Here is a 115,343-nt window from a genome sequence, read left to right as displayed (position 1 = left end):
TCGACAACAGCAGTGTGGTCCTGGCGAGTTCGGCTGTGGTCGGTGGCAATGTCGCCGTCAACGCTGGCGGCACACTGAGTGGTTCCGGCACATTGGGCAGTACCATGGTCAGGAGCGGCGGCACGATCATTGCCGGTTCGCAGTCGCAACTGAAGGTGAACGGCGATCTCACGCTGGAGAGTGGGGCGAGCTTTAACTACGAACTAGGCACGTCCAACGCCCATAAGGCGGCGTCCATTCAGGTCAACGGTGACTTGACCCTAAACGGTGCGACAGTGAATGTCAGCGGCACCTCCGATAGCGCATTGATCGGCTATCATCGTCTGATTGCCTATGGCGGAGCGCTGACGACTGCCAATGCCGGTTTGGTGGTAGGCGAAACGCCGATTACCGATCCCATCGGTTATTCATATGCCATCGATTATGCGCCGAATGTCGTTGATCTTATAGCGCTGCCGAACGGTCTCAACCTTCTCCAGGTCTGGGGCGGCAGTGCATCGGCTCTTGACGGCGGCGATGGAAGCTGGTCGGCATCGGATCAGAATTGGCTCGATCCGCTGGGCGGCAGCAGTGCACTGGGCTCGGCATGGGGGAGCGCCTATGGGGTGTTCCGCGGCAATGGCGGTACGGTCACGCTGGATGGAACGCAAACTGCTGTTGGCCTACAATTCGTGAGGGGCGATTATACTATCACCGGGGGCGCCGCCCTGAACCTCATCGGCTATTCAGGGAATGGCGTCATCATCCCCGTGCCCGAATTACGGGTACTGGCCGGCGAAACCGCAACAATCGAATCGACGATTACCGGGAGCAAGGGTTTTGAGAAAACCGGTGACGGGCTGCTCGTCCTGTTCGGTTCCAACAGTTATTCCGGCGACACCATCATCAGTGCGGGCACTCTACAGATTTCGGCGGTGGATAATCTAGGGCAGGCCACCAACGATCTTACGATCAACAACGGCACCTTACAGACGATCGGCACCATATCGCTTGGCAGTCTTGTAACGCTCGGTGGTGAAGCGGCATTTGATGTCGCATCGGGCACGGAACTGCAACTGACCGGGATTATTTCCGGTTCCGGTTCGTTGACCAAGCAGGGCGATGGCACGCTGCTTGTCGGAAATACGGCCAACGGATGGTCCGGTGGCACGCTGATAGAAGCGGGAACATTGCGCATGGCGGCAGGTAGCGCCGGTGCGTTGCCCGATATGACCGACTATGTGATGACCGGCGGTACGCTGGATCTCAATGGCAATGCCCTGACCATGCGTTCCTTGTGGGGCAGCGACGGTATCATCGCTATCGATAATGCGAGTCTTACCGTCAATCAGGATGAGGACACGGTTTTTGCGGGCGACATAACGGGCGCAAGCGCCAATAGCAGCCTGACCAAGGACGGCGACGGCATTCTGGTCCTGACCGGCAACAACAGTTTTCAGGGGCGGACCAATATTCTGGGCGGTATGCTCGCAATATACGAGGCAGAGAATATCGGCACCGGAGCGGCAGGCATTTCAATCAGCAATGCAACGCTCACGACGCTTGGCGATATTACCTTGGCCCGCGATTTTGAACTTTCCGGTACGGCGACAGTCGACACGCTGCTTGGCACGGCGCTCGATCTGACCGCCGATGTGTCGGGCAGTGGTTCGCTATATAAGGAAGGGGCGGGCTCGCTTATCATCAGCGGCGATGCCAGCCACAGCGGCGGTACCACGATTGCCAACGGTTTCCTGCAGATCGGCAATGGCGGCACCACGGGTTCGATTGCAGGCAATATCGTCAATAATGGCGGTCTCGTCTTCGACCGCCTGAACAGCTACACCTATTCCGGCATGGTTTTGGGGGCGGGCGCGTTGATCCAGGCAGGGACGGGCACCACTGTCCTCACTGGTGAAAACAGCTATACCGGCAACACGTTTATCGCTGGTGGAACGTTGCAGATCGGCGATGGCGGAACCACAGGCTCTATCATCGGTGGTGTTCTGAATGAAGGGATTCTGGCCGTAAACCGGTCGAACAACTACAATTTCGAAGGGTTGATCGTCGGCACCGGTTCATTCGTGCAGGCGGGGCCCGGCATGACCATTCTCACCGCCGACAACGCCTATTATGGCGGGACGACCATCGCCCATGGCACGCTGCAACTTGGGAACGGCGGTAATTCAGGCTGGATCGAAGGCGATGTCGTGAATAATGGCACGCTCGCCTTCAATCGTTCGAATGCCGTGCTTTTCTCCGGTGCTATCAGCGGCAGCGGCAACGTCAACCAGATCGGCGCTGGAACGACGGTTCTTGCAGGCGAGAACAGTTATACCGGTGGTACGATTATTCAATCCGGTGCGCTGGTCATCGGCAATGGCGGGATGACCGGCTCAATCAAGGGCAATGTAGAGAATGACGGCATCCTTGCCTTCAACCGCGCCGACACGATGACTTATGCAGGCACGATCAGCGGTTCGGGTGGGGTGCAACAGATTGGACGGGGCACAACCATCCTGACCGGCAGCAACAACTATACCGGCGCGACGACGATTGCAGCCGGGCGCCTGCAAATCGGCAATGGCGGTACGTCCGGTTCCATCACCGGTCACGTGCTCAATGACGGCACGCTGGCCTTCAATCGTTCCGATACGGTGACCTTCGACGGCATGGTGTGGGGCGAGGGAAAGCTGGAGCAGGCGGGCACCGGTACGCTCGTTCTTACCGGCAGAAATCAGTATGGCGGTGGCGTCACTATATCCTCGGGCACACTGCAACTGGGCGATGGCAGCGAAAATGGCACGCTTGCCGCCAATGTCGAGAACAATGGGCAGTTCATCATCAATCGTTCTGGAACGGTCGTGCTGAAAGGCGATATTTCCGGTTCCGGTTCGCTCGAGCAAATCGGCAGCGGCGTGACGGTGCTCGCAGGCAATAACAGCTACGGTGGTGGCACCACGTTGCAATCCGGAACGCTGGTGGTCGGGCTTGGTGATAGCGGAGGGATTGCGGGCAATATCGTCAATAATGCTTCGCTCGCCTTCAATCGCGCGGACAAGTACAGCTTTTCGGGCGCCATTTCCGGGACAGGCGCAGTCTGGCAGATCGGCGAGGGTACAACCGTTCTCAGCGGCAACAGCAGCTATTCGGGCGCGACCGGCGTTTATGATGGTCGGCTGGCGATCAACGGCTCGATCGCGACCTCATCGCTGGTCACCGTCTATGGAGGCGGCGAACTTGGGGGGAATGGCAACGTTTCCACCACTCACATCGACGGGGGCACGCTTGCGCCCGGCAATTCCATCGGAACGCTGACGGTGAGCGGCGATTTGATTTTCACCGGCACATCGACCTATGCCGTGGAGGTTTCGGCATCTGACGCCGATCGGGTCAATGTTACTGGCCGGGCGGATTTGGGTGGCGCGACGGTGGCAGCGACGTTCGCACCCGATAAATATGTCATGCGCCGCTATACGATCCTCAATGCGGGAGGCGGAATTGGCGATACCCGGTTCAGTGCGGAGCTGGCGACCGATCTGCCGCAGAGCTTCAGCTCAAACCTCAGCTACGATGCCGACAATGTCTATCTCGACCTGACACTGAACATGATCGGTCTCAACATGAACCAGCGCAATGTCTCGGCGACGCTGGTCGATTATTTCAATCGTGAAGGACAGATTCCGCTGGCCTATGGCGGGTTGGATGCGCAAGGTCTGACCGTAGCATCCGGCGAACTGGCGACGGCCGTTCAACAGACGACCGTCGATGCGATGAGCCAGTTCATGGCGACGCTGGCTGATCCATTGGTCGCAGGAGGGGCGAAAACAGCAGCCTCCGTTGAACGCGATCCTTTCAAGACCCGCTGGAATGTGTGGGGTGCAGGCTTTGGCTCATCGCGCTCGGTGGAGGGCGACAGCATCGTCGGATCGCATGATTTGCGCAGCAGGATCAACGGTGTGGCCGTCGGCGCCGACTACTGGCTGTCGCCCGATACCTTGCTCGGCTTTGCCGTGGGTGGCGGACATAGCAGTTTCAGCCTCTCCGATGGTCTCGGCAGCGGCAATTCCGACCTGTTCCAACTGGGCCTTTATGGTCGCCAGACGGTCGGAGATGCTTATTTCAGTGCGGTCCTGGCTTATGGCTGGCAGGATATCGAGACAGAACGCGCCGTCACGTTGAATGGTTTCGATACGTTACAGGCCGGTTATGACGCCAACGCATGGTCAGGTCGTCTGGAAGCCGGTTATCGTTTCGACACGCCATGGATGGGGATTACACCCTATGCCGCCGGGCAATTCGTCAGCTTCGACCTGCCGTCCTATGGAGAAAAGGTCGGCAGTGGTGAGGATACCTATGCACTCGACTATGCATCCCGGCAGGAAACGGTCGGGCGTAGCGAACTGGGCTTGAGAGCAGACAGATCCTTTGCGCTCAGCGACGGAGTTTTCACCCTGCGCGGCAGGGTTGCGTGGGTGAGGAACTTCAACAATGACCGCATCACCTCGGCTTCCTTCGCCGGACTGCCAGGGGCCGGCTTTGTCGTGAACGGCGCTTCAGTCTCGCGCGATACGGGCCTTGCAAGCATTTCAGCCGAAATGCTGTGGAACAACGGCTTGTCACTAGGTGCGGCTTTCGACGCGGAATTTTCGGAAGCGAGCAGCAATTATGCCGGAAAGGGCATGCTGCGATATAAATGGTAAGATCGTCGGGCTGGCGAAACTGCACCAGCCGAGGGGGCAATTACGAACGCGGAATCCTGGTCCAATGGCCGGTCCCGCCGTCATTGTAGAAATCGATGTCAAAACCCTGCACCTGACCTTGATCGACTTTGAAGACGATGGATGCGAGCGAACCAACGAGTTCGGCTTCTCCAACCGGGATGAAGGCGAAAGTGTCGCCATCCCAATGTTGCAGCGGGAACTGCATTTGCTTCGGACCGAGAACGAGTGTCAGCGTTCCTTTGACTTCCTTGATTTCCGTCTTGCCAAAATAGGCATTATCGAAACTGCCGGTATATTCCTGCAAGGCTTTGGACGGTAATGGCGCGGCTGGCTTCTCCTTGAAGGACAAGTCGCCCTGTGGCTGGAAAAAGCCCTTCATGGCGCCGTTATATGCGGCGAACCAGTCCCGGGAGGCTTTGCCGTAGAGCGCTATGTCCGTGAACTGCGCAACCACCGATTCCGCGGCGCCCACCGGTGCGCCATTGGTCAGGACGATGATGCCGATATCGGCCGAGGGTACGATCTTGAACGCCGTGCCCGCGCCGAGCAGGAAGGCGCCGGAATGGCCCATCGACGGGCGACCGCCGAGTTCCGTGTTGACGTTGAAACCATAGCCATAGAAGCCGGATCGGGCGCTGGTATCGTGTGCGCGGGCGCTGAAGGATTGCGGCGAAAGCGCTGGCAGAAGCGCCTCTTCCGCGATCAGGCGCTTACCCTTGTACTCGCCATTGGCCAGCAGCAGTTTCACCCATTCCGCCAGATCGACGACGGTGGACGACACGCCGCCTGCCGGCGCCTGTTCATCGGCATTGCGCTGCCCGAGAGGCAGGAACCTACCGTTTTGATAAACATGCAGTGCGGCGCGATTGTCATTCGCCACATAATCGGCATACCGATAGCTGGTCGATTTCATACCCAGCGGCTGGAGAAGCTGTTCGTCGGCCAGTTTGTCCCATGGTTCATGCGCTGCCGCTGCAACCGCCTCCGCGCCGATGGTCGTGCTGAAATTCGCATAATGATAGGAGGTGCGGAACGGATCGAGCGGCAAATGCTGCAAGCGGGCGATGACGTCGTTGCGTTTGAAGCCGAGGTCTTCGAGATCATCGCCCGCCGTGCCCGGCAAACCGCTGCGATGTGCAAAGAAATCCCCGATGGTTCCGTGTTCGGACACATAGTCGTTGTTCAGTTTGAAACCGGAAAGATGTTTTGCTACCGGATCGTCCCACGCAACCACGCCCTTCGTCACCTCAATGGAAGCAACAGTCGCGGATATGGATTTCGAAATCGAAGCGATCTGGAACACGGTGTCGGCATTGACGGCGGCGTCCTTGCCGATTTCCCTTTTGCCGTAGCCTTTCGCAAACACGGTCTTGTCGCCGCTGACCACGGCGACCGCCATGCCGGGAACATGGCTGCGCGTCATGATGTCGGCCACGATCTGCGGCAGGGACTTGAGCGCCTTTTCGGTGCTTCCTTTCGGAATTTGCACGACATCGGCAGCCGGATTGGGTTGGCGCTGAATGGAAACCGACTGCGACAGGGCGCCTGTCGAGCAGCCGAGCACGAACAGACAGGCTAGGACGATGGACGACGTACTGGTTCTCATGCTGGCTTTCATGGCTACCTTAAAACCCCGTTTGATAAGCGATGCGGAAAACACCCTGATTGATGTTCAGGGTCTGGCCGCGTTGGTGGACGAGCCCTGTTTGCAGAATGATGCCGATAGGCGTGACATAGGTAACTGTGCCTGCTATGCCCCAATCCCAATCGGATTGAAGCCCGTATTGCGCCAGTCTTTCGTCCCCGCCGGACAATTTGCGTATCGCGGTTGTCGCGTTGAACTGCCAGCGGTCGTGGGAGAGCGACAAGGATGTCACGCCATTGCCATTGGAGACCGGCGTGCCGCGAAAGGCGCTTGAAAAAGTGGCTTCGTTGAACCAGCTCAGGTTCCACTTGTCGGTCAGAGCCGTGTCATAGCGCAACCGGGCGGAAATCGTGTTGGCGCCTTCGCCATAACCGGGCTCCGCCTCCAGCCTTCCGACATCCACGCCGCCGGATATGTTCTTCAAGCCCGCCACGTTGCGGAAATCATAAGTCAGGATGAACGAGTTCAGGTCGTTGCTGAATGCAGGCGGTTGGCCTTCGGTGGGCGAGATGAAACCGTCGTCGAGGCTGAGGCGGCGGTCGAGAACTGTATCGTCGCGTTTGAACACCAGACCGGCGAAGGAATGCGCGCCCATATTTTCGGTATTGAAGGTATAGCGACCGCCAAGCCCGATGGAGCCCTTATACTGAAAATCATCGGTGAAGCCGGTGTAAAGCCCATCAATGGCGTGCCAGCCGTCCCCGAAGCCGATATCCATCTTGCCGCCATAGAGCGCAAAATTGTCATGGGAGTAAGAGACGAACAGGTTTTTCAGATTGAAGCCAAGATCGGAAAAGGCGTTGTCGTCCGTTGCTTCTACGGACGAGTCGAAGGTGATTTTCGAAAGGATGGAAAATTGCTGCGACAATTGCCAGACAAGGGCGGCTTCCGCCGTCGGCTGCACGCTGTTCCAGTGCGAACGCGGAATCTGACCGTTGCTGTCCTTGATTCCGAAATAGCCGGTATAGCCGGTCATGAACAGCAGTTGACCGTTCAATTTCGGATAATCGCCGGCCGCATCCGTGTCGCCCAGCTTGCTATAGGGCGTCAGGAATATTTCGGTTTTGAAAATGTCGCGCTTTTCTTGCGCAAAACCGTCCGGCGTGCCAGCCCCAAGCAAGGCTGTGGCACCAAGCAGGGTGCTGTATATCAGGCGACCGGAAAAGGCTGCTTTCTGTCGCCTGCCAAATCGCCGAAGCGGCGCGAAATTCTGCATGGTTATCGGGCCAGTTCAGCTGCCAGTTCGCGTACCTGCGAATGGATATTCTCGAACATGCCGAAATTGACCCGGCTGGCAACGACGAAAATACCGAGCTTGCGATTGGGCGACAGAACCACATAACTCATGAAACCGCCGAGACCACCGCTTTTACCGAGCAGGAACGGGGTTTCATCACGGGGCAAGGTAGCAACCCAGCCAAGCCCCATGCCGTCCCCTGCCGTTACTTCGGTCCCGACTACATGCTTCAAGCCGTCATAAGGCAGCCAAAGCGTATGATCGATCAGGGCATCTTCCCGCAACTGGTCCGCACCGTCGAGATGCCAGCGCATCCAGCGCACCATATCGTCCGCAGTCGTGTAGATACCGGCGCTGGCATACATGATGTCGGGAACAGGGCTGTTGGCATCCGGCTTGTCGAGAGGGTCGAGCCCGGTCATCAGCCGCTTTTTCTGCTCGTCGCTCAATACGTTGGTCGTGTCGGTGAGCCCTGCCGGTTTCAGCACCTCATTGGCGAGAACAGTGGAATAATCTGCGCCGCCGGCCTTGGCGAGTGCATCACCCAGAAGGCCGTAGCCGAGATTTGAATAAATCGTCGTGGTGCCGGGAACATAAGCAGGCTTGTTGCTGCCGGTCCACTTCCAGTAATAACCACGGTCGAAGGCCGCAAACGGATTATCCGTGATTTTCGTATCGGGGTTGGGCAACTCGCGCGGCAGACCGGCGGAATGCGTGGCCAGATCGAGCAGGGTAATAGGGCGTCCGTTAACTTCGACCTTGGCACCTTCCGGCGCATATTTTGCCAGCGGATCGGTAAGTTTGAGTTTGCCTTTGGCGGCAAGCGCCGCCAGCACATCACCGGCAAAAACCTTGGAAACGGAGGCAATACGGAAAACCGAATGCGCGTCCGGCTCGACATTGCTGCCGGGGGCTGTCTCCCCATAGGCCTGGATGATGCTGTTATCGCCCTGCACGACGGCGATGATCAGTCCCGGTGCACCGGAGTTGAGAAAAAGCTGCATGCCTGCCATGGATACGGCATCCTTCAAGGCAAGGTCTTCAGCTTTTGTCTGAACGTTGTGGGCAAGCAGAATACTGGCGGCGACCAGCGAGAGTGTTGTGAAATGCGCTAGCATCCGAGACGGCATGCGGGAATCCTCAAAGAACCGTTGGGGAGGATGTTCTGGTGCAATCACCATCCAGTAAACTGTGGGAATAACAAGAATCCAAGGACGAAACGACGTGCCGGTTTGACGAATGACATGCCATCAAAAGCGCAATGGTTCCGACATGTTAAGCGATTATATGCCCATACGCTCGCGCAGTTGTTTTCGGTAGGAGCGTGACACGGGCCATGCCCGGTCAACAGACCGCATCCTGATCTGCCATTTGTCAATTTTTCTGCGGTCCACATCGACGACGTGCAGCGAATTGACGAAAGCGGTTCTGTGCACCCGGAGAAAGATTTTCGACGGCAGCAGGCTGGACCACATGCCCAGCGAGCGCGAATCGAGCAGCATGGACCCATCTTCGAGCCAGATTTCGCTGTAATTGCCAGCCGAACGCACCCCCACGATGATTTCAGGCTGAACGCCGCGCACCACGCCGCGATTGCTCAGATAGACGAGGGGCGCCGCATTTTCGGGCGCGATTGTCTTTTCCGGCGCGTGACCAGTCGAGTATTTTGCCTGTCCGATGAGATTGGCGCACTGGAACAGGGCGTTGACTTCACTGGCCGACCATATCTTGTTCGCGACGGTCGTATCAAAGCCGATGATGCCGCGCAGTTTGTTGTCATAGAAGACGGGTACGCTGAGGACGCTTTTATTGCCCTGACGGAGAAACTCTACCTGGATCGCCCGCGCCGTCCGGGGCAGGTCTGTCACGTCGTGGACCGCTACAGCATGGCCCAGAACCAGATATTTGTGCAGCCAGGCGATGAGCGTGGTGGGCGTTTCCTGAAGCTCGGAGATATAGGCCCTGGTCTGCCCCCGGCACCATTCATGGGTATTGCAGAACCGAAGCAGGTTTGGCCGGTACTCGATCATCCATGCCCGGTCTGCGTTCGATGCCGTGCCCATCAGGGCGAGTTGTTCAGAGATAGCTTCATCGACGGCATATTTGAGCAGGTTCATGCCGCAGAGATAGGGCCAGTCCAGCACCGCGCTGCGCGCAAGGTCCGCCTTGGCGTGAATCCTGTAAGAGCCTAGGTCTTCTGACACGTCGGTCTGGAGCATGGCCTTGTCCCCCGCCCAACCCGGAAATCGGGTGAAATGCCGCGGGGTGTCTTCTTGTCCGATTGGATACCCCCGCATCATTTGCACCAACGAAAAGGGGTGAGCCTACTGCTGATGAATTAGCAACATCAGTTTTGCTCCAACGAAGGGCTTAGTCAAACTTGAGTTTTGAAAATTGGCACTGCGCTGCGTTTTTGTGGGACGTTGTTCCAAAGACCCCGAGAACCGTTGAAGGTTTTGGTTGTCGCAATTTTGCTGTCCGATCGCGATTACATCTTGCGCATGTTGAAGCCGGTCGTTTCGGTCCGCCTTTTTCGAAGTATTTGTCTGGCGCAAATAAAATAATCGACGCATCGCGCTTGCCAAAGGTGGTGGCTAGCTCAATAAGGCGAAAATGAAAAACAGCTAAACGCTTGATTTTTCTGGTGCCGCTTGCGTGACTCGAACACGCGACCCCATCATTACGAATAGTATGCGGTATGATCACTGTATTCCCCTGCATCACCATAAATCCTTGCAATTCCCGTTCAATTGATTGCTAGGCAGCGTAGACGAATTGGTTGACGTATTGATCGAAGCTTGATTCAAGACTGCTTTTTGGAGGCAGTTATGAGCCGAGGCGATCTGAGCGGATCCGAATGGCGTGTCTTGAAGGAGTTGCTTCCGATTGAAGCCGTCAATCGGGGACGTGGGGCGTCCGGAGCAAAATCGTGCAATCATCAACGGCATACTTTGGAGACTTCGTTGCGGTACGCGGTGGCGGGATGTTCCACCCAAATATGGCAATTGGAGTACGATCTATCTACGCTTTCAGCGCTGAAGCGAAGCCGGGGGTTGGGGAGCCGTTCAGTCACCCTTGCTGAGATCATGGCTGACAGTGGCCACTACAGCATTGATAGCACCACGGTTCGCGCCCATATTTCGGCAGCGGGCAGAAAAGGGGGATTCCTCGACGTGCTCTTGGCGGTTCGCGGGGCGGGTTCACCAGTAAACTTCACTGACCGGCTAATGCCAGAGGAAGACCGCTTGCCTTCCATCTAACGGTTGGCGAGACAGCAGATTGCAAGGCTTATGACACATTGATCGCTTTACCGAGCAAGCGCGGCGCTCCTTGCTGATAAGGGCTATGATGCGGATGCCATTCGTAATGATCTTGCCAGCCGCAATATCGAACCCGTCATTCCTGGCAGAGCAAATCGCCGCGTGAAGATGGAATATGATCGCACGCTGTATAAACAGCGCAACTTTATCGAACGGATGTTTGGCCGATTGGAAATCAACCGCGCCATGCCACCCGATACGACCAACTCGCCGAGAGTTTCATCAGTATGGTTCATATTGCCACCGCAAGATACGGGCTCAAATTCGTCCACCCTGCCTAGCGCCGTCAACCTGCTTTGGCTTCACATTTCAAGACCGGCCTTACGGCTCTCAAGCGTCGAGATCAGATTGAAACCGATGGACCGGAAAGGCTCTGGGGCAATCCAGCTGGCTGTACCCATAATGGCAGACATGTTTCTAAAATCGTCTCGGCCCAATATGAGTTCTGCGAGATGTCGCCCAAGCATTGTGCCTTTCGCGATACCACTGCCATTGCAGCCGCCCGATGCATAGAGGCCGTCCTCAACGCGGCCCCACCACGGCGCGCCATTCATTGTGAATGCAGTCGTACCAGCCCACAAATGTTCGAACTGCACATCTTTGAGATTAGGCCATCGGCGTTCAAAACGATCTCTGAGCTTGCTTACAGCTTCGCGCTCACCGAGTTCGGCCTCATGCGCATACAGACTGCGCACCATAAGCCGGTTACGACCAATGCGACGCAACGTCGTGCCAAGCCGATGCGATGGCAACAATCCCCATGCCTCGGACTCGCCTAGTTCATCAACCCGGCTATCGACAATTTCTTCAGTCACCGCAGCATAAGTATAAATGGTCGCCATGCGTGATTTCAGATAGCCGAACTTTCGGATGAATGCGTTGGTCGCCAGCGCCAGGTTCTTACATTTTACAACGCCCCCCGGCGTCTCCAAAACCCAGCCGTCGCGCTTGGTCAAGGTTGTAACCGGTGTGTTTTCATAGATCGCAATGTCGTTTGGCAATGCATCGGCAAGACCACGGATCAGGGCCGCGGGTTGTAGCAACCAAGTATCCTGCATGTGGATGCCGAAGCGATAATACGCGCTCCCGATACGACGATGAATGTCCTCGCGTGACAGGAGAGTATGAGCAATATTATTGACGCGAGCTACTTCGGCAACTTTGCGTAAAGAGGCTTCGCCGAGTTCTGTTGCTGCACCCCGGATCGATCCCACCTGCCGCATGTCACAATCAATATTATTTTCACGGATGATCCGCATCAACCATTCAAAAGCTTCAGTGAAGAAGCCCGACTGAAGACGTGCCTTTTCAGCCATTTCTATCGAGGCATTGCGCGGCAGCACGTCGGCCCCTGTGAAACCTGAGTTTCGGGCGGAAGAACCTTCCCCCACCGTCGTCGCTTCGATCACTGCGACACTGGCGTCCGGGTCCAGTTCACGCAATCGACGTGCTATAGCGAAACCGGTGAACCCGGCTCCGACGATTGCGTAATCGACCGCAATGTCTTGATTAAGCGCAGCGCGCGGCTGGCGCGGCGGGAGCATGGCATTCCAACCGCACAGATTGGAATAGCGAGGATAGGTTAGCTTTGTCATATTGGTGCCTGAAAGATTTCGGGATAGTGCATCGAACCATCCCGATTGCTCTTGTCATTCCTTGAAGTGAGCTTGTTCAGTGAGTAGCGGGCCCAGCGACATCGAACCCTTGAGTTCGAAGCCCCAGTCAAGCTTCTCGTTTCTGATCCAGACCTGGGCCGTTTCTGTCACCGGCACTGCACAAACATCAGCGACGATAAGCTTTTGTGCTTCCTGCCAGAGTTCCATCTGCTTTTTGGGATCAATCTCGGTGCGAGCGGCCTCGATCTGCTTATCGGCGACTGAGCAATGGCTGAAGTTCGTCACCTGCCCCGGAGCCCCAATCGCGCTGCTGGAATGATAGAACTGCGTCAGAAACGTATCCGCAACGGGGAAGCGTGCCGCGCCGTAATCAACAAGCGGGCTCAAATCCTTGCGGATCATCTGATGCCAAGTCGCGTGCTCAACTGGTTCAAGCTCAAGCTTGATGCCAGCCTTGGCGAGCTGCGCCTGCAAAAGCTGGTCTGTGGTCGCATAACTTGGCATCTGGCTTGAAATCATCTTGACGGTGAGACCGTTGGGATACCCCGCTTCAGCTAGCAGTGCTTTGGCCTTCTCCACATCTGGCTGGATGAGGCCCGGATCGGGATTGAGCCCGAGATTGTTTGAAGGAATGACTGACTTTGCAACACGCGTGAATTCAGGCCCACGAAACTGTGCGATCTGTTCAGGATTGACCGCGTAAGCAACCGCCTGCCGTACCTTGATATCGTCAAAAGGTTTCTGATTGCGGTTGATATACACCACTGTCAGTTCGGCAGGATCGAAGATGTCGACCTTGGCGCCGGGCGTTTCCTTCATCCGCTGTAACCAGCGCCGATCGGCATTGCCCGCAGATACATCGATTTCACCTGCGGTAAAGGAAAGATCACGGCCTGCCGCTGCATTAAGGAAACGATATGTCACCTTTTCGATCTTCGGCTTGCCACGGAAGTATTTTTCATGAGCGGTAAAATGGACCGCAACGCCGGGTTCGATTGATTCAAACTGGAAAGGCCCAAAGCCGACAGGATTGCGGGTAAAACCCTCTCCACGCTCTTCGTACGCTTTCTTGCTGATGATAAAGCCACCCGAATAGTTGGTCACCAGACCGAGCAAGCTCGGGACTTGATTTGCAAGCGTTATGCGCACAGTGTGCTGGTCTACAGCCTCGACGCTCTTAACGGCCTTATAGTCCGTTGCGAAAGCAGAGCGTTTCGGATCCGCCGCCTTTTGCAGGCTGAAAACGACGTCGTCGGCCGTCACTTCACCATAGCCATGTTGCCATTGCACGCCGGGCCGCAGCTTGAAGGTCCAGACCAGGTTGTTGTCTGTTGCTTCCCAACTCTCCGCAAGATCTCCTTCAATCGTTGCCGGATCAGTAGAGCCGGGCGCAAATCTGACCAGCCCTCCGAATATCCATGCGACGAGGGTACGGTCAGAGGTACTGGCGGCAAAATGTGGATCGAGATTGCCAATATCAGCAGCTGCCGCACCAAGCCGTAATTCGGTCTGTGTCGCGGAAGCTGAGAGCGTACCAAGTGCCGTAAAGGCCATAAGAGCGGCAAGTGCCGGTGGTCCCATGATGCTTTTCAGTTTCATGTCGGTTCCCTTCTTATTGCGGATTATTGTCTTGAGATTTGCTGAGCGCACTGATCAGTGGTGTGAAGCCCGCTTCGTTCAGTTGGCTTATCGCGGAAATAATGCTGTCCTGACTTTGGGTACTCAGACTGACACGCCCGATATTCTTGAACTTGTGAGCGACCTGATCCCAGCTCATCGGGTTCGCCACATCGCCAAGCGGGTGGTCGATAACCAGTTCTTTTTCACCGTCACCTTGATCGATCAGAACGCGCGCTGGCGTGCGAACTGGAAACGCCGTGGCAAAATCGATCGACGTTTCAAGTTCGATCCGGTTCGCAAGGCCAATGACCTCTATGTCTTTTAGACTGTCGGGATCGACGGGCTGAAGCGCCTCCTGCCCACGCAGCGCTGCAAGCGCGCAGCTGAAATAGAAACTATACTGGCCGCCCTCCAACGTGCTTGGGGTGCGCTCATTGGCGAGACGAAGCCCCTGCGGGAAGGTTTCGATGCGGAGCCTGTGAATGTGACGCCCATCCTGACGCATTTTCAGGATAGCATCGATGGCAGCATGCATATAACGACAGCATGCATAAGGCTTGAGATAACACTTCTGCAGCTCCCACACCTCGCCGAGCTGCCCCAGCAAAATTTTGCGATCATAGCGATCTTCATTGTTGAGCAGGTCTACCGGTCCGGTTGCTCCCGCCCTTGCGCGATAAGCCCCGGTGATACCTGCAACGACAGCAGGTGGGATTCCCTCTTTTACCGTGCTGCCCTGAAACTTGGAGGAGCCCGTCGGGAAAACGATAGGGCCTTCAGAGCCTGCAATCGCCAGCGCATGTGCCATTTCTGTGGCGTCAAGCCCGAGCAAGCGTCCGGCAGCTGCAGCCGCACCATAGCTGACCCACCTGCCACTGGCATAAGTCTCGATGGTGTTGGTCGGGCGTGATGTGGCAACACGCAGAGCGACGTCGTAGCCCAGTGCAATGGCATCCAGCATCTCCGCATCCGAGGCATTGATGGATTGGCCGACAGCAAGTGCTGCTGGAATGACGCCAGCCCCCGCATGGCCTGCCGCTCCACGATGGCCATCATCAATATCGAGCGCACTGGCCGCCGCACTATTGGCCATGGCAGCGCCCACAACACTCAGCTTCAAATCCGTGAGCCAGACCTGAGCTACGCCCGAACCGTAGACATCGGATGCTGCTTGCCTCGCCGAAGCAGCCAGGCGTGAATGAAGGCCTGCTGCGGTTGCGCCCATCAAATCGAGCAGTAGGAGCGAGATGGCTTCACGCGTTTCCGATGGCAACGCGCCTTTGGGGTGGCCAGACACAAATTCAGCAAGTTGAGTTAGGGCATGCATTTCCGAAGGACTCCAATCTAGCTCGCCATACGAACGAAATGACCGTCCGCGGCCATGCTCCAGCGTGCCGCTGGCGCGCTATAACCGAGGGGTTTGAGCGGACTTCTGGGTGGACCGGCATCGGCAGCTCGCCGCCTTGTTCCACGTTGATCGGGATGTGTTATCGGGATCGCCGAAAGTAATCGTTGCGTATATTCGTGCCCCGGTCGTCCGATCACGTCGTCACGTGGTCCGATTTCGACGATTTCACCGAAATACATTACCGCAACGCGGTTGCAGATGCGCTCGACTGCGGACATATCGTGACTGATGAACAGATACGAAATGTCAAATTCCTTCTGAAGATCAATCATCAGATCAATAATTTGACCCTTGATGGCGACATCAAGCGCCGATACCGCTTCATCTGCGATGATCAGCCGTGGAGCCATTGCGAGAGCACGGGCAATACAGATACGCTGGCGCTGTCCGCCAGAAAATTCATGCGGCAGACTGGATGCGCGATTGGGATCCAACCCAACACGCTCCATCAACCATTCCATCTTTTGTTGTGCGGCTACACCAATCTCCAAACCGTGAACCTTCATTGGTTCCATGATTGCCGAGCCAATGGTCTGACGTGCATCAAGAGAACCAAAGGGATCTTGGAAGATCATCTGTACTTGCCGCTTCAATGACGACAGGCTTTTGCGATCCAGATAGTCGATCGTCTCCCCACCAACGGTGATCTTGCCGTTGTGCACGGGTGCGAGATTGATAATCGCCTTACCAATGGTGGATTTTCCTGAACCGGACTCGCCAACCAGTCCAAGTGTCTCACCTTTGCCAATGCTGAACGACACATCTTCGACCGCATGCACTGCGCCCCTGGCACGGCCCAATAGGCCGCCGTGGACCGGAAATCTTACCGAAAGGTCGTTCACTTCGAGAACCGGCGTCGCGGCATTCGCCATCAAGGAACTGTCGACAGGTCTGGCCGGAATCGTTTTGGCCTGCAACTTGCCGACCAAACTCGGGGCCGCTTCGATAAGGCTGCGCGTATAGGCATCTTTAGGATTGCTGAAAATTTCCATCACCGAGCCGTGCTCAATGACGCGCCCATGGCGCATGACCAGAACGTCATCAGCAACTTCGGCAACAACGCCCATGTCATGCGTTATAAATAGAACCGCCGTTCCAGTTTCCTGCTGCAACTCCTTCAGCAGTTGAAGCGTCTGAGCCTGCACAGTCACATCAAGCGCGGTTGTTGGCTCATCCGCAATGATGAGATCAGGATCGCATGCCAGTGCCATCGCAATCATCACACGCTGTCGCATTCCACCCGAAAACGTATGTGGATACTGATTGACGCGCTGCTCCGGATCGGGAATGCGCACCTTGCGCAAAAGCTCCAGAACCGCTTCCTGCAGTTTTTTCCCCTTGAGCTTCTTGTGAATTCTCAGAACTTCGGCAAGCTGCGCTCCAACAGTCTGTACCGGGTTGAGAGAGGTCATCGGTTCCTGAAAGATCATGCTGACCTTGCCGCCGCGCACGCCTCGCATGTCCGCTTCAGGCAGTTTTAGCAAGTCTTGTTGGCCAAGCATTACAGCGCCCTCAGCCTTGGCGATGCGATCAGGCAGAAGACGCATGATCGCCAGGGAAGCAACACTCTTGCCAGAGCCGGACTCTCCCACCAGAGTCAGTGTCTTGCCAGGCTCGATCTGGAAACTGATCCCATGGACAACCGGCTTTCTGGCGAATGAAATCTTGAGATCACGAACAATGATCGCAGGCTGGACAGTCATTAGCTGGCATCCTTCAGTCGTGGATCGATTGCGTCACGCAGACCGTCGCCGATCAGGTTGAGAGCGAGAACGAGCACCAGAATTGCAAGGCTTGGATAAAGAGCCAGATGGAAGGAGCTCAGAATATTGTCGAAGCCTTCGCGAACCATGCCACCCCAAGTCGGTGTCGGCGGGGCCAGCCCTAACCCAATGAATGCGAGCGATGCCTCGGTGCGAACGGCAGTGGCCATCCAAAGTGATGCCATGACCAGGATCTCCGGCAGAATGGCAGGCAGAATATGGCCGAACAGAATGCGCGTATGGGAAAAGCCCATCGCGTGACAGGCCTGAACATATTCGCGGTCGCGCTGTGTCAGAACACCTGCGCGGGCAATTCGCGCAAAGGCCGGTATAGCGGTGAATGCGATAGCAATGACAATATTCGTCAGCGTGGCCCCCATAAGGGCGACGAGTGCCAAACCAAGAATCAATGATGGAAATGCCAGTACGACATCCATGATCTGCATCACAATGATGTCGGTCTTGCGCCCCACATAACCAGCAATCATGCCTAGAAACGAGCCAATTATCAGCGCGACCAGAATGGCCAGAAATCCGATGGTTAGCGAATAACGGGCTCCATAGAGTAATCGCGAAAGAACATCCCGACCGAACTGGTCCGTGCCCAGGAGATTTTCTGCACTTGGCGGCGACAGGTAAACGATGATGTTCTGTTCATTCGGATCATACGGCGCCAGGATCGGAGCAAAGGCTGCGCACAGAATGAGCGTCAGAACAATCGCTGCACCCAGCCAGGTAGAGAAATTCAATCGACGTAGAAATTCCCATCGAGACTGCATGCGCGGCGCGGCAGATGAATTGGTGGTGATGGATGTCATTTGTACTGAACCCTCGGATCGAGGAAACCATAGGTCAGGTCGGTCAGCATGTTCACCGCAACAACCATAAGCGTATAAATGACGATCATCCCCTGCAGCAGGGTATAGTCACGCTGGGTCAAGGCGTTGAGAATTAGCTTACCAAGACCTGGGCGAGAGAAGACGATTTCGGTCAGAACGGAATTACCGATCAGAATACCGAGATAGAGCCCCACAACCGTCGTAATTGGGATCGTGCAGTTACCAAGCGCATGACGCCAAACAACTGCGTGATGTGAAGCGCCTTTGGCCTTCGCCGTGCGCACGAAGTCCTGGTTCAAAACTTCGAGCATGGCCGAGCGGGTGACACGTGTAATATACGCCATCATGATCAGTGCCAGCGAAATGGTTGGCAGTGCCATCTGCCTCAAGCGGTCCAGCAATCCATCGCCGCCACCTGAACTAATCACAGGAAACCAGCGCAACTGGATTGCAAAAATCATGAGCAAAATGATCGCTGCAACAAACGCTGGAAGCGAAAGACCCAACAGGGAAACAAGGCGCAGCAACAGATCAGCCGGCTTATTTCGTTTCACTGCTGCCCAAACACCTGCGGGAACACCCAACAGCACTCCCAGTAGGAGCGACGCGATTGTCAACTCCATCGTATAGGGCAGGACGTTCATGATCTCGGCCGTAATCGAGCGGCCGGTTATCATGGATGTCCCAAGATTGCCTTGGAGTACACCCAGCATGAAGCTGCCGTACTGGACAATGATCGGCTGATCCAGGCCAAGCTTGTGGTGCAGTGCAGCGATACTTGCGGGGCTGGCTTGATCGCCAAGGATCACAAGAGCCGGATCGCCCGGCAGTACACGAACTATTACGAAGACCAACGTCAACACGCTGAACAACGTGAAGAGCGCGAAGCCCATTCGTTTGATCAGGAACGACACCATGCTGTTGTCCTCGCCTCAAACAGATGATGGGGGAGCATGACAGGGACGTGCGTCAGCAACCTGAAATCAGGTGTAAAGACAGCAATCTTTGAACGCTCCTCCCTCGGTTCAAAGACTTGACGCCGTGGTTGAATGACACCGAAAAATGTGACAGAAGTCAACATATTCCTTTTATTGGAATGAATTTTATGAAATATTCTAATAATTAGAATTTTGGAGTTAGCCGTGACTACGAACGCATCAAGCAATGCAGTACGCGCACTTGATATTCTAATAGTTCTGGGGGAAGCAGGCGCTGATGGCTGGGCTCTAGCAGAGATTGCTGAACGCATTGGCGAAGCTAAACCAGCCGTGCATCGTAGCCTCGTTTCGCTTCTTCAAAAGGGCTTCGCCGAACCGGCTGGCAAGCATGGCTTTTACCGGCTTGGGCCTGCTATCCCAATGCTCGCGAGAGGGCAGGCCCGTCTTGAACCCCTGATTTCAAAGTTTCGGCCAGGGATGACCGAGTTTGCGCGGCGAAGCGGGCATACCGTTTATATGATGGTGCAGGCGGGCATTGATGCTGTCTGCGCCGAGATGGTTTCGCGATTTCCAGACCGCCAGTTTACTATGGGGGTTGGCGGACGCGTGCCTATGGGCGTCGCAGCCGGAAGCATCGCACTCATGTCCATAATGCCTGAAGCCGACTGCCTCGCACTGCTTGAAACAAATGCACCGCGTTATCTTAGTCACCCATCAGTTCAGTACGTCGATAAGAGTGTCGTAATTTCCCAGATTGAAGATGCTAGACGGCGGGGTTTTGCTGTCAATATGGCGTACTACCTGCCGGGAGAAGGCGGACTCGGCTTACCGGTGCGCGCTACAAATCCTTATGAACTGAATGCCGCGATTTCGTTCACCGCACCGCTCGAGATGATGACGGAAGATTGGCTTCCCAAGATCATCGATGAACTGCGCGATTGCCTTGGTAACGCGATATAGTTTTCGCCTGCTTCATAAAGGCATGAAGCGAAATATTCTAACATCTTGAACCCTGAAGGAAACCAAATGCAGATTGAAAGATTTGACATAAATCACCGCCGCAGCCGTCTCGTAAAATACAATGGCATGTGTTTCTTATCAGGCCAATTTTCCGATTCTTCTGGGGACATTACCCAGCAAACGATTGAAACACTCGCCAAGATTGACGATCTTTTGGCACGTGCCGGTACTGACAAATCGCGTTTACTTACAGCACAGATTTGGTTGAGGGATATGTCAGATTTTAAAGCGATGAACGATGTTTGGGACAGTTGGATAGATCCAGCTAACCCGCCGACACGATGCTGCGGACAAGTATTCATGGCCGATCCTGATATGCGTATCGAAATTGTTGTCTCCGCAGCTGTTTAGAGTGCACGTGCATCTTCTGAATTTAATCGCAAATAACGGCAACGTTTGATGTTGCTAAATTGGACGGAATTAGAAACTTTGGCGTCTCCGGCAGAATTCAAACCTTCACGCCGAAAATCGACTGGCGCTCTGCCCTTCCATAGACAATACCAGTTTTCGGGGCGTCGTAAGTGCCAGAAGGAACAAAGCTGGTATCCAGTAGTCGATGCAATCAACCTTTGACAAAAGATGAATTGCCAAAGGTTGTAAGCTTTCCTCAATTTTTGAAGCACCCTGCACCAGAGTTTTATCCGACGTCACATAGCTGCCAAGGCATCAAGAATAACTGTTTCATTTCCAGTTTTGCCAGATTTGAAAAAAAAACGGGTTTTTTGATTGTCATCACTCTCACAAAATCCCGTTCCAATTCCGTTATCGGGCAGGGCGCGTAGGCGCCGCAAGCCAAGGCGGTTTATGGTGCCACCTGATGTTTCACCACCAACCACGATAAGCTTTTCAACGCCAAGTTCGGAAATAGCTGCGGCGAGCTCAGATATAAGCCTTTCCCCTTTTTCGCTTGCGCCGCGAACGCCCAGCTCTGTCTGGATTTCTTTGACACGAGTATCACTGACCGCCGTTGAAATGAGGTAAGGCTGTTTGCCGTGATGATCTTTTGCCCATTCCATTGCTTTTGACACCATGGCGTCGATATCGCCATCTTTTGTAAGGTCCAGTGTCAAAACCGGGTGCTGTTTGGCAAAAACCGCAATCTGTCCATCCGCAATGGGACCAACTGTTCCCACAAGAACCGCGGCAGTGCCGTGGCTTGGTAACGGTGGTGCAACGGTGATGGCTGGCTTGGGCGCAAAGCGATCAATACCAAGCTGAATGAGAACAGCGTCGGAGCTGATCATTGTTGGCTGTGCCCCTGCCAGTTCGGCGGCTATCCTGACGTCACCGTCATCGCTTGCATCGACAACGCAATAGCATTTGCCTGCATTTGCGAGCTCATCAAGATGTGCTTGTGCTGCGTCCTTGCCTTTAAGCAGTATGGAATGGGGCAAAAGCCCGATCGGCTCGTTCGTCTGTTTTCCGATGAAACGCACTATGTCGGGATCGCTCATTGGAGTGGCTGGGTCGTAGCGCTTGACGGACTCAGAGATGAGGCGGCTTCGATAGAAGAGATAGCCTTGATGAACCGTGGCGTTGAACTTGGGAAAGCCGGGGCAAAATAGAAGACTGCTGGGGTTATAGCGTGCGCGCAAAAGATCGGCAGCAGGCCCAACATTGCCCTGTTCCGTTGAATCGAAACTGGCACAGACTTTGTAAATGACCTGATCGCAACCGATTGCATCAAATGCATCAGCTGCGCGTGCGATCTGTCGTTTTGCTTCATCGGGCTCAGCAAGACGCGTTCTGCCTGCCCATATGACGACAGCTTCGCCTGCACATTCGCGGATAGCACCGATATCTGTCACGACAGCGGTTCTAATGCCTGCTGTTTCATAATAAGCAGCGACCATCAACGCGCCTGTCATATCGTCGGCGATGATCCCAAGAGTGCCGTTATTCCCCATTTTATCCTCGTATCATGCCATGCGACATTGCGTGTCATAGATAATGAAATTTAATTCCAATTAAGTATCATTTTGATGGACCGCGTCAATTGCCGGGATTATGAAGTTAGACGTCATCACAAACTCTTGGTTGCCAACAACGGGGAACAGACGATGCCAACCGATTATGATCAGAGCCTTACAGCACGTCGCGCCATCGTGGATGCGATGCGTCACATGGAACAGAAGGGCTTCAATCACGGCAGCAGCGGTAATATCAGTATTCGGGAAGGCGAACATATCTGGATTACGCCGACTGGCGCCACATCGCTTATGAACCCTGAAGACATGAGTCTCGTTTCTGTGGAAGGCGAGCATCTTGCGGGCAAGGTGCCTTCCAGCGAATGGCGCATACACACAGAAATCATGCGCAATCATCCCGAAGCAGGCGCGGTCATCCATTCGCATGCGGATAGTTGTGTTGCATTGTCGTGTCTGCGTAAACCATTGCCTGCTTTCCATTATATGATTGCTTCATTTGGCGGGAACGAAGTTCCCTGTGCTGATTACCGCGTATTTGGTTCTGATGCTTTGGCCTATGAAATCGTGCGCGCTATGGGTAACCATCGCGCCTGTCTGATGGCAAGCCATGGAATGGTGGTGTGGGGCCGGGATATGGCCCACGCAACATTGCTGGCAGAGAAACTCGAAACGCTGGCACGCCAGTACATTTTGGCTTGTCAGATTGGCGAACCGGTTCTTTTGAGCGAGACTGAGCTGGATGAAGTTCGCGCGCGTTATGGTTATTACGGCAGCAAACCGATGCCGCGCTGATCGCCGATAAGAACAGGCCCGAATGGAAATTCGGGCCTGATTTGCATTATGGATCAGGCGCGGGAAGGTCCCGTTTCCTGAAACCGGTCCAGAACATTGCGGGTAATGGTGGTGGTATACGCGCAGTTGCGCTTGAGACCCATTACCCATTCACAAAGCCCGGCGGTTACCACTTCACCGTCACCTTGCTTCATGGAAACGAGCATCCCCGCACCATGTGCCAGGCGCTTGCGCGCCGCTTCATAACCATCAGGCGCCAATTCGCAGATGCCCTGCAGATCGCTATCGCGAACATAGTAGCGATGTCCCTGACCGTCGAGTTCATATTCGTAGATCGATGCTGGCGTCATCGCGAGAATTTCGATCTTTTCGGTCGGCACGCCATGCTCTTCAACGGCATAGGGGAAGCCGTTCTTGAATGAATAGTTGAGCCCGTCGACCTCATAACCGAAGATCTGGGCTTCGTGACCAAAGATATCCGCATAACGCAGATGCGTGCCTTCGAAGATCCAATGCTCCGGTTGGTAGACGGTAAGCCCGCGAGAGCCACGGGGAGAGAAACCGCCCCAACTGCCATACATTCCGTTTTCGCCGTTAACACCGACAGTCGAAGCCCCCGGCCAGTTAACCGCGCCACTTGCCCAGTTCGCCGTGCATAGGTGTTTCTGATCGGTTTGCATGATGGGGTCTTGCGTAGGCGCTTTGGTTTTCCAGCAAACCTGTGTCTGGCCATCATTCTCAAGACGGATCTGCCAGAGGAAGTTGCCGCCAAAGCGCGCGAGATGCCCGCCGCGAGCGACGAAATCCTCGACGGTTTTGCGCATGTCCCATGACCAATATTCATCATGGCCAACCGTGACCAGACAATTGTAATCGTCGAGAATACCGGCATTATAGTGGAGATCGGTCTGGGTTATATAGTCGATCTGATAACCTGCCGCCTCAGCCCAAGTTACGAAATAACGTTCGTATTGGGCATAGCCCGCGGACGAATAATATTGCGCGAATCCCATCGTATAGCCCCATTCCTTGGAGGGGTATCGGGTCGCATCCCCCATGTCCTGCCAGACCGGGTTACAAACGCGCGCAGCTCCCTGCGGCAACCAGATCATGCCTTTCGACCATGGGCGGCGCAGGCTCAAGATCGGCGAACCTTCGTTCTTATTTGGACCCCATGTTCCAAAATAGTGGTTCGCACCGCCCCAATCATTATAGGCAGTCCAGGTGCCAGTTGCGAACATGAGGAGAATGCGGCCCGAACAGGTCTTCTTCGTCGGGCGGACCACAACGAAATGATGTTGAACGAAGCGCTCGCCATCGGGGCGCATACATGTCGAGACAACGCGATAGAAGCCCGAGCGGGCATCGTCGGGAATTTTCCAGCTATAAAGAACTGGCCAGTCGCAGCCCTCCATATAGGCCGTTTCTGATGTTTTGGTGAAGCTGCCAGGAAGGTCGAAAGCCTCGTCCATCATCTGAGGTTCGTGGCCGTCGCGATATATCTGGATCGACCATGTTTTGGCTGTGGTGGAGCCATGAAACTCGACCGTTTCACCGGGGTCGTAAGACATCTTCTCGGTGTAGACGAAAACTTCGGGCAGAGCAGGGTCTTCACGTGGAAACTGATAGCGATAGTCTGAAAGAAAGTGCTCGTCCGCAAAGCCTTTGCGAACCGCCCATGGCTTGATCGCATGTGGCCCCATTTCGGGAAAATTGAACTTGTCGCGGGACATTGTGAGCTTCCTCCTTGAATCAAAAATTCTGATTGCTGTTCAATGCTGAACGATCGGCATCGCCGGGATTGTCTTGTTCGTGTTGCTGAAGGCGCTTCAGAAGGGCAGCGCCTCCTTCTATGAGGTCGAGTTGGACGGCGAGGCGTAACGCATAGCTGTCGCGGTTGCTGAGCGCCGTTAAAATGTTCTCGTGCTGGTGGCGTCCGGGATAGCTCGGTTTCGCCGTTGGATAGAGCTCCGAAACGAGCGGACCGACCCTGATCCAGAGACTTTCAAGCACGTCTATCAGATGCGCCATCCGGCATTGTTTATAGAGCGCGAAATGGAAATCCGAATTTATCTGCAGGGCCGCGCGCCAATCTTCCGTGCGTTCTGCTTCGGTCAGATGCTGATGAATGGTTTCCAGTCTGGTGATGGTTTCATCGGATATGTTTGTCAGCGCATGTTCGGCTGCGAGAGGCTCCAGAACGAGCCTCATCGCGCGGATTTCTTTGTACTCAGCCAGCGTTAAACGCCGTACGCGAATATAAAAGCGCGGTTTGATTTCAATCGCGCCTTCGCGTGACAACTGCATGAGCGCTTCGCGAACCGGCGTCTCCGATGTACCCAGATCCTGAGCCAGCTGACGAACCTTGAACCGCTGATGCGGCTTGAACTGTGCCCGCAGCAGCCCTGATTTGAGCTGCTGGTACACAATGTCTGAAAGGTTATCCCTTTCGTCGTCCGGCCGTTCGCTCACGCTTTTTCCCTACCGGGTGGAGATTGCCTTGAAAGCGTCTTCCGTCCGGGAAAGAGCGTCGTCGATCACCGCATCCGTGTGCGCGCAGGAGATAAACATGTTGTGCTTGTGGTGCAGGTAAACGCCGCGGTTCAGCGCTTCGCGACAGAAATGTGCGCCAAGCTGTGCATCCGTATCGCCGACAAATTGCACCAGCGGCATTGCGGCAGGTCCGGTTTGCAGCAGCTCAAAACCATGTGCGCGTGCCTGAGCATCAAGACCGGTGCGCAAGCGTTCGCCCGCATGTTTCATGCGTGCAGGACCATCAATACGCTTCAGTTCCTTGATGGTGGCAACCGCTGCTGCCATGGATGCACCGGCATACCAAAACGAACCAGTCATGTAAGCTTGTCCTGCAGATTCACGGAAACGGTTGGTTCCGGTGACTGCTGCAAGCGAATAACCATTGGCGATTGCCTTGGAATAAGCAGCAAGGTCAGGCTCAACGCCGGTTCCGCGCCAGCTTCCACCCAGATCAATGCGGAAGCCGCCACGCACGTCATCAAGAATGAGCGCCGCACCCGCCGCATCGCAAAGGGCGCGTGCCGTCTTGGCGAATTCTGTGGTGGGAAGTTCCTGTGGGATGGCAAGGTCGTGCTTGAAGGCGGAGACAATGATTGCAGCCAGATCGTCACCGGCCTGTTTTGCGGCGGCAGTGAGGCTTTCAACATCGTTGTAAACATAGTGGACGAGGTGAGCACGATCTTCGGCCGTTACGCCGACGAGTGATGGCGTACACCATGGCACAGCACCGTGATAGGCACCCTTAGCGACCAGAACCTTGCGGCGTTTGGTTGCGCCGCGTGCGATTGTTACGCAGCTGGTCGTGGCGTCGGTGCCGTTCTTCTGCAGCAATGCCCAGTCGGCATGGGGTACCGTTTCAACGAGCAGTTCTGCAAGTTCAACAGCGTGCGCTGTTGGACCGTTGAGGCAATCGCCTGCCTTTATCTGGCTGAGTGCTGCAGCATCCACGAGTTCATGACGGTGGCCCAGAATGATCGGTCCCCAAGCACACATGAAATCAATATAGCTGTTGCCGTTTACATCCGTAACATGAGCGCCCTCGCCCGATGCAAAATACTGCGGATATCCCTCTGGAAGCGACGCTGCGCGCTGATGGCCCCACATGCCGTTCGGGATCACGCGTTCGGCGCGTGCGCGAAGCTCGGCGTCTGGATTGTGTTCGCTCAGGGTTCGGGCTGAAGTGGAATGCGCAGGCATTGGTAGTCTCCCATATGATGACGCTTTTACGTTCATCACCTCAAATTATGATATATCAAAAATGATCCTTGTTGCGATGATATGTCAAGAGAGATTCCAAAAATTGAGTTAAATATTCCCGCTGTTAAGCATTCTATCGGCTTCCGTATGAGAATTTGGGCATTTTACCGCGTGATCTGGCAAAAACACCAGGCAAAACAGCGTTGAAGATAGTGCTCAACCATTTTGATCAATAAATTTGATATATCATTATAGACATAGACACGAAATGCGGGTTAAGCTCTGCCAACAACAAAAAGATCAGGGGAAAGCATGGCTAGCCAGAAGAGCACGCCCGATTCCGGGCTGGGTATTAGCATTCAGGGAGTGACTAAAAATTATGGGAGCTTCACAGCGGTAGACGGTCTCGACATGGAGATCGCGCCGGGTGAATTCCTTGCTCTGCTGGGGCCTTCGGGTTCCGGCAAATCAACTATCCTTATGATGCTGGCTGGGTTCGAGCGTCCCGACAAAGGGCGCATTCTGTTTGGCAGCAACGATTACACCCGCGTACCGCCGCATAAACGCAATATCGGCATGGTGTTTCAGCATTACACGCTGTTTCCCAATATGACGGTGCTCGATAATGTGGCCTTCCCACTTAAAACAAGGGGTGTGCCAAAAGAAGAACGGCACCATACTGCCCACGAGGCACTCGCCCGTGTGCGACTTGCCGATTTCGCCAATCGCAGTCCGAAGCAATTATCAGGTGGGCAACAGCAGCGTGTTGCGCTGGCTCGCGCTATTGTCTATTCACCGCGCGTTCTTTTGATGGATGAACCCTTGTCGGCGCTGGACAAGAATCTGCGTGAAGAAATGCAGATCGAGATCAAACGCCTTCATTCTGAACTGGGCATGACCATCGTATTCGTCACCCATGATCAGGGTGAAGCGCTGACAATGGCGGATCGCGTTGCGATCCTCCAAGGCGGACATATTCAGCAAGTCGCCAGCGCGCGCGAACTCTACAACCGCCCCGCCAATCTGTTTTCCGCAAGCTTCATTGGTGAGATGAACCTTATCCCGATCGTATGGGATGGGACCAAGGCGCAAGCCGCTGACGGCACCGTTGTTTCGATCCCCTCTGAAAATGTCATGGGAGCAAAATCCGGCAATGCGTTGATGGCAGTTCGTCCGGAACGCTTAACTCCTGCAGAGCAGGGATTGGAAATCACTGTTCGTGATGTGATCTATGCCGGACCGGATACTGCTATTCTAGGGGCAATGGCCGACGGAACAGAACTGCGCGCAAGACTGGCGAGTGCAGCGGTTCCTGACATTGGAGCAGGTCAAAAACTGCGATTGAGCTTTGCTCCCGAAGCAAGTCTCGTCTATTCCCGTGCGAGCTGAGCCGATGTTGAAAATGTTCTTTGAGCCAGACGGGCGCAAGCTATCGAAAGGCGGAATGCTTCTTCTGCTTTTGCCATTCTTCTCGCTGCTATTGCTGTTCTTTATCTATCCGTTGGTCAGTCTGCTCGCTTTGTCCGTGACAGAGCCATCGGTCTCGTTGGACAATTATCAGAGGGTTTTCTCAAACCCGGTTTATCTCAACGTGCTGGGACGCACTGTTTTGATTGCCGCGCTGGTCAGTGTGATCGCGCTGCTGATGGCCTATCCCATTGCATGGCTGATGGCGCATTCGAGCGGACCAAAACTGATCTTCATAACCGCCTGCATTCTGTTGCCGTTCTGGTCGTCTGTGCTGGTGCGAACCGCAGCCTGGGCAGTGCTTTTGCAGCGTAATGGATTGGTCAATCAAGGTTTGCTTCAACTTAGCCTCATAGATCAGCCGCTGAAGCTGCTTTATACCCAAACCGCAGTTCTCATTGCTATGACGCATGTTCTCTTGCCGTTTGTGGTTCTGCCGATCTTTGGCGCTATTCGCAACGTGCCGCGGGATTATGCGAGAGCTGCTGCCATCCTTGGAGCTGGCCCAATACGAACCTTTTTCGAGGTCATTTTTCCGCTCACCCTGCCGGGAGTCATGGGCGGGATGATCCTAACCTTTCTCACCGCACTCGGCTATTTCATCACGCCTTCGCTGCTTGGTTCGCCGAAAGAAATGATGATTGCAACGCTGATTTCCCAGCAGCTGCGCGAAACACTGGATTGGCCATTCGCAGCAGCACTGGTGGGAATTCTTACACTTCTTGTGATGGCTGTTTCGCTGGTCTTCGGTCGTGTGTTCAAGTTCAACCGGATGATGGGAGGCAATGCATGAACAGCCGCAATTTGCTCCTCAATGCCTATGTCTATCTGGTGCTGTGTTTTCTCGTTGTGCCGATCCTTATCATTCTGCCAATGGCGTTTAGTGAGACGGATTACATCACATTTCCGCCACGCGGGTTTACGTGGCAGTGGTTTGGTGCCTTCTTTCAGTCTGCACAATGGATGAGCGCAACGGCATTCAGCGCGAAGATTGCATTTTTCACGGCGATTTCGAGTGCAATTATTGGGTTATGTGCAAGCTATGCGATAGTTCGCGGCAAGGGTGCGCTCGCGACCATTTTCCAGACCTTGCTCATTGGTCCCATCGTTGTGCCGCATATCGCTCTGGCGATTGCGCTCTATCTGATGTTTCAAAGTGTCGGACTGACAGAGACAACGGCCGGTTATGTTTTTGCGCACACAATTATCGCACTGCCCTTCAGTGTGTTTACGATTGTAGCAGCGCTCTCGCAGGTCGATCCCGCTTTGGAAGATGCGGCAATGTGTTGTGGCGCCAATCGCTTTTTGGCTTTTCGAGCCGTGACCTTGCCGCTGATATGGCCGAATGTCTTATCGGGCGCGTTGTTTGCCTTCGTGATATCGTTCGACGAACCGGTAATTTCGTTCTTTCTCGCAGGTGTGCGCGACAAGACCCTGCCGCGCATGATGTTCGATGATATCGAGCAGAACCTGACACCGATTATCCCAGCGATTGCCGTGATGCTCACGCTGCTTTCCATCATTGTGCTGGTGGGGGCCGCGGGGCTGCGCGCGCTGGGCGCGCGCTCACAGCAGGCTGTGTCTGAAGAATAAGAAAACCATGGAAGTGAGGGAAACATGTTCAAGAAAACTACCAGATTACTGATGTGCGCCGGGTTGCTGCTTGCCGCCGGATCGATAGTGGCCAAAGCTGACAGCGTTGTTTATGCGACGACTGGCGGACAGATGCGCCAGACGCTCGAGAAAGAGTTCTACGGGCCTTTCAAGGAAGAGAGCGGCACGGATATCGTGCCGTTTGATATTGAGGTGCCGGATCAATGGGCGCGCGTCGAAGCCATGAAGCGCGCCAACAAATTTGAGTTTGATATTGTTACGGCAACGGGTCCCGATCTGGTCGACAAAGCCGATCTTCTTTTGACGATTGATTGCTCGAAACTAACGAATGTCGAAGCGAAAGGCGTCGAAGGCTCCTGCAAGGAAAAGGGTGTTGCAAGAACGACGGGCGGAATGCTGCTCGCCTATGACACATCCGTTTACAAGGACAAGGTGCCTCAGACCTGGGCTGATTTTTGGGACGTGAACACATTTCCCGGCCCGCGTGGATTGCCGGATACGGGTGATCGTGACTGGTGGTTGCCGGCTATCGCACTGATCGCTGATGGCGTGCCGCGCGACAAGATTTTCCCGATGGATCTGGACCGGGCCTATAAAAAGCTCAACGAGATCAAGCCGCATATCAGCGTGTGGTGGAAGACGGGCAATCAGGTGGCACAGATCATGCGCGATCAGGAAGTCGCCATGACGATGTCCTACTCCGGCAGAGCATTGAGCGCCATGAATGATGGTGCGCCATTCAATGTAAGCTGGAATGATGCGGTGATGGACACAGGCTATTTCGCTATCCTGAAAGATGCCCCTAATCCGGAAGGCGCCCTGAAGTTTATCAATTACTTCTATGGTCATGCAGAAGGCCATCCTGCCTTCATCAAGACAGCAAACTACGCGACCCATTCAAAAGAAGGTGTGGCTTTGCTGCCTGAAGCTGAGCAGAAGAGTTACGCAACGTCGCCGGATAATTACAAACTGCTGCTTGTCCCGGATTTCAAATGGATCGGCGAGAACCGCAACATGCTGCGTGAACGCTGGCAAAACTGGCTTGCTGAATAAACAAAGGTCGCAAAGGGATCTCAGGCCGACGCCCTCGTGGTGTCGGCCTTTTTGTTTGGATCAATCTGTATAGGCTGACGATTTCAGATGCCTGACGAGAGCCGCTCCACCTTCAATCAGGTCCATGCGAATAGCCATGCGCAGAGCATAGGAGTCCCGATCGCGCAAGGCAGCCAGAACCTGTTCGTGCTGGTGAGGGCCGGCATAGGTTGGCACTGCGTTGGGATAAAGTTCCGAAAGGATAGGCCCGATACGCATCCAGAGCGCTTCAAGCACATCAATCAGATGTTTCATGCCTGAACGACGATAGATGATAAAATGGAAATCAAAGTTGGTCTGCAATGCTCCCGGCCAGTCGCCGCTTTTTTCTGCAGCAACCAGCCGATTGTGCAGATCTTCAAGCTGAAGAATGTCTTTTTCAGTGATATGCGGCAATGCGCGTTCCGCCGCCATGGGTTCAAGTTCCAGACGCATCGCACGAATTTCTTCGTATTCATCGGCTGAAAGCTTGCGCACGCGGATGTAATAGCGCGGCTTGATCTCGATGGCGCCTTCGCGCGAAAGCTGGATCAGAGCTTCACGGACAGGGGTCTCAGATGTTCCCAACGAGCGCGCAAGATCGCGGACCTTGAGCCGCTGAAGCGGAAGGAGCTGCGCCTGCATCAGCTGCGATTTGAGCGTATTGTAAACGGTGTTGGACAAAACGTCGCCAGATTCCGCCTGAGCTTCTTCCACAATGGCGTCGTCCGCTTCAGTCAAGCTGTTGTCCGGTTCATTTACAAAATTCATCAATAGGCTCCAATTGCCGGACGCATCTTTGTCGAGCGCTCGAATATATCAATTCATCACCACGACTCAAATGCCCACATGTTTGCATGCCAGAACCATCTGTGCATCAAGCATCGGGACACCATTGATGATCCTGCATCCTTTGGCTTGCGCCAATTCCAGCCAGCGCGTCATCGGCGGATTGACGATGATGTCGGATATTATGGTGTCGGAGGAAACTCCTGTCAGATCCAGCGGAAGCTCGTCTTGCTCGGCCATGCCAAGCGATGTCGTATTAACGATGAGGTCGAAGTGGATGCCGTGATCGGGTCCACTTTGGAGTGAGCAGTCTTTATAAGCAGACTGTATATCCGTGGCGAGCGCTGCAGCTTTTGCAGTATCGCGGTTGGCGATCCACAAGGAACGCGCGCCGGCTTTTGCCAGCCCAAAGCCCACAGCACGCCCGGCGCCGCCTGCTCCCAGCATCAAAACTGACATGCCTTTAGGTTCGATACCATTGCTGCGCAATCCTTCGATAAAGCCGGGGCCATCCAAATTGTCACCAACAAGGCGACCACTTTCCTCCCGGCGCACGAAGTTGACGGCACCAATTTCTTGCGCTGCATCTGTCACAGCATCGAGAAGCGGAATGATTGCGATCTTGTGTGGGATAGTCACACCAAATCCGCTTACATTGCCCATTTTGCGAATGGATTGCGTGACTTGTGCAAGATCATCAGGATGAACGTGCAAGGGAACCGCCGCTGCGTTCTTCCCTGTCTTATCGAAATGGGTATTGAAGACGTGGCTTGCCCGTACATGACAGATTGGATGTGCCAGAACGAAAAGGATTTTGCTCTTGCCGGTAACTTCCATCGGTTAAGCCCTCGTCATTTCGCGTGCGATGATGATCCGCTGAATTTGTGACGTGCCTTCATAAAGACGGAACAGGCGCACATCCCGATAGAAATGCTCGACAGCATAGTCCTGCATATAGCCGGAGCCACCATGTATCTGCACGGCGTGATCGGCGACGCGTCCCACCATCTCGGAACAATAGAGTTTGCAACTTGCCGCCTTGCGAATGATGGCGGGGTCCCGATCATCGAAAGCACGCGCTGAATCGAGCACCATGCATCGTGCGGCATAGGCTTCGGTGCTCATATCCGCCAGCATTGCCTGTATCATCTGGTGTTCTGCAATGAGCTTGCCGAATTGAACACGGGTTTTGGCAAAACCGACGGCTTCATCAATCAATCGCTCTGCCATGCCTGTGCAGACGGAGGATATATGCAGCCGACCACGGTTGAGAACTTTCATTGCTGTCTTGAAGCCACGGCCTTCCAGACCACCAATGATGTTTTCCGCAGGGACACGAACATTCTCAAGATAGACATCACAGGTCTGCGTGCCGCGTTGTCCCATCTTATGATCCGCCTTACCAACGGTGAGGCCGGGTGAATTGCGATCAACCAGAAATGCTGTGACGCCGGAAGGTCCGGCTTCGCCTGTTCGTGCCATGAGCGTGAATACGCCAGCAATTGGCGCATTGGTTATGAAGCGTTTTACGCCATTGAGAATGTAAGCATCGCCGTCTTTTACTGCCGTAGTTTTGACAGCACCTGCATCGGACCCGACATCGGGTTCTGTCAGGGCGAAGGAGCCAATGATTTCTCCGCTGGCAAGTCTCGGCAACCAATAGGTTTTCTGGGCGTCGGTGCCGTCAGCGATAATCCCCTGCGACCCGATACCGTTGTTTGTGCCGATGACAGAACGAAATGCCGGAGAGGTGTAGCCGAGTTCAAAACCGACGAGGACTTCTTCCTCCATTGTCAGCCCAAGTCCATCATATTGTTCAGGAATTGAGAGGCCGAACAGGCCCATGGCACGCATGTCGTCTATGACATCGGTGGGGATGCTGTTTGTTTCTTCCACCTGTCTTTCGACGGGCATCAACCGCTCTCTGACAAAGCGTCTGATCGTATCTAACAGTGATTGAAAGGTCTCCGGGTCGCGGATCATGAAGTGCCCCTTCGCGGGTGATTTCAACAAAGATGAAACACGTCGCGTTTTGCAGAAATATCCTATTGCTAAGGGAATGTTTCATAGATTAAAGTTCGAGACAATATAAAATGAAATTAAATTCCATTTGTGGCTTTGCTATGATTGGAATGGGTTCAGGGGAAGTTGGGGAGAGGATGACCGAGCTTACCGATGTGGTGATCGAAAGCCGTCCGGCGGCAGATGTGGCCTTACTGGAAATCAATCGTCCAGAAGCACTCAATGCATTGAATATGGATATCCGCCAGAAACTGTCAGAAGCAGTTGATCGGCTTGCGATTGATGCGGAAATGCGGGTTATCGTCATTGCGGGCAAAGGTGGAAATTTCGCCGCTGGTTCAGATGTTAAAGTGTTTGCACAGACTGGTGCTGGAGAAATTCTCGCCCAGCGGCTTCATCGTTACTGGGAGAGCCTCGCTCGTTGCCCCAAGCCTGTTATCGCTGCCGTGGAAGGCTATGCGTTGGGCGGTGGTTGTGAGCTTGCAATGCACGCCGATATTATCGTTGCATCAAAAACAGCAAATTTCGGTCAGCCGGAAATCAAGCTCGGATTGATGCCTGGCGCAGGAGGTACACAACGGCTCTTACGCGCGATAGGCAAATATAAAACCATGCTGCTTACTCTGACGGGAGAAATGCTCTCGGCGGTGGATGCGGAAAGATACGGTCTCGTCAGCCGATTGACGGACGAAGGGCAGGCATTGGAAGAAGCGCTAAAGCTTGCTGGAAAAATTGCCCTGATGCCACCGCTCGCAGCGGAACAAATCAAAGAGGCCGTCACTCACGGCGAGGATGCACCTCTTGAAACGGCTCTGAGATTGGAGCGTAAAGCGTTCCAGCTTCTCTTCGACACGGAAGATAAGCGGGAAGGCATTGACGCCTTCCTGTCCAAACGCAAGCCTCAATTCAAGGGGCGCTAGTATGGCTGCGATGTCGGAGCAACATCGTCTTATCAATAGAGTTGGTATCGTTGGTGCCGGGATTATGGGGATAGGCATAGCCGAAACCATGGCTGCGGCTGGCCTGACTGTTCATGTATTCGACCAATTTCCCGGAAACGCCGAAGCTTCAAAACAGGAGCTTGCAAAGCGTCTGGATAGCCGGGTTTCGCGCGGGAAACTGGACTCGGATACGGCTGCAGGTGTTCTTGATCGGATCACACCTGTTGATGCCCTTGGCGATATGGCTGAGGCCAACCTTGTCATAGAAGCTGTTGTTGAAGACATTGGCGTGAAGCGGGAGCTGATTGCCGCGCTTGAAAAATGTCTTCCGCCTGAAGCGATCATCGCAACGAACACATCGTCTTTGTCGGTAACTGCAATTGCCGGTAAAGCTCAACATCCGCAGCGCATAGCCGGGTTTCACTTTTTTAATCCCGTTCCGTTAATGCGCGTTGTGGAAGTAATCAAAGCTTCGCTGACGGATGCCAGGGTTATTGATGTTCTGAAGGAGCTTGCGGTACGGATCGGTCATCGACCCGTGATGGCTTCCGATACACCGGGTTTTATCGTCAACCACGCTGGTCGTGCTTATGGCACGGAAGCGCTTGCGATGATCCGGGAAAATATCGCTGATTTCACCACGATTGATGCAATTCTGCGGGATGCTGCCGGGTTCCGCATGGGGCCTTTCGAGCTTCTTGATCTGACGGGACTTGATGTGTCGCATCCCGTCATGGAAGCGATCTACGGGCAGTATTATCACGAACCCCGTTATCGTCCGTCGGTTATCACACGGCAGCGCCTTGATGCAGGTCTGCTTGGACGCAAAAGCGGCCGCGGCTTTTATGATTATTCAGACGTTGCCACCACAGCTGTAGCAAGCGATGGCGCGCGGAGCCTGCCCAAATCGGTAACGATTATCGGCGATACACCTGACAAGGCGCTGCATAAGCTCGCGAAGCAGGCAGGCGTTCCAGTCATCAATGATGTAAGTGCGAGCGCGCTGGTTCTGATCGGTTTGATTGGCGATGATCTAACCTCGGCAACAGTGCGAGAAGGTCTGAACTCTGCCAACACAATTGGCTTTGATCCGCTATTTGGCATCCACAGACACCGAACGCTGATTGCTTCACCGGGAGCAACTGACCTTACGCGGCAACAGGCTCTCGTTTTGGCGCAGTCCGACGGGGGCAAAGCATCGCTGGTTGACGATACATGCGGAACTGTTTGCCAGCGTGTTTTGGCAATGATTGTGAATATCGCAGCCGATATCGTTCATCAAAACATAGCATCAGTCGATGACCTCGATGCTGCCGTGCGTTTGGGGCTCGGCTATCCATATGGCCCGCTTGAATGGGGCGACCGGATCGGAGCCGACATCGTCGTCCATATTCTGGATCGCATGTTTGGGAGAACCGGCGATCCGCGATACCGCGCCAGCCTGTGGCTGCGCCGCAGGGCAGAACTGAAACTGCCATTGGCAGAATGCAATTAGGGAACCATGTATCATGGCCGAGAAAATTGAACTGAAACCTTCTGCGCCCTGGTATCGGCTCAATGTGACGGAAGATGACTGGCGCGCTGCAAATGCCGGTGATCTGTTGAAATGGTATAGCCAGATGAAGCTCATCCGGCGCTTTGAGGAAAAAATACTCGACTTTGAAAAAGCAGGGCTGGTTCATGGTCCGGCTCATGCCAGTATCGGGCAGGAAGCTGCGGCGGTGGGCGCCATGTCGATGCTCGGTTCCAATGACCAGATCAATGGCACACATCGTGCACATCACCAGGTGCTCACGAAGCTGATTAATGCACAGACGCCATCGGATTTCGATATTCTTCAATCCGATTGTACCGACGATATGAATGATGCCGTCTATCGTTTGATGGCAGAGATTATGGGGCTCAACCCCGGCTATTGCGGTGGTCGTGGCGGCTCCATGCATATGCGCGATGCCGCGTCCGGCATTGCAGGCACAAGTGCTATCGTTGGTGGCAATATTCCTCATGCCGCCGGCTATGCGCTTGCCGATAAACTGCTTGGCAGAAAAGGCATATCGGTCGCATTCTTTGGCGATGGCGCTTCCTTACAGGGAGCTACCTATGAAGCGATGAACATTGCTGCACTCTATCGTTTGCCGGTGATTTTCTACGTCGAAAACAATCTCTACGCGGTATCGACACACATTCAGGACGCCACGCGCGAAACACGCATTGCGTCGCGCGGTCCAATGCTGGGCTTCCCTGGCATCGAGTGCGATGGAATGGATGTTGTCGCTGTTCATCAGGCAATGCGTGACGCCTGTCAGATCATTGAAGAAGAGGGCGGTCCGGTCGTTATTGAAGCGCAATGCTATCGCTACCTTCATCAAAGTGGTAGCAAGGCCGGGAGCGATTTCGGCTATCGTACAGGCGAAGAAGAGGAAGAGTGGAAGCGCCGTGATCCAATCGCGCAGGCAGAGCGGCGCTTGAAGGAGCTTGGCATTGTCAGCGATGCAGAGCTTGCCGAGATCGACGTGAAAGTCAGCGCTGCAGTGCAAGCTGCAGGATCTCGCCTGACTGAAACAGCACCCGGTAGCAATCTGCTGCGGATACCTGATGCTCTATGGCCTTCAGCTGAAAGTGTCGATGAGGGCATACTGGGCGACGGGCAGGAGTTCTCTGATGCTCGCTTTAGCGAGATTGAGGACTATTCCACCGAGGAGCTTGTGAAGGTGCGTTTCGCGGCGGCTGCGTCCGATGTTCTTGGTCGGGCAATGGAGAAAGACCCGACAATCATCGTCATGGGTGAGGATGTTCACCGTTTTGCCGGTGGCGTCAGCGGGTTCACCAAGAACGCACTTGAGCTGTTCCCGGGAAGAGTGCTCGCCATGCCGATTGCGGAAAATGGTTTTACGGGCGTTGCGCTGGGAGCGGCCTTGCGGGGACTGCGCCCGGTTGTGGAAATCATGTTCGGTGACTTCTGCTTTGTCGCGGCTGATCAGATCGCCAATGGTATTTCCAAAGTCCGTCATATGTTCGGCGATGGTTTTCCCGTGCCGATCGTGATGCGCGTTCGCGTGTCGCCGCACACTGGCTACGGCTCTCAGCATTCGGGTGATCCATCGGCATTGTTTGCCATGTTTCCGGGATGGCGTGTCGTATCCCCTACCAATGCCTTTGACTATGTCGGGTTGATGAACAGCGCGCTCAAGTCAAATGACCCTGTGGCCATTATCGAACATGTTGAGTTTTATCAGCGTGAAAGCCTCGTACCCAAGGAAGACCGTGATTATTGTATCCCTCTCGGGACGGCCCGCATCGTGAGATCAGGCTCGGCATGTACGGTGCTTGCAACATCTGTGATGGTACAGGCCTCGGTTAAAGCCGCGGAAGAATCTGGCATAGATGCTGAGATTATCGACATGCGCAGCCTCGATATGACGGGCATTGATTGGGAGCTTATCGGCCAGTCTATAGCCAAGACCAATCGTGTGGTGATTGCCGAGCAGGTCGCGAGCGGGCTTTCGCTCGGACGCCATTGGGCTGCTGAAATTCAGGGGCGTTTCTTCAACGATCTTGACCATGAAATTCTCCATGTGACCGGCAGTTTGTCGTCGCCTGTGGTTTCACTGGTCTTGAATAAGGCGGCTCTCGGGTCGTCGGAAAAGGTTCGGGCGGCGCTGGAAAAAATCGCGCGCAATGCCTGATGAGTATGAACATAAGAAGAGAAAAACGAGGAACGAAATGAAAAATGGGAAAACTGGGCTGCATCGCCTTTTGATGACGAATTTCAAAAGCCTGATGATGGCTGCGACGTTGCTGACTGCGGTTCCCGCAGCCTATGCGCAAAATGCAGATTCTCTTGTGATCGCGCGCAACATGGACATCAACTCGCTCGATCCGCATCGCACCTTCTGCGACACCTGCCAGATTTATGACTCGGCAGTTTATGAAGGTCTTTTGTCGCTCGACAAAGATAACAAGGTCGTGCCGGTGCTCGCCGAGAGCTATACCGCAAATGGCGATCAGACCGAATTTACCTTCCAGATAAATCCGAAAGCTGTGTTCTCGGATGGCTCAAAGGTTGAAGCCAAGGACGTCAAGTGGTCCTGGGAACGCCTCAAAAATGTGAAGGCAAGCCCTTCATTTCTGGCAGATACGATTGCTTCCATCGATACTCCTGATGAGGCAACCGTGGTCGTAAAGACCAAGGCGCCCAATTCGGAGTTCTTCAATGTTGTGGCTTCGCCATATTTCGGCATCGTCAATAGTGAAGTTGCTACGTCTGAAGCCAAGGCCGTCAATGGTGAAGATGCTGCAGAAAAGGACAACGCTGAAGCCTGGTTCCTCGCCAATTCGGCAGGTAGTGGCCCGTTTATTCTGGCCGCTTACGAACCCAATTCCGAACTTCGCCTGAAGCGTAATGAAAAATACTGGGGCGAGGCTGCGAAAGTAGGGGAAGTCGTTATCCGTCAGGTTAAGGATGCCGTTGCTCAGGCGCAAATGCTTGAAAATGGCTCTGCAGATATTGCCATGCAGATCGATCCGGAAACTGCCAAGACCATCCGCAATCCCGACGTGAAGATTGACTCCATTCATTCCTATAACTTCATTTATATCGCGCTCTCACCGGGTGCCAAATCGAATGAAGTGCCTCTGACACCTGAAGTCCGTGAAGCCATTTCCACGGCAATTGATCGTGAAACACTGCTCGATTTCATGTTGGGTGACAAAGGCCAGTTGATTGGGGCCGCTATCCCAATTGGCTTTCCAGGCGGCTCTGATCACAAGATACCTGAATACAACCCCGACAAGGCAAAGGAACTGCTTGCAAAGGCGGGGCATCCGGATGGTTTCAAGCTTGAGGCAACCTATCCAAACCTCAACGTCTATGGTGTTGATTTCACGCAGATGATGCAGAAGATCCAGCAGGATCTGTCCAAGGTGAATATCAAGGTTGAGCTGCAGCCTGTTTCTTTTGCAACGTGGCGTGAGAAGGTGAATGGTGACGGCACGCCGCTGACTGTCGTCTATTATGCACCTGACTTCTATGGCACATCGCAATATGTCGATGCATTCGGTCTGGCAAAGGGCAGCCTCTGGGCCAAGCGCGCCGGTGAAGCGCGTGACCCGTCATTCGTGATCGGCGACATTCAGCAGGTTATGGCCGATGCTCTTAAAGCACCTGCCGATCAGGCTGATAAAGTCTGGTTCCAGGCTGGTGAAAAAATGGCCGCTGCCAATGTCATCATTCCGATGCTGAGCCCAGACGTCATTCTGGCATACAATAGCAAGGTGAACGGCGTGCGCTATTCGGCTTGCTGCAACCTGCCATTGGCCGAGATTTCAGTCGCCAAATAAGCTATCGCAGATGAAACAGAAAAGGCCGGAGAGAAATCTCCGGCTTTTTTTGTCGCAATGATTTTTTAGTTACGAACCGAGTTTGCAAGCTCCTGCAGGATACGGAGCGACAGGCCGCGTTTTTCCAAATGAGGCATGTGTCCACAGGCGTCAAAAGCGTGGAGCGCCACATTGTCCGGTAGGTTGCGGCTGTGTTTGAAAGGCAGGATGCGATCCTGTTTTCCAAAGACAACACGAACCGGTATTTCGAGCGATGCAAGGTCGTTCGTGATTGATATGGTTTGTGTTCCATCCGCAAAGAACTGTTTTGCAAAAGCGCTCATCGCGTCACTCAGCGGCTGGTTCTGTCGCTGTTGCACCACGGCTGAAATGAAGGCGTCTGAAATTGCGTCCTTTGCATGAACAAGTTCATGCAGCCAAGGTATGACGCTTTCTTTGGATTTGGCTTTAACGAAGTTCTCGACAAAGCCATTATTGATTTCCGGCCCCAGACCCGCTGGTGAAAACAATCCGAGCGCACGGATATCGATATTTCCTCGGACAGCCAGTCGGGCGCTCACTGCCGCGCCAAAGGAATGGCCCACAACGATCGTCTGCGAGAGGTTGAGCCGTTGGATTGTCGTTTCTACGCGTTCTGCAATTGCGTCGAGGTCGCCAACAACGTCAAGCGGTGAGGCACCATGCGATGGCAGATCAATCGCCAGCAAGGGTTTCTGCCATTGGGTGCCGGCAAACAAGCCACGCCAGTTATTATGATCCGAGGCAAAGCCATGCAGAAGGACAATCGGCGTTCCTTCTCCCTTGCGCAGCCATACCGCGTTCAGCTCAGTACCGTTGATAGATGGGGACGAGATGCTTGCTGCAGGCTGCTGCGTTTCGATGGCAGCAACAACATCTTTTTTCTGTATGCGCCCGCTCGGCCCGCTACCGTTGATCTGCGAAAGATCAATTCCAGCGTTTCCGGCCAGACGTTTTGCAAGTGGTGTTGCTACAGTCCTGCCGGCTTGTGTGGTGTGTGAACGGATATCCAACGCCGGAGTTTCCGAAGACTTTGTGGCTTCAGGTGACGAAACGGCAGCGGGTTCCGATGCGGGTTTTGAAGTGGCCGAGGAAATAGCTTCGCCTTCAAGAAAAAGGCTTGCCACACTCTGGCCGACGTCGATTTCATCTGATGTCGAAGGCTTTAGAATTTTTAGTATTCCACTGTGAGGCGCGTCCACCTCAACAACGGTTTTATCGTTGTCTATTTCAAAAAGGAGCTGTCCTTGGCTGACAGTATCACCGTCTTTCGCGTGCCAACGAGAGATTGTGCCGGAATTGGTTTCCAGACTGACTTTTGGATATAGAATATCGGTGGCCATGAGATTTCCTGCAACAATCTGCTACGTCGCGTTGGCGATGATTAGGGTAAGGTGTGTGAAGGCGCTTCCAGCTTGCCGACAAGCCGCTCCTGCAGCTCAATGGTCAACTGTTTGAGTGCGGGGCCGATTTCGCCATAACAGACATCACGCGGCGCAATGTCGGTAATGCCGCCACAGGTGATTGCCACAAGCTGGGTGCCATCAGTCGGGCGAAATGGAACGCCAACTGCATTTATATAGCTGTACCAGTCGCCGCACGATGCAACGAAGCCATCTCTCTCAAAGTCTTCGAGTGCATTGCTTGTGAGGCGACGAATTTTCTCGGCCTGTTCCGGCTCGGCTGCAAGCATTTGCTCAAGCAGAGACTCACGCTGCGTTTCTTCCATGCCAGCATAATAGGAAAGCCCCATTGCAGTCCGCCAGATTGGCAACCTTGAGCCGACATTGAGGCGCAGGGAAACAGGGTTTTCAGAGCGCGCATTGGCGACATAGACCATTTCGCGTTGCTCACGCAGTCCCATGGCAACGGCGACACCGGTTTTTTCCGCAAGTTTCCGCATGAGCGGCATCGCCATATAAACAACAGCATTTGCACTGAGGCCCGAGTAGCCCAGCGAAATTGTCGCGGGGCCAATGCTATAGCGCCCGAGATTTTCATCGTAATTAAGATAACCCAGATTGATCAGGGTTAGTGTCAGGCGTGAAACGGTGGCTTTCGGCAAGCCTGTCCGATCAATAAGATCCTGATTTCCAAGAGAAATATCATTTGGGGTGAAGCTTCGCAAAATTTCCAGTCCCCTTACGAGGGCGCTGGAAACCTGAGCGCTGTCTTTATCGAGGTCCAATGAGCTGGGCTTCGTTCTCTTCTTCACGTTGTCTCCTGGGTATGTGCCGTTTTCAGTTTAAAGGAATGCCGTTCCAGAAAATGAAATTTAATTTCATTTATATTGACGGCGTCAAATTTGCTTGTCAATACTACGTGCAAGGACGCACAAAAACTGCGCCAGATTTCCAAAATGGGAACCGTGCATGTCAAATTATCTTTTTAAGCGCCTAATTGCGATGCCATTTCTAATTCTTGGCATCGTGACCATGGCCTTTACGCTCACGACGATCACCAAGGGTGATCCGCTTACATCCATTGTGGCGGAGCAGCAGATGAATAATCCGGAAGTCGTGGCGGCGGCAAAAGCAAAATGGGGACTCGATCGCAGTCTTCCAGAGCGCTACGTCATCTATCTCAAGAACCTGCTGTCTGGCGACATGGGCACGTCATTTGTCACGAAGCGTCCTGTCAGCACAGACTTGATGGCCCGTTTGCCAGCCACGATGGAACTGGTTTTATCGGCTATGGTTTTGGGGTCTATTGTCGGTATCCTGCTTGGTATTCTGGCGGCTTATTATCGCGACAGCGCCATTGATCATGTGGCGCGCCTTTTTGCGCTGCTGGGATCATCTTTGCCCGTCTTCTGGCTGGGGCTTGCCGTTCTCTTCGTTTTTTCAGTGCAATTTGAGTTGCTGCCCGGACCGGGCCGACTTGATCCACGCATGGCGCCGCCTGCTGCCATCACAGGTCTCATGACAATCGACAGTCTGCTCGCAGGAAATTTCGCGGCATTCAAAAACTCCCTCGCTCACCTAATTCTCCCTGCAACAGTGCTTGGCTGGACCGTGGCGGGTACGATTTCGCGTCTCGTTCGCGCCAATATGCTTGATGTAATCGGGCGTGAATTCATCCTCACCGCACGCGCCAAAGGTGCAGGCGAACTTCGTGTAGTGTTCCGCCATGCCCTGCGCAACATTCTTGTGCCGGTTCTGACAGTCATCAGTTATTCGTTTGCTTATCTCATCACAGGTGCGGTGCTGACCGAAACAATTTTCGCCTGGCCTGGCATGGGATCTTATGCGGTTGAGGCCGCGCGATCACTGGATTTCCCAGCAATCATTGGTGTTACCATCGTCGGTGGCGTGATGTTCCTGATTACGAACCTGCTCACCGATGTTACCTATGTCCTCGCAAATCCCCGCGTGCGTCTAGGCTAAGGGGAAAGCAAATGGTTGCAGCAGCAAACACCTCATCACGTCAGCTTAAATTCAGAATACCGCGCTGGTTTACCTTGCCGGTGGCAATCGGAATTATTGTCGTCGCCTTCTGGATCATTGCGACATTCTTTGCGCCATATATGACGCCCTACGACCCGCTCGACATGGTTGGACGCCGCCTGCAAGCACCAAGCTGGTCGCACTGGCTTGGAACCGATGCTCTGGGACGCGATGTGTTGACGCGCACGCTCTACGGAGCCAAGCATTCGCTGCCAATTGCCCTTTTGGTGGTGGTAAGTGCGGTTATCATTGGTGCTTTGGCTGGTGCTATCTCAGGCTATAAAGGTGGATTGATCGGCTCAGCCATTATGCGGCTCGTCGATATCACACTGTCATTTCCTCCGATGCTCCTCGCAATGGCGGTTGCCGCATCGCTCGGACCCGGGCTTGAAAACGCTGCGATTGCCATGGTCATTGTTTGGTGGCCTGTCTATGCGCGTCTCATGCGGGCGCAGGTGCTGGAAGTGCGCGAGCGTGAGCACGTGGAGGCCGCGATAGCATCTGGCGCCAGCAGTTCCCGTGTTCTGTTCAAGCATATTCTGCCGCTCTGCTGGACCCCGATTTTGATCAGCGCGACGATGGACCTGGGGCAGGTCATTCTGCTTGCCGCATCGCTGAGCTTTATCGGCCTTGGCGCAACGCCGCCCACGCCGGAATGGGGCTCGATGATCGCCGAGGGTGCTGTCTATTTCTACAACTGGTGGATCGCGATGGGGCCGGGCCTTGCCATCCTGACCATCGTTCTTGGTTTCAATTTCATCGGCGATGGTCTTCGCGACTATTTCGACCCGCGTTCGAAGTGATTGGAGAACAAAATGACAAATCCAAATGAGAACACCAGTCTCTTTCGAATTGAAAACCTGCGTGTCGGCTTTGGCCGCGATGGTGTGGTGCTTGATGCGGTAAGAGGCATCAATCTGGAACTCAGGCGGCGCGAAGTTTTGGGGATCGTTGGCGAGTCCGGCTCCGGTAAGTCTATCGGTATGCTGGCTTCAATCGGCCTGACGCCACCAAATGCCAAGGTTTCTGGCTCGGTCAAATTTCAAGGCGAAGAACTGGTTGGCAAGTCTCGGCGCGAAATGCGGAGCCTTCGCGGCTCGAAAATTGCGATGATCTTTCAGGACCCGCTGTCCTCTCTCAATCCGGTGATGAAGATCGGCGATCAGCTGATCGAGGCCTTGCAGCTTCATCAGAAAAAGCTCAACCGGAAAGCCGCTATGGCGCGGGCGATTGAGTTGCTGGAGCTAGTCTCCATTCCGCAACCTGATCAGCGTGTAAAACAATACCCGCATGAGTTTTCAGGTGGGATGCGGCAGCGTGTGATGATCGCCATGGCTGTCGCTAATGATCCGGACCTACTGATTGCGGACGAACCTACCACGGCACTTGATGTCACGGTTCAGGCGCAGATCATGGCAGTATTGCGAGACTTGCAGAATAAACTTGGTCTGGGACTTATCCTCATCACGCACGATCTTGGTGTCCTTGCGGGCCATGCTGACCGTGTTGCCGTTGTCTATGCCGGTGAAGTGGTCGAGGAAGCGGATGTCTTTGAACTTTTCGACAATCCTCGTCATCCATATACGCGCGGGCTGATCGCTTCGATCCCGACACTAAATGATAGCGGCGGCAAACTCTATTCCATTGATGGTGCGCCGCCCGTTCTGGGTGCTTTCCCCAAAGGATGTGCGTTTCATCCGCGATGCCCACATGCACAGGAAATCTGCAAGACAACGGCTCCCACATATCAGCAATTCGGACGCCACATATCGGCGTGCCACTTTGCCGACAGTCTGCCTGCATATCAACGAAAGGCCGACATGCCGGTCAGCAACGAGGCCGCGCTATGAACCAGAGTTTTCCATCGCAAACAGCTCCATCCTCCGTGTCGGATGCAGCTCTCTCGGTCCGCAATCTTCGCAAATCATTTCCGATCAAAGGCGGCACGATCTTTCAGCGCGATGTGGCTGAGGTCAAGGCGGTCGATGATATTTCGTTCGATCTGGCCAAGGGTGAGACGCTTGGTCTGGTCGGTGAATCCGGCTGCGGAAAATCCACACTCGGACGTTGCCTGCTCAGGCTGATCGAGCCGACGAGCGGGGAGGTTCTGTTTCAGGGACAGAATGTGGCGCAGTTCTCGCCGAAAGAAATGCGGGCTGCACGCAAGCATCTGCAATTCGTGTTTCAGGATCCGTTTGCTTCACTTCATCCGCGTATGCGCATCGAAGAAAGCATCGCCGAGCCGCTTCGTATCAGTGATCTGTCACAACAGCAGCGTAAAGAGCGTGTCCAGGAAATGCTGCGACTGGTCCGTCTCAACCCGGAGCATGGCAAGCGTTATCCGCATGAGCTGTCAGGCGGCCAGCGGCAACGTGTCGTGATCGCACGCGCCTTGGCGCTTAACCCGCAGGTTATGGTGCTCGATGAGCCTGTCTCGGCGCTCGACGTTTCGGTGCAGGCTGGGGTGCTGAATCTCTTGCAGGAAATTCAGGCGGAGTTCGGCACGTCCTACATCTTCATTGCGCATGATCTGTCAGTCGTGCGGCATATCTCGCACACGGTTGCAGTGATGTATCTTGGGCGGATCGTTGAGAAGGCTCCGGCTGGAGAACTCTATAACCGACCGCTGCACCCTTACACGCAGGCTTTGATGTCGGCTGTTCCGCTGGCCGATCCGGTCATTGAGCGAAAGCGGCAGCAAATTCTGCTCAAGGGCGATGTGCCGAGCCCGATCAATCCCCCATCCGGTTGCCCGTTCAGAACCCGCTGCTTCAGGGCGGAAGCGATCTGCGCGGAAGCCAGGCCGGAATTGCAGCTTCAGGGAGGCGGACACGCGGTCGCGTGTCACTTCCCGCAGGAATGGCGATCACCTCAGTAATTCCCGTGACTAATTTTGACTATCAGATACCGCTTATCGCGGATGTTTGAGAAGGACGTGACCTTGAAAATAATGAACGAACTTGAGGTTCCTGTTATGGGCGATAACAACTCCGCCCTTCCGCTGGCTGGAATAAAGGTTCTTGATCTTTCGCGCGTTCTTGCCGGTCCCTGGACCACGATGAGCCTTGCTGACCTCGGTGCAGAGGTTTGGAAAATCGAGAATATTCAAGGCGGTGATGACACGCGCGCTTGGTCGGTTCCCAATTATAAAGGAGCAAGTACCTATTTTCTCTGTGCCAACCGCGGCAAGAAAAGCCTGGCGCTCGATCTGAAGTCGCCAGAAGGCCTCGATATAATTTATGAACTGGCCAAGCAGGCGGATGTTGTGGTCGAGAACTTTCGTGCGGGAACTGTCGAACGTCTGAAAATCGATTATCCGACTCTCAAAGCGCTCAATCCTGGGCTCATCTATTGCTCGATATCCGGCTATGGCCAAACCGGTCCAGAAGCACGTCGGCCCGGCTATGACTTCGTGGTTCAGGCCGAAAGTGGCCTGATGTCGATCACTGGACAAACTGATGGCGAGCCGATGCGTATCGGCGTGGCTATGACCGATATCGTGGCGGGTATGGTAGCTACGCAATCAATTCTGGCAGCGCTTTATCAGCGGATAACCACTGGCCTCGGACAGTTTGTTGATATTTCTCTGTTTGAATGTGCGCTCAATACGCTGATTAATGTCGGTAGCGCGCATTTGAACGGCGGACATACCCCCAAACGCTTTGGTAATGCCCATCCGACCGTGGTGCCCTATCAGATTTTCGAGTGTTCCGATGGTGCCTTTGCCCTCGCTGTCGGTAACGACCGTCAGTTTGCAATCCTCTGCGAAAAGATCATTGGCCTGCCAGAACTTGCAGCGGACGATCGTTTCAAGACGGCAAGCGGGCGAGCGCTTAATCGTTCCGAACTGATACCGCCGATGGCTGAGCGTTTCCGCACCCAAACGCGCGAATATTGGATGGCCGAATGTCTGAAGATGGGCGTTCCTGCGGGGCAGGTGAAAACTGTTCCAGAAGCTTTTGAAAGTCCCAATGTTGTGGCACGGAATGTGGTGCAAACATTGGAAAGCCCACATCTGGGGCCGGTCTCTCTTGTGCGCCCTGCACAAGGATTGGAGGCACAGAAACATGCTTCTTATAAGGCGCCGCCAATGTTGGGTGAAGATAGTACCTCCATTCTGGAGGACGTTCTTCAATTCGATAAAGCCAGACTGGCAGAGCTGATCGATGCCGGTGTCATTCATCAATATCAGGCAACAGTTTGAGGAGAGAGTGATGACGAACACTCAAGTGGAATATTCCAATATCAAGCTGTTCATTGATGGAACATGGCGCGATGGTAGTTCTGGTGAAACGGTTGACGTTCTGAACCCGGCGACCAACGATGTTATCGGACATATTGCTAAAGCCACGACAGCAGATCTTGATGACGCTTTGGCTGCAGCCGAGCGCGGCTTTGAGATTTGGCGCAAGGTATCGGCCTTTGATCGTTATAAGATGCTGCGCAAGGCTGCAGATATTTTTAGGGCCCGTGGCGAGGGCGTTGCGCGCTTGCTGACGATTGAGCAGGGTAAGCCTCTGGCAGAAGCTCGTTCCGAGGCTGTAGCGGCCAGTGACCTGATCGACTGGTTTGCAGAAGAAGCCCGGCGCAGCTATGGCCGTATCGTTCCACCACGTTTTGCAAATGTGATGCAATCGGAAGTCAAGGAGCCGGTTGGTCCAGTAGCTGCGTTTACGCCTTGGAACTTTCCAATCAACCAGTCGGTTCGCAAAATATCTGCGGCTCTGGCGGCTGGCTGCTCCATCATTTTGAAAGCTGCTGAAGATACGCCGGCAGCACCAGCCGAACTGGTGCGCGCCTTTGCTGAGGCTGGTTTGCCTGACGGTGTTATCAATCTCGTTTATGGCGATCCGGCAGAAATATCGTCTTACCTCATCCCTCATCCGGTGATTAAGAAAGTGTCGTTCACCGGGTCGACGCAGGTGGGAAAACAACTTGCAGCGTTGAGTGGTTTGCACATGAAGCGGGCCACGATGGAGCTTGGTGGACATGCGCCGGTTGTCATCATGGCTGACGCCGACGTGGAGCAGGCAATCAAGGTGGCAGCTGCGGCCAAGTTCAGGAATGCTGGACAGATTTGCATCGCTCCCACTCGGTTTCTGATTGAAGAACCAGTCTACGATCAGGTGATCGAAGGCCTTTCAACTTACGCACGTTCGTTGAAAGTAGGAGACGGTCTGGATGCCGAAACGACAATGGGACCGCTGGTCAATGCGAGCCGGGTCAACGCCATGGAGCGATTGATCAGTGATGCAAAGGAACATAAGGTTACAGTGGTTACGGGCGGCGAACGCATTGGCAATCGTGGCAACTTCTTTGAGCCGACGATCCTGGCGGACGTGCCGCGTGATGCGGCAATCATGAACGAAGAGCCGTTCGGTCCGGTGGCACTTCTCAATAGCTTTCAGTCACTTGACGAAGCTTTGGTGGAAGCCAACAGGCTCAATTACGGTCTTGCGGCTTATGCATTTACTGGATCATCTGCCAATGCTTCGAAAATCTCTTCTTCGGTTCGCAGCGGAATGATCACTATCAATCATTACGGGTTGGCACTGCCGGAAGTACCTTTCGGTGGCATCAACGATTCCGGCTATGGAACCGAAGGCGGCGCCGACGCGCTGGATGCCTATCAGAATACGAAATTCGTTTCGCATTTGCAGGCATAGACCCGGCATCGGCAACCCTGAGGTGCCCGGTTAAAATGGCCCCGATTTGATGTCAATTTTCCGGCGGATTTTCCCGATTTGAGAAGGAGAATTTGCTATGAAGAAAAAGCCGTGTTCGGCTGAAGAGATCATCGCGGCATTGACGCAGGTAGAGTTGGGATTGCCTCTCACGGATCTAATCCGCCAGCTTGCTCGATACAAGACGGACATAACGATCCGTCTTTGTCCTCTGCGGTCAGATGAAACGCTACGAACTGCCGAATAGATCATAAGTCAGTAGTTAGAAACAATTAATTCGTTGATTTTTTTTATATATTTCCGTTGACTTCGAAAGAAGAGCGGCATCAGGACGGTGAATCCCTTATGGCCCAATAGGCCCCTTTGTCCCACCGGAGCAGCCGAGGTTCGGTGCATAAGTATGCCGCAGAGTGTGACAAGTGGCATTCTCCAGGCTTGCGGTCTGAAAAATTCTCAGTGCGAGGTCGTCGACCCCTGGTTACTCTTGTAATTTTCAATATACATATGTATTCAGGACGAGGGTTCGCTATGGGCTGGAGGCAGAGGAGCCTTCCCGGGTGATCTTTCAAACGGTCAGACGAGAGGAAGTTTCGTCTGATTTCCAAGGGAGGAATTAATGAATAAGCTTGCTATGCTGGCGGCTGTTGCTGCCTTTTCGTTGCCGGTTACCGCTATGGCGCAGGACGCGCCGGGCACAGCTAAAAAAGACAGCTACCGTTTCGTCATCGTGCCAAAGGTTGTTCATCCTTGGTTTGACAAGGTGAATGAAGGCGCACAGCAGGCCGCTGCTGCGCTCAAGGCGCAGACTGGCGCTAATGTTGAAATCGTCTACTCGGCACCGCAGAGTGCAGATGTTGTTCAGCAGAACCAGATTATCGACAGTGCGCTTGCCACCCGTCCGGATGGTCTCGCACTCGATCTGCTCGATCCGTCGGGCAACCGTGCGTCGCTCGAAGAAGCACAGGGACAGAAGATTCCGCTGGTCCTGTTTGACTCCGTGCCGCCTGAAGGCATGACTATCACTCACATCGGTTCGGATTTCTGCGAACAGGCCAAGATTGCCGCCCGTCGTCTGGTCGAAGTGCTGGGTGGTGAAGGTGAAGTCGCAATCATGATGGGCGTGCCAACCGCGCCAAACCATTCGATCCGCGCTGATTGCCATCGCGAAGTGTTCAAGGAACATCCAGGCATCAAGGTTGTTGCGGAAGGCATCGACAATGACAGTATCGAAATCGCGCAGCAGCAGGCAGCCTCCATCATGCAGGCCAATCCAAACCTGAAGGGCTGGGTTGCTTCGGATGCGGCTGGCCCGATCGGTATCGGTCAGGCTATCGTTGAAGCTGGCAAGCAGGGCAAGGTCACGTTGGTCGGCCTCGACAACCTGCCGGAAATGCTCGACATGATCCGCAATGGCGTGGCCGATAGCTCGTCCGCATCGCAGCCTGAACTTCAGGGTTACTGGTCGGTGATGATGCTTTGGGCACAGGCAACCGGCGCTCCGGTTCCTGGCTATATCGACACCGGCAATGCATTCCTCACCAAGGAAAACGTAGGCAACTGATCCGTTTTGATCTTGTTGCAAGGGCACGGGTTCTCCCGTGCTCTATTTTTTTCCTGTCCTATCGGCTTGACCGGCTGCTTGCCGGACACACACCGATAGTTTTCCAAGGTGTCCATCATGGCTTATCTTGAAACAAGCGGATTAGGCCGAGACTTTCCGGGCGTAACCGCGCTTGATGGCGTTGACCTGAAAATCGAGCTGGGTCGCACGCATATTCTTGCTGGCGAAAACGGCGCCGGCAAATCTACACTGGTTAAAATTCTGACCGGAACCGACAGCGCTTCGCGCGGTCAGGTGCTGATCGATGGTCGCGATCCGGTTGCTGATCCCGCGCTCTATAAAAACGTCGCCTATGTTCCGCAGGAGTTGACGCTGTTCCCGCAGATGAGCGTCGCTGAAAATCTGTTCATGCCATTCAGCCGAACCGGTCACGGTGGCTTTGTCGTCAACCGCAAAATACTGATGGAAGAAGCGAAATCTTATCTGACCCGTTTCGGCATCGAAGCGCGGCCGGGTGACCTGGTTGCCAATATTTCTGTGTCCGATCAGCAGCTTTTGCAGATTGCGCGTGCCTGCACCAATGAGCAGATGAAGGTGCTGATCCTTGATGAGCCGACATCTTCGCTGACGCGTGTTGAAGTCGAGCGTGTCTTCAAGGTTATTCGTGGCCTTCTCGATCGCGATCACGCGATTGTCTTCATCAGCCACAAGATGGAAGAAGTCTTCCAGATTGGCGATGATTATACCGTTCTGCGCAATGGTGTGAAAATCGAAAGCGGTCGTATCAAGGACGTCACCGAAGCCGATCTTATCCGCGCCATGTCTGGCCGCGATCTTTCCTTTGATGAGCATTTCCGTCCGTCAAAGCCTACCACTGAAACCATCATGGAAGTGCGCGGACTGTCCGGTTCGCGTTTTGAAAACATCAGTTTTGATCTGCGCAAAGGCGAGATTCTCGGCTTTGCCGGACTGGTGGGCGCTGGACGCTCCGAAGTGATGCAGACGATCTTTGGCTTTCTGAAAGCCAAATCGGGCCAGGTGAGGGTGGAAGGCGAGAGCTGGGCACTGAATGATACCTCGCGCTCGGTTTCGGGTGGTATGCTCTATCTTTCGGAAGAGCGGAAACATCATGGCATTCTGCCGCTTCTGTCGCTGCGCGAGAATATCGGCATTTCGGTGTTGTCTCTAACCAGCGGCAAATTGGGCATCTCCGACCGGCGTGAACGCAATATCGTGCAGAAGATCATTGATGATTACGGTATCCGCACATCTGGAATGAGCAAGCGCATCTCGCAACTTTCGGGTGGCAATCAGCAGAAGGCCATTATCGGTCGCGCCATGGCTACGCGTCCGCGCGTCCTCATCTTTGATGAGCCGACGAAAGGTATCGATATCCGGACCAAATCCGAGATTTATCGCATCATGAAGAATCTCGCCGAAGAAGGCGTCGGTGTCATCCTCGTCTCCTCGGAACTCAACGAGCTGCAGAAATGCGCGAGCCGTATCATCACCATGCATAACGGCCATATCACCGGTGAGTTCTCCACCACCGATACTAACAATGAAACACTCGTGGGCGCGATCTTTGGAACAGAGGTAAAAGCCGATGCAAACTAATCCACTTTCCAATCTCATCCGCACGCCGCTGGCCGGTGTGTTTGTGGCGCTTCTGGTGATTTTTGCCCTATCGGCGATCCTTTCACCTTACTTTCTCACACCTTACAATCTGTCGGTTGTTGCGCGCGGTCTCGCCTTTGTCGGCCTCATCACCATTGCGCAGTCGATGCTGATGGTGCTGGGCGAGCTCGATCTGTCGCTCGGCGTGATCGGTGGTCTTTGCGGCGTTGTCTCGGGCATTCTGACGGTTCGGATGGGTTTTGAACCTTATTCGGCAATGCTGCTTGCAATACTGCTTGGCCTTTGCCTTGGTCTGTTCAACGGTTTTCTCGTCACCTTCTTGCGCCTGCATTCGCTGGTTCTGACCATCGGTACGGCGGGCATTTTTGGCGGTGCCAATCTGGTGCTGACCCGCGGTGTTGCCATCACCGGCATTCCGCGTGATGTGCAATATCTCGGCCGTGGTGATTTGTTCGGCGTGCCAGTGCCATTCATCATCATGTTTGTAGCACTGCTGGTCGCGACCTTCGTGATGCTAAAAACACCATTCGGTCGTTACATGTATGCTATCGGCAATAACCGCGACGGCGCCCGCATGCTGGGTATTCGGGTGGATCGTATACGTCTCATGGTGTTCGGTGTGGCCGGTGCCATTGCAGGCCTTGCAGGCGTGCTGATGGTTGCGCGTCTTGGTACGGCACAGCCGTCCATTGGCGACAGCTGGGTTCTGGCTCCGATTGCTGCATCCGTTATCGGTGGCGTTGCCACAACGGGTGGTATAGGCAGCCCGATTGGTGCGATCCTCGGTGCCGGCATCATCGCTGTTATTGAAAACATTATCGTTCTGTTCGGTGTCTCCCCCTATTGGCAGGGCATTGTTTCGGGCGCAATCGTCGTGTTGGCTATTTCGTTCGATGCCATATCGCGTCGTTATCTGCGCCGGGATGCCCACTGATCTGACGACCTGACACGATTTAGAAAGCCAGAAGCATGAATGAACAAGTTAAAACGAAGAAGCTGATCAACGCGCCGGAACATATCATTGCAGAAATGATCGAAGGCATGGTCGGCGCGCATCCCGACATGCTGCGTGTCGAAGGCGAAACGGGTCGTGCGGTTGTGGCGGTCGATGGCCCGCGCGAAGGCAAGGTCGGCATTGTTGTGGGCGGAGGCTCAGGTCACGAGCCAGCTTTTGCAGGCTATGTCGGGCGCGGCCTTGCGGATGCAGCAGCCGTTGGTAACGTGTTTGCCTCACCATCGCCTGCCCATATTGCAGAAGCGGCAAGAGCTGCGGATGGTGGCGCTGGCGTGCTGATGCTCTACGGCAATTACACCGGCGACGTTCTTAACTTCACGATGGCTGCGGAAGAACTCGCGCAGGAAGGCATGGATGTGCGTCATGTCGCGGTTGCAGACGACGTGGCCTCGGCTCCGATTGATCGCAAGTCGGAGCGTCGCGGTATTGCCGGCGATTTCTTTGTGTTCAAGGTTGCTGGTGCTGCCGCTGATCTGGGTGAATCCCTGCCGCGCGTCGAAGCGCTGGCCCAGGCTGCCAATGAAGCGACCCGTTCGATGGGCGTGGCCCTAAGCCCTTGCTCACTGCCCCAGACTGGCAAGCCGAACTTCTCTATCGGCGATGATGAGATGGAAATCGGCATGGGCCTGCATGGCGAGCCGGGCATCCGCCGCCAGAAGCTGGCGCCTGCTGATGAAGTGACTGACGAACTGATGGCCTCGGTCGTTGAAGAACTGGCGCTCAAGGCTGGTGATCGCGTTGCCGTTCTGGTCAACGGACTAGGCGCGACCACTCATATCGAGCTTTACCTGATCTTTCGCCGCGTGAAGCAGATTCTGGATGGCAGGGACGTTCAGATCCACGCCTCATGGGTTGGCGAATATGCAACGTCGCTTGAAATGGCTGGTGCGTCGGTGACGCTGATGAAGCTCGATGCGACGTTGCAGACGCTTCTCGATCATCCATGCCATACGCCAGCCTTAACGGTTGGTGCTGTGCAGGCAGCGGATCGTGAAGCGGGGACACATCGCAAGGCGCAGCGCAGCGCTGAACACAAAGAAGCTGCCACGGATACGCCGCGCAAGCTCATCACCGAGGGTGATGTGACACCAGGACTTTTCAAGGCGATGATGATGAATGTCGGCAATCAGATCATTGCCGAGAAGAACTGGCTTTCGGAACTCGATGGCGTGATTGGCGATGGCGATCACGGCATCACTATGGAAATCGGTTGGATGGCCGTGCAACATGCGCTTGAAAACGAGCAGGGCGATGAAACCATTGAAGCCATCTGCAAGCGGATGGCCAAGGCGTTTCTGGATGCGGTCGGCGCTTCGTCGGGCCCGCTTTATGCAACGGCATTCCTGCGCGCAGGCACGGCCGTGAGCAATCGTCTGAACCTTGATGGAACCGGCATTGCCCAGTGGCTAGCTGCCGCATCACAGGGCATCCGGGATCGCGGTCGGGCTGAGCCGGGCGACAAGACGATGATTGACGCATGGGTTCCGGCGGTCGAGGCTGCGAATGAGGCTGCGAAAGACGGCAAATCCACGCTCGACGTGCTGATCGCTGCACGCGATGGTGCGGAAGCGGGCATGAAGGCGACGGCTGCAATGGAATCGCGTCGTGGCCGTTCAGCTAAGCTTGGCGAGCGTTCCATCGGCCATATCGATCCGGGTGCGGCGTCTACATTCGTAACCCTGCGTGCCATGGCAGAAGCACTTCAAGTGAAGGCTTAATCAAAGAGCACAGGGGCCGTGTTTAGCGCGGCCCCTGCAATAATGCGCGGGCGACGCCTTCATTAGTGACGAGGCGATTGACATAACCGCCGCGCAGAATGGCGCGAATAATCGGAATTTTGTTCTGCCCACCCGAGACCAGAACTGATGCGGGCTTGAGTTTGAGCTTGTCCGGTGGCAGGGCAATGATCGAATCATTGAGGAAATGGTCAATCGGACGCCCCTGAGCATCAAGAAAATACCCAAGAAATTCACCGACCGCCCCAAGCTTCAGCACGGCATCGAGGTTGTCCTTCACCACGCGGATGTGGGTGAGTGAGGTTTCCGAAGTTAGTGCGCCGCAAGAGACAAGGCCGATATCTGCAATTTCGGTGCGGGCCAGAACGTCTGTCAGCTCGTCGCTCAAAAGAATTGCATCGCGGCTCTCGCGGTTGGCGCAGTAAATCGGCGCGGTCAGATAGTGACATTCCACACCTAATGTACGAGCAAATTCGGTCGCTACTTCAAACGTATTGGTTGATGAGCCGCTGGTCACGCCGCCGGTCAGGCTGACTACCCAGCTTTGAGGTTTGGGGCGGGTTTGCAGACTGCGTACCGCGAAACTTAACGTACGGCCGGAGGCGATGCCCACGCCCATATCGCGCCCTGCAATAAGTTCGCTGGCCATCTTTCCAGCAGACTCACCTATCACACGTTTCTGTTCCAGATAATCATCTAGATCGGGTACAACGACGGCCTGCACCAAGCCGTAGCGCGTCGCAACTTTCTCTGCAAGTTCAATACAATCTACAAGCGGCAGGGTGACATTCACATGCACCTGTCCAGATTCACGAATCTGACCTATGATTTTGTTGACTTTCAGACGCGTTATGTTGAGACGTTGTGCAATCTCATGCTGGGTCTGGCCGCCAATGAAATAGAGCCATGCCACGCGCGCACGTACTTGTTCGTCCTCGGTGACTGGAGAGTTCTCGTGCATCTATCGGCCTGTTGATTTGTTGTCCGTGTACGGTTTTCGACGCGACGGAAGTGTTAAGCGTATTCTGGGATGCAATCAATACTCGACCTAGAAGGCCAAGGTTACAAAGTGATTTCTAAAACCCTCTGAAATTTTAAGAGGTAGTTCGACTTGCTTGAACAGTTTCGAACGTATTGTTATTGGGTGTCTGTCTCGATTATGCCGCCACCATCCGAGCTGTAGGCGCGCTAAGGTGAACCTGATCCGCCGTCCACCAATTACGCTATGAGTATGGGCGGCGGCTATTGTAATAGGTCAGATAAATCAGTTCCAACACGAGCTGCGGATGTTCGAGACCCAGTTCATCGATATTGGTATGAAGCATTTTTATCCTGACAGCAGGTTCTGCTTCGCCCGTCTTAGTGTAATTCGGCACGATGCCCTTTGACCAAGTATAGTCGAGAATCTCTACGAAGCAGATGATTATGCTTATTTTGCCGCCACTCGGCTTCGCAGCCTGGAGACAGGCGAACGCTACGCCATCGAGCATCGTGTCTTGAGTTCCAGCGGCGCTTATCGGTGGTGCCGCAGCGCGGGCGAGCCGGTGCGCGATAAAGGGTCTCGAATTGTCGGCTGGTATGGAACTGTCATAGATGCCTATGTCCCGTCGATCACAGGTGAACGTTTCACCCATGCGACGAACGCTAGTTTAGACGGAGTCACGCAATCCGACACTGCCCAACGGCTCGATCTCACCCATCCCGATGACCAGCTTTCGATCTCGCATGCAACTGCACGGGCTTTCTGGACAGGCGTACCGCAAATTACCCGGCATCGGCGTCGCCAACCGGATGGCAGTTATCGTTGGATCGAAACCCGGTCCGAACCTGGCGATAGTGTTAGTGTGGAAATTGGTAATCTCGTCACGGAGAGAGATTCTATTCCGCGGTCCGTCGCCGGCCCATCCGGCAATGATGAGGCAGAGCCGATGCGGTCTGCCATGGTGGTCGAGAGTATTTTTGGAAACGGCTGGGCATTCGATGCAACGGGAAGGTGGATATTCCTCCATCCGTTTGCGCAAAGTTCGCTTGGCGTGAGTTTGGATTATCTCAACGAGGCTGTAGACGAGGGGCACACAGCCTGGAAACGTCTGTTGCACCCGGATGATTACCATGACGTTGCGAAGCGTTGGCTTCATTGTCTTGCAACCGGAGAAGACTTTAACGTCGAGTTCCGGTTTCGACGGGCAAGTGACGTATATGTCTGGGCGCGTACTGCCGCCCGGGCGGTGCGCGATCATAGTGGTCGCATCGCTGGTTGGTACGGAATTGCGTTGGACAATGATGTTTATAAAAAGACGGTCACTGCGCTACGCGAACGCGAGAAAAGCCTTCAGCAATTGATCGACACGGTGCCCGCACTGGTCTGGAGTACATCGTCTACAGGCACGCCAACTTATGTAAACAAGCGCTTCATCGAGGTAACAGGGGCGACGCTGCAAGATATCACAGCGCCCGACAAATTCCTGAATTTCAGTGTGATTCACCCCGACGACGTTCAGAAGGCGCGTGACGCCATGGACTATTCGTTGGCGACGAATGAGCCATATCTCCAGAGATACCGGCAGATACGAGCAGATGGCAGCTATCGGTGGACTGAAACCCGGGCCGAGCCTTTGCGCGACGAGACGGGCAAGGTCGTCCAGTGGTACGGTGTCTGCGTTGATATTGATGATTTGGTGGCTGCTCAGAAATCGCTGTCCGAGCGGGAACGCGAGCTTTCTATGCTGGTCGATATGGTGCCAAGCTTTATCTGGCGGCTCAACGCAGAAGGCGAACCCGACTACTTTAACAAGCGTTTGATTGATTTTTGTGGCGTAAGGATTGATGATCTGGGCGGGGCGCAGACGAAGCGGCGAGCCGTCGTCATCGAGAAGATCATCCACCCTGATGACCTTGAAGGCGTTTCGCAAGCTCTGACTCTCAGTATCAGTACAGGCGAGCGCTTCTCAATGAGATATCGCATTCGCCGGGCTGATGGCGTCTATCGTTGGGTTTACGGCCAGGCTGATCCATTGCGGGATAACGACGGACGAATTGTGCAATGGTATGGCTTGTCGAGCGACATTGATGATCAGGTCAATGCGGAAGATGCGCTGAAGCAAAGCGAGCGTCGTTACCGGGATTTGTTTCAGTACATGCCGATAGCGCTCACTCAAATCGATGCGCAGAAACTTGCTGTCCTTTTCAAGGAGTTGCGTTCCCAAGGTGTTGAGGAACTGCGGGACTATATAGACGAGCATCCGGATTTTCTTATGCGCGCTGTCGAGGCTTTGGAAGTTGAGGAGGTCAACGACCATATTCTTGGTATGTTCGGCGCAAGCAGCCCAAGCGAAATGTATGGTTCCGCTGGGCGTTATTGGCAGCCAGGATTGGACACGATCCGTCGTTCGATCGAAGCGCGTTACCGTGGGGAAGAGGTTTTTCAGGAAGAAACAAAGGTTATGCGCCTGGACGGCAGCGTAATCGATGTCCTTTTCACAACCGCACGACCAGACGCGGTGGCTGATAAAAGCCTTGTTGGATTTATCGACATAACTCAGCGAAAAAAGGCTGAGGAAGCATTGCAAGAGCGGGAGCGCTCCCTTTGGCGGCTTGTCGAGGCCTTACCCGTGATGATCGACTGCGCGGACGCCAACGGTGAACCGATCTATCGAAGTGATCGTTTGTGCGAATTTCTCGGCTTCGGTCTCGATCAGCTTGAGGAAAATAGAAAACTCAGGACAACGCTCGATGCTGGCGTGCATCCTGATGATCTGCAGGGTGTTCTGGAGCAATATGCCCATTGTCTGGCGACAGGTGAGCCCTACGCCCGCCGGCACCGGTTGCGTCGTTTCGATGGGCAGTATCGATGGGTCGAGACACGGGCGGAGGCGATGCGCGACGGAAGCGGTAATATCGTTCAATGGAACGTTATCTGTCTGGATATCGATCGCGAAGTGCGAGCTCAGGAGGAATTGCGCCTGACCCTTGAGAAACTCGCTCGGGCGAGCCAGGCGTCCAGTCTTGCGGAGCTCTCGGCCTCGATTGCGCATGAAGTGAATCAGCCTCTGGCCGCAATCGTTGCCAATTCGCACGCTTGCCAGCGTTGGCTCATGGCTGAGCCGCCGAATACCGAAAGGGCGCTCAAGACAGTGGAGCGTATTACAAGAGATGCGACGTCCGCTGCCGAAATCGTGGGGCGCATCCGCGCATTGTTCAAGCAATCTTTCGTCGCGAAAAAGAAGATCATGCTGAGCGATATTATAAGCGAAGTTCGCGATCTGATGGCGGAAGAATTGACGCGTTGGCGCATTCGCACAGTCGTCGATGCGGCTGATGGCTTGCCGTTTGTGATGGCTGATAAGGTTCAAATACAGCAGGTAATACTTAATCTTATTCGGAATGCAGTCGAAGCGATGGAGACCGTTTCGGATCGTCTTTTGACTATCGAAGTGGTTAGGGACGAAGATGTAGTCCGGACAAAAATCAGCGATAGGGGTGTGGGAATATCGCCCACGGAAAGAATGTTCGAACCATTTATTACAACGAAAGAACAGGGAATGGGCATGGGACTGGCAATTTCCCGGTCTATTGTGGAGGCACATGGCGGTCGGTTATGGGCAGAGAAAAATGAACCACAAGGGACATCGTTGGTTTTTACCCTTCCAGTCGTCATGAAAGCTGTAGCCGTATGAGCGAAGGTCAACTGGTATTCATCGTAGACGATGACGAGCGCATTCGGGAGGCCCTGGAGGAGTTGCTGGAGTCCTACGGCATGCACACCATGGCATTTGGGTCGGCGGCAGATTATGTCAATGCGCCTAAGCCCGATGTTTCCTCGTGCCTCATACTGGACGTGAAATTGCCCGACATCAACGGCTTGGAACTGCAAAAGCAAATTTCGACAGGAGACCATCCTCCCATCGTATTCATTACGGGACATGGTGACATTCCCAGTTCCGTTCGCGCCATGAAAGGTGGTGCAGTCGATTTTCTGACCAAGCCTTTCAGCGACGTGAAACTCATGGCGGCGATCCGTGCTGCGATAGCGCAGGATTGTGAAACACGTGCCAATCGATCGGAAATTACTGAGTTGAGACAACGTTATCGCGAGCTCACCGCCCGCGAGCGTGAAGTGCTGCCGCTCGTTGTCAGTGGGCTCCTCAATAAGCAGGCAGCAGCCGAACTTGGTATAAGAGAAGTCACACTGCAGTTGCACAGAAGAAATGTCATGCAAAAAATGGCAGCCGCTTCGCTTGCTGATCTTGTACGCATTGCGGACAAATTGAGGATCCCGATTACCCATGCTCGGCGATCGAAAGGAGACGAATGATGATCAACGACAGACTCGTGATCGCAGTTGTCGATGACGATTCCCGCTTGCTGGAATCCATGGAGGATCTGCTGGAAGCGACTGGCTATACGGCCCGGTGTTACTCGTCAGCTGCCTCTTTGTTGACGCGGGGGCTTGCTGGCGTGGATCTGATTATTACCGACGTTGGTATGCCCGATATCGATGGGTTCGAGCTCAGAGAAATCGTGCAGGAAATTCATCCCGATTTACCAGTTTTTCTGATCACAGGCCGTCATGAAATTGCCGATCAGGAACGTGCTCAGGGTGTGACGGGGTTTTTCCGTAAGCCGTTTGATGGGCAAACTTTGCTAACCGCTATCAGCGACGCACTCAATGTACGCCGAACGGAGGGTTGATATGAGAACCGAACAGTACGCGCGGAACCACAAACCAACACTGCCTTTGCAACCTGCGAAGGAGACAGAGCAGCCGTTGGTCATCATAGTCGATGATGATGAAGCCGTAAGAGAGGCTCTTTCTGATCTCATCTTGTCCGCAGGGTTTCGGCCCGTTGCCTTTGGGTCCACGCGTGAGCTCGTGGGAACCGAACTATTGGAAGCACCCGGTTGCTTGATCCTCGATGTGCGCATGCCGGGGACAAGCGGATTGGATTTACAACGTCAACTGGCACAGAACGGCAATCCCAAACCGATTATCTTCCTGACAGGCCATGGCGATATCCCTATGACTGTGGAAGCGATGAAAGCTGGCGCTGTGGATTTTCTCACGAAACCGGTCCGCGATCAGACACTGCTCGATGCAGTCGCTTCGGCAATTGATATGGATGCGCGACGGCGAGCGCAATCCGTCATTGTCAAACGGAATATCGAGCGTCATATGACATTGACGCCGCGTGAACGCGAAGTTTTGCGGGAAGTCGCAAGAGGCCGCCTCAACAAGCAGATCGCTTTCGATCTTGGTATCAGCGAAGTGACAGTGAAACTTCATCGTGGAAACGTGATGCGGAAGATGGAGGCATCTTCCATCGGTGAACTGATCAGGATCTGGGAAACCCTGCCATTGCCAATCCAAAGGTCCTGAACGCGAGCGCCAGCCAGACAATCTCCGTGCGAAAGATAGCTCGAACTCAAAACGCAGCGAGTTCCTTCGCGCGCCGCTCCACCAGGTCACAGAGAAGACGTACACGCAGGGGGACCTGGTGTTTGAATGCGTGGACGACATTGAAAGGCATTGGTTGAATTTTCAGTTGCCGTCCAAATTCAACCAGTTTTCCCTCTTCAAGTTCGTCTTTGACGATGCAGCGCATAACAACGGCCGCGCCGATACCATGTCTCGCAGCCGCTTTCAGTGCCTGCCCCGTATCACAGGCGATGGGGCCTGTCGGAGTGAACTCACTTCCATCTGATAGTCTTATCTTTCTCGAAATGCCGTTTAATTCATATCGTGCAAAAGGCACGCGGGCTGCTTCCTCTGCAGTGCTTGGCGAGCCGTGTTTTTTCGCGAATGGGGGCGAGCTGACCATAATCATTTTGAAATCAACGAGCCGCCTGATCATAAGGTCGCAGTTAGCAACAGTTCCAACCCGAAATGCAACATCGTAATCGTCGCGGATAATATCGACATGTTGGTCCGTTAGGCCGATTTCAAGTTGAATTGCTGGATATCGAACTGCGAAGTCAGACAATATCGTTTCAAGGAACAGCGGTGCAAGTTCGCTGGGCATACTAAAGCGGACACGACCGGATATCTCCTTTGAAGCGTTTATGTCGTCCCCGGCCATATTGAGCTCATGAAGTAACGGGGACAATCGCTCAAAAAGTGAATGTCCATCCGCGGTCAGCACAAGTGTGCGGGTGGATCGAAGGAAGAGGCGGGTTTGTATCAGCGTTTCAAGCCTTGCCACGCTTCTGGAGACTGCTGACGGTGACGTTTTGAGCAGCCGGGCGGCTGCGCTGAAGGTGCCCGCTTCCACGGTGCGGACAAATGCGAGAAGACCGGCCGTCTCATTCAACAGGTTTGCCATTCAAGCTCCGGGAGCAAAAGTGAAGTACCCAATCACTGACTAATGAAACGGAATTCAATCCATATTTTATCCCCAGATCAATATGGAGAAAGTATATGGGTGTTCTCAAAAACAAGGTTGCTATCATCACGGGTGGTAACAGCGGAATTGGCAAAGCGACGGCTAAACTTTTTGTCGAGAACGGGGCACGGGTCGTAATAACAGCGCGACGCCAAGACGTTCTGGATAATGCGGTGAGCGAAATAGGGGGAGATGTCGTTGGCATTTGTGGCGATGTATCCGATTTGGCCCATCATAAACGGGTTGCGGAGGAGGTCTCTCGCCGTTTTGGTGGGTTCGACATCTACTTTGCCAATGCAGGCGTCATCGATTTGAAGCCGTCAGAAGCAATATCGGAAGCGAGCTATGATCGGCATTTTGACGTCAATACCAAAGGCGTATTCTTCGGCGTTCAAACCCTTTTGCCACTTATGCGCGACGGTGGGACAATCATCGTCACCAGTTCTCTGGCTGCGACTAAAGTGCTTCCCGATCACACGGTCTATGCGGGCTCGAAGGCTGCCGTGGTCGCTTTCGTGAAGAACTGGGCACTGGAGCTCAAAAACCGGAGAATACGGGCGAACGTCATTAGTCCTGGGCCAACGGATACTGAAATCCTTGGGAAGCTGGGCATACCGGATGCTGAGCGTGGGCCATTTCTCAGTAAGATGGCTGAAACGATCCCAGCAGGGAGAATGGGAACCAGCGAGGAATTGGCGGAAGCCGCTCTCTTCCTCGCTTCAGATGCAAGCGCTTTCATCAACGGCATCGATCTTCATGTCGATGGTGGAATGGGGTTGATCTAAAAAAACACTCGCCTGCTGGAGGTTGGCTCGACAGCGAAAGATAGCTGTCGAGCACATTGATGCAAGTCTGCAATCTTTGAGTAAGTCGCGGCTCCACCTATACTTTGGGCCTAATTGGGCAAGTATCAAGCATAGGACGCTTCACCCCATCCGCCGATAGACCGTGTTTTACGCCCCGGGTTACCGTTGACGTGTGGCTGGTAATTCGCGTCAGCGCTGAAATCTCGGTTCCAGTGCCTCGCCGATCGCAAAATGATGAATTCGCAAGCGTGAGATGTGAGCAATTTTTTCTGAAAACGCTGGTCGGGTTCCAGTTAGCGATCTGGATGAATAATTCTTACTTCTTAAGCAGGAGATAAACTAATGACCAAGCATATCCTCATCGTAGGCGCTGGTTTTGCTGGCGTTATGGCGGCTTTGGCCGCGTCTCGACTGAGGCACGAAAAGGGTGTGTCAGCGGAGAGCTTGAAAATTTCGGTCGTGTCGCCGGCCCCGGAACTCGTCATCCGTCCTCGACTTTATGAACCTCACCCGGAGAAAATGACCGCTCCCCTCGGCGAATTATTCGAAGCCACCGAGATAGAATTTGTTCCAGCTACGGTAGAAAGAATTGATGCGGCCAACAACCGTGTTACGGTCCTTGACGATCGCGGTCAAAGTTCCTCACTACCCCCTATGACAGGCTCGTCCTTGCTTCCGGTAGTCGCGGCTTTCAACCACCAATTCCTGGTCTCTCCGAATATGGCTTTACGTCCAACCATCTCGAGGAAGCGATAATACTGGATCAACATTTGCACAGTCTCGCTGCGCAGCCAGCAAGTCCGGCGCGAGATACCCTGGTGGTTGGGGGCGCCGGTTTCACAGGTTTGGAAGTTGCGACCGAGCTTAAGGCACGTCTTCAGAGCATTTTGGGGCCGACTGCTCAACCTCGCATCATCATCGTTGACAGGAACCCTCACGTCGCACCTGCGATGGGAGAACATCCAAGGCCCTATATTGAAAGCCGTCTTGAGGGGCTTGGTATCGAAACGAGGCTCAACACGGGTATCGCGCAACTCGACAGTTCTTCCGTGACGCTCGATAGCGGCGAGCGGATAGAGACCTCAACCGTCATTTGGTCTGGCGGAATGCGCGCTTCTTCACTTACATCTCAGCTTGATGCGGACAAGGACTCCTTGGGTCGCATCATTGTCGATCCCGATTTACGTGTGCCTGGCTATTCTTATATTTTTGCAACTGGCGATACGGCAAAGGCAGCCACCGACGATAAGGGCAATTTCTCGCTGATGTCATGTCAGCATGCTCGTCGTCTTGGTGCGTTTGCAGGACATAACGCAGCCGCCGAACTATTGGGTGAAGCCACCCTTAAATATGATCAGCCAGCCTATGTCGTCTGCCTCGATTTGGGCCCTGATGCGGCGATCTTTACTCGTGGTTGGGATGGTAAGGTCGAACTTACGGGCGCGGAGGCAAAAAAGGTGAAACAGGAGATAAACACCGTCTGGATTTATCCGCCGGCATCTGAACGGACCGCGGCATATGAAAATGTTCAGACAGCGCGGACCGTTGATTTCTAGAACTATCGCAGCGTTGACTCCGCATATAGTCCTTCACATCCGGCGCATTGCTATGGCCCGCTTCAGTTTTGGAGGCGGGCGTAGCATTGAGAACTGCTCATTGCGGATTAGGACATAGCATAAATTTACATAATAGCGATGCCGAAGATGATGTCTTGGACGAAAAAGCAAATCGTTGGGCTGGTGTTTTGTCTCAGCGCGATTGCAACCGCTGTAGGAGGTTGGATGTGGGCGCGTTCGACCGAGCGGACGGCGACGGACAATGCCTATGTTCGCGGTAACACGACAGCAATCGCATCGAAGGTAACCGGATATGTCACCGTGGTTGACGTATCCGACAACCAGTATGTACGGGCGAATGATGTTCTGTTCAGAATTGATGACAGGGATTTCCGCGCACGTCTGGCGCAGGCTGAAGCAAATGTGGAGGCGGCACAGGCACATATCGACAATGTGGAGGCGGAGATACAGCTGCAGCATATTCTGGTCAAGCAGGCGACGGCGCAGAAACGGGCAGCAGAGGCAGATCTTGCTCTCGCGGTCAAAGCGTCTCAGCGACAGCGTGAACTTGTTCGCACAAATTCGGTCAGCAGAGCTCAGGTCGATGAAAGTGACGCTGCAAGGTCAAAAGCGGAGGCTGGCTTATTAGGCGCAGAAGCCGCGCTGGAGGCACAAGAAACACGTATCAAGGTTCTCACCACACAAAAGGAAGCTGCCCTGGCTGCTGTGCTTCAAGCCAAGGCTGCGCGTGACCTGGCCCGAATTGATCTCGACAATACAGTCGTCCGTGCTCCCTTTGACGGTGTTATTGGTAACCGTCAGGTTCGCGTCGGACGCCTCGTATCTCCGGGAGCTTCCTTGATCGATCTGGTGCCAATCAAGGACGTGTGGATTGTCGCAAATTTCAAGGAGACACAAATCGAGAGTATTCAACCCGGGCAGTCAGCCCAGGTAACGGTCGACGCCTATCCCGGCATAATTATCGAGGGAAAAGTTGACAGTTTTGCACCGGGTAGCGGATCGGCCTTCAGTCTCCTGCCTGCTGATAATGCTACTGGCAATTTCGTCCGTGTCGTGCAACGTGTTCCAGTCAAGATCAAACTTGTTCAGAACCCAATTCCCGGCCGCCTGGTTCCGGGACTTTCTGCCCGGGTTCGGATCATTCTAGGGAGAGAGAGCTGATGATTTCTCCCCCAAACGTCTCGAGCCAGACCAGGCAGAATACAGGATGCCTTCTCCTCGCGGGCATTGTGATTGCCACTTTGACTGAGGCGATTGCGGGTACCGCTTTGACGCTTGGCAAAGGAGATATAATTGGTGACGTATACGCTACTCCCGATGAATTCGCCTGGCTCGACATCGGATATACGACACTGAAGATGATCGCGTTCCTTCTGGCATCCTGGATTGCGACGACCGTTAATTTGCGGATTATCGTTGTTGCGGCAACTGTGATGATAACATTGGTAAGTGCGGCCACTGCGTTGACGACCCGACTGGATTTGCTGATTGGTCTGCGCGCATTTCAGGGGTTTTCGGGAGGTCTCCTACTGGTAATCGGGCAAACTGTTATCTTTCGAGACTTTTCGCCTTCTCGCCAACCTTGTTCTACAAGCCTTGTTTGCGACAGGGGCAGTGGTTGCACCGGCTACCCTCGTACCAGCACTGCAAGGATGGCTATTGGACAGCTATTCCTGGACGTGGATTTTTCTTTCAGTAGTTCCTATCGGATTGCTGGCAGCGGGGCTTGTTCTCCTATCAGAAGAAACCATCGACACCCATATTCCCTGTAGGCGCTTTGACTGGAGTGGCCTTCTGCTGGCATCGATCACGCTTTTCTGTCTCGTCTATGTGCTCAGCCAGGGGGACCGTTGGAACTGGTTCGATGAACGTCGCGTCCAGTGGCTAACCGGAATAGGTGTAGTGACGCTTTGCCTGTTTGTCGGTCAACAAGCGAGCCGCCCTGAGGATGAGGGACTGCTCGAACTGAGTGTTTTAAGGTCCGTCGATTTTGCGTTCGCATTCATAGTAAGTTTTGTAGCTGGTGCGGCATTGTTTGGAAGCACTTATTTGATTCCGAGTTTCGCAATCTCAGTCCTGGCTTTCACGCCAACGGATACCGGTGTTCTTTTGCTCGCCAGTAGCATTTTTTTTGTGTTTTCGCTTTTCTTGTCTGCCTTCATAATCCAGTGCCTGCACGTCTCTCCAATTGCCACCGTACCCTTCGGAATCGTCCTGATCATGATTGCTATGTGGCTCCTGTCAGGGGCAGCGGGCGACAGCGGGATGGACGACATGATGAACGCCGTTCTCCTGCGGGGCATGAGCCTCGGCTTTCTATTTCTGTCAATTACCTTAATCGCATTCAGTAGGTTGGGATCACATAGTCTCCCTGGCGCGATTGGTATTTTCAATACTGGCCGCCAGTTGGGCGGTCTCCTAGGAGTAGCTTGTCTTCAATCTCTAATAACGCGGAGTATCGCAGGCAATGTGTCTGTGCTCAGCAGCCATATCACGGCTGGATATTCTGCTGTAGGCGAACGATTAGGGACAAGTGCGGCAGTTCTCGAAGCCCGTGGGATGACTGCCGTGGCTGCCGATCAAGCGTCGATAATTTTATTAGACAGGGTTGTTGCTGGCCAGTCTACGGTAATCGCTTTCGATACGGCCTTTCTCACAGTTGCGCTTCTTTTCGTTTTTGCGGCACCGATCCTGGCCGTTGCGAAGATGCTTTTGACGGCAATATCAACAAAAAAGTAGTTATTCGGCGAGTTACACTGAGCCAAAAACAATCCGTTTATATCGGCTGACCCAGCGCTTTGCGTGGAAATTGAGAGCCCCGGACCAGGTAGTTTCAATGCGGTGGGGAACTGCAGTTTATTGGCAAAGGCGCACGTTCTTCACACTCACTCAAACACATCGGCGGACGTGTATGTCTGCTTTTCAGTTCCATTCGGAAGACCGGTCATTCCGCTAACGGCCCCATCGCGGCCATTCAAAATGATTAGTCATTGCATTTTCAGATAATAGAACCTGCTTCACTTCTGACTTGTGTTTTCTCTCTTTTGCAAATCAATAAAAGTTAATAGATCGCCGTATTTATAACGAATAGCTTTGCCCACTTTTCGATAGGGTAAGTTCTCAATGCCCTGGACCCGCCAGTTAGCAAGGGTCGTTGGACTTAAACCTAAAACACCAGCGGCTTGCTCAGACGTCAGCAGATGGTCAAGCTCATAGCTTGTTGAGGGCAGGGGATGTTCTCGAGCACTGTCAGTCTGCGTCGTGAGAAAGCTTAATGACATATTGTATTTTCGAACAAGGTGCTCGGTGAGGCTGAGATAGAGCTGCTCAAGGCTAGGCTGCTCATTTTTGTTATCAGGCTTTTTCGCCACTTATATGAGCTCACATAACATGGATGGTGTCCGATTACGAAACGCGATGAAAGTTGTTGTTAACATAACAACAAGAATAGTCGAGTTCGACAATACAGAAATTGAGAAGCATTAATTGTAACGACGTGCGGCTCGGGCGGGCTCTGTATGTTCCCAAACGTTTTTCCACAGGGATTTTATGCTGCTCAAAAGGCAGTTTTGCAGTGCAAATTACAAATACCGAAGGTGATTGCTATTTGATTGCTAGCATCAATATAGTGAAAACGAAAACTAGCTAAGTCATTGATTTTTTGGTGCCGCTTGCGTGACTCGAACACGCGACCCCATCATTACGAATGATGTGCTCTACCAACTGAGCTAAAGCGGCCCGGAACGTTGCGTTCCAATTTCCCGAAGGAGCCAACCGTTTCCGGCTGGACGGTGCGCTGATAACCAAAAGCAGGGAGGAAAGCAAGGCCCAATTCAAACAAACTCCATGTTTGTTCAAAAGCTTTCACAACATGCACATCGCCACCGCCCTCCAGCGCGCAAAAAGCCGGATTTATGAGTAAGCAGGCGATCGTGCCGTACAAACCGGAAGGCCGTTCTCCCGCGCCAGCCGTCTCGCCGGCGCGGTGCCGTCACGTTTCCCGGAATCATGCGCCTGCGCAAAGGCGCTGGCGAGCTTCCTTATATTCCCGCTCGAGGCGGTCGATCAGTTGTCCGGCAGGGGCTACTTCATGGATCGCGCCGATGCCCTGGCCGCAGCCCCAGATATCCTTCCAGGCCTTGGCGCCTTCCTGCTGCGCAGTCTCGAAATCCATCTTGGAAGGATCGGCTTCGGGAAGGTTGTCAGGGTCCATGCCCGAATTGGCGATGGATGGCTTCAGGTAGTTACCTGCAATGCCGGTAAAGTAGTTGGAATAGACGATGTCGGAAGAAGTCGAGTCGACGATCATCTGTTTGTAGGCATCCATCGCGCGCGCTTCCGTCGTGGCAATGAAAGGCGAGCCGATATAGGCGAGGTCAGCGCCCATGGCCTGTGCGGCAAGAATCGAGTTTCCGTTGGCGATGGCGCCCGAAAGGAGCAGGGGACCATCGAACCAGGAGCGGATTTCCTGCACGAGCGCGAAGGGCGACAGCGAACCGGCATGGCCGCCCGCGCCGGCTGCTACCGCGATGAGGCCATCCGCGCCCTTGCGGATTGCCGAATTGGCGTGACGGTTGTTGATGACGTCATGGAGGACGATGCCGCCATAGGAATGGATAGCCGCATTCACTTCCGGCACGGCACCGAGCGAGGAGATGACGATCGGCACCTTGTATTTCACGCAAAGGCCGAGATCGTGCTCGAGGCGCTTGTTGGATCGATGTACGATCTGGTTGACGGCGAAGGGTGCGGATGGCCGGTCTGGATTGGCCTTGTCGTAAGCAGCAAGCCCTTCGGTGATTTCCGCCAGCCATTCATCGAGTTGTGCCTCTGGACGGGCATTGAGAGCAGGAAAGGAACCGACGACGCCTGCCTTGCACTGCGCCATCACCAGAGCCGGATGCGAAATGATGAATAGGGGAGCGCCAACCACCGGGATGCGCAATCTGCTTTTCAGAATATCCGGCAAGGCCATTTTCAATCGTCCTCCATGATTGACGTTTCCGTAAACGTAATAGTTCTAGCATCTCCTTGCCGGACGGCAATATCAAAAGCACGCAAGCGGACCTGTCGCCGCTCAGCCATCTTTCGGCATTGCGACAGAACATGCGGAACACGGTCGATATGGCGCTCCTTATTTATTGGACGCCACGCGCGAAGAGAATCGCCGCTATAGTTGAGGATGTTTCGAGCACCTGCAATGGGTGCAGTTTGGTATTGCAGAACTATACGGATGGGGGAAAACCGCATTCAGAGTTAATATTTGGTGTCTCTGTTAAGCTTATCGGCTAGTCAAAGCGGGTGAAGAACAGGTAAATGCCTTGATTCAGACGTTAATTTCGCTGAGGCTTATGAAAGCGTCTGCATCGGGAACCGCTTGCACCTGTTGGGGGCGTAACGAGACGGCGGAAAAACGAACAAGGGAAGAGCAGCCTTTGGAAAGCATTGAGCGCGCGATCAGGAATGCATTTGCCAAGGCGGATGCACACAATCCGGCGACCCGCCAGCGAATCTATGAATCCGCCTGGGGTGCGCATGAGCGCGCTCTCGCGACAAACGCCGCGCTCAGCGATGCGCAGAAGGAACAGCGCCGCCAGAACCTGAAGGACGCCATCTCCGGCATTGAGCAGGAATTCAAGACCGGTGGAGAGACAAGCGCCCGTCATGAGCCGACGCTTGATGCACCCCTGAGGGAAGACCCGGTGCTTGGTGGCAGGGTAGAGGAAACATCGCCCGTGCTCGATACCGGCGATATTCGTGCGACTTCGCGGCAGAAGAAGCGCAGCAATGCCGACCTCGGCTATGAGGGCGGCGTCTCGCGGAAGGACCGCCGCAAGAAGAAGCGCCATTCGCCTTTCTACAGCTACGGCATTCCGGCGCTTGTACTCGCGGTTGCGGCTTTCATCGGCTATTCGCTTTATAACAGCTTTATCGATCTGAGCAGCGGACCGGCGAACAATCCGCTGCACAGTGAAGGCAATATCGCTCCCCTGAAGGAAGGCGAGGAGCCGGGCGGGTTGAAATGGATCACCATCTTCCAGCCTTCGGAAGCCACACGCATGTCCGTCAAGGGACGCGCCACGGCTGAAATCAGGCAGGAGGGCACGCGCAGCTTCGCCCGCATCCAGTCCGCCGGTGCCGAAGATACGGTCACATTCGATGTGGGCGAGGGCATTCTGGATCAGCTGGTTGGCAAGACGGCGACCTTCAACATCGTGGCCCGCGCCGACGATGGCAAGACGACCCAGATGTCGGTCAACTGCGATTTCGGCGGTCTCGGCGATTGCGGACGCAGGCGCTACGACGTGCGCGATTCCGTGAGCGATTTCCTTTTCGACATGGAAATGCCATCGGGCCAGAAGGCAGGTCGTGCAGGCACGATCACGGTCAATTCGGACCTCAGCGGTTCCGGCAAGGCCGTCAATATCTACGAAATCCGCGTTTCGACGGCGGCCAAATAATCAGGAAAGCAGCTTTTCCAGCGTTTCGAGCCGGTCCGCTTCGCGGGGCGGCTTGTCCCAGCGCAGCCGCGAAAAACGCGGAAAGCGCATGGCGACCCCCGATTTGTGGCGCGTGGAACGGTTGAGACCTTCAAAGGCGACTTCCACGACCAGCCCATGATCGGGTTCGGCGCGTACGGATCGCACCGGCCCGAAACGCTCGGTGGTATTCTCGCGCACAAACTTGTCCAGCAATTTCAGTTCCTCGTCCGTAAAGCCGAAATAGGCTTTGCCGACCGGCACCAGCACGGGTTCATCCTCCGGTCCCGTCCATACGGCAAACGTAAAATCGGAATAATAGCTCGACCGTTTGCCGTGCCCACGCTGGGCATAGACGATCACGGCATCGACCGTGAAGGGATCGCGCTTCCATTTGAACCACGGTCCCTTGGGGCGGCCCGGAAGATAGGTACTGTCGTGGCGTTTCAGCATGACGCCTTCTATGACCGGATGTGGCGGACTGGCGCGAAACCGCGCCAGTTCCTCAAAGTCGGAAAATGGCAGAACGGGCGAGAGATCGAAGCGGCGCGGATCGAGCCTGCTGACAAAGCTTTGCAGGCGCGCGCGGCGCTCCAGAAAGGGCAAGGCGCGCAGATCGACGCCGGTCTGCTGGTTTCCTTCCTGCAACAGGTCATAGGCCCGGACGAAGGCCGGATAGTCGCGCAACTGTTTTGCGCTTACCGTCTTGCGGTTCAGCCTCTGCTGGAGGTCGGAGAACGTGGCTGTTTCTATGCCGGTTTCGCCGTGATGGCCAACCAGCAACTCGCCATCGATCGCCCCTTCGAAATCCATGGCTTCCAGAATATCGGGGAACGCGCCGGAGATATCGTCCCCCGTGCGCGAATAGAGGCGGCGCAGGCCGTTTTCCGCGACAGCCTGAACACGAATGCCATCCCATTTCCACTCGGCCGTAAAGGCGGATGCGTCGAGCGAGGGGATTTCCGCTTCATCAAGGGCCGTCGCCAGCATGACAGGGCGAAACGGAGCGGCTGCGGTGGCCGCAGGCTTTTCACCGCGGCCTTCCAGCCAGGCGAACAGCGCCTCATAGGGTGGTGACTGGCCGTGCCAGAGTTCTTCTATTTCCACGACGTCGACGCCGCCGAAATCTGCCAGCGCCTGCTTGGCCAGACGGGCGGAAACCCCGACGCGCAAGCCGCCGGTCACGAGCTTCAACAGTGCGTAACGTTCGGAAATGCCAAGCACGTCGAGCCATCCGGCGACGAGCATCGGGCCTTCGCGGCGCGAAGCGTTCTGCAATTCGTGCACCACGATGCCAAGCGGCAGATCGGCACCGGGGGCAGTTTCGCTGGGGCCGGGCCAGATCAGCGAGATCGTTTCGGCAAGATCGCCGACATAATCGTAGGAATAGGCAAACAATGTCGGGTCTGTCCGCTCGGCGATGAGCGCGCGCAGCATGGCGGGCTTTACGCTTTGCAGCTCCAGATCGCGGGTGATCGCTGCCAGCGCCACCCCGCGATCAGGGTCCGGTGCTGTGCGGAAATGGTCGATGAGCAAGCGCAGCTTGCCGTTGCGCTGCGGCGTCAGAACGAGCCGGTCAAGAAGTTCGGCGAAAGCGCGCATCAGTCGCCCTCATCTTCATAGCCGACGAGATGCAGCGGCTTTGCCGGTATGTTCTGCAACTCGCACCAGCGAACGAGAGCTTCTTCACGCCCATGGGTAACCCACACTTCCGCGGGGGAGATTTCCGTTATGGTCGCCGTCAGCTCATCCCAGTCGCAATGGTCGGAAATGATGAGCGGCAGTTCGACGCCCTGCTGTTTGGCGCGCTGTCGGATGCGCATCCAGCCCGAGGCAAAGGCTGGGACCGGATCGGGAAACCGTCGCGCCCAGCGGTCGGAGAAAGCCGAGGGTGGGCCGACGATGATCTTTCCTGCAAAATCCGGTTGTGCCGCACTGCGTTCCAGGGTGGCCGGTTCGAGAGGTCCGAGATCGACACCTTGCGTTTGATAATACTCGCAGATCTTTTCCAGCGCGCCGTGGATATAGATCGGTTCCCAATAGCCAGCATTGCGTATGAGCTTGATGACCCGCTGCGCCTTGCCCAGCGAATAAGCCCCGACAAGATGCGCACGCTCGGGAAACTGCTGGATCGATTTGAGAAGCGTCGCGATCTCATGTGCTGCATCCGGGTGACGGAATACCGGCAGGGCAAAAGTGGCTTCGGTGATGAAGACATCACAGGCGACGGGCTCGAAAGGGGCGCATGTCGGATCGGCTGCCCGCTTGTAGTCGCCCGAAGCGACGATGCGGGTGCCGTCCATCTCCACTGCGATCTGAGCCGAGCCAAGCACATGGCCCGCTCCATGAAAGCTTATCCGCACGCCATTGATCGTGAGGGTTTCTCCGAGGCTTACCGGTTGCGTGGTTTCTGCGAAATTCACCCCATAGCGCAACGCCATGATGTCGAGTGTTTCGCGCGTTGCCAGCACATGGGTGTGGCCCGAACGCGCGTGGTCGGAGTGCCCGTGGGTGATGAGCGCACGTTCCACCGGGCGCACCGGGTCGATGTAAAAATCGCCGGGCGGGCAATAAAGGCCTTTGGGAGAGGAGCATAGAAGCTGGTTGAAGCGCATGGTCTTCAAGATAGGTCACGAAGTTCACCCCGAAAAGGGAGGGAGCTTGCGTCTGCTGACAAAATGAGAACAAAAGTGAACAAACACCTTGGCGGTTCGCCTCGCTGCGATTAGATTGACGGCGTGACACTGAACCAGAAGCCCGCCGCCGCATCTGCCGCCTTTCCCTTGCCGGACCGTTTTCTCAAATGGTTCGCGGCCAAGGGCTGGTCGCCGCGCGCCCATCAGCTGGAGCTTCTGGCGCGTGCCGAACAGGGCCAGTCCACGCTGCTGATTGCCCCGACCGGCGCGGGCAAGACTTTGGCCGGCTTTCTGCCTGCACTGGTTGATCTGGAAAAACGCGGGCGCCTGAAGCCGGGCATGGCGAAGCGCGGCGTGCATACGCTTTATATCTCCCCGCTAAAGGCACTTGCGGTCGATATTCACCGCAATCTCACCGTGCCGGTCGAGGAAATGGGTCTCGACATCACCATCGAGACGCGCACCGGCGATACGCCTGCGCACAAGCGCCAGCGACAGAAACTGACGCCGCCGGATATTCTGCTGACGACACCGGAGCAGCTTGCGCTGTTGATCGCATCCAAGGGTGCGGAACAGTTCTTCAAGGGCCTGCGCTATGTGGTGCTGGACGAATTGCACTCGCTGGTCATTTCCAAGCGCGGGCATCTTCTGGCGCTGGGGCTGGCGCGATTGCGCCGCCTGCAACCGCAATTGCAGACCATCGGCCTCTCCGCAACGGTGGCGGAGCCTGACGAGTTGCGTCGCTGGCTGGCGGAACAGGATGGCGACGATTCCATGGCCGGTCTTGTGACGGTCGACGGCGGTGCCAAGCCGGAAATCACCATTCTCGATTCCGATGAGCGCGTGCCATGGGCAGGACATTCCTCGCGCTATGCCATCCCCGATATCTACGAGGCGATCCGCCAGCACCGCACGACGCTTCTGTTCGTCAATACCCGCAGCCAGGCGGAGATGCTGTTTCAGGAACTCTGGCGGGTCAATGAGGACACGCTGCCGATTGCGCTGCATCACGGTTCACTCGATGCGAGCCAGCGCCGCAAGGTCGAGCAGGCCATGGCCGCCAACACATTGCGCGCTGTGGTCGCGACCTCGACGCTCGATCTCGGGATCGACTGGGGCGATGTCGATCTGGTCATTCATGTCGGCGCGCCGAAGGGGGCTAGCCGCCTCGCGCAGCGTATCGGCCGCGCCAACCACCGGATGGACGAGCCGAGCCGGGCCATTCTCGTGCCTGCCAATCGCTTCGAGGTGATGGAGTGCCGCGCCGCACTCGACGCAAATTATCTGGGTGCACAGGATACGCCGCCCCTGATCGAAGGGGCGCTGGATGTGCTGGCCCAGCACGTGCTTGGCATGGCCTGCGCCGAGCCTTTCCAGGCCGACCAGCTTTACCGTGAGGTGCGAAGCGCCGCACCCTATTCGAGCCTTCCGCGAGACACGTTCGACCGCATTCTGGATTTCGTGGCGACCGGCGGCTATGCGCTCAAGACCTATGAGCGGTTTGCGAAAATCCGCAAGACCGTGGACGGCACGTGGCGGGTGTCCAATCCGCGCATCGCGCAGCAATATCGGCTCAATATCGGCACGATTGTCGAAGCGCCGGAGCTGAATGTCCGGCTTACTCGCGGCGGCAAGGGCGGAAGCGCAAGGGGTGGACGTGTCCTTGGCCGGATCGAGGAATATTTCCTGGAGACGCTGACGGCTGGCGATACCTTCCTGTTTGCCGGAAAGGTTCTGCGCTTCGAAGGCATCCGCGAGAATGAATGCATCGCCTCCAATGCTGCCGGTCAGGATGCCAAGATACCTGTCTATGCTGGCGGGAAGTTTCCGCTTTCGACCTATCTTGCCGCGCAGGTGCGCGCCATGCTCGCCGACCGCACACGCTGGCAGTTTCTGCCGGAACAGGTGCGGGAATGGCTGGAAGTGCAGCAATGGAAATCCGTGCTGCCTGCAACGGACGAGCTTTTGATCGAAACCTTTCCGCGCGGCAGTCGCTTCTACATGGTCGCCTATCCTTTCGAGGGTCGGCTGGCGCACCAGACGCTCGGCATGTTGCTGACACGCCGTCTGGAACGCATGGGCGCGCATCCGCTTGGCTTCGTCGCGACCGATTATTCGCTGGGCTTATGGGGCCTCAAGGATATGGGCGCGATGATCGGCACGGGAAAACTCAGCCTTACCCGGCTCTTCGATGAAGACATGCTGGGGGACGATCTCGAAGCATGGCTTGATGAAAGCTACCTTCTCAAACGCACTTTCCGCAATTGCGCCGTGATTTCCGGGCTTATCGAGCGCCGTCATCCGGGACAGGAGAAGACAGGCCGTCAGGTTACGGTTTCCACCGACCTGATCTATGACGTCCTGCGCACCCACGAGCCGGACCATATTCTATTGCAGGCGACGCGCGCGGATGCCGCAACGGGGCTGCTGGATATCAGGCGTCTGGGCGACATGCTGGCGCGCGTGAAAGGCCATCTGCTGCACAAGCCGCTCGACAGGATTTCGCCGCTGGCGCTGCCTGTGATGCTCGAAATCGGGCGCGAGCGCGTGGCAGGCGAAGGCGATGAAATGCTGCTTGAAGAAGCGGCGGATGATCTGATCAGGGAAGCAATGCAATGAAAACTGCGGTGTGGGGAAGTGGAGAGGCCTACAATCTGGCCCATACGCAAGTGTGTGGCGTTGCGGCTTTGTGCGATCCATCCGGCGCGCTGTTTCTGCCCGATCTGCACATACTCATCGTTTCCGACCTGCATCTGGAAAAAGGCTCGTCCTTTGCCCGGCGCGGCCAGCTCATCCCGCCCTATGACACGGCGGCAACGCTCGACATGCTGGCGGTGGCCATCGCGCGCTATCAGCCACGAACCGTCATCAGCCTCGGCGACAGTTTTCACGATGCCAAGGCCAGCGAGCGTCTGCCGTCGCTTTATGCCATCCGGTTGAAATCGCTGATGGAGCATCGCGACTGGTTCTGGATCACCGGCAATCACGATCCGGATCGCCCGGTCGACCTGCCGGGGGATTGTGTCGAGGAACTGGCGGTCGGGCCGCTCACCTTCCGGCATGAGCCGTCACGCAAGGCCGGGCAGGGCGAGATTGCAGGCCATCTTCATCCCGCCGCGCGCATCGTCAGGCGCGGCCGGTCGGTGCGACGCCCCTGTTTCGTGAGCGACGGCGAAAGGCTCATCATGCCTGCTTTCGGAGCCTATACGGGTGCGCTGAACATTCTGGATCGCGCCTTCCGCGGGCTCTTCGCCGATGAGGCGCTGCGCGCCTATATGCTCGGTCAGGGCAAGGTTTACCCGATAGCGCGCGGTGCGCTTTATGGCGGTTAATCCCTCCGGAACAGAATGCGCCCGAACCATCCGGTGAAGACGGCAAGGAAAACGGCAAACAGGCCGTAGAGAAAGCTGTTCTGATGGGCCGCGTTGTAGATGCTCTGCTCGAAACCCGCCTTGACGATTTCCAGGCTGGCATTGGCTTCCCGCAGGAAAACGCCGTTGCGAAACAGAAGCGCCCGAGCCTTGTGGCGACCCACCGGCACGTTGGCGGGGAGGTTGAGCGTGGCGCGGAACAAGGTGCGCGAAATGAACTCCACGCCACCGATGCGCTGCGTATAGAGGCCCTGGCGGATTTTCATCTCGCGCAGTTCATTGCCAAATCTCGGAATATTGCCGGACAGGCTGGCGGGGTCTTCCGGCACGAGATAGAAATTGCGCACGCCCACGGAAAGCTGGCGATAGGTTTTCTCGTCGGTAATGTCCTGCAAATTGCGGGTGGACGCCAGCGAGTACGAGAGCGGGACGCCCATGAAGGTCTCTGAAACCGCATTCACCCAAACGCCGAGATAACGGTCCTTCTTGCGCACGACCAGATCGCGGGACGGGCCTTGCAGCACCACGATGATGTCGTAACGGCCCTGTCGCTGGATCGTGGGATCGGCATTGTCGAGCGCGCCGAATATTGTGAGATCAGTGCCGCCGAAATTCGATGTGATGGCGATGGTTTCGGTCGAGAGGCCGATTTCGATGGTCTCATCGGCGGGGTTCTGCAATTGCGGAACCGTGTTGCCATTGCCGCTGGAATCGACCTGCGCCAGCGCGCTTCCCGTCATCAGAAGGAAGATCAATGCGGAGGAAAGCGTGAAGCTCCGCATGTCAGATATCCGCAATCGAAATGGAGAAGAGGTTGTCCGGCCGCACGAAAAGCCCGAAGGCGAGGCGCAGGCCGACCGCCAGCACCAGAAGCGCCAGAAGAAGACGCAACTGCTCGCCGCGAAGTTTCTGCCCGGCACGTGCGCCATACTGCGCGCCGATGACACCGCCGACCATCAGAAGGAAGGCCAGCACAATATCGATGGACTGGTTGGTCGTTGCTTGCAGCACGGTCGTGACCGCAGTGACGAAGGTAATCTGAAACAGTGAGGTTCCGACAACCACATTGGTCGGAACATGCAGCAAGTAGATGAGCGCCGGAACCATGATGAAGCCGCCGCCGACACCCATGACCGAGGAAAGGAGGCCGATGAAGAAACCGATGCCGAGCACCGGAATGATGCTGACATAGATGGTTGACGCACGAAACCGCATCTTGAAGGGCAGGCGGTGTATCCATGTGTGCTGGCCGGAGCGCCGCACGGCCCCGCCTTGCCCCTTCTTCACGCGGCGAAGCGCTCGCAGGCTTTCCACGAGCATCAGTCCGCCGACGGTGCCGAGAAAGAAAACGTAGAGAATGGAGACGATGAGGTCCAACTGGCCGAGATCGCGCAGCCATGAAAAGACGAAGATACCGACGAGGGACCCCAATATGCCGCCTGCCACCAGAAACAGGCCGAGCTTGATATCGAGCGTTCGGCGTTTGAAATGCGCCAGCGCGCCTGAAACCGACGAGGCGATGACCTGATTGGCGCCTGTGGCGACCGCGATGGCAGGTGGAATGTTATAAAAGATCAACAGTGGCGTGATGAGAAATCCGCCGCCAACACCGAACAATCCGGAAAGAAAACCCACGGCGGCGCCCATGCCGAGTAGAACCAGCATGTTGACCGACAATTCCGCAATGGGAAGATAAATACCCAATTCCCAACCCGGCTTTCACGAACGCACGACATACAGCTGCTTGCGGTCGCGTTTCTCCGCAAGATGTCTCACCTTACCAAAGCATCTCCGGCAACATTATGAAAATAGTGTGCGCCTGGAAATGCATGAAAACAAGTAGTTAGGCTTTAGTCTGCTCGTGAGTTCCAGCCTGGCCACCTCTCATAATGTCTTGCTCTGTCGTCATCGGGAAGTCAAACGCCGATTGCCGATAAGGTTACCTTGCAGGACTATATTGAAGGAAAAATCCGGGGTGTTGTTCAAGAACAACAAAAAGAGCGCCCGAGATCATCGAAAACAGCTTTTCTCAAGATAATCCTACCTATTATATGGGATATACTATCAGAGATAGCGGCGCTGATGCACAATGAATCAGTCTGCTGCGTTCTGGCGATTGCTGATGACGATATTGATATCTTCTTTCGGCGTGATGACCGAATGGCCGGACGACGGATAAAACTGCGCACGGATTGAAATATTGTCCGACATCTTGCTGTCGGTCAGACTGCCGTTCTTGATGATGTAAAGATAGGGGTTGGTCAGGTTGACACTGAAATTCCCGGCAAAACGGCTGCTGGATTTGAAGCCGAAGCAGTTCATGCTTTCGGCATAATAGCTGCCATTCATCACATTCCAGTCTTCCATCGGGCTGGATCGCGTCAGGCAGGTTTTCTTGCCGTCCGGCGTGGTGAAATTCGCATTAAACGATACGGCTATGAAGATGTTCTTCAGTTCAGAACTGCCGGAAAGCACCTTGAAAATGGATTTGTAGGGATGAATGTCTTCGGCGGGGATAAGCTGCTTGTCGCCGGAGGAGATTTCAAAGTCGATCGCATCCCCCTGGAAATTCTTGATATCTTTGTCGAGCGCGAGAGGGATTTTCGCGATGATACCGTTTTCCATGTCGTTGTTTACATGCAAGAGCATAGTCTATCCCCTCGTTGATAGGGTGTAGATAATAAGCCTCAACGAGTCGGATCAACCTGTCACTTCTTTCAGAAGAATGCGGACGAAACGCAGGAGGGGCGGCCTGGGCCGCCCTTGCAGATATCCTTATGGCTCCAATGAGTTACTTGTTCTTTTCAAGCAGGAGCTGAACCAGTTTCTGGTCGACATCGCCGGTGGGCTTCTGTCCGTTTGCCTTCTGGAACGCCGCAATCGCGGCGCGGGTCTTGCCGCCCATAACCCCGTCGGCTGTGCCGATGTCATAACCGTTTTTCTGAAGGATGAGCTGGATGTTGCGGACGGCCTTCTTCATGTCCACCGAACCGGTGGTGACAGGCTTTGCTTCGGTCCACGCATCTGGAACGTCGATGGAATTGGTCGCCTGATCGAGCGGCTTCGCCTTCCACAGCTTCACCATATCCTTGGCGCGTTCCAATTGCTCCGGCTTCAACGCCTTGGCGATCTGGTCGCGCTTGTCGGCAGCGTCCTTGTCACCGGCATTGGCGGCAAGCGAGAACCACTTGTAGCTTTCTTCCAGATTGACCGGCATGCCAAGGCCCTTGGCGGCAAGAATACCGAGATTGAACTGGCTGTCCTTGACGCCGAGTTCAGCCGCATCGGTGAACCAGCGCACGGCTGAAGAATTGTCCGGGTTGCCATTGGCGCCGGTTGCAAAAAGTACGGCGAGATTATGCATCGCGCTCGCATTGCCCTGCTGGGCCGAGAGCTGGTACCAGGTCTTGGCCTTGTCCAGATCGCGGGGCATGCCAAGGCCCTTTTCGTTGAAGTTGCCGAGACGATACTGCGCGGGGGCAAAGCCCTGACCTGCCGAAATCTCGTACCACTGTGCCGCCTTGGCAAAGTCGGCGGCAACGCCGCGGCCTTCCATGTAACGGTTGCCGACTTCAAAGAGCGCGCGCGCGTCGCCCTTGGCGGCGGCTTCACGAAGCGCTGCCGGACCGGCTTCTTCCGGCACTGGCGGAATGGCGGCTTGAGGCTGGGCTGCGGGCTCGGTCGCTGCCGTCTTTTCCACGGACTGCACCGGATTGGCGGTCGTTTCCGTCGCTGTTGCGGCAGGCTGTTCAACCTGCGCCGGGATTTCCATCGCAGCCTGTTGCTCGTCGGCCTGCGCTGCTTTTTCCTCGCGCGGTTCGGTGATCGGAGCTGGCGCCACAGGTGCAGTTTCAGAGGATGGCTGTGCTGCGGGCGTGGTGTCGGCGGTGATCTTGGCGGCGATTTCGTCCGCTGGCGCAGGCGTCGTGTCTGCGGCAGTGGTGTCCATCTGCGCTGGCGCGGTATCGATTGCCGTTTCCACCGGCTCGTCGCGGTTGAGGAATGCAGAACCGATCTGGAGTCCGGCCATGGCGATCATCACGGCGCCGATGGCCATCAGGATAGGCTTGCGCTGGCGCTGGATCATGTCGCCAACGGACGATTTCTTCTTGTTCGTGCGCTTCGCCGCACCCCTCTGAAGCTGCTCGGACTCGGCGGCGGCAAGCTGGGCGGCGCGCCGGGCGGCGGTTATGAAGTCCACCTTGCCGTTGGCGGCAAGTGCGGCATCGGCAGCATCTTCGCGCTGGCGGCGTTCTTCACGCACCCGCTTCATGATCGAATTGAGGTCCGGCATGCCTTCACCCTCGGGGCGAGGGGACGGCGTCCGTTCCAGCTCGGGTTCCTTGCGGGTGATCGCTTCCACGGCAGCCAGTTCGCTGTCGAAAGCAGGGGTGTTGAATGTCGCGTCGAAGGCATTTGCTTCGAGCACTTCGTCGCTCTTACCGGCGGATTTGTCGGCGCGGCGACCGCGTATCGCTTTGGCGAAACCGCCGAAGAGCGAGGACTTTTCAGCCGTGACGTCTGCTCGCGTGTCGGCGGGACCGGCTTCGCTCTGGACGGTTGCAAATGCCGCTGCCGCAGCCGCTGCGGCTGGTGACCGCGTTGCCGACGGGCGCTGCGAACCTGAATTGGGGGAGGGCAGCCTTTCGCCGTCCGATCGACCCGCGACGTCCTGCTCCAGTCTGGCCAGACGGTCGACGATCTTGACCAGCGTGTCATGGACGGTCTCGAATGTCTTGCCGTTGCGCTCGTCGGAATTGCGCGCCAGCGCTTCCAGCGATTTCATGTCCTCGGCCAGCTGCCGGGCAATCACGCTGTCATTGTGCGATCCGTGCTGCAGAACGCGTGCAACGGCGCTTTCCGCCGCCTCGCGCGCTGCATCGAGCACCGTTTCGCGATTGGAGGCGATGGAACGCTCGATGGAATCGAGACGCGGCTTCAGTTCGGCAATCTCGGCCACCGGTTGCGCAAGGTGGTGGGCGATGTTGGCAATCTGGTCCTCAAGGCTCCGGATCGCCTTCACGTCCAGCCCCGGTCCGTCATAGGCCGGTGCCTGAAGGAGACCCTGCGAAATCTGCTGCGAAAGATCGTCGATCCGGCCTTCCAGCGTATGGAGCGCACTGGGGTCGACATGCTGCGTGGCATATTGCGCGTCGAGACGCTCGGTCAGTTCCGCAAAGCGGCGGTCGATCTTGTCCAGAACCAGAGGATGCGGCTCCTCCGACCGGCGCTCGGCTGCTTCGAGCTTCTGGCCGATGGCTTCAAGACGCGCTTCAACGGCGTGATAGTCGGACTGGCTGAGATTTTCCATCACCTTGCCAACCTGATTGGCGAGCAGGTTGATCTGGTGTGCGAGCTGGTCGATGACGCCATCCGGCAGCGCCGAACCGCTCGAAAGCCCGTCGATGCGTGAGGAAAGTTCGCCCAGCTTGCGGTAAAGCGCGTCGGAATTCTGCTGCGTGGCCGAAGTGGCGAGTTGGTCCGCAAGTTCCGCCAGACGCCCTTCGATCCGTTCCAGCCGGCGCGCGCCGTCCTGATCGGGCCGCTGTGCGCGGCTTGTCGCGATGATGGCGCGGCTGATTTCGTCCAGCCTCTCGTCGATCTGCTGGAGACGGTTCTGTTCGAGCGACGCGGCGTGTTGCGGGCTCAGCGATTCCTCGATGGAGTTTGCCAGCTGGCTGATGCGGTCTTCGATCGCGCTCAAACGGTTCGATTGCGGCAAGGTCCCGATTGCGTCGCGCACCTGCTCAAGCCGCGAGCCGATGGCGTCCAGCGCGGGATCGACAGCGTTGTGACGCTGCTCGAATGCCTCGAAACGGGCGTCGAAGCGATCCCAGCGGTTGTTGAGGCGATGCAGGGTTTCCTCGCGGGCAAGGCCCTGGACGGTGCGGTTGAGCTCATCGAGCTGGCGGCGGAGCGCCTGTGCATTGGCCTCGCTGCTACGGTCTGCAAGATGGCGCACGCTGTCGCTGATGCGTTCGAAGTCTTCGCTTACCCTTTGCGAGAGCCCTTCTTCGCTTGCGGCGCGCTGAAGGCGGGTCATTTCGCGGCTGGCGCGGCTGACCTCGACATTGGATGCATAAGGCAGCGGCTCTTCATGGCTTTCGCGCATGCGGCGCAGGTTTTCGGCGATTTCGGCAAGGCCCGTTACGGTTTCGTCCGGATAGCGGGCGGGCTGGCGTTCCGAGCGCAGAATGTTGCGCATATCGGGAGCACTGTCCTGTTCCAGATCCTTCAGGCGCTTTTCCAGGCTTGCCAATGTGCGATTGAGTTCTTCCATCGCCGGCGAAGGCGCCCGGCGCTCACGGCGGGCGTTCAATTCGTCGATGATGGATCGTGAACCTGACGCCAGATCTGGGTTTGCCATGAGAAATTCACTTTTTCCAATGATAGAGACCGCCGGGGCAAATTTCGCCAACGCAACTGGCAAGAATTTGCTCTGCCTACATTTGTACAAACGTGGTAAACAACTCGTTAATATATGCAGCTAAGTGAATGCTTTCGTGGGTGCGGCACGGCATCTCACGGTTGAGCGGACCGGACACGGCATGCCGAACACCGGGCGGCATGAAAGCGGATCAATCAAGCATGGCAGGCGAGTGAGTTGCGGCGGCGAATGTAAACGAAGCTGCCGCACTGACAGCAGTGTCAATGTGAGCTGTCATCAATATTGGTTCCATCGCGCATGCGTGCGGTGACCGGGGTTTCCGGGGGCGGAAACAGGGTAGAACATGAGTAAACGGTCGAACGCGCCGGAACAGGCGGCAGATGTAGCGATTGCGGATCTGCTGACCGGCGCAGGTGGTAATGCGCGGAGGGAGAACCAGACAGGCGGTCAATTATATCGGATCGGCGATCTTTCCGAGGAATTCGACCTGACGTTGCGGGCCTTGCGCTTTTATGAAGATAAGGGATTGCTTAGTCCACGCCGTGCGGGTGTGACACGGCTCTACGACGCCAAGGACCATACGAGACTGCGGCTCGTCCTGTTCGGGCGCCGCATCGGCTTCACGCTCGGCGAAATGGGGCAATTGATCGGCGTGTGGGAAAACGGAATTACCGATCCCGCCGAGACCGAGAACCTGCGCCAGCGCTTCAAGGAAAAGCTCCACGAACTTGAGAAGAAGAAGAACGAGATAGACCGGTCCGTCGAGGAACTTCGGGCCATTCTGGCGCGAATGGCACGCCCGCCGATTTGATCAGGCCGGGGTTAGCGTCCCAGCCTCGTGGGAGGGACTTCCAAGGCCTCTTTGTTTCAGCCTGTCGCACGAAGTGTGCCCCCGGCGGGAACCTGCGCGCTTCACACCGGTTATTTCAGCCTTGCGACCGATAACGCATCCGCAAAGTGGTTTTTCGGATGCGTGTCAAAACGAACCGACAGAGCGCTGGCCGGATTCAGATCAGGTCAAACACGCTCTGATGCGAAAGTGAGGCTGAAAATGAAAAAGGCTCTTGTTCTGACCGCAGCGGTGTTTCTTGCCGGCTCGGGTATTGCGCTGGCGCAAGATCGGGTACTTGTCGAAGTGCCGCAAGCGGCACGCGATTATGTCATCGCAAATCCATCGGAGCCCGTCGTTATCGAAGGCGAAATAAGCGATGGTTATGTCCTGCCCGACGCAATCGCCGTTCATCCGATCCCGGACAATCCGGATTTCGGCTATATCTATGTCAATGGCGAGCCGGTAATCGTGTCCATGCAGAACCGCCGGGTCGTCTATTATGCCGAGGGGCCGAATGCCGGGCCGCCGGTGCCGACTGAAATCGTGACCTATATCGAAACCAACCCCGTCGATCCGGTCGTCATCGAAGGAGGCATCGCTGAAGGAACGATAATTCCACAGGATGTGCCTCTCGTCGCCGTACCCGACCAGCCGGCATATTCCTATGTCTATGTGGAAGATCGCCCGGCCCTGATCGATACGCAGACGCGCCGCGTCGTATGGGTCAAGTAAGGCCAGTTGGAAAGAGATGGAAAAGGCGGCAATTCTGCCGCCTTTCTTCATGGTCGCATGCGAATTGAAAGCCTCTATCTGGCCGAGAAAATCCAATATTTTTTGGTAATTTTTATGTTAATTCGGACGCTTTTCCGCTCTTCTTGAAAGAATTATAACGAAGTCGGATTGATGGTGAAAAAATAAATTTGGCTCGATGCCCTTGTAGTGGGGGTAATAAGGGTATATCTATTAAAAATCGATTTTGTCATCGAACGACAAGGCGCACCAGGCGTCGTGACTTTTCTTTCAATTTCGTAAAACGCGACGAAAATTATTTCGTTATCTTCCAACCATGCGAATTGAAAGGAATTCTCTATGGCAAACGGAACAGTAAAATTCTTTAATGGCGGCAAGGGCTTTGGGTTTATTCAGCCTGAGGATGGTTCGCCGGATGTGTTCGTTCACATTTCTGCAGTTGAGCGTGCAGGCATGCATACGCTCAATGAAGGTCAGAAGGTGAGCTTCGAGTTGGTGGCGGATCGCCGTTCCGGCAAGAAGGCCGCCGATAATCTTCAGGCGCTTTAACTCGGGCGCAAAGTGATTGTCTCCGATCTTTGACCACGGATGTACTGGCACTGATTGTTGAGGCGATTGAAAGGTCGGGTTTTCCCGGCCTTTTTTATTTTCAAATGCATCCCAAGTGTGAAGCGGCTTTTGACCGGGAGTAAGTAGAATGCTCGAACAAAAATCGGCAGGACTGACCAAGGACACGCTGTTCAAGAAACCGCTTTCGCGGATGGAAGCCAAGAACGCCATTACCGACAAAACGGCAAAGGCTATCCTGCAGCACGAAAAAGCCGCGGTGGATGCCAAGACGGAGCGATTGAAAGCCGCGCGCCTCGAGCGCGACAGGCGAGCCCCGTAGCCGCTCTGTGCGGTCATACAAGCGAGTGAATTGAGGTGGCCGTGGCAACACGATGAAATGATTGGATTTTGTCGGTTTGTGCGCGGCTGAGAAAGGAGCTGAATTGCAAGTATTGGTAAGAGACAATAATGTCGATCAGGCGCTGCGCGTCCTCAAGAAGAAGATGCAGCGCGAGGGAATTCTCCGTGAACTGAAAGAACGCAGGGCTTATGAAAAGCCTTCGGAAAAGCGTGTGCGCGAGAAGGGCGAGGCTATTCGCCGGGCGCGCAAGGATGCCAAGAAGAGGGCACAGCGCGAAGGTTTGCTGCCGAAGCCGAAGAAGAAGGTTGCTCCCGCACGGTCGAGAACCCCGGTCGCTTCCGCACCGGCGACATCTTCTGCCGCCTGACCTGCGGCCCGAACCTTTCGGGCCTGAATCGTTCAAGACAGACCGCCGGATCGAAAGCGTTCCGGCGGTTTTTTATTGGCCGCACCACGTCCCCGCGAGGCTGTCTGACATTGCTGCCTTGCGCTTCCGGTCCGCCGGGGTGCTGTAAATGCCGCCTTGGTTTGTCTTTTTCGTTGAATGATCCATTGATTTTGTTGCATTTTTTCTGGTTCCTTCAAATAGGTGTTGGTGTTTCGTTGCGTTTGATTTGTCCGCTTTTTGACCAGAGGACAAAAAAAGCCCGCTTAGCGGGCTCTAAAACTGCTGCTCGATGATTTTAGATTTAAATCAGATTCTTTTTCCGCAAATCTGAAAGCGAATAGTAGCTAGTGAAATTGGTGTTTAGCCCGAGCAGAGGGAAAAGGCCCAAGTCGGCTAGATGTTTTTTCATTCCAGAGCGGTTGATACCCAAGATTTCACGAAGGTTGGTTAGGGAAATATAATGCTCTTTAAACTCGCGGATCGAAGATTTTTCCACGAGACGAAGGGAACGACGATATGCGGGCTTTTCTCGTACATATCCCTTTTTGATAAGTTCGCTCAACGTAATGCCGGATGCGCCCAATAGATGACTCGCCAATGCATGAGAGGCATGCGTTTCGTCCTCCACCGGGGTATAGGCTTTAATTGGTTTTACTACATCGAAGTGCACTCTCAACCGTTTCAGAAGACCCTCCGAACCCGGCATGATACGGACTTTGGCATGTCCTTCGATAATTTTTTCAATGATCTGTGGGAAAGTAAGGCCAAAGGCCCTCCGTTTTACGGGCGCTCGCCATTCGGGATTTTCCTCGCTACACTTTTCAGCGTTCTTAGTCAGCTTCGCCACAAAGTCCTGAAAATCGGATTTAAGAATATGTAGATGGTCTCGTTTTTTTCTTAGTTCCGAACTCCCCAGAATTCCAGCTTCGATAAGCTTCCTAAAACTTGCTTCTCCTACTCCCAAGATCGACGCTGCTTCTTTGCCGTTGACGGTCGCATTTGCCTCTTCAAATATCGAACGAGCTTTCTCAGCGTCAAAATAAATCGATGAGTTATGAAGCTGGAGTCGCGTGGTCAACCCATGTTGAATGATCAAAGCTTTAATTCGCTCCTTGTGAATACCATACTCCTCGTGAGCCGAATTCACGCAAAATAGGTATCTCCTTTCAATAGGGCGAACGAATTCCATGCCTGGTCCGAAAGGCATATTTCTTTCAGCAATTTCCTGGAAGAGCGTAATCACGGGTTCATAGGCTGGCTTGGATTGGTTCCTTCGAAGCCAAAGCATGATGGGTCCAAAAAAGTCGAGTACAAAGCGAGCCATCGGTCTCTTCTGGTCAATGGTTTCAATGATAGTGCGCTCCAGTTCTGCCTGCCCTTTGCAGATAAGCCTAAATCCCCATTCACGCTGGTCCGTCGCCTCGTCCTGAAGGTCAGTCAGCTTATGAATCGCAATGAATGTACCCAAGTACCCTGAAAGCTCAGCAACGATATGGACATCCAATGTGTCGACCAGATCGTTGCCTTCGGCACGCTTGAAAATGCGGTCACGCAGAAACCGATCCATCAAGGGTGCCGAGCTTAGCTGATGATTGCGCGCCTGATTGCGGATGGTCTGGACATTTTGATCGACGAACGTAGCAAAGTCGTCGCGCTGGTCAAAAGAGGTTACAAGATGCTCGACCAACTTACCCCCATGCTCTGGACATCCTTCAATACCGCGACAGCTCCACCACGAGCGTGCATAGGGCTTGGCGATGGAGCGACCTGGTTGCCGATCAATGTCATCAAGAACACAATGTGGACAGTATCGGAGCATCTTGCCTGGCCGCATTTCTTTATTGAAAATAGCGTAGCCCAGCTTCCAGTTCGAACCAGGGCGCTGATGAACAGCGCTTGTGTTTGCCAGGCGCTCGATTGAAAATCCTGAAAGCTCCGAGATTTCAGCAAGCGCGACGTGGTCTCCACGGACAATTGCTTCGCGGTTGGTGTACGTGGATTCCAGAAACGATTGCATCGTAGTATAACCATTCGCACGCGCCAGCCGGGATACCAGACTGATCAGACTTTCGTCTTCATGAAAGGACAGGGTAACCGGCAATGTCATTGTTTTGTCCCTCCTTTTTTCGTGCCAATTGATGGCAGGTCCGCAAGGACATGTTCTGGCGAAATCTCCGACCAACGGGGGACGCGGAAAATATTGCTTCCCGGCAGACATCCGCTGAAGTCTTGATAAACTTGAGCAAAAGCACCCGTTTCAAGTTGTGGTTTGTCTTTCTGCAATGCGAGAATGCAAGCCGCTTGAATCGTCTCTACGATTTTACCAAATCCACCCATCGCTGAATGACAAAGCCGTCCAATAAAGTCGTCTTCCAGTAACTCCGCTGGGACCTTAAGGCCACTAATGTCGACGGCGATTTTTTGAATTGAGGCTTCGATCCATTCCTTATCGGTATCAGGTGACTGCTCCCTATAACGAAGCACACGACTACGGTTTGCGAGTTGCTGGTCGTTCTGGAGTAAATGAGCGAGTTCGTTCACACCGGAGCAGATGATGTGTAGCGGCCAATCTGGGATCTGCATAAGGCTCTTCAGGCCATCCTGAACGTCCTGGATGGCTGAAGTGCTATTGTGACGGATGAGGTGCTGAGCTTCGTCCACATGAAGATACAGCACTCCTCGCGCCTTGATCTGCGCCTTTACTAATACGTACAAGCTACCTTCTGTCTGCTTAGGGTTGGCTGGTAACCCCAGAGCTTCCAGCACAGCGATAGCAAAGCCCTTCATAGTACAGGGCTTTGGCGCTTCGATACTCAGAAGGGGGCTGACCGTCTCACCGTACTCGTTTTGAAAGGGCTGAAATTCTTGAATAAGCGCGAAATGGTGTTTCAGTGAGAAAGTTTTTCCGCTGCCAGAATTGCCAATCAGGAATAGTGCGCGTTGCCGTGAGCCGCCTCCATCGAAACAATCCGATACGTTCTCGACCATAGCCCGCAACATGGCCCGCAGTTTCTGATCGCGGGGCCCCTCTAGGTAAGTTGCGTAAATCTGTTTCTTAATTTCCTTCAATCTGGTGTTATACGTAAGCGGTCAGCCGATGGCGTTAGACTTGAAGTTCCAAGGCATAAGAGCTTCGATTTCGGTTACAGGCCAGCCTTGAGCAATGCGGCTTAGTGTTTGGGATAGCCAGTCAAGCGGATCGACGCTGTTCATTTTGCATGTCTGGAGAAGCGTGGCCAGTGTAGCCCAGGTCCGTCCGCCGCCTTCGCTTCCGGCAAACAGGCTGTTTTTCCTCGTGATTGTCTGTGGTCTGATCGCACGCTCGACAATGTTGCTATCGATTTCGACCCGGCCATCGGTGAGGAAGCGCTCCAGTGCCTCGCGCCGGGTGAACGCGTAGCGGATCGCCTCGGCGGTTTTGGACTTGCCCGAGACTTTACCCAGTTCCTTTTCCCACCGGTCGAAGAGGCGGGCGACAATGGTTTCAGACTGTTCCTGACGGAACGCGGCGCGGATGTCGGCATTCTTGCCGCGAACCTCATCTTCGATCTTCCACAATTTGGTCATGGCGGTGACCGTATCTGTTGCAGCCTGCGAGATCCCGCTGACGTGCAGATCGTAAAATTTGCGGCGCAGATGTGCCCAGCAGCCTGCGAGCTGTATCTGTTCGTTGCGCCCAGCCTTGGCTTGCGCCTTGATCATGCTCGTATAGGCGCCATATCCGTCCACCTGCAGGATTCCGTTGAACCCGGCAAGATGCCGCGCCACGCATTCTGCGCCCCGACTGTCTTCAAAACGATAGGCCACCATTGGTGGACTGCTCCCACCATAGGGGCGATCATCGCGTGCATAGGCCCAAAGCCATGCCTTGGTGGCTTTTCCCGAACCGGGAGCCAGAGTGGGCAAGGTCGTCTCATCGGCGAAGACCCTTTCACCTTCCTTGACCCGCTCCAGGATATAATCGGCGCATATCTGAAGCTCGAAGCCCAGATGCCCCATCCATTGCGCCATCAAACTCCGGCTGATCTCGACGCCATCGCGCAAATAGATTGCCTCCTGACGGTAAAGTGGAAGGCCATCGGCATACTTGGAAACGGCTATATAGGCGAGCAGGCGCTCTGTCGGCAAACCGCTCTCGATAATATGTGCAGGCGCGAGCGCCTGAACCACACCATCATGGTTCCGGAATGCATATTTGGGGCGACGTGTCACGACAACCCGGAACTTCGGGGGCACGACGTCCAGGCGTTCCGAGCGATCCTCGCCGATCAGGACCTTTTCCAGACCCTCGCAACCAGCCGGAATCTCCGGTTCGATGACTTCCTCAATGCGTTCGAGATGAGCGGCAAAGCCCTTGCGCGGACGTGATGCCCGTTTCGGCTTGTCCCTGGCCGCATCGTGAAGTTCGCTCTGGATCGCCGAGAGACCGGTTTCCACTTCCTCGAAAGCAAACGATACCTGTTCATCGCTAACACCAAGGTGTAATCGTTCGGAGCGCCGGCCGTGCTGGGCGCGCTGCAAAACCTTCATGATGGATGTCAGGTTGGCAATCCGTTCGTTGGCGCTCTTCTCCACTGCCTCCAGCCGGGCAATCTCAGCTTCAGCAGCCTTCAACCGGGCTTCCTTTTCAGCCTGCTCACGTGCCATTGCGAGCACCATAGCTTTCAGTGCGTCAACGTCATCCGGCAGATCGTGAAGCGGTAAATCCATGAGGCTGAGTAGAGCATAAAAGCGGCCGTTTTCCCAACCATTACAGCATCATGAATCATCTTGCCGCAGGCGTTGTCATCCTGTCAGCAAAGGGCGTCTTGTCCTGTTCGGGCGGATCTTTTTCCAGTCCATTCCAGCCAACAAAGCCATGAGCTGGGAATGATCCAGACGTATCCTCGCAACTGACAGGCCCGGCCAGCAAAAGCCACGGTCCTCAAGCGTTTTCGAATAAAGGCAAACGCCACTGCCATCCCACCACACAATCCGGACCCGGTCGGCACGTTTTGACCGGAAGACATAAAGCGCACCATTGAACGGGTCGAGACCGCCATCACGGACAACTGCCATCAGGGAAGCGGCTCCCTTGCGGAAGTCGACGGGCTGACAGGACACATAAACCACCACACCGCTGGAAATCATGCCTTGCGAGCCGCCCTCAGAACCTTCACCAGGTGATCCGGATCGAAGGCTGAACCGACGCGAACTACCATGTCGGCGACAACAATATCGATCGAAGCGCTACACGTCGTTTCAACACGTGCAAATCTGGCCGGACTGGCCGGTCCCGCTGTTACTGGTGAAACAACACCAGACGCAAGCGCCTTACGACGCCATCCATAAAGCTGCGAGGGATCCAGTCCTTCAGACCGTGCAACCGCCGAGACGTTGGCCCCGGGCTGCAACGACGCAGCCACAATCCGCGCCTTCTCGTCATCCGACCAGTCTCGTGGCCGCCGTCGGCTTCGCACAGGCTCCGCCGTCAAAACCTCGAATGTCCGGGTCTGATTCACACCGTCGCTCATAGGATTCTCCGCATGATTCATGCAGAAAATCGCCCATCTCACCGACGAAAGATACGTGGGATAGTCTACCCGCTTACTGTTATACATTGGTTTCCTGCCTTTAAATGTAGTCGTCGTAATAGTCGTCGTTTGATACCAGCTCCGTTGTTTCAAGCCCGGAATTGGTCATGTTGCTCGGTACGCGTACAACGCTAGGAGAGGTTTCCAGAGCTGTTGAGGATACCCATTTCGTTGGGCTGGAATGATAATCCGCAATCGCTGAGGATCCGGTTGGTGAAAGCAGATCGCCCGGAAGTGAAACCACAGATCCAAGGCTTTCTGTGTTCTCTTTAAGTTGCGCGACCCAACTGCCGTACAACTCGCTCTCAAGCGTCTCGATCTGCTTAGGCTCAAGTGTTCTCGGACTCAGTCTTGCTCGCAGTCTTGCCGTTTCGCCAGATTCTCTCATCAGTCTCAGCGCCGAATACATGGCGTCCAAACCGGACTCAGATTCTTTCGCATTTGCGATGCGCAATTTTTGGCGCGCTGAAATCCATTCTTCCAGTGATACGGATTCGTCCAGCTCGATTTTGTTCTCGACTTGAAACCAACCTTCCTTTGGATGCCTGACCGCGATTGTGCGGAGATCTGCTGGGTCGTATTTTACTTCGAACTGAACCTGGCCCTCTTTCGAATGGAGACGAGAAAGCTCGTCGTTCCGATATGGAATTCCCATAAAAACGATTCCGTTCTTTGAAATGCGTCGAACAATTTTCTCACCGAAAATGTGAAGCATCTCTTCATCACTAGGGGGGAAATTGATCGGATAGACCTGCGTTTTCTGAACCCATGTATCATGAGGCGAACGTCCACCAAGACCGGCATGTGGTGCACGGTGATGGATGTCACAAATTGCGATGGTGAACAGCTTGATTAGTTCGTCAGTTTGAAGACTGAGATGGGCTTCAGGATTGTAATCGCCCTTTTCTGCAATCGAACCAAACGTACGACCATCAAACTCGCCAGCGACCATTGGCCCGATTGAACGGAACAGGCGTTCAATGAATGGACGCGCCTGCGGACGGCCAGCGGGTGGCTGAACGTACGCGATCTTAGCGTTACGAAGGACCTCCTGCGTTCGTGAACTGATGAACTCGCTTCCGTTATCGCTGTAGATGCATCGAGGGCGAAGGCGGCCGATCCAGGGTGTTTTACAATCCAGTTGTTGTGAGATGAACGTCTTGTCCATCATGATCATCCTGATAGCTTCAATCGCATTGGACGCATTCGGGGCCGTACTGGCTTTGAATGCCAACACGTAACGCGTAGCGACATCAATTGCGGCCACAAACCAAACGCGAATGCTCCCGATCTGCGAGCGATATGATTCAGGCAGTAGGTTCCACATCCCGGTTTCCGTCAAAAGAGACACCAGTTCGACGTTCCAAAAATCGATTTCAATGCGTTCGCCAGGCACTTCAACGTCGAAGGATCTCTTAATTGAAGAGAACTTCTTCTTCGCATGAGCTTCTCCATGGCGACCGGCAACCTTTGCAAATTCGTCAAAGGCATCGATGATCGATTCAAATTTCGTGCGCGAAATTTTTGCCAGCTCCTTTTCTTGCGATGCATTCTCGGCAGCGAGAGCTGCGAGGTACTGTCGGTATACTTGAGCCTTGGTCAGTCGGGTGCGTTCCATGTATCGCTGAGCTTCCTTCTGAGCGAATGCCATGGATTCGGGATCAATCGAGCGAAAATGCTTACCTGGCCCATGATGACGTTGAACGAGAGCCAATACGTCGCCGCCACACTCATGATATTTAGAGTAGTCGCGCCAAAACGTTTTAACCGATGGCGTTGCATATCGCGGTACGTTCGTAGCTTGGTCGGCTCGCTTCCCTCTTGGCGCGAGATCATCCTGAATCTCAAAGAACCAAGCTCGCAGTTTTTTGGAAAGCTCGTCGTGGTTCCACCGTCTGCGTTTGTATTCTGGATATGCCTCGTCGTATTTTCTGATAAGTTTTTCACGCAAAAGTGCGAGGAACTGTGCCTTTTCGGGAAAGTCACTGAACTGCTTATCGCCAAAAATCATACGTAGCTTCTGCTGTTCAATGTCGTGATAACCGTATTTCACGGCACCACGGTTTGCCGAGAGGTCGTCATAAATCTCTTGGTGACTGACGAAGACTTCCCGGTCATGCTTGTCGTCGCTTCTCAGATGCCAGCCATCTCCATTGGGATTGACCGGAATCCAGTTTCTGCCGTTCAGGTGCAAGCGGTCCTTCGAACACATGTTGACCATTGATCGTCTAAAGACTGCAGGCTGTGAATTTAAGCTGTACATGATAATCCCTCTCTATGTTTCCAATGCGCAGAGAACCTAGCGAGCCACTGTCATCCAGCTAACATCGCTGATCCTGCCAGGCTGGAAAGGCCTGATATTTCCGTGTTCAATAAGCGCCCAAGCGGCTGTCCACCGACGAGCTTGGTATGTGCAATTTCGAAACAGCTCGCCAAATCGGAATCGTCCGGGGAAATGTTGGACTTGGTCCAATAACTCGGCATGATCCTCGCGATTGTAGAAATCGCGCGCTCTCAAAATGTCCGACGCGTTCAGGAAGGCGTCCATGTTTGCGTCAACGTCGGTGATCAGAGCCAAGTCATCCACGAACCCCGATCTGAATTCGTTGTGTTCATTTCTGACCAACATGCCCGACTGCCGTACTTGTTTGAGAAGCAGGCGCATCTTTGCCCGCTTCTTGAACTGTTTGACGGTAACTGCCATCCGTCGTCCGGAGCGCAATACAACGAAATAGTCAAAGGTGTGGGTCCGTTGAACGTTGTCAGCGTCGAGGTATGCCATCACCGGAAACTGGGAATGCAACTCGTCGACGTCTGTTCGAGCTTGAAGCAAAGTCGAAACACGATGCTCCAGCTCACTTTCGTGATAAACGACGACATCATTGAATGGAGTGAAGCCGCGAGCTGTTGTATTGTTTCTGTGGCCGGGACGGCGGGTGGCGTAACCTGGTGTTGGTTCTTGCCAGTACTTGGTTCCCGCTGATCCGCGATCAGTTGGTTGAGCCTGGTATTTCCAAACCCCCAGCCTCGGTCACGCCGTGACCATCCTGATAACTGGCGTTCGAGCCACAACGCGAAGCGTCAGCATCGGCGATGAAGCCGAGGCCAGCACGTTGAAGACTGATAATTCGAGATACTTGACGAGAAAAATTCATAGCTGTCCCCTGATAGCTTTTGGTGGCCAGGTTGGCCGAAGTCTGTCAAATGGGGAACACAAGGATAAGCCGATGCAATCGCGCATCGGGTATTAAACCGACGCCAATACTAGGCCTTGCTTGTGCTCCACTGGGTAGTCGGTTTGCGTATCATGGTGATGTTATCCTTTTGCTTGAGCGATTAAGCTCAGGGCGCTGCATATGGCAGCATTTCGATTTGATTGCAACAACTAAATTTGAGTTAACCATAAAAAGTTGGTAGAGTTATTGTGCTCAAGATTCACGACCGAAGTTGCAACTGGCATAAGGAACAGTCTTAGCTCTCGTGTGCGCTGAACGTTAACTTTCTGGAGTTGATTGACCTTCGGATTCTCCCAACGGCTGGAGAGAATACGGGTCTCAGGTCAAATCTCACTTTGATGAAATCGAATTGCCGACAACAAAGCACTCGGTACATCCCGACGCTGTTCCCTTTGATGTCACCGGCAGTTACCCAGCTTCTCGCGTCCGTATCTCCTATATACCCGCAGGGATGCGGGAAGTCGCTTGGCATAGAGTGCCAGAACCCGTTCTAACAGAGCGACTTGACGGTTCAGTGGATTACGATATTAGTGACGGGGAAGTGCGCCACGTTTCCACTGGCAGTTTCGTGCTGATCATGGACACGCATGGCAAAGGTCATCTTTCTCGACATTCACCGGAGGAGCAGACGGTAATCTGGATTTCTTTGCCCAACGGACTTGAACTGTCACCACAACGATGACGGTACGATTGCGTAAACCTGCCAGTGCTTAGATGGCAACTCGCGGAGAAAGCAGCGCTGCTGTCGCTTCACCACTGGGGCGACAGCAGGCCTATTAATGAACTACGCCTTTTCTGCCGCAATTGCCAAATTATGCAGGCAGCGATCAAGGCCGATGGCGATTTCAAGAATGAGGACATCGTGTTGGCGTGTGGCTCCGCTGTCAGAGGTATTCGAATTTTCGATTCTACAAAAGATTAAACCATTCATACTTTGAATAGTAGCTGTTCAATAGAAACACATCGGGTCCCTGATGCGTAGGCGCAATTGTTATTTCAAAAGTGCCAATAATCAAAGGTGCGTTAAATTGCTAATGGATTTCGCACTCGCTCTTTCTTAACCGAAACCATGTGATAAGTAAGTTTGGAGAGTGTGATGCAGATTCGAAATGTGGTGTATTGTATCTGTCATATATTGACATTTTGTCGCAGCAGACGGTTTGTATTCGCCGGCGCGTGACATAAGGGATTAAGGCGAGCAATATAGAGCAATGACGGGGATTGCGATGCAGATCATTAGTGCCGAACAGTTTGTGCAAGGGCTTCTTGCGGCATTGAGCCTTGAGGGGAAAACAACAATTCAGTTGGATGACCCTCGTCTTGATGAGCAGTTTGCAAAAGCATATGACGAATTGCTTGATCAGGCCGAGGCCTTAGGTGTTGTCCCAGATTTCGTGATAACTCCAGACCGATATCATGGCGATAGCACAGCGCTCCGCGACGCGATCCTGGCGGTCAGAGATTTAAAGGACGTAGCGCTTCATAATCCGAAGTTTGTTCGTGTCACCATTGACGTACTGGCAGAAAGTGCCACGACGACTCTCGCAGCAAGCCGAATACCAGGTTCTGCGCTACGTCGTATGGCTACAAAGTATCTTTCTGAAGTCGCTCACTGAGCGTAGCGTCCATGAACGTTATAGAAGAAGTCGCGAACGCCGTTGCGGCGAGATATCTCGCTACTTACACCTCTCGTGCGAGAGTTGTAGCTCAACAAAATAGTTCGCCTAAGCAGGTTCATGACAGAGTCTGGGGGACAATCGCACTTACTCCGCTTGAAGTCGCAATTGTTGATAGTCCGTTAATCCAACGACTAAGATATTTACGCCAGCTTGGGGTAGCGCAGTGGGTTTATCCATCCGCCGCCCACACCAGATTTGAGCATTCTCTGGGCGTGTTGTATCAAACACATCAACTCGTCACTGCCATTAATCAAGCCTCGGAAACGAAATACGGTAAAGCAATAATTGACCAAGACCTTACAACGGTTTTGAGAATGGCTGCGCTGCTCCATGATGTTGGGCACCCGGTTCTGTCTCATGTTTCTGAATATGCACTTGAGGTTGACGCCAAAACCCTTCTCGAGCTCCAAAGGGAACGAAGAAAGGTTGGTGGAGACGTTAAGCTGAGCGAAATGGTGGCATCATATATAGTGCGCTCGAATGAATTCGAAAAAGTATTAAAGGCAATCTTTGAAGTTCACGTATCTTTGCAGTTGCCGTCATCAAGCTGGGCAGGGCGAATATCGGAGTTTGTTGATAAAATAGCCAAATGCATTCTTGGACAATCGATATCCGAAGAAATACCACTTCTGCATGAACTGATCTCCGGTCCGTTTGATGCGGACAAGCTTGACTATATGATGCGCGATGCATCGATGGCGGGCATTCCAGGAATAATCGACATATCAAGATTGATACAAAAGATTACCGTCAAAAGAGTTCATCCCATTGAATTACCGAGCAGGCTTGCGTCTAATATTAATGCAAAAATCCCCCATGTATACTTGATTGGATTTCCTTGGAGTGGGTTGTCAGTAGTCGATGAACTCCTTTTGACCAAGATGATACTCTTTTCGAAGCTCTATCAACATCCAAAAGTCGTTGCAATAGAAGCGATGATCCGTGCAATCGTTGATAGCCTCGCTAGGATCGTAAATCATAAGCAACTTATAACCTTCGTCTACGAAATCTTGGACGACGAGCTCGTACTTTCTGACGAGGAAGGGCTTAGAAGCAAATTAGGTCTGAAAGGCCGGGGACAAGACAGCTCAGTCGATGCGGCAGTTAATCATTGTTCCGAGATTTTGAAACGGCTTCGCGAAAGAGATTTATTCGTTCGAGCCTTTGCATTTTCCGCTCATAATCCAGCTAGTTTTGACGGTGGCGAAGACGCCACTACAAAGGCGATGCATGATTTGGTTCGGATTTTGAGTGATAGAACATCTGTTGAGGAATTACATAAAGAAATTGTTGATGAGCTAATTAATATTGCTTTGCTCTTGAAGCTTTCTTTTAACAGAGACTTTTTTGAAGCCATGGTTGTCATTAGGAAAAAGATGCTTCCCTCCCAAGAAGAACTTCGAAGGGCTTATATTTTCCCATCTCAGGGTAAGCCCAAAACGTTCGGTGAGACAGGAATCCACAAAGATGCTTGGAGTAGTTCATTCGTATCAGCAGCTCCCAAAGGGTATATTTTCGCTCCGCGTGAGATTTCCTCTTACGTATTTATTGCGACCGAGGCCGTCGTCGCGAAGAAATACCAAATTGCGATACCGGAATGGTTGATGGAAGAGGCCAAGCAAACAAACGATTCTATCAGAAAGATAAAGTTGAAACTGCGTGAGGCTGGATACTATCGAGGACGCCCCCGTTGCATCCGGCCAGTCATAGATCGTTTAAGCAAGGCTGATGTTGTTCAAATAGTTGACGAGTTCGCGGATCGTTTCTCGGCTACACAGGCGACCATCGCCGAACTAGCGCAGAACGAAGGGCATGATGGTGCTTCAGGTGGAAAAAATACAATGAAGCGCCAGGCAATGGCTTGGCTCGATCAGTTCGAAACGACGGATATCGAACAGGCGTTAGAATTGCTGAAACGCTCCAAACTTCTTGGGAGACATGACGTAGTCGCGATGATCAATGAATTCTTAGCGAAGAATCCAGAATTCAAAAATGCATCGATAGTGGGACTTAGCCAAGGCAACGAGAGCTCGCAGATAATTCAATACTACGCTGCAGACGTTTCTGCGTCATTTAAGTTCTATGCTACGATTAGCGAAGCAGCAAAAGACAATAGAGATGCACCAGTCATCTTCGTTGATGATTTCTGTGCGTCGGGTGGTCAAATATCCAATACTTTAGGGTCATGGTTTGGCAATGATAGTTTAAAAAAGCCTGATCTAAATGAACAACGCAGGCTTGCGCTCGATCCTGAACGCGACTTTTTGCGCAACCACCAACTGGCATTCTGTTTTGTCGCGGCCTGGGATGATGGTTTGGGCGCAGTACAAACAGCACTCAACAAGCTTGGACTAACGGGAATTGTATATACCCATCTGCACGAAAAGGATCTACCTCTAGCATTCAGCGATAGCGCCGAAGAACTTGAAGCGAATAAGTATTTCAGAACTCGTTGCGAGGACATCGGGCGTCAACTACATGCTGACGAAACATGGGATGAAAAGAAGGTCTCAGAAAGATTATTAGGTTATGGCAATAAAAGCCTGCTTCTTTTCTTTCCGTATAATGCTCCGGCGCAAAGTCTGACTTGTATGTGGAAGTCAGGTACAGTCAACGGCGACGAATGGTATGCGTTGCTTCAGAGAAGAAAAAAGGTTACTTAAGTGAATAACCTTTGGACATTGTCTCAGCTTATTTTTAAATACGTACTCTCATCTACGCTTCCTGCCTATTATCCATCGACGAATAACGTTTTACGTTACTCCGTGGAAATTTTGAATTATGAAATAGTATTCAAGATTAATATAAAGCATCGGAATCACCGAGAGTGTCCCGATGAAACAATACCTTATTCAGTTCGACCTCACTGATTTCACTGTTTCTTTCCAAAATAGTTGCGACAGACACAACGGATCCTTGTCTATCTTCGACGATCTTGCATGCCTTGGCAAAACAGGATTGAAGAGTCTTATCGACAACGGCCTGCAGTTGCATATTGTGTTTTAGAAAGTCAGGCTTGCACTCGTCATGGGAGGCCCAGAATGTCAGATTTTCACCTAGACCGAACGAAACTTCCATTCTGATTGCGATGTCGGTCGCCATAGAAAGATCTGAACCAATCACTCCGCCGCCACCATCGGAATGAGTTCCAAGAATGACATGTTCAGCCGCCAGGCCTCCTAGATAGCTGCAAATCTCGGCGTCGTAATTTTCTCGTAATTTGACAATCTTGGGCTTTGTATTACGCATTCGGACGCCGCCCAAACGAGCATTCCCGTTTTGGACTTCGCGATTGATCATTACTGAAACCGGCACCATGCCGAGGCTATCCGAAAGGGCGTGAGCGACGACGACATGTCCAGCTTCGTGAACAGCAATACGGTGAATGTCGTCAGGCTGAAGGGGTGTAGTAGCTGGTTTTAATCTCAGCAAATCGGACAGCGCCAAAGGCCGTTTTTCCAAACGCGCGATATGTCGAGCTTGACGCACAAACTTTGCGATATCTGCTCCAGATGCCTCGGTCAAACTTTCCGCCACGTCAGAGATGTCCTCGCCTTCGAGGTCACAACCAAGATGAAATCGAAGAATTCCTTCACGTTCAGCTGGTTCGGGTAGTGTGATCGACACATGATGTTCGATGCGTCCGGCGCGGGTGATCGCAGGGTCAATTAAGTCTGGCATATTTGTGGCTGCAACAACGAAGACACCTTCTCTGTTGCTGACACCATCAAGGTGCTCGAGCAGTCCATTGATGACTTGCCGCCCATAATTCGCATTATGTCCTGACAGATTAGCTCGATTACCGAAGCTGTCGATCTCGTCTAGAAAAAGAATTGCTGGAGCGTTTTTGCTGGCTTCTTCGAAAGCAGACCGCATAGCTTTCAGCAGGTCATCCAAACTTCCTTGCGATTGCCAGCGAGCCAGCGAATGCGCATACAGTGGAATATTGCATGTGTTGGCGAGCGCGCGAGCAAAAAGGGTCTTTCCGACACCTGGCGGCCCGCTGATGAGAATTCCACGGTCAATATCTGACCAAGGTAACTGACCGGCACGGTAAAGGCCAAGATCGCTAGCGAGCAACTTTCCCCAAGTTGCAGCCGATCCATATCCAACTAAATTATCCAGATTGATATCTGTTGCTCGGTATTCTGGGGAAATTTTTGTGACGCAAGTGAATTGATGGAGTTTCTTTCTGATCTCCGTCTCAGTCCAATTTTGAGTGATAAATGACGCGATGCGACACAGGGAAACGGTATGAAGCTCATCGATTTTCGACAACTCAATACGAGCATGGTTGAGATCCCGGGTCACGGCTTCGCACAACGATACGTCGGTTTTAACTGTAACAACGTAGTCTACTGTTGCCGATACGTGTTCAGGCAATGATAACTCATTATGCGTCAAGAAGACGGTTTGCCTTGCCCACGAGAATTCCTCGGTTGGTCGCTTTAACCGTTTTTGGCGTTGCGCCTGCTTTTCGTCGATTGTGATGATCCTTTGGGAGCGTGGGCCTGCACAGTAGTGTTTGATCTCAGTAAGCGCGCGTTCGTAGAATTCCAGATCTTCTTGGTGATCGATAATGATAACAAGAGTGCACACTCGCCCTGCTAGAAATTGATGAAGGCCGTGTTTTCGAATTTGCCTAGTGACGTGTGCCCGAGCCAGCTCCAAGGCCAAACCGTCTTGTGTTCGTTGAAAATACGTCATTCTGTTTACTCACACTGGGTGGAAGTAGGGGAAAGGGAGGCCGCCAGTAACGATCCGATATTCGGATGAGTTTCATCGACGTTGCCCTCATGGATTTAATGCTGCCGCCCGAACCTGGCTGGATTGCCGAGCCTATAGAACCTGGAAAGGGTGCGCGCGAATTGCAATTCGGGGTCAAGATAGTAGAGATCGCTGGTGATGATGAGCTTGTTGCGACCAAGCCTCGGATGCTCTTGAACGAATCCTTCCAGGCACGCCGCAGGTCGAGTAGTCTGACTCCAATCGTATAAAGCGGGACTGTCATCAAGAATTTCAGGTGCTGGCTGTTTGCCATCTCGGAGCATCTTCAGATCATCGATCAGTTGGTGGAGTTTGCTGATCATGTCGTTCAGATAATTTTGGCTATTCATCGTAAGACTCCTCATTATCGGGCGCGTAACGCCGATTTGCATCATTTAGGATTGTGGAGGTGAACTAGGTTCTGGAAACGCGTGTTTCCGGAGCTATCCTCTCAGTCAAATCGAATACGATTTCACCGGAAAAATAGAGCGCGGCGATTGCCGCCATTGGCTCGCTTGAATTTCGAATGAGTTGAAAACAATGCTTAAGCGGAAGTGGGCCGTCGTCATCGAGAACGGTCAGCAGGCGCACGCGGTCAGAAAGCGAAACCGTTGAGGTTCGCGCATAAGGTAATAAATCAACGGCGTTGGCGATGAGCACAGCATTGTTGTCATGCTGGTAACTGGCGCGGTCATATAGCCAGCCATCAGCCTCTGCGGCGGTGATTGCCCAACCCGGTGGTGGTGTTGCGTCCACGAGATAATCGCCGTCAGACCTTTGAACGGCGAAATCAGGAATATGATAACCGTCTCCAAAACGTACGAGCAGAGGCAAACAAGTCCAAGCAATTACGTTAGGAGATAGATCAAAAAGACATGCCAGGTCACGGGCTTGTTGCGAACGGAAAAGCGGTTCGCCACGGCACTTCAGTACCTGCGAGGGTTGGAATTTATAAGCAGACGCATTCAGTCTGACGTCCTTGAGAAGACGGTCGGTAATAGATTGGAACATGGAAGAGAGTTCCTCTGATCGCGACGGCTAAATGTCAGCCGTCAATGAACAACTGGTTCAGCAATCAGATGAAACGTATTCGAAGCACGCGGCTAACATCGCGCTCTGCAGAGCGCGATGTTAGCTTCGGGGAGGGGTTGAGCGCGTGTTTCATACTAAGAACATAACAGGAACAAACTGCGAGAGTCAAGCCTTCACGTTTGGATTAAAATGGCCCACATGCCACGTATCCGTTATCGGATTGCATAAGCCAGGAAGTTTGAACCATTCGTGGATTTGCAAGAAATCGCTAACATTCGCCGTCGCGATGGGAATTCCATACCGTATGGAAGCTGCTGCGATCTGAAGGTCTTGTCCCAGCTTGGGTTTCTTTGAGTCGGGGGCAGGGATCCACAGCGATTTCAAGGCAGGGACAGAAAGCATTCGACCAATTATCCGTGCGGTCTTAGCATCGTGATCCAAACACATAAGGTCACTAGCGAGCAGTTGCTCAAGCCATTCCTCAAGTGCATCTGCGCGAGGGGAGCCGCAAGACCGCAGATTTTCAATGCCTTTCTGGATTTCGATGACCGTTGAAATCGAAATGGCGAAATAAATATCCGGAAATGTCTTTACCCATGTGATAAGTTCGGTTGGCGGATTCTTGTAAGCAAATTGACTTAGGATACATGTATCTAGAAGCAGTCGCTCATGCGTGTTCATACTGCACTCGCAAGCTTGATTAGCTGGATATTTTCGTCGAAGCAATTGACAAGAATTTGGTAAAATAAGGATTAGTAAACCGAACGGTGGCTCGTACAGCTGCCGTTATCAGACATTGGATAGCGTCTAGATGAAGACTGGAAAGATTTGGACGATTGATGAGTTTATTTCAGATACGAGCAATGTTTTGTCTTCTGTGGCTTTAAATGGGCCGCAGTTTTTAGTGGCGAATGGGAAAACTTATAGAATAGAAGCCGTCGAAGACGCTGAAGCTGATAAGGTCAGAGATATACTGAGCGGTGGTGGTCCTTTGGAGGACGGAGACAAATTGGATTGAGCGGGCTTGCGATTGCGCGCTAGTCTGAAAGTGAACTACTCCATTCGTAACGGCGCTAGCGTCGCTGAGGATGGTGATGTAACGGATCCACCCAATAGACCTCCTCAGGATCTTCTATTGGATCCACGTCCGTGATGTTCACGACAACTGCCTCATTGTCGGAACGAACAAGAACGCATTCCAGCACGTTGTTAGGATCTGCGTTTATTTCTTGATGGGGAACATAGGGCGGTACAAAAATAAAATCGCCTGGTCCGGCTTCGGCCACGTATTCCAGATGATCTCCCCATCGCATCCGCGCCTTGCCTCGAAGAACAAAAATGACGCTTTCCAATGCGCCATGGTGATGGACGCCAGTTTTCGCATTGGGTTCGATTGCAACCGTCCCGGCCCAGATTTTCTGTGCTCCAACACGCGCATGATTGATAGCTGCCTGACGAAACATCCCGGGCGTTTGCGCGGTATTCGGATCAAGCTGATCCCCTTTGATCACGCGTACACCGTCGTGTTTCCATCGATCTGGATGTTCGTGACGGTGATCGTCGCTCATGACCTACTCCGTTGAACTTAACGAGAAAGCAAACCTATCGCCCATCATGCTCTGCCAGTAATTGTTTCCAGTCAAGATGGTGTCTTCGGCGCTTGATCTCATACGAAAGGGGGGAGGGTCAGTTTTCCGCTTGATCGCGCAGAAGACCTAGGCAATATGGTTTCTGGGCTGGGAAGATATGAATTTTCAATTTTGTGGCGAAACCCGATCATTGGTCGGCGAAATCACTGAAGCATTTTTACCTTACGCAGAAGCGGCTGTTTTAAGGCTTCAGGGATTGTATCCAAACGTCAGTTTCTCGCTGGATGGCGATAAAATAACCGTCCGAGAAATCGATGAGCAATCTGTTCCAGTTTTTAGAAGCGCGATAGCCCATCAGATTTATCGCGAGAAGATTCTCGTCGAAACGCTGCCGTTGCGGAAGTCCTTGCTATCTGCGGTCATAAAATGACAGAGGTCTGGCCGCTTAAGTTCAAAGATACGGGTAAGGAATATCTATTCTCGGACGACGCGGGGGGCTTCTTCCGGTCAGATGCGAAGTTCCTGGATCGATATGCAAACGGCAATCTTGCCCAACGCGACTTGACGTTCTTGAAGTCAAATGGCCACGCATTTGAAGAACAGAACGACCTTGCGTGGACTTCATTTGCTTATAGATGGTCGCGACGCCAGGCGGTCGCGGGTGAACTGACGTATTTGATCCTCGTCCCCACACTGCGCTGCAATCTGACTTGTGGCTATTGCCAGGTTTCTCGCGTTTCGGAGACGGCGCAGGGCTTTGATTGGAATGAAGAAACGCTTGAGGCTGTTCTCCAGTTTCTGAACCAACTTTCAACCAGATCGATCAAGATCGAATTTCAGGGTGGAGAGCCACTACTTCGGTTGGATATTCTTGAAAAGGTGAGGGCGTTTTGCCGACAACGTTTCGAGAGTGCTCAGTTTGTCGTTTGCACGAACCTGCAAAATTTGTCTGGGCGCGAATGGTCCTTTCTGGCAAATGACGACACTTTTATAAGCACGTCCGTCGACGGAGATCGTAGAACGCACGAACGTCAAAGAACGCATGAAGCTTCAAAAACGGACGCGTTCTTCAGGAATCTGAACGAGGCAGTTCGTCGCTTCCCAGAAGGCAAGATTTCGGCATTACCTACCATTGATGTCGATAATCCTCCTGATCTTGAAGCTTTGATTACGAACTTTGAACAGTTCGGCATTCGATCAATTTACCTGCGCCCGATAAATTATCAGGGATTTGCCCGGAAACTGAAGCAGCGTGGTGACGTGCTTCAACGCTGGAATACTCTTTATTCCGATTTCATTGATCGCTTGGTCGAGCGCAATTTCGCAACTGGATCGGTTTTGGAAGAATACTATTTCAGTCAGTGTCTGAAGCGTATTCTCCGCACCGGATCAGATCAGCATGTGGATCTTCGAAATCCAAACTTCTTTGCGTCAGACTATTTGGTCATTGATCATGATGGCGTGTTTTATCCAACCGACGAAGCCCGAATGCTGTCACGTGTCGGCCGGATTGATCTCAGCATAGGTGACCTCTCGTCAGGCTTGGATTCCACAAAGATCGCCGCTCTCAACGCCTCGTCGCTGAACAATTTCGACCCAGACTGCATTCATTGCGTTTATCAACCTTTCTGCGGGACTGATGTCGTCGATGATCTGTCGCGCTATGGTCGCATTGACGTCCCTCGGCACGAAACGTGGTTCTGTGGTCGCCACACAGCCATTTTCGATAAGGCATTCGAATTTTTATATAGCAATGACGAAGCAGTTCGGTTTTCCGTCGCACATTGGATAGGTATCGCCGATTGGAGCCCTCAGATGGTTGAGGTGCACACATGATACCGCTCCGTATCAAAGCAATGTCAGATGCGTCGGAGCCCTTTGTTGTTAGACTATGGGCAGATCGGCCGATGGATGAGCTGTGGGTCGATGAAGCTTTCGAAGCAAATCTCGTGGCAGATTCAGATGGCAAAAGCATCTTCGAAGGGAAGGCAGGCCGAATAACAATCTCGGGAATTTCGCCTTCTGATCTCAATGGCGATGTGCTCCTTGTCAATCCGAGAAAGGGTGTCGCTGATCGTCTTGTTCGCAGAAACTCGCCTCATAATACATTCGTAATTACCGAGCGATGTGACCAGCTTTGCGTGATGTGTTCCCAGCCCCCGAAACAGCATCATGTGGATTTGTTTCCATACTTCGAAGCCGCAGCATTGTTGGCTCCGCGCAACGCAGTAATCGGATTGTCGGGTGGTGAGCCAACCCTCTATAAGGGGCAGCTTTTCGGACTTCTCAGCCGTGTAATGCAACAGCGGCCCGATATCAGTTTTCACGTTCTGACAAATGCTCAGCATTTTGCTACCGAGGATCTATCCGCCCTAAGCCAGATTGATCTCGGTCGTGTAATTTGGGGCGTCCCTCTTTATTCAGCAGATGCTTGCGTACATGACGAAATCGTCGGCAAGGCTGGTGCTTACGACCAGTTGCAGAAGAATTTGGCGCTGATGGTCCGTGCTGGCTGTCGGATCGAACTCAGAACCGTGCTGATGCGCCCCAACGCAGAGCACCTGCCGGAACTGGCGAGATTCATTGCGACGATGCTGCCCTTTATTGACGTTTGGGCCATCATGCAGATGGAAAACATTGGTTACGGCAGGAAAAATTGGGACGCGCTATTCTTCGACAGTTCTGATCAATTTATGGGACTGGCTACGGCATTGAACATCGTCCAAAGTCGAGGGCTGGAAGCAAAATTGTATAATTTTCCACTCTGCACTGTGCCAGTGGCTTACAGATCGCTGGCACCAGCTACAATCTCGGATTGGAAGAAGACTTTTCTAGAGGAATGTGATGGATGTTCGATGAAGGAGGCTTGTGGGGGCTTCTTTGAATGGCATCCGCGTAATCACGGTTACAGGGCGTTGGGGGTATTATGAAAAAGAAGGTATTTGCAATTCCATCTTTGCTGGCCGCTGGGTTCTTGCCAGCGGAAGCCGTGGCAATGCCACCAAAGCCGTCTATAGATGACGGAGGAAGCTCGAAATCTCTATTCGATGTTTTCAGGATGGACCACGACTACACTCTGGCTGGCCACAGAAGCCACAGTTCACATCGGTCTCATAGCAGTCATCGTTCCTCAACCGGCGGCTATTCCTATCGAGCGCCTTCTTACAGTGCGCCGTCTCGGAGTTATGCGGCACCGCTTTATAATCCGCCTGTTAACACTGCCCCTGCGCCGTCGCCCCAATATTATCCATCTGCACCGTCTGGGTCAGGTGCAGGAGGGGGTACAGTCGCGCCTTTGAAGACGCTCCCTGGCAATAGCGACAAGTTCAAGGAAGTCGTGAAACAGGTCCAACTCGCGATGCTGGCATACGGCTACTACAAGGGGGATATCGATGGGCTTCTTGGTCCAACAATGAAAACAGGACTGCAACGGCTTCAAGGCGATTATGGATTGAAGGTGACGGGAACAATCACGCCTGAAACCCTTGACGCTCTTCGTATTTCAGCCAGGTAAAGCGAGTAACGGTAATGGGTTTATGGCAATTGGCTCGTTTCCTGATAACAAATGTTATCGCTGTATTTTCGCTTGCGACATTCGCACATGCGGAAATCGCTGTTGAACGTGTACCACTTGATGATGGACCACCGGCATTGGTCTTGAAAGGCGAGTTTTCTACCAACGACGATCCAAGTGTGTTTGCTCGCGAAGTTGGCGCTACTGGTGCCAAGATCGTCTCGTTCTCAAGTGGAGGGGGCAATATTATCTCCGCGATGGCATACGGTCGAATGATCCGATCCCTTGGTCTGTCGACAATGCAAGCGCGTTCTATGGAATGCTCATCGGCGTGTGCTCTTGCGTTTGTTGGTGGTATCAATCGGCATGCGGAACCAGGTGCAATCGGCGTCCATCAGTCATCGTTTGCTCCTGAACATACACTGGACGGGCAAAGTGCGGTGGCCGCTGTCCAAAGAGTTACAGCGCACATCATTACCTATCTCGTCGAAATGGGCATCGATCCAAGGCTTCTGCAGCTCAGTCTGTCGGTACCGAGCACGGATATGCGCTATCTGACCGCGACTGAGATGCAAGACTTCAAAGTAACAACGAGTGGTGAAGCCACTGCGGCATCGACACCCTCCGTGGCGACAAATCCTCAACCCGACCAGCCGCCGTCAGTGGCGGAGACTACTCCGCAGAATGACACGAGAGAAGATAGAGCACGCGCTTTTCTGACGAGCTATTACGAAACCTGGTCGCAGTCGAACAGCCAGTCAATGAACTTCGCGGAAAGCGCGTATGCTGACTCTGTTACATTTTACGACAAGGTCCAGGCCAAATCGTTCATTGTTGATGAGAAGCGCAAGTTTGTTGAGCGTTGGCCTGAGCGGGCCTATAGCCCCAAAGCCGACACGGTTAGAGTTATCTGCACGGATAATTGCCAGATCATAGGTGTCGTCGAATGGTTTGCGCGAAGCTTCTCTGGCAAGACCTCGTCCGGAGATGCCGAATTCGCTTTCGGCTGGGATCCACGCACGAATAGGATCGTCTCTGAATCGGGGAAGGTCATAACACTCGACAAAAACGTATTCGAACCCACCCGAATAATCTCGCAGTGGCATACAGAAAACCAACTATGCAGAGGTGGATCGGGAGATTCTCCTGAAACACATAAAGCTTGCGGACGACGAGATAAGCTGGATGCCAAACTCGCGTCTGTTGGTTGGTGCTATGGGCGTCCCGGCGAATACGGATATCAGATGAACTGGCATCAATGCGAAGGACGCCAATCGTCGGCTTCGAATTCTGTTCAAGCCAATGCCACCCGTGTAAGTGCTCCAGATCCCCGCGCATATCCCGTCGAAGCGCGGTTTTCGGGCAAAACGAAGATGCCGGACTTCAAGGGACGCGATAAGGATTTCAATTCGTTTCGAACTCGAATTCGCAATGGTCTCAAAGACGGACCCAATTTTGCGGGGCACTATTCGTTGATTCAATTTGGCTGTGGGACCGGCTGCTCGGCAGTGATTGTGAGTGATAGCAATACTGGTCGTCCAATGGGCTTTCCACGCGGTGGCGAAGACAACATGTATTTGTCGCTGATGTTTCGGCGCGATAGTCGCCTCATCGCCGCGCAATGGGCTGATACCGAGCGTGACAAGTGTGTGATCGAGTTTTTCGATTTTAAGGGACGGGCCTGGAAGCCATTAAACCGTTACGACGTCGGGGCCGTCGACGCTTGTTATCGGGAGATAGGTCAAAATCTTCAATAGGTTTCCAGCAAAACACATATGAGCAAGCGAACTGGGGGAACAGTTGCCATTTTATATTAGAAAATCGGTTTCTGCGGGGCCATTTCGTTTCAATTTTTCAAAGGGCGGTGTCGGCGTTTCTGTAGGCGTTAAAGGCCTCCGGATAGGAACAGGTCCGCGCGGTCATTACATCCATGCTGGCGCTGGAGGACTATATTATCGTGCTACGTTGGGTAACGCAGGTCGTAAGCGATCTTCGCCAGAGCTAACGCAAAGTGCACGGCCTCCTGTCGGGGCATATTTCGACACCGATGTCACCATGGTTGAGATAGAATCTGGCGACGTTATGCATATGCGTGACGAATCCTTTGAAAATTTGCTCAACGAAATCAATTCCAAGTTTGCGCAATCGCGAATGTCCACCACTTTGGCTTGGATTTTGGGCGGCGTTGGGTTCGTGGCAGGTCTTGCGCTCGGGGGAGGGACTGCGCTTTTGTTCAGCCTATTGGCACTCCCTGGATGGGCGATAGGTAAGTGGCTTGATTCATACCGACGTACCACGGTGCTTTATTATGATCTCGAAGGGGAGGCGGAGCGGGGCTATAGGCGTCTAACTGAGGGATTTGATTCTCTTTGTGGTTGCGCCGCCAAATGGCACATCGAGGCTGGCGGCGCAGTGCAAGGGCTTACCGCTTGGAAACGAAACGCAGGTGCGAGCCATCTCGTTAACAGGAAAGCGACCGCACTCTTATATAAACTGCCTTCAATTATTAACAGCAACATAACTCCGCCTGCGCTTCATGTCGGTAGGCAGGTTATGTACTTCATGCCCGATGTCGTTCTGGTTCAAGATAGAAATCGATTCGGTTCCGTACAGTATGCTGATCTGAATTTGCGATGGCAGCCTTCAAGGTTTATCGAAACCGAACGTGTACCGAGCGATACAACGGTTGTCGGCCATACTTGGAAGTATCCCAATAAAAATGGTGGACCAGACCGTCGCTTTAAAGACAACAGACAAATTCCGATCTGCCTTTATGAATCCGTTCACTTCAAGAGCAACAGTGGTATCAACGAACTAGTCGAGTTTTCAAAAACAGGTCTCATTGAGCAGTTTGCCGACGGCTGTAATCTGTTGGCGGAGCTACCTCGCGGTCGTAAAACCGTTGCTCCCCCTGTAATTGAAGGTGACGTCCGCAGCGCGATTGTGCCTGACGAGCCTGCGATCAAGCGCAATCATTTCAGGACTATTGCGTATGTCTTGATAGGACTGGTTGCTAGCTTTTTTGTACTGCGCTTTTTCGAATTCGGCAGCCGCCAAACGGACACAAATTCTGTTAGTCGCACGACAAGTGAATCTTCACCTTCCTTGGGACAGGGGTCTGAGCCGAACATCTCGTCTCCTCAAGAGGTGGATATGGCACCACAACTGCTGCCTAATAAAAATACGGAAACGCGCCCTATTAACGCTCCTGCAGGTATCTCGGTAAAAACTGACACCGCAACAGAGAAAGCTTCCACACGTTATACGAAGACGGCAGTCAATCTGAGGAAAGGTCCTGGAACGACTTTTGATGTATTGAAAGTCCTTCCGAAGGATGCTGAGGTTTCTGTGTTGGAAATAAAGGGACGGTGGAGCCGCGTGCAGATTGATAATCAGAATAGTGGATGGATAGCGAACTCAACGTTATTAGAGCGCTAATTATATCTCTACTGACTCTTCTGGGGCGCAGTCAGTCATCGCCACAAAAAGGCTTACATTTTCTAGCCTCCCGACTGGGTCGACTATCGCCGAGGCTAGTATTCCACTCTGATAGGCTCCTGTGTCCAGTGCTATTCTGTTTGAATAAACTTCCGGCCTACGCGATGCAGTAACCGTATGACCATGAACAATGAATTTCTCATGTGCATCCGTATGGTTGAGAAACTCATCTCTGATCCAGCGTAAGTCTTTTTCTCGTTGTTCTTTAAAAGAGACGTTTGGTCGGACGCCTGCATGGACAAACACAAAGTTTCCATCGACGATAAGGTTCTCGGCTTGTCGCATCATTGCTACATGATGAGGAAAATGTTTGTTGAATTCCTCGGCCAAGTGCGTGACGTCTCTGCAATCAAGAAGGCCATATGACGCTAGCGTCTCGAAGCCGCCTTTACCTAACCAGTGGTCCAGCACACGTTCACTCTCTTGGCTGCAATCGAGGACCCGTAGGAAGAATTCCTCGTGGTTGCCCAATATCAGGCGGCTATCCGGGGAAGCGTTAAGCGTTGCATGTACCAAGTCCATCGCCCTCCTGCTATCAGGTCCGCGATCAATGATGTCTCCTAAAAAGATAATGCGATACTCGACCGCTCGCTGATCAACATCAGTCTGAATTTGATCCAGCATCTTTTCCAGCAAATCTGCACGCCCGTGCACATCGCCGATAGCGTAAGTAATCCTGCTCGATTCCATTGGCTTTCCTTGGCTCATCGACGCTGTGTTTTCGGCAGTTTTCGCCATTCCCATGGCACAATGAAATCACCTTGCCAAAGGCCTGAAGAGGCTCGCATAGCAATGTCTTGCACGCGTTCGTATGCTCCCTTGGAATAAACTGGCCAATCCAATGCGAGACCGTTCTCGACCAACCATGCAGCGATGTCTCGGCCTTGGCTTGTTTGGCACGTCGCAACGGTTCGGCCGTACCGATCCCGATCCACTGTGAAACAAGTGACAGGCTGTGCATCCTGAATGAATGTATCCAGTTTTAAGGCCGCTTGCTGTCCGCAACGATATAACTTGCCTTCCGCATTCTTACAGGTCTGCGTGCTTTCTGGGGCGTCAATCCCGCTAAGTCGAATGCGTGCACCATGTATTTCGATTGTGTCACCGTCGATCACCGAGGCTCTTCCAGTGATTTCAGCGGCATGAGCGGCTACAGCGCCTACACTGAGAAGCGCCGTCAATATCATTCGAACCATACGACTGCTACTTTCTAGTACACAGTCGCTTGGATTTACTGATTGAGCCGTCCTGACAGAGAAACTTGCCATCGGCGGTACAACGCGCAACGCCGCCTTTCTTTCCAGAACATGGTGTATTGCGTGCATCCGCGAAATTGGAAAACGACAGAGCCGCAATCAGGATCGCGACGAAAGCTAAATATTTTTGCATTTTGCCCCCACGTAAAAATCGCCTCTCTAAAACAGGTCGGCGCTTAGAAACTTAAACATTTCAGAACTGACGCCCTAAAACCTTGCCAAGTGGTAGCCTTCAAGAACGGTCCAGAAACTAAATAATTGATGCGACGTTGAGTGCGCCTGCTTCTTCCGCAATTGGGGCAGAAGCAGGCGCGGAGTTTCTTCGGTCTTAAATTGTCTTGAGTGTGAGAAGCCCATCTCGTTCCTCAAGTATATTGGCTTTTTTCAAATAGCCAATTCTCGCTTGGATCTGCTCCCTCAATTGACCACTTGTTGATTTGAACCCAAGCGCTCTGGAAATCGCATTGATCGCTTCATCTGGCGTTGCACCGAAGCTCGCCTCGACCAGTTGTCGAAGTCCCTGATCGATCTCCATTGGAGGTAGCATATCGAGACGACGTAAACTGAGCGAGGCAACTTCACTTCGATCACGGAGCTTTATTTCTCCATTTGGCCATAGCAGGAATTGGCCTTCAATGTTGATGTGCTTGTTTCGGGCCGCCGCCAAGATTGCCACGGTTACGTGGCTGTTGATGCGCTGGCCTGCTCTTTGTAATCCCCACGCGCTTCTGAGCCGAGTGACGAGTTCGTCCTGATGAAGGGGGCCTTCGACCTCCACAATTTCCTTAATGTGTTCAACCAGAATGCCGAGAGGCGTTTCGTGAAGTTCAACATGGATCGCTGGCGTGATTGACGCCTCCTTATAAAGGGGAGTTGCGTTTTCGATCACATCCTTCGGCAATAGCCCGATTTCAGTCACGTCCTCACGATCAATGGTGATGATCTCCACATTGACTGCTTTGCGCTTCTTTTCTGTGTCACCTTCGAGTTCAAGTGTATTGGCCTTCGCACGTTCTATCGCGGCGATCAGCTTTTCGAGCTCAGCATTTGGGCGTTGAAACCAATCGGTGCTCCATATGCGATGAATATTCCAGCCATGCGCTTCGAGAACAGCTTGTCGCAAACGATCTCGGTCGCGAGCTGAACGAGAGTCATGATATGCCGCACCGTCGCATTCAACACCGAGCAAATACCGCCCGGGAACGGCATCATCGGCGACCGCAAGATCAATAAAGAACCCCGCAATACCCACCTGCGGATGCACCTGATAGCCACGCTCGGTCAATGCCGCAGCGACCTGTTCTTCAAAAACGCTGTCCATCTCGCGTTCGGTACGCTTTGAAAGCGAAAGCCGTCCGGTTCTTGCAAAATGAAGGAAGAGCTTGAATGCAGCTACACCTTTGCCTCGTGCGCGCTCCAAATCGATATCCTCATCGGTTATGGACGCGTAGACTTCACAGCGTTGCTTGGCGCGACTAATCAAAACATTCAAACGTCGTTCACCACCCTCTGCTCCAAGTGGGCCGAACCTCATCCCCATGTACCCTTGGGCATTGCGGGCGTAGGCCACTGAAATGAAGATGACATCACGTTCGTCACCCTGAACGTTTTCGAGGTTCTTGATGAAGAACGGTTCTGTTGGATGCGAATGAAAGAAGGCTTCGGTTTCAGGGTTAAGCCGACGCAGGATTTCAAGTTGATCCTGAATTTCCCTACGCTGCTTGATCGAAAAAGCAGCAACACCCAGTGACTGGTTAGGGTTCTCAAGAGCATGCTTGATGATAGCCTTGGCCACGGCCTTGGCTTCAGTTTTGTTAACGCCTTCTTCAAAGGTTCCGCCTGCAACTTGATGGAATCGGAGCCCCATTCCGGCTTCGTGCGTGTACGGACTAGGAACGATAAACAGCTTGTTCTCGTAAAACTCGCTATTTGAAACTGCAATGAGTGACTGATGACTGTTGATTGCCACTGAGAACTGACCCAGCGTGGCCTGATATTTCCATTGAGAATTGACCCATGTTCCAACCTTCCCTTGCATGTTTTCAGCGAGGGCTATGGAGTGATCGACATGGCGTTATTGAGCGTGATCCGACGCTGGCATTTTCGAGACCATTTATCGATCCGGGAGATTTGCCGCAGGACCGGCTTATCCCGGAATACCATTCGCAAATACCTGCGCCTGGACGGTGTGGAGCCGAAGTTCAAGGTCCCGGAGCGGCCGAGCAAGCTCGATCCTTTTGCTGATCGGTTGTCTGCCTGGCTGAAGACGGAATCCAAGAAGAACCGCAAACAGAAGCGGACGATGAAGCAATTGCATGCTGACCTGATGAGCCTTGGCTACGAGGGCTCCTACAATCGGGTTGCGGCATTTGCCCGGGAATGGCGTGATGATCGCCAGAGAGAGTTGCAGACGACGGGCCGCGGGACATATGTACCTCTGGCGTTCGATCCCGGAGAAGCCTTCCAGTTCGACTGGTCGGAGGACTGGGCGATCATCGGCAATGAACGCACTAAGCTGCAGGTGGCGCACACGAAGCTGAGCTACAGCCGAGCCTTCATCGTTCGGGCCTATCTGCTACAGACGCACGAGATGCTGTTTGATGCCCACAATCATGCATTTCGCGTATTCGGCGGCATCCCGGGACGCGGCATTTACGACAATCTATGGACGCCTCCCGGGCGAGAAGAACATTTGGCGGCAACTCGGCATTGGATGCGTGAATCTATCCGGCCTATCGCTGGAGCGATCACGCTCCTGGCCTTGATGGGAGTCCGCTACC

At 53.9% G+C, this 115,343-nt stretch carries 92 protein-coding genes, 1 tRNA gene and 5 pseudogenes (1 of these 98 running past the window's edge); 50 read left to right on the top strand and 48 right to left on the bottom strand.

Annotated features, from left to right (window positions below):
- A protein-coding gene (locus ABWW28_RS21885) for an autotransporter-associated beta strand repeat-containing protein (protein ID WP_353392120.1) crosses the window boundary here: on the top strand, nt 1-4,682 show its 3' portion. It extends 2,584 nt beyond the left edge of the window; 4,682 of the gene's 7,266 nt are visible here — the last part of the coding sequence; its start codon lies beyond the left edge, outside the window; its stop codon occupies nt 4,680-4,682.
- A 40-nt stretch (nt 4,683-4,722) separates the two neighbouring features.
- On the opposite strand, the gene ABWW28_RS21880 is transcribed toward ABWW28_RS21885, so the two are convergent.
- The 5 genes from ABWW28_RS21880 to ABWW28_RS21860 all read right to left on the bottom strand — a co-directional run bounded on the left by ABWW28_RS21880 (nt 4,723) and on the right by ABWW28_RS21860 (nt 10,306).
- Nucleotides 4,723-6,309 (bottom strand): serine hydrolase, encoded by a 1,587-nt coding sequence (locus tag ABWW28_RS21880; protein WP_176588697.1) that lies wholly within the window; start codon nt 6,307-6,309, stop codon nt 4,723-4,725.
- 19 nt (nt 6,310-6,328) lie between these two features.
- Entirely contained in the window at nt 6,329-7,564 is a 1,236-nt protein-coding gene (locus ABWW28_RS21875; protein ID WP_176588698.1) for a hypothetical protein, read from the bottom strand.
- A 2-nt stretch (nt 7,565-7,566) separates the two neighbouring features.
- On the bottom strand, nt 7,567-8,715 hold the full coding sequence (gene ampH, locus ABWW28_RS21870; RefSeq protein ID WP_353392118.1) for a D-alanyl-D-alanine-carboxypeptidase/endopeptidase AmpH: 1,149 nt from the start codon (nt 8,713-8,715) through the stop codon (nt 7,567-7,569).
- Between the two features lie 153 nt (nt 8,716-8,868).
- On the bottom strand, nt 8,869-9,804 hold the full coding sequence (locus tag ABWW28_RS21865; protein ID WP_176588699.1) for a LytTR family transcriptional regulator DNA-binding domain-containing protein: 936 nt from the start codon (nt 9,802-9,804) through the stop codon (nt 8,869-8,871).
- Nucleotides 9,805-9,955: 151 nt separating this feature from the next.
- Nucleotides 9,956-10,306 carry a hypothetical protein gene (locus tag ABWW28_RS21860; RefSeq protein WP_353392116.1) on the bottom strand — a complete coding sequence of 117 codons (351 nt, stop codon included), beginning with the start codon at nt 10,304-10,306 and terminating at the stop codon, nt 9,956-9,958.
- Between the two features lie 107 nt (nt 10,307-10,413).
- On the opposite strand from ABWW28_RS21860, the pseudogene ABWW28_RS27650 reads away from it, so the two are divergent.
- A pseudogene (locus tag ABWW28_RS27650) lies at nt 10,414-11,186 on the top strand (IS5 family transposase).
- A gap of 21 nt (nt 11,187-11,207) precedes the next feature.
- Here the strand turns inward: ABWW28_RS27650 and ABWW28_RS21850 are convergent.
- From ABWW28_RS21850 to ABWW28_RS21825, 6 genes are all read right to left on the bottom strand, one after another.
- A complete protein-coding gene (locus ABWW28_RS21850; RefSeq protein WP_353392114.1) occupies nt 11,208-12,449 on the bottom strand; it encodes an NAD(P)/FAD-dependent oxidoreductase in 1,242 nt (413 codons plus the stop codon).
- Between the two features lie 105 nt (nt 12,450-12,554).
- On the bottom strand, nt 12,555-14,120 hold the full coding sequence (locus tag ABWW28_RS21845) for an ABC transporter substrate-binding protein (RefSeq protein WP_353392111.1): 1,566 nt from the start codon (nt 14,118-14,120) through the stop codon (nt 12,555-12,557).
- 13 nt (nt 14,121-14,133) lie between these two features.
- Nucleotides 14,134-15,468: an MmgE/PrpD family protein gene (locus ABWW28_RS21840; RefSeq protein ID WP_113477091.1), complete on the bottom strand. Its 1,335-nt coding sequence runs from the start codon at nt 15,466-15,468 to the stop codon at nt 14,134-14,136.
- A gap of 17 nt (nt 15,469-15,485) precedes the next feature.
- Nucleotides 15,486-17,252 carry an ABC transporter ATP-binding protein gene (locus ABWW28_RS21835; RefSeq protein ID WP_353392108.1) on the bottom strand — a complete coding sequence of 589 codons (1,767 nt, stop codon included), beginning with the start codon at nt 17,250-17,252 and terminating at the stop codon, nt 15,486-15,488.
- The gene (locus tag ABWW28_RS21830) at nt 17,252-18,130 is read right to left on the bottom strand and encodes an ABC transporter permease (protein WP_502904591.1); all 879 of its coding nucleotides are present in this window, start codon (nt 18,128-18,130) and stop codon (nt 17,252-17,254) included. The genes ABWW28_RS21835 and ABWW28_RS21830 overlap by 1 nt, the downstream gene beginning before the upstream one ends.
- Nucleotides 18,127-19,068, bottom strand: coding sequence for an ABC transporter permease (locus ABWW28_RS21825; protein ID WP_113477097.1), 942 nt, complete (start codon nt 19,066-19,068; stop codon nt 18,127-18,129). Before ABWW28_RS21825 ends, ABWW28_RS21830 begins: the two co-directional genes overlap by 4 nt.
- Nucleotides 19,069-19,293: 225 nt before the next feature.
- Between ABWW28_RS21825 and ABWW28_RS21820 the strand changes: the two genes are divergently transcribed.
- The gene (locus ABWW28_RS21820) at nt 19,294-20,049 is read left to right on the top strand and encodes an IclR family transcriptional regulator (RefSeq protein ID WP_113477221.1); all 756 of its coding nucleotides are present in this window, start codon (nt 19,294-19,296) and stop codon (nt 20,047-20,049) included.
- A 66-nt stretch (nt 20,050-20,115) separates the two neighbouring features.
- Nucleotides 20,116-20,460 carry a RidA family protein gene (locus ABWW28_RS21815; protein ID WP_353392104.1) on the top strand — a complete coding sequence of 115 codons (345 nt, stop codon included), beginning with the start codon at nt 20,116-20,118 and terminating at the stop codon, nt 20,458-20,460.
- Between the two features lie 296 nt (nt 20,461-20,756).
- On the opposite strand, the gene ABWW28_RS21810 is transcribed toward ABWW28_RS21815, so the two are convergent.
- Entirely contained in the window at nt 20,757-21,977 is a 1,221-nt protein-coding gene (locus ABWW28_RS21810) for a four-carbon acid sugar kinase family protein (RefSeq protein ID WP_502904592.1), read from the bottom strand.
- Nucleotides 21,978-22,169: 192 nt separating this feature from the next.
- On the opposite strand from ABWW28_RS21810, the gene ABWW28_RS21805 reads away from it, so the two are divergent.
- Entirely contained in the window at nt 22,170-22,829 is a 660-nt protein-coding gene (locus tag ABWW28_RS21805; protein ID WP_353392100.1) for a class II aldolase/adducin family protein, read from the top strand.
- A 53-nt stretch (nt 22,830-22,882) separates the two neighbouring features.
- Here the strand turns inward: ABWW28_RS21805 and ABWW28_RS21800 are convergent, their stop codons facing one another.
- Genes ABWW28_RS21800 through ABWW28_RS21790 form a run of 3 tightly spaced genes read right to left on the bottom strand, consistent with a single transcriptional unit; the run spans nt 22,883 to nt 26,561 of the window.
- The gene (locus ABWW28_RS21800) at nt 22,883-24,562 is read right to left on the bottom strand and encodes a N,N-dimethylformamidase beta subunit family domain-containing protein (RefSeq protein WP_353392098.1); all 1,680 of its coding nucleotides are present in this window, start codon (nt 24,560-24,562) and stop codon (nt 22,883-22,885) included.
- A 19-nt stretch (nt 24,563-24,581) separates the two neighbouring features.
- Entirely contained in the window at nt 24,582-25,301 is a 720-nt protein-coding gene (locus ABWW28_RS21795) for a GntR family transcriptional regulator (protein ID WP_353392096.1), read from the bottom strand.
- A 9-nt stretch (nt 25,302-25,310) separates the two neighbouring features.
- The gene (locus ABWW28_RS21790; RefSeq protein WP_353392094.1) at nt 25,311-26,561 is read right to left on the bottom strand and encodes an aminotransferase class III-fold pyridoxal phosphate-dependent enzyme; all 1,251 of its coding nucleotides are present in this window, start codon (nt 26,559-26,561) and stop codon (nt 25,311-25,313) included.
- 312 nt (nt 26,562-26,873) lie between these two features.
- Between ABWW28_RS21790 and ABWW28_RS21785 the strand changes: the two genes are divergently transcribed.
- The 4 genes from ABWW28_RS21785 to ABWW28_RS21770 are packed head-to-tail and all read left to right on the top strand — an operon-like array spanning nt 26,874 to nt 30,695.
- On the top strand, nt 26,874-27,950 hold the full coding sequence (locus ABWW28_RS21785) for an ABC transporter ATP-binding protein (RefSeq protein WP_353392092.1): 1,077 nt from the start codon (nt 26,874-26,876) through the stop codon (nt 27,948-27,950).
- Nucleotides 27,951-27,954: 4 nt separating this feature from the next.
- The gene (locus ABWW28_RS21780) at nt 27,955-28,821 is read left to right on the top strand and encodes an ABC transporter permease (protein WP_353392090.1); all 867 of its coding nucleotides are present in this window, start codon (nt 27,955-27,957) and stop codon (nt 28,819-28,821) included.
- On the top strand, nt 28,818-29,621 hold the full coding sequence (locus tag ABWW28_RS21775) for an ABC transporter permease (protein WP_113477111.1): 804 nt from the start codon (nt 28,818-28,820) through the stop codon (nt 29,619-29,621). Before ABWW28_RS21780 ends, ABWW28_RS21775 begins: the two co-directional genes overlap by 4 nt.
- A gap of 24 nt (nt 29,622-29,645) precedes the next feature.
- Entirely contained in the window at nt 29,646-30,695 is a 1,050-nt protein-coding gene (locus ABWW28_RS21770; RefSeq protein WP_113477113.1) for an extracellular solute-binding protein, read from the top strand.
- 60 nt (nt 30,696-30,755) lie between these two features.
- Here the strand turns inward: ABWW28_RS21770 and ABWW28_RS21765 are convergent, their stop codons facing one another.
- From ABWW28_RS21765 to ABWW28_RS21755, 3 genes are all read right to left on the bottom strand, one after another.
- The gene (locus tag ABWW28_RS21765; protein WP_353392088.1) at nt 30,756-31,484 is read right to left on the bottom strand and encodes a GntR family transcriptional regulator; all 729 of its coding nucleotides are present in this window, start codon (nt 31,482-31,484) and stop codon (nt 30,756-30,758) included.
- A gap of 66 nt (nt 31,485-31,550) precedes the next feature.
- On the bottom strand, nt 31,551-32,339 hold the full coding sequence (locus tag ABWW28_RS21760) for a shikimate dehydrogenase family protein (RefSeq protein WP_113477115.1): 789 nt from the start codon (nt 32,337-32,339) through the stop codon (nt 31,551-31,553).
- 3 nt (nt 32,340-32,342) lie between these two features.
- Nucleotides 32,343-33,485, bottom strand: a complete 1,143-nt coding sequence (locus ABWW28_RS21755) for an acyl-CoA dehydrogenase family protein (protein ID WP_113477116.1) — start codon at nt 33,483-33,485, stop codon at nt 32,343-32,345.
- Between the two features lie 110 nt (nt 33,486-33,595).
- On the opposite strand from ABWW28_RS21755, the gene ABWW28_RS21750 reads away from it, so the two are divergent.
- The 4 genes from ABWW28_RS21750 to ABWW28_RS21735 all read left to right on the top strand — a co-directional run bounded on the left by ABWW28_RS21750 (nt 33,596) and on the right by ABWW28_RS21735 (nt 39,805).
- Nucleotides 33,596-34,444 (top strand): enoyl-CoA hydratase-related protein, encoded by an 849-nt coding sequence (locus ABWW28_RS21750; RefSeq protein ID WP_113477118.1) that lies wholly within the window; start codon nt 33,596-33,598, stop codon nt 34,442-34,444.
- A gap of 1 nt (nt 34,445) precedes the next feature.
- Nucleotides 34,446-35,960, top strand: a complete 1,515-nt coding sequence (locus ABWW28_RS21745; RefSeq protein ID WP_353392085.1) for a 3-hydroxyacyl-CoA dehydrogenase — start codon at nt 34,446-34,448, stop codon at nt 35,958-35,960.
- A gap of 13 nt (nt 35,961-35,973) precedes the next feature.
- Nucleotides 35,974-38,151 (top strand): dehydrogenase E1 component subunit alpha/beta, encoded by a 2,178-nt coding sequence (locus ABWW28_RS21740; RefSeq protein WP_353392083.1) that lies wholly within the window; start codon nt 35,974-35,976, stop codon nt 38,149-38,151.
- Between the two features lie 94 nt (nt 38,152-38,245).
- Nucleotides 38,246-39,805 (top strand): ABC transporter substrate-binding protein, encoded by a 1,560-nt coding sequence (locus tag ABWW28_RS21735; RefSeq protein WP_353392128.1) that lies wholly within the window; start codon nt 38,246-38,248, stop codon nt 39,803-39,805.
- A 65-nt stretch (nt 39,806-39,870) separates the two neighbouring features.
- On the opposite strand, the gene ABWW28_RS21730 is transcribed toward ABWW28_RS21735, so the two are convergent.
- Nucleotides 39,871-41,166, bottom strand: a complete 1,296-nt coding sequence (locus ABWW28_RS21730) for an acetoin dehydrogenase dihydrolipoyllysine-residue acetyltransferase subunit (protein ID WP_353392081.1) — start codon at nt 41,164-41,166, stop codon at nt 39,871-39,873.
- A 41-nt stretch (nt 41,167-41,207) separates the two neighbouring features.
- On the bottom strand, nt 41,208-42,038 hold the full coding sequence (locus ABWW28_RS21725) for an IclR family transcriptional regulator (protein WP_353392079.1): 831 nt from the start codon (nt 42,036-42,038) through the stop codon (nt 41,208-41,210).
- A gap of 157 nt (nt 42,039-42,195) precedes the next feature.
- On the opposite strand from ABWW28_RS21725, the gene ABWW28_RS21720 reads away from it, so the two are divergent.
- The 10 genes from ABWW28_RS21720 (at nt 42,196) to dhaL (ending at nt 54,885) form a co-directional block, all read left to right on the top strand.
- Nucleotides 42,196-43,209, top strand: a complete 1,014-nt coding sequence (locus tag ABWW28_RS21720; RefSeq protein ID WP_353392076.1) for an ABC transporter permease — start codon at nt 42,196-42,198, stop codon at nt 43,207-43,209.
- Nucleotides 43,210-43,220: 11 nt separating this feature from the next.
- Entirely contained in the window at nt 43,221-44,072 is an 852-nt protein-coding gene (locus tag ABWW28_RS21715) for an ABC transporter permease (protein ID WP_064321469.1), read from the top strand.
- Between the two features lie 12 nt (nt 44,073-44,084).
- Nucleotides 44,085-45,119, top strand: a complete 1,035-nt coding sequence (locus ABWW28_RS21710) for an ABC transporter ATP-binding protein (protein ID WP_353392073.1) — start codon at nt 44,085-44,087, stop codon at nt 45,117-45,119.
- Nucleotides 45,116-46,147 (top strand): ABC transporter ATP-binding protein, encoded by a 1,032-nt coding sequence (locus tag ABWW28_RS21705; protein ID WP_113477130.1) that lies wholly within the window; start codon nt 45,116-45,118, stop codon nt 46,145-46,147. The genes ABWW28_RS21710 and ABWW28_RS21705 overlap by 4 nt, the downstream gene beginning before the upstream one ends.
- Before the next feature lie 72 nt (nt 46,148-46,219).
- Complete coding sequence (locus ABWW28_RS21700; protein ID WP_353392126.1) at nt 46,220-47,473, top strand: CaiB/BaiF CoA transferase family protein; 1,254 nt, start codon at nt 46,220-46,222, stop codon at nt 47,471-47,473.
- Between the two features lie 10 nt (nt 47,474-47,483).
- A complete protein-coding gene (locus ABWW28_RS21695; RefSeq protein WP_353392071.1) occupies nt 47,484-48,935 on the top strand; it encodes an NAD-dependent succinate-semialdehyde dehydrogenase in 1,452 nt (483 codons plus the stop codon).
- Between the two features lie 634 nt (nt 48,936-49,569).
- Nucleotides 49,570-50,514: a substrate-binding domain-containing protein gene (locus tag ABWW28_RS21690; protein ID WP_113477135.1), complete on the top strand. Its 945-nt coding sequence runs from the start codon at nt 49,570-49,572 to the stop codon at nt 50,512-50,514.
- Nucleotides 50,515-50,631: 117 nt separating this feature from the next.
- Entirely contained in the window at nt 50,632-52,131 is a 1,500-nt protein-coding gene (locus tag ABWW28_RS21685) for a sugar ABC transporter ATP-binding protein (RefSeq protein ID WP_353392068.1), read from the top strand.
- Nucleotides 52,121-53,086, top strand: coding sequence for an ABC transporter permease (locus ABWW28_RS21680; protein WP_353392067.1), 966 nt, complete (start codon nt 52,121-52,123; stop codon nt 53,084-53,086). Before ABWW28_RS21685 ends, ABWW28_RS21680 begins: the two co-directional genes overlap by 11 nt.
- A 35-nt stretch (nt 53,087-53,121) precedes the next feature.
- On the top strand, nt 53,122-54,885 hold the full coding sequence (gene dhaL, locus ABWW28_RS21675) for a dihydroxyacetone kinase subunit DhaL (RefSeq protein ID WP_353392065.1): 1,764 nt from the start codon (nt 53,122-53,124) through the stop codon (nt 54,883-54,885).
- A gap of 22 nt (nt 54,886-54,907) precedes the next feature.
- Here the strand turns inward: dhaL and ABWW28_RS21670 are convergent, their stop codons facing one another.
- Both ABWW28_RS21670 and ABWW28_RS21665 read right to left on the bottom strand, forming a co-directional pair.
- Nucleotides 54,908-55,864: a sugar-binding transcriptional regulator gene (locus ABWW28_RS21670; protein ID WP_353392064.1), complete on the bottom strand. Its 957-nt coding sequence runs from the start codon at nt 55,862-55,864 to the stop codon at nt 54,908-54,910.
- 262 nt (nt 55,865-56,126) lie between these two features.
- The gene (locus tag ABWW28_RS21665) at nt 56,127-56,393 is read right to left on the bottom strand and encodes a hypothetical protein (protein ID WP_353392062.1); all 267 of its coding nucleotides are present in this window, start codon (nt 56,391-56,393) and stop codon (nt 56,127-56,129) included.
- Between ABWW28_RS21665 and ABWW28_RS21660 the strand changes: the two genes are divergently transcribed.
- From ABWW28_RS21660 to ABWW28_RS21645, 4 genes are read left to right on the top strand one after another with little or no spacing between them, the layout of a single operon-like run.
- Entirely contained in the window at nt 56,298-59,579 is a 3,282-nt protein-coding gene (locus ABWW28_RS21660; protein ID WP_353392124.1) for a PAS domain-containing protein, read from the top strand. The genes ABWW28_RS21665 and ABWW28_RS21660 overlap by 96 nt on opposite strands.
- Nucleotides 59,576-60,217, top strand: a complete 642-nt coding sequence (locus ABWW28_RS21655; protein ID WP_113368357.1) for a response regulator transcription factor — start codon at nt 59,576-59,578, stop codon at nt 60,215-60,217. Before ABWW28_RS21660 ends, ABWW28_RS21655 begins: the two co-directional genes overlap by 4 nt.
- Entirely contained in the window at nt 60,217-60,594 is a 378-nt protein-coding gene (locus ABWW28_RS21650) for a response regulator (RefSeq protein ID WP_006471454.1), read from the top strand. The genes ABWW28_RS21655 and ABWW28_RS21650 overlap by 1 nt, the downstream gene beginning before the upstream one ends.
- 1 nt (nt 60,595) lies before the next feature.
- Nucleotides 60,596-61,279 (top strand): response regulator transcription factor, encoded by a 684-nt coding sequence (locus tag ABWW28_RS21645; RefSeq protein ID WP_036565055.1) that lies wholly within the window; start codon nt 60,596-60,598, stop codon nt 61,277-61,279.
- A gap of 46 nt (nt 61,280-61,325) precedes the next feature.
- Here the strand turns inward: ABWW28_RS21645 and ABWW28_RS21640 are convergent, their stop codons facing one another.
- Nucleotides 61,326-62,222, bottom strand: a complete 897-nt coding sequence (locus ABWW28_RS21640) for a LysR family transcriptional regulator (protein ID WP_353392060.1) — start codon at nt 62,220-62,222, stop codon at nt 61,326-61,328.
- A 95-nt stretch (nt 62,223-62,317) separates the two neighbouring features.
- Between ABWW28_RS21640 and ABWW28_RS21635 the strand changes: the two genes are divergently transcribed.
- From ABWW28_RS21635 to ABWW28_RS21620, 4 genes and pseudogenes are all read left to right on the top strand, one after another.
- Complete coding sequence (locus ABWW28_RS21635; protein ID WP_353392058.1) at nt 62,318-63,067, top strand: SDR family NAD(P)-dependent oxidoreductase; 750 nt, start codon at nt 62,318-62,320, stop codon at nt 63,065-63,067.
- A gap of 363 nt (nt 63,068-63,430) precedes the next feature.
- A pseudogene (locus ABWW28_RS21630) lies at nt 63,431-64,644 on the top strand (NAD(P)/FAD-dependent oxidoreductase).
- A 147-nt stretch (nt 64,645-64,791) separates the two neighbouring features.
- Nucleotides 64,792-65,826: an HlyD family secretion protein gene (locus ABWW28_RS21625; protein WP_353392122.1), complete on the top strand. Its 1,035-nt coding sequence runs from the start codon at nt 64,792-64,794 to the stop codon at nt 65,824-65,826.
- Nucleotides 65,826-67,404 (top strand): annotated as a pseudogene (locus ABWW28_RS21620) (MFS transporter). The gene ABWW28_RS21625 and the pseudogene ABWW28_RS21620 overlap by 1 nt, the downstream one beginning before the upstream one ends.
- Nucleotides 67,405-67,682: 278 nt before the next feature.
- Here the strand turns inward: ABWW28_RS21620 and ABWW28_RS21615 are convergent.
- The 3 genes from ABWW28_RS21615 to ABWW28_RS21605 all read right to left on the bottom strand — a co-directional run bounded on the left by ABWW28_RS21615 (nt 67,683) and on the right by ABWW28_RS21605 (nt 69,640).
- Nucleotides 67,683-68,036 carry a helix-turn-helix domain-containing protein gene (locus ABWW28_RS21615; protein ID WP_353392057.1) on the bottom strand — a complete coding sequence of 118 codons (354 nt, stop codon included), beginning with the start codon at nt 68,034-68,036 and terminating at the stop codon, nt 67,683-67,685.
- 291 nt (nt 68,037-68,327) lie between these two features.
- A tRNA-Thr gene (locus tag ABWW28_RS21610) sits at nt 68,328-68,403 on the bottom strand.
- Nucleotides 68,404-68,671: 268 nt separating this feature from the next.
- A complete protein-coding gene (locus ABWW28_RS21605; RefSeq protein ID WP_176587514.1) occupies nt 68,672-69,640 on the bottom strand; it encodes an NAD(P)H-dependent flavin oxidoreductase in 969 nt (322 codons plus the stop codon).
- A gap of 460 nt (nt 69,641-70,100) precedes the next feature.
- Here ABWW28_RS21605 and ABWW28_RS21600 point away from each other — a divergent pair, with 460 nt between their 5' ends.
- Complete coding sequence (locus tag ABWW28_RS21600) at nt 70,101-71,126, top strand: hypothetical protein (protein WP_176587515.1); 1,026 nt, start codon at nt 70,101-70,103, stop codon at nt 71,124-71,126.
- Here ABWW28_RS21600 and ABWW28_RS21595 read toward each other — a convergent pair whose 3' ends face one another.
- Together ABWW28_RS21595 and ABWW28_RS21590 are read right to left on the bottom strand one after the other, a co-directional pair.
- Nucleotides 71,127-72,746 carry a cisplatin damage response ATP-dependent DNA ligase gene (locus ABWW28_RS21595; RefSeq protein WP_176587516.1) on the bottom strand — a complete coding sequence of 540 codons (1,620 nt, stop codon included), beginning with the start codon at nt 72,744-72,746 and terminating at the stop codon, nt 71,127-71,129.
- Nucleotides 72,746-73,759, bottom strand: a complete 1,014-nt coding sequence (locus ABWW28_RS21590) for a ligase-associated DNA damage response exonuclease (RefSeq protein WP_176588005.1) — start codon at nt 73,757-73,759, stop codon at nt 72,746-72,748. Before ABWW28_RS21590 ends, ABWW28_RS21595 begins: the two co-directional genes overlap by 1 nt.
- A 123-nt stretch (nt 73,760-73,882) precedes the next feature.
- Between ABWW28_RS21590 and ABWW28_RS21585 the strand changes: the two genes are divergently transcribed.
- Nucleotides 73,883-76,399, top strand: a complete 2,517-nt coding sequence (locus ABWW28_RS21585; protein ID WP_176587517.1) for a ligase-associated DNA damage response DEXH box helicase — start codon at nt 73,883-73,885, stop codon at nt 76,397-76,399.
- Nucleotides 76,396-77,112 (top strand): ligase-associated DNA damage response endonuclease PdeM, encoded by a 717-nt coding sequence (gene pdeM / locus ABWW28_RS21580; RefSeq protein ID WP_176587518.1) that lies wholly within the window; start codon nt 76,396-76,398, stop codon nt 77,110-77,112. The genes ABWW28_RS21585 and pdeM overlap by 4 nt, the downstream gene beginning before the upstream one ends.
- Here the strand turns inward: pdeM and ABWW28_RS21575 are convergent.
- The 4 genes from ABWW28_RS21575 to ABWW28_RS21560 form a co-directional block, all read right to left on the bottom strand.
- A complete protein-coding gene (locus ABWW28_RS21575) occupies nt 77,109-77,933 on the bottom strand; it encodes a TIGR02186 family protein (RefSeq protein WP_063620294.1) in 825 nt (274 codons plus the stop codon). The two genes, pdeM and ABWW28_RS21575, sit on opposite strands and share 4 nt — an antisense overlap.
- A 1-nt stretch (nt 77,934) precedes the next feature.
- Nucleotides 77,935-78,816 (bottom strand): sulfite exporter TauE/SafE family protein, encoded by an 882-nt coding sequence (locus ABWW28_RS21570; RefSeq protein ID WP_025090993.1) that lies wholly within the window; start codon nt 78,814-78,816, stop codon nt 77,935-77,937.
- Nucleotides 78,817-79,245: 429 nt separating this feature from the next.
- Entirely contained in the window at nt 79,246-79,800 is a 555-nt protein-coding gene (locus ABWW28_RS21565; protein WP_006469327.1) for a hypothetical protein, read from the bottom strand.
- A 142-nt stretch (nt 79,801-79,942) separates the two neighbouring features.
- A complete protein-coding gene (locus ABWW28_RS21560) occupies nt 79,943-83,518 on the bottom strand; it encodes a peptidoglycan-binding protein (protein ID WP_353392053.1) in 3,576 nt (1,191 codons plus the stop codon).
- 364 nt (nt 83,519-83,882) lie between these two features.
- On the opposite strand from ABWW28_RS21560, the gene ABWW28_RS21555 reads away from it, so the two are divergent.
- The 5 genes from ABWW28_RS21555 to rpsU all read left to right on the top strand — a co-directional run bounded on the left by ABWW28_RS21555 (nt 83,883) and on the right by rpsU (nt 86,398).
- Nucleotides 83,883-84,350: a MerR family transcriptional regulator gene (locus ABWW28_RS21555; RefSeq protein WP_176587520.1), complete on the top strand. Its 468-nt coding sequence runs from the start codon at nt 83,883-83,885 to the stop codon at nt 84,348-84,350.
- 240 nt (nt 84,351-84,590) lie between these two features.
- On the top strand, nt 84,591-85,103 hold the full coding sequence (locus ABWW28_RS21550) for a DUF1236 domain-containing protein (RefSeq protein ID WP_025090997.1): 513 nt from the start codon (nt 84,591-84,593) through the stop codon (nt 85,101-85,103).
- Nucleotides 85,104-85,460: 357 nt separating this feature from the next.
- Nucleotides 85,461-85,670, top strand: a complete 210-nt coding sequence (locus tag ABWW28_RS21545) for a cold-shock protein (protein ID WP_006470569.1) — start codon at nt 85,461-85,463, stop codon at nt 85,668-85,670.
- Between the two features lie 148 nt (nt 85,671-85,818).
- On the top strand, nt 85,819-86,010 hold the full coding sequence (locus ABWW28_RS21540; protein WP_006469319.1) for a hypothetical protein: 192 nt from the start codon (nt 85,819-85,821) through the stop codon (nt 86,008-86,010).
- A 103-nt stretch (nt 86,011-86,113) separates the two neighbouring features.
- Entirely contained in the window at nt 86,114-86,398 is a 285-nt protein-coding gene (rpsU, locus tag ABWW28_RS21535; protein ID WP_025090998.1) for a 30S ribosomal protein S21, read from the top strand.
- 322 nt (nt 86,399-86,720) lie between these two features.
- Here rpsU and ABWW28_RS21530 read toward each other — a convergent pair whose 3' ends face one another.
- The 7 genes from ABWW28_RS21530 to ABWW28_RS21500 all read right to left on the bottom strand — a co-directional run bounded on the left by ABWW28_RS21530 (nt 86,721) and on the right by ABWW28_RS21500 (nt 94,696).
- Nucleotides 86,721-88,526: a TniQ family protein gene (locus ABWW28_RS21530; protein WP_176587521.1), complete on the bottom strand. Its 1,806-nt coding sequence runs from the start codon at nt 88,524-88,526 to the stop codon at nt 86,721-86,723.
- Nucleotides 88,523-89,488 carry a TniB family NTP-binding protein gene (locus tag ABWW28_RS21525; RefSeq protein ID WP_353392049.1) on the bottom strand — a complete coding sequence of 322 codons (966 nt, stop codon included), beginning with the start codon at nt 89,486-89,488 and terminating at the stop codon, nt 88,523-88,525. Before ABWW28_RS21525 ends, ABWW28_RS21530 begins: the two co-directional genes overlap by 4 nt.
- A gap of 21 nt (nt 89,489-89,509) precedes the next feature.
- Complete coding sequence (gene tnpC, locus ABWW28_RS21520) at nt 89,510-91,129, bottom strand: IS66 family transposase (protein WP_279719058.1); 1,620 nt, start codon at nt 91,127-91,129, stop codon at nt 89,510-89,512.
- A gap of 75 nt (nt 91,130-91,204) precedes the next feature.
- The gene (gene tnpB, locus ABWW28_RS21515; RefSeq protein ID WP_100649048.1) at nt 91,205-91,549 is read right to left on the bottom strand and encodes an IS66 family insertion sequence element accessory protein TnpB; all 345 of its coding nucleotides are present in this window, start codon (nt 91,547-91,549) and stop codon (nt 91,205-91,207) included.
- Nucleotides 91,546-91,932 (bottom strand): transposase, encoded by a 387-nt coding sequence (locus ABWW28_RS21510; protein ID WP_100649049.1) that lies wholly within the window; start codon nt 91,930-91,932, stop codon nt 91,546-91,548. Before ABWW28_RS21510 ends, tnpB begins: the two co-directional genes overlap by 4 nt.
- A 100-nt stretch (nt 91,933-92,032) precedes the next feature.
- Nucleotides 92,033-94,255, bottom strand: coding sequence for a TnsB C-terminal domain-containing protein (locus tag ABWW28_RS21505; protein ID WP_176587523.1), 2,223 nt, complete (start codon nt 94,253-94,255; stop codon nt 92,033-92,035).
- 36 nt (nt 94,256-94,291) lie between these two features.
- Nucleotides 94,292-94,696 (bottom strand): hypothetical protein, encoded by a 405-nt coding sequence (locus ABWW28_RS21500; RefSeq protein ID WP_176587524.1) that lies wholly within the window; start codon nt 94,694-94,696, stop codon nt 94,292-94,294.
- Between the two features lie 1,758 nt (nt 94,697-96,454).
- Here ABWW28_RS21500 and ABWW28_RS21495 point away from each other — a divergent pair.
- Both ABWW28_RS21495 and ABWW28_RS21490 read left to right on the top strand, forming a co-directional pair.
- Complete coding sequence (locus ABWW28_RS21495) at nt 96,455-96,844, top strand: hypothetical protein (protein WP_176587525.1); 390 nt, start codon at nt 96,455-96,457, stop codon at nt 96,842-96,844.
- Nucleotides 96,845-96,855: 11 nt separating this feature from the next.
- Nucleotides 96,856-99,570, top strand: a complete 2,715-nt coding sequence (locus tag ABWW28_RS21490) for a phosphoribosyltransferase-like protein (protein WP_176587526.1) — start codon at nt 96,856-96,858, stop codon at nt 99,568-99,570.
- Between the two features lie 136 nt (nt 99,571-99,706).
- Here ABWW28_RS21490 and ABWW28_RS21485 read toward each other — a convergent pair whose 3' ends face one another.
- From ABWW28_RS21485 to ABWW28_RS21470, 4 genes are all read right to left on the bottom strand, one after another.
- Nucleotides 99,707-101,614, bottom strand: a complete 1,908-nt coding sequence (locus ABWW28_RS21485) for an AAA family ATPase (protein WP_176587527.1) — start codon at nt 101,612-101,614, stop codon at nt 99,707-99,709.
- Nucleotides 101,615-101,709: 95 nt separating this feature from the next.
- Nucleotides 101,710-102,024, bottom strand: a complete 315-nt coding sequence (locus ABWW28_RS21480) for a DUF6634 family protein (protein ID WP_176587528.1) — start codon at nt 102,022-102,024, stop codon at nt 101,710-101,712.
- A 64-nt stretch (nt 102,025-102,088) separates the two neighbouring features.
- Nucleotides 102,089-102,685 (bottom strand): hypothetical protein, encoded by a 597-nt coding sequence (locus ABWW28_RS21475; RefSeq protein WP_176587529.1) that lies wholly within the window; start codon nt 102,683-102,685, stop codon nt 102,089-102,091.
- A gap of 186 nt (nt 102,686-102,871) precedes the next feature.
- Entirely contained in the window at nt 102,872-103,387 is a 516-nt protein-coding gene (locus ABWW28_RS21470) for a PIN domain-containing protein (protein WP_176587530.1), read from the bottom strand.
- A 130-nt stretch (nt 103,388-103,517) separates the two neighbouring features.
- Here ABWW28_RS21470 and ABWW28_RS21465 point away from each other — a divergent pair, with 130 nt between their 5' ends.
- The gene (locus ABWW28_RS21465) at nt 103,518-103,724 is read left to right on the top strand and encodes a hypothetical protein (RefSeq protein WP_112669985.1); all 207 of its coding nucleotides are present in this window, start codon (nt 103,518-103,520) and stop codon (nt 103,722-103,724) included.
- Between the two features lie 55 nt (nt 103,725-103,779).
- On the opposite strand, the gene ABWW28_RS21460 is transcribed toward ABWW28_RS21465, so the two are convergent.
- Nucleotides 103,780-104,274 carry a cupin domain-containing protein gene (locus ABWW28_RS21460; protein WP_176587531.1) on the bottom strand — a complete coding sequence of 165 codons (495 nt, stop codon included), beginning with the start codon at nt 104,272-104,274 and terminating at the stop codon, nt 103,780-103,782.
- A gap of 178 nt (nt 104,275-104,452) precedes the next feature.
- On the opposite strand from ABWW28_RS21460, the gene ABWW28_RS21455 reads away from it, so the two are divergent.
- The 7 genes and pseudogenes from ABWW28_RS21455 to ABWW28_RS21425 all read left to right on the top strand — a co-directional run bounded on the left by ABWW28_RS21455 (nt 104,453) and on the right by ABWW28_RS21425 (nt 111,247).
- The gene (locus ABWW28_RS21455; protein ID WP_176587532.1) at nt 104,453-104,725 is read left to right on the top strand and encodes a hypothetical protein; all 273 of its coding nucleotides are present in this window, start codon (nt 104,453-104,455) and stop codon (nt 104,723-104,725) included.
- Nucleotides 104,722-106,131, top strand: a complete 1,410-nt coding sequence (gene hxsB, locus ABWW28_RS21450; RefSeq protein ID WP_176587533.1) for a His-Xaa-Ser system radical SAM maturase HxsB — start codon at nt 104,722-104,724, stop codon at nt 106,129-106,131. The genes ABWW28_RS21455 and hxsB overlap by 4 nt, the downstream gene beginning before the upstream one ends.
- 71 nt (nt 106,132-106,202) lie before the next feature.
- Entirely contained in the window at nt 106,203-107,225 is a 1,023-nt protein-coding gene (gene hxsC, locus ABWW28_RS21445) for a His-Xaa-Ser system radical SAM maturase HxsC (protein ID WP_247886183.1), read from the top strand.
- The gene (gene hxsA / locus ABWW28_RS21440; protein WP_313013535.1) at nt 107,222-107,809 is read left to right on the top strand and encodes a His-Xaa-Ser repeat protein HxsA; all 588 of its coding nucleotides are present in this window, start codon (nt 107,222-107,224) and stop codon (nt 107,807-107,809) included. The genes hxsC and hxsA overlap by 4 nt, the downstream gene beginning before the upstream one ends.
- 14 nt (nt 107,810-107,823) lie before the next feature.
- Nucleotides 107,824-109,566: a COG3904 family protein gene (locus ABWW28_RS21435; protein WP_247886184.1), complete on the top strand. Its 1,743-nt coding sequence runs from the start codon at nt 107,824-107,826 to the stop codon at nt 109,564-109,566.
- Nucleotides 109,567-109,609: 43 nt separating this feature from the next.
- Nucleotides 109,610-109,756, top strand: a pseudogene (locus ABWW28_RS21430) (DUF4236 domain-containing protein); the annotation flags it as partial.
- A 141-nt stretch (nt 109,757-109,897) separates the two neighbouring features.
- The gene (locus ABWW28_RS21425) at nt 109,898-111,247 is read left to right on the top strand and encodes an SH3 domain-containing protein (RefSeq protein ID WP_247886203.1); all 1,350 of its coding nucleotides are present in this window, start codon (nt 109,898-109,900) and stop codon (nt 111,245-111,247) included.
- Here the strand turns inward: ABWW28_RS21425 and ABWW28_RS21420 are convergent, their stop codons facing one another.
- From ABWW28_RS21420 to ABWW28_RS21410, 4 genes and pseudogenes are all read right to left on the bottom strand, one after another.
- The gene (locus ABWW28_RS21420; RefSeq protein ID WP_176587537.1) at nt 111,248-111,997 is read right to left on the bottom strand and encodes a metallophosphoesterase; all 750 of its coding nucleotides are present in this window, start codon (nt 111,995-111,997) and stop codon (nt 111,248-111,250) included.
- A 14-nt stretch (nt 111,998-112,011) separates the two neighbouring features.
- Nucleotides 112,012-112,494: a thermonuclease family protein gene (locus ABWW28_RS21415; RefSeq protein WP_313013558.1), complete on the bottom strand. Its 483-nt coding sequence runs from the start codon at nt 112,492-112,494 to the stop codon at nt 112,012-112,014.
- A gap of 16 nt (nt 112,495-112,510) precedes the next feature.
- Nucleotides 112,511-112,696, bottom strand: coding sequence for a YdcA family protein (locus tag ABWW28_RS27645; protein ID WP_084486683.1), 186 nt, complete (start codon nt 112,694-112,696; stop codon nt 112,511-112,513).
- Between the two features lie 195 nt (nt 112,697-112,891).
- Nucleotides 112,892-114,517, bottom strand: a pseudogene (locus tag ABWW28_RS21410) (DUF3320 domain-containing protein); the annotation flags it as partial.
- A 114-nt stretch (nt 114,518-114,631) separates the two neighbouring features.
- Here ABWW28_RS21410 and istA point away from each other — a divergent pair.
- A partial coding sequence (gene istA, locus ABWW28_RS21405; protein WP_353392042.1) for an IS21 family transposase occupies nt 114,632-115,343 on the top strand: 712 nt, incomplete at its 3' end.

It is taken from the genome of Brucella sp. NBRC 14130, assembly GCF_040371715.1.
In the GTDB taxonomy this organism is placed as follows: domain Bacteria; phylum Pseudomonadota; class Alphaproteobacteria; order Rhizobiales; family Rhizobiaceae; genus Brucella; species Brucella intermedia.
This window is presented reverse-complemented; position numbering and strand designations above follow the sequence as displayed.

Excerpts from the sequence above, each read along its gene's own strand:
- ABWW28_RS21880 (WP_176588697.1), bottom strand. The coding sequence starts at position 6,309 with ATGAGAACCAGTACGTCGTCCATCGTCCTAGCCTGTCTGTTCGTGCTC.
- ABWW28_RS21875 (WP_176588698.1), bottom strand. The coding sequence starts at position 7,564 with ATGCAGAATTTCGCGCCGCTTCGGCGATTTGGCAGGCGACAGAAAGCA.
- ampH (WP_353392118.1), bottom strand. The coding sequence starts at position 8,715 with ATGCCGTCTCGGATGCTAGCGCATTTCACAACACTCTCGCTGGTCGCC.
- ABWW28_RS21865 (WP_176588699.1), bottom strand. The coding sequence starts at position 9,804 with ATGCTCCAGACCGACGTGTCAGAAGACCTAGGCTCTTACAGGATTCAC.
- ABWW28_RS21860 (WP_353392116.1), bottom strand. The coding sequence starts at position 10,306 with ATGCAGGGGAATACAGTGATCATACCGCATACTATTCGTAATGATGGG.
- ABWW28_RS21850 (WP_353392114.1), bottom strand. The coding sequence starts at position 12,449 with ATGCTCCCGCCGCGCCAGCCGCGCGCTGCGCTTAATCAAGACATTGCG.
- ABWW28_RS21845 (WP_353392111.1), bottom strand. The coding sequence starts at position 14,120 with ATGAAACTGAAAAGCATCATGGGACCACCGGCACTTGCCGCTCTTATG.
- ABWW28_RS21840 (WP_113477091.1), bottom strand. The coding sequence starts at position 15,468 with ATGCATGCCCTAACTCAACTTGCTGAATTTGTGTCTGGCCACCCCAAA.
- ABWW28_RS21835 (WP_353392108.1), bottom strand. The coding sequence starts at position 17,252 with ATGACTGTCCAGCCTGCGATCATTGTTCGTGATCTCAAGATTTCATTC.
- ABWW28_RS21830 (WP_502904591.1), bottom strand. The coding sequence starts at position 18,130 with ATGACATCCATCACCACCAATTCATCTGCCGCGCCGCGCATGCAGTCT.
- ABWW28_RS21825 (WP_113477097.1), bottom strand. The coding sequence starts at position 19,068 with ATGGTGTCGTTCCTGATCAAACGAATGGGCTTCGCGCTCTTCACGTTG.
- ABWW28_RS21815 (WP_353392104.1), top strand. The coding sequence starts at position 20,116 with ATGCAGATTGAAAGATTTGACATAAATCACCGCCGCAGCCGTCTCGTA.
- ABWW28_RS21810 (WP_502904592.1), bottom strand. The coding sequence starts at position 21,977 with ATGACAGGCGCGTTGATGGTCGCTGCTTATTATGAAACAGCAGGCATT.
- ABWW28_RS21805 (WP_353392100.1), top strand. The coding sequence starts at position 22,170 with ATGCCAACCGATTATGATCAGAGCCTTACAGCACGTCGCGCCATCGTG.
- ABWW28_RS21800 (WP_353392098.1), bottom strand. The coding sequence starts at position 24,562 with ATGTCCCGCGACAAGTTCAATTTTCCCGAAATGGGGCCACATGCGATC.
- ABWW28_RS21790 (WP_353392094.1), bottom strand. The coding sequence starts at position 26,561 with ATGCCTGCGCATTCCACTTCAGCCCGAACCCTGAGCGAACACAATCCA.
- ABWW28_RS21785 (WP_353392092.1), top strand. The coding sequence starts at position 26,874 with ATGGCTAGCCAGAAGAGCACGCCCGATTCCGGGCTGGGTATTAGCATT.
- ABWW28_RS21780 (WP_353392090.1), top strand. The coding sequence starts at position 27,955 with ATGTTGAAAATGTTCTTTGAGCCAGACGGGCGCAAGCTATCGAAAGGC.
- ABWW28_RS21775 (WP_113477111.1), top strand. The coding sequence starts at position 28,818 with ATGAACAGCCGCAATTTGCTCCTCAATGCCTATGTCTATCTGGTGCTG.
- ABWW28_RS21770 (WP_113477113.1), top strand. The coding sequence starts at position 29,646 with ATGTTCAAGAAAACTACCAGATTACTGATGTGCGCCGGGTTGCTGCTT.
- ABWW28_RS21765 (WP_353392088.1), bottom strand. The coding sequence starts at position 31,484 with ATGAATTTTGTAAATGAACCGGACAACAGCTTGACTGAAGCGGACGAC.
- ABWW28_RS21760 (WP_113477115.1), bottom strand. The coding sequence starts at position 32,339 with ATGGAAGTTACCGGCAAGAGCAAAATCCTTTTCGTTCTGGCACATCCA.
- ABWW28_RS21755 (WP_113477116.1), bottom strand. The coding sequence starts at position 33,485 with ATGATCCGCGACCCGGAGACCTTTCAATCACTGTTAGATACGATCAGA.
- ABWW28_RS21750 (WP_113477118.1), top strand. The coding sequence starts at position 33,596 with ATGAAATTAAATTCCATTTGTGGCTTTGCTATGATTGGAATGGGTTCA.
- ABWW28_RS21745 (WP_353392085.1), top strand. The coding sequence starts at position 34,446 with ATGGCTGCGATGTCGGAGCAACATCGTCTTATCAATAGAGTTGGTATC.
- ABWW28_RS21740 (WP_353392083.1), top strand. The coding sequence starts at position 35,974 with ATGGCCGAGAAAATTGAACTGAAACCTTCTGCGCCCTGGTATCGGCTC.
- ABWW28_RS21735 (WP_353392128.1), top strand. The coding sequence starts at position 38,246 with ATGATGGCTGCGACGTTGCTGACTGCGGTTCCCGCAGCCTATGCGCAA.
- ABWW28_RS21730 (WP_353392081.1), bottom strand. The coding sequence starts at position 41,166 with ATGGCCACCGATATTCTATATCCAAAAGTCAGTCTGGAAACCAATTCC.
- ABWW28_RS21720 (WP_353392076.1), top strand. The coding sequence starts at position 42,196 with ATGTCAAATTATCTTTTTAAGCGCCTAATTGCGATGCCATTTCTAATT.
- ABWW28_RS21715 (WP_064321469.1), top strand. The coding sequence starts at position 43,221 with ATGGTTGCAGCAGCAAACACCTCATCACGTCAGCTTAAATTCAGAATA.
- ABWW28_RS21710 (WP_353392073.1), top strand. The coding sequence starts at position 44,085 with ATGACAAATCCAAATGAGAACACCAGTCTCTTTCGAATTGAAAACCTG.
- ABWW28_RS21705 (WP_113477130.1), top strand. The coding sequence starts at position 45,116 with ATGAACCAGAGTTTTCCATCGCAAACAGCTCCATCCTCCGTGTCGGAT.
- ABWW28_RS21700 (WP_353392126.1), top strand. The coding sequence starts at position 46,220 with ATGAACGAACTTGAGGTTCCTGTTATGGGCGATAACAACTCCGCCCTT.
- ABWW28_RS21695 (WP_353392071.1), top strand. The coding sequence starts at position 47,484 with ATGACGAACACTCAAGTGGAATATTCCAATATCAAGCTGTTCATTGAT.
- ABWW28_RS21690 (WP_113477135.1), top strand. The coding sequence starts at position 49,570 with ATGAATAAGCTTGCTATGCTGGCGGCTGTTGCTGCCTTTTCGTTGCCG.
- ABWW28_RS21685 (WP_353392068.1), top strand. The coding sequence starts at position 50,632 with ATGGCTTATCTTGAAACAAGCGGATTAGGCCGAGACTTTCCGGGCGTA.
- ABWW28_RS21680 (WP_353392067.1), top strand. The coding sequence starts at position 52,121 with ATGCAAACTAATCCACTTTCCAATCTCATCCGCACGCCGCTGGCCGGT.
- dhaL (WP_353392065.1), top strand. The coding sequence starts at position 53,122 with ATGAATGAACAAGTTAAAACGAAGAAGCTGATCAACGCGCCGGAACAT.
- ABWW28_RS21670 (WP_353392064.1), bottom strand. The coding sequence starts at position 55,864 with ATGCACGAGAACTCTCCAGTCACCGAGGACGAACAAGTACGTGCGCGC.
- ABWW28_RS21665 (WP_353392062.1), bottom strand. The coding sequence starts at position 56,393 with ATGCTCGATGGCGTAGCGTTCGCCTGTCTCCAGGCTGCGAAGCCGAGT.
- ABWW28_RS21655 (WP_113368357.1), top strand. The coding sequence starts at position 59,576 with ATGAGCGAAGGTCAACTGGTATTCATCGTAGACGATGACGAGCGCATT.
- ABWW28_RS21650 (WP_006471454.1), top strand. The coding sequence starts at position 60,217 with ATGATCAACGACAGACTCGTGATCGCAGTTGTCGATGACGATTCCCGC.
- ABWW28_RS21645 (WP_036565055.1), top strand. The coding sequence starts at position 60,596 with ATGAGAACCGAACAGTACGCGCGGAACCACAAACCAACACTGCCTTTG.
- ABWW28_RS21640 (WP_353392060.1), bottom strand. The coding sequence starts at position 62,222 with ATGGCAAACCTGTTGAATGAGACGGCCGGTCTTCTCGCATTTGTCCGC.
- ABWW28_RS21635 (WP_353392058.1), top strand. The coding sequence starts at position 62,318 with ATGGGTGTTCTCAAAAACAAGGTTGCTATCATCACGGGTGGTAACAGC.
- ABWW28_RS21625 (WP_353392122.1), top strand. The coding sequence starts at position 64,792 with ATGATGTCTTGGACGAAAAAGCAAATCGTTGGGCTGGTGTTTTGTCTC.
- ABWW28_RS21605 (WP_176587514.1), bottom strand. The coding sequence starts at position 69,640 with ATGGCCTTGCCGGATATTCTGAAAAGCAGATTGCGCATCCCGGTGGTT.
- ABWW28_RS21595 (WP_176587516.1), bottom strand. The coding sequence starts at position 72,746 with ATGCGCGCTTTCGCCGAACTTCTTGACCGGCTCGTTCTGACGCCGCAG.
- ABWW28_RS21590 (WP_176588005.1), bottom strand. The coding sequence starts at position 73,759 with ATGCGCTTCAACCAGCTTCTATGCTCCTCTCCCAAAGGCCTTTATTGC.
- pdeM (WP_176587518.1), top strand. The coding sequence starts at position 76,396 with ATGAAAACTGCGGTGTGGGGAAGTGGAGAGGCCTACAATCTGGCCCAT.
- ABWW28_RS21575 (WP_063620294.1), bottom strand. The coding sequence starts at position 77,933 with ATGCGGAGCTTCACGCTTTCCTCCGCATTGATCTTCCTTCTGATGACG.
- ABWW28_RS21570 (WP_025090993.1), bottom strand. The coding sequence starts at position 78,816 with ATGCTGGTTCTACTCGGCATGGGCGCCGCCGTGGGTTTTCTTTCCGGA.
- ABWW28_RS21565 (WP_006469327.1), bottom strand. The coding sequence starts at position 79,800 with ATGCTCTTGCATGTAAACAACGACATGGAAAACGGTATCATCGCGAAA.
- ABWW28_RS21560 (WP_353392053.1), bottom strand. The coding sequence starts at position 83,518 with ATGGCAAACCCAGATCTGGCGTCAGGTTCACGATCCATCATCGACGAA.
- ABWW28_RS21555 (WP_176587520.1), top strand. The coding sequence starts at position 83,883 with ATGAGTAAACGGTCGAACGCGCCGGAACAGGCGGCAGATGTAGCGATT.
- ABWW28_RS21550 (WP_025090997.1), top strand. The coding sequence starts at position 84,591 with ATGAAAAAGGCTCTTGTTCTGACCGCAGCGGTGTTTCTTGCCGGCTCG.
- ABWW28_RS21545 (WP_006470569.1), top strand. The coding sequence starts at position 85,461 with ATGGCAAACGGAACAGTAAAATTCTTTAATGGCGGCAAGGGCTTTGGG.
- ABWW28_RS21540 (WP_006469319.1), top strand. The coding sequence starts at position 85,819 with ATGCTCGAACAAAAATCGGCAGGACTGACCAAGGACACGCTGTTCAAG.
- ABWW28_RS21530 (WP_176587521.1), bottom strand. The coding sequence starts at position 88,526 with ATGACATTGCCGGTTACCCTGTCCTTTCATGAAGACGAAAGTCTGATC.
- tnpC (WP_279719058.1), bottom strand. The coding sequence starts at position 91,129 with ATGGATTTACCGCTTCACGATCTGCCGGATGACGTTGACGCACTGAAA.
- tnpB (WP_100649048.1), bottom strand. The coding sequence starts at position 91,549 with ATGATTTCCAGCGGTGTGGTGGTTTATGTGTCCTGTCAGCCCGTCGAC.
- ABWW28_RS21510 (WP_100649049.1), bottom strand. The coding sequence starts at position 91,932 with ATGAGCGACGGTGTGAATCAGACCCGGACATTCGAGGTTTTGACGGCG.
- ABWW28_RS21505 (WP_176587523.1), bottom strand. The coding sequence starts at position 94,255 with ATGTACAGCTTAAATTCACAGCCTGCAGTCTTTAGACGATCAATGGTC.
- ABWW28_RS21500 (WP_176587524.1), bottom strand. The coding sequence starts at position 94,696 with ATGGCAGTTACCGTCAAACAGTTCAAGAAGCGGGCAAAGATGCGCCTG.
- ABWW28_RS21495 (WP_176587525.1), top strand. The coding sequence starts at position 96,455 with ATGCAGATCATTAGTGCCGAACAGTTTGTGCAAGGGCTTCTTGCGGCA.
- ABWW28_RS21490 (WP_176587526.1), top strand. The coding sequence starts at position 96,856 with ATGAACGTTATAGAAGAAGTCGCGAACGCCGTTGCGGCGAGATATCTC.
- ABWW28_RS21485 (WP_176587527.1), bottom strand. The coding sequence starts at position 101,614 with ATGACGTATTTTCAACGAACACAAGACGGTTTGGCCTTGGAGCTGGCT.
- ABWW28_RS21480 (WP_176587528.1), bottom strand. The coding sequence starts at position 102,024 with ATGAATAGCCAAAATTATCTGAACGACATGATCAGCAAACTCCACCAA.
- ABWW28_RS21475 (WP_176587529.1), bottom strand. The coding sequence starts at position 102,685 with ATGTTCCAATCTATTACCGACCGTCTTCTCAAGGACGTCAGACTGAAT.
- ABWW28_RS21470 (WP_176587530.1), bottom strand. The coding sequence starts at position 103,387 with ATGAACACGCATGAGCGACTGCTTCTAGATACATGTATCCTAAGTCAA.
- ABWW28_RS21465 (WP_112669985.1), top strand. The coding sequence starts at position 103,518 with ATGAAGACTGGAAAGATTTGGACGATTGATGAGTTTATTTCAGATACG.
- ABWW28_RS21460 (WP_176587531.1), bottom strand. The coding sequence starts at position 104,274 with ATGAGCGACGATCACCGTCACGAACATCCAGATCGATGGAAACACGAC.
- ABWW28_RS21455 (WP_176587532.1), top strand. The coding sequence starts at position 104,453 with ATGAATTTTCAATTTTGTGGCGAAACCCGATCATTGGTCGGCGAAATC.
- hxsB (WP_176587533.1), top strand. The coding sequence starts at position 104,722 with ATGACAGAGGTCTGGCCGCTTAAGTTCAAAGATACGGGTAAGGAATAT.
- hxsC (WP_247886183.1), top strand. The coding sequence starts at position 106,203 with ATGGATGAGCTGTGGGTCGATGAAGCTTTCGAAGCAAATCTCGTGGCA.
- hxsA (WP_313013535.1), top strand. The coding sequence starts at position 107,222 with ATGAAAAAGAAGGTATTTGCAATTCCATCTTTGCTGGCCGCTGGGTTC.
- ABWW28_RS21435 (WP_247886184.1), top strand. The coding sequence starts at position 107,824 with ATGGGTTTATGGCAATTGGCTCGTTTCCTGATAACAAATGTTATCGCT.
- ABWW28_RS21425 (WP_247886203.1), top strand. The coding sequence starts at position 109,898 with ATGCGTGACGAATCCTTTGAAAATTTGCTCAACGAAATCAATTCCAAG.
- ABWW28_RS21420 (WP_176587537.1), bottom strand. The coding sequence starts at position 111,997 with ATGGAATCGAGCAGGATTACTTACGCTATCGGCGATGTGCACGGGCGT.
- ABWW28_RS21415 (WP_313013558.1), bottom strand. The coding sequence starts at position 112,494 with ATGATATTGACGGCGCTTCTCAGTGTAGGCGCTGTAGCCGCTCATGCC.
- ABWW28_RS27645 (WP_084486683.1), bottom strand. The coding sequence starts at position 112,696 with ATGCAAAAATATTTAGCTTTCGTCGCGATCCTGATTGCGGCTCTGTCG.